Source organism: Lactococcus sp. NH2-7C, assembly GCF_029953655.1.
Classification (GTDB): domain Bacteria; phylum Bacillota; class Bacilli; order Lactobacillales; family Streptococcaceae; genus Lactococcus; species Lactococcus lactis.
On record NZ_CP124538.1, the window covers coordinates 173,015 to 288,357 of the forward strand.

Genomic DNA, 115,343 nt, shown 5'->3' on the forward strand with positions numbered 1-115,343 from the left:
AATGAATAATTTAAAAACGTTTAATTTGATTGAACTTTTACAAGAACGAGCTGCTGCTGGAATACCAATATTGGGAATTTGTTTAGGGATGCAAGTACTTTTTGAAAAAGGATACGAGATGGAAGAAAGACAAGGTCTTGGACTTTTAAAAGGAGAAGTAATTCCAATCAAAACTAATGAAAAAATTCCGCATATGGGATGGAATCAATTAAACCTGGCTAAAACCAGTCCAATAACTCATTATTTGTCTGATAATGATGAGGTTTATTTTGTTCATTCTTATCAGGCGACTTGTCCTAATGATGAACTCATTGCCTACACCATTTATGGCGAAGTAAAAATTCCGGCAATTGTTGGAAAAAATAATGTGATAGGTTGTCAATTTCACCCTGAAAAGAGTGGAGAAATTGGCAGAAAGATACTAAAATCGTTCTTGGAGGAAATTAAATGAAGATTATTCCTGCAATTGATTTGCAAAATGGAGAAGCCGTGCGTCTCTACAAAGGAGATTATGATAAAAAAACGGTCTATTCAAAAAATCCACTTGAAATTGCTCAAAAATTTGAAAGAATGGGAGCGACTGACCTGCATTTGGTTGATTTAGATGGTGCTAAGGTAGGACAAACTCGTAATTTAGAGCTTGTGCGAAAAATAAAAGATGAAACAAGATTGAAAATCGAAATTGGTGGTGGAATTAGAGATTTAGATACAGTTAGACTTTATCTTGAACAAATTGGTGTGGAACGAGTGATTTTAGGAACCGCAGCGGTAGAAAAGCCTGATTTTCTTAAGGAGCTATTAATTAAATACGGTCCAAGCAGAATCGTTGTTGGGGTTGATATTAGAGAGGGTTTTGTATCAACAAGCGGTTGGTTAGAAAAAACGAGTCTTCCTTATCTGTCATTTTTAAAAAAATTAGAGAAAATAGGGGTTAAAACTACTATTATTACTGATATCTCCAAGGACGGAACACTGGCAGGTCCAAATTTTAAACTTTATGATGAAATTTCAAAGGAATGTTCTCTAAACGTGATTATTTCTGGAGGTGTAAAGGATAGTTCTGATATTCAACGCGCATCTCGTTCTGACTTCTATGGGATTATTATTGGGAAAGCTTACTATGAGGGAAAAATTAATCTTGAGAAGGAGTTCAGGAATGCTAACTAAAAGAATCATCCCTTGTCTTGATATTAAAAATGGTAAGGTAGTTAAAGGAATCAATTTTGTGGGTTTAAGAGAAATAGGTGATCCAGTGGAATTGGCCAAAATATATGAAGAACAGTGTGCAGATGAAATTGTTTTTCTTGATATTACAGCATCTTTTGAAGAACGTGAAATTATTGGTGAATTAATTGGTCGGGCGGCGCGTGAACTTTCAATTCCATTAACCGTTGGTGGAGGAATTCGTTCAATTGACGATTTTAGAAGAATTCTTGCTAGAGGAGCTGATAAAGTATCCGTCAATTCAGCTGCAATTGAAAATCCTGAACTTATTCGTCAAGCGGCTAACGAATTTGGCGTTCAATGTGTTGTTGTTGCTATTGATGCTAAAAAACGAGCAGACTATAAGGGATATGAAGTCTATATCAAGGGCGGACGTGAAAATACTGGTCTTGACTTAGTTGATTGGGCTAAAGAGTGTGAGAGATTAGGAGCGGGTGAAATTTTACTAACCTCAATGGATAAGGATGGAACAAAGACAGGTTACGATTTGGAAATGCTGAATGCCGTTTGTACTGCAGTTAATATTCCTGTTGTAGCAAGTGGTGGTTGTGGGAATATTTCGGACATTGTTGAAGTTTTTCAAAAGACAAAAAGCGATGCTGCCCTTGTTGCTTCATTATTTCATTATGGCGAAGCAACAGTTGATGAAGTTAAAGATGAACTTATAAAAAATAATATTCCAGCAAGAATTATTAAGAAGGAGACTGTATGAGACCAGATTTTCATAAGCAGGAACTTATTCCTGTTATTATTCAAGATTATCAAACAAATCAAGTATTAATGCTTGCCTATACAAATGAAGTGGCTTTTGAGAAAATGCTTGAAACTGGTGAAACTTGGTTTTGGTCACGTTCACGACAAAAACTTTGGCACAAAGGAGAAGAATCAGGGCATTTTCAAAAAATAAAAGGAATGCGTTTGGATTGCGACCAAGATACTTTATTGGTTTTTGTTGAACAAATTGGTAATGCTTGCCATACTGGGGCTTACTCTTGTTTTTATGATGAACTTATTCCTTTTGATGACTCTGATATTTTTAGAGAGTTGGAGAAGCAAATCATTGACCGAAAGTTACATCCAGTCGAAAAATCTTATACAAATTATTTGCTTGAAGAAGGTATCGATAAAGTATTAAAAAAAGTTGGTGAAGAAGCAAGTGAAGTGATTATTGCTAGTAAAAATTCAGATAAAGTAGAACTTTTAGGAGAAATTGATGATTTACTTTATCATTTATTTGTATTAATGAATCAGCAAGGTATTTCTCTTGCAGAAGTGAGACAAAAAGCAAAAGAGCGGCATCAGATAGAGGGAAATAAGAAGGAATTTCATACAAGGACGGCAGATTAAATGAAAAAATTAGATTATCATTTTCACTCTCATTTTTCAGCTGATAGCGAGGAGCTTCCTAGAAACCATGTGATAGAAGCTATAGCACATGGTTTAGAAGAAATTTGTTTTACAGAGCATCGAGATTTTTATTTTCCAGGAATGGATTTTTCATTAAATCTACCTGAGTATTTTCAAGAAATTAATCAATTGCAAGCGGAATTTAAAGATAAAATTAAAATAAAAATTGGCTTGGAAATGGGAATTGATTTACGTTTTAAATCAGAAATTAATCAGTTTATTGATTCAGCTCCTTTTGATTTTGTGATTGCCTCTGTTCATGAAATTGGAGATATTGAAGTTTATGACGGAACAGAATTTTATCTACAGAAAACAAAAGAAGAAGCACAAAGAGAATATCTTTTAGCTTGTTTAGATGTTGTTCAAAATTTTGAGAATTATAATTCATTTGGTCATTTAGATTATGTTGCTAGATATGGACCTTACACGGATAAATCTATAAAGTTTGCAGAGAATCGGGAGATTTTATTTGAAATCTTGCGGGCTTTAGCTTCAAAAGAAAAAGCATTAGAAATAAATACTAGATTGTTTGATGATCCGAAAACTGAACAATTTTATAGTGATTTATTGATTAATTTTAAAAAATTAGGTGGAAAATTTATAACTTTAGGAACGGACAGTCATATAGCAAAGCGTGATTGGCTTTCAATTCGTAAAGCAAGAACTCTAATTAAAAAAGCTGGTTTTCACGAACTAGCAACTTTTAATGGGATGAAAATTGATAAAAATAAAAAGTCTATTAAAGAATAATAGACTTTTTATATTATGATGCTAAATCTTTCTCAAGTAGCGCAAGACGTTCTTGAACTTCTTGATTTGATAGTTGGTGGGCTTTGATGTAACGGTTATTGGGATGAACTCGACATTCATGTGAACAAGCACCAAGATATTTTGCTTCGTTTTCCTCTGAAGCTAACATTTGTCTGTTACATTCTGGATTTCCGCAATTGATGTAACGTTCACATGGGCTTCCATCAAACCAATCACGTCCGACAATGACATGTTCTTTTTGGTTGATTGGAACTGCGATTCGGCTATCAAAAACATACATTTGTCCGTCCCAGAGATCTCCTTGAACTTCTGGATCTTTTCCGTATGTGGCAATTCCTCCGTGAAGTTGACCAACGTCTTTGAAGCCTTCCCGAACGAGCCATCCTGAAAATTTTTCACAACGTATTCCACCGGTACAGTAGGTTAAAACACGTTTTTCCATGAATTGTTCTTTGTTATCTCGAATCCACTGTGGAAGTTCTCTAAAACTTCTTATTTCTGGCCGAATGGCGCCACGAAAATGTCCTAAGTCAAATTCATAATCATTTCGTGCATCAATTACTACTGTATTTTCATCAAGCATGGCCTCACGAAACTCTTTTGGATCAAGATAAGCCCCAGTGAGTTCCAAAGGATTGACGTCATCTTCTAAACTTAAATTGACTAATTCAGGGCGATAACGGACATGCATTTTCTTAAAAGCATTTTGCTCGGCTTCATCAATTTTGAAAATTGTTGAGCTAAAGCGAGGGTCATTTTTCATCAATTCCATGTAGGCATCCGTTTGTTCGACGGTACCAGAAACAGTTCCGTTAATTCCTTCGTCAGCAACTAAAATGCGTCCTTTTAAACCTAATTCTTTACAGTCTGTGAGGTGTTTTTGGGCAAAAGTTTCTCCATCTTCAATTGGGACATATTGGTAATATAATAAAACTCGATAATCTTGAGTCATAATTTCTCCTTAATCTTATTGGTACATTAGAATCCATTATAATTTAATCATTTTATGTCTACCAAAAGCAACAAAATTGCTTGTATATTTTCTAACAAGCTTAATTATTGTGGCTTTTATTGAATGTTAGAAGTAGAAATTGTAATCTATTTGTCGTTAAATTCTTGTTAATACAAAAAAATGCATTAAATATTATTATTTTATTGACAATTTAAAATATTAAGAGTATTATAATGTAAATTAACAAAAAAGAGGAACTTGAAATGACATACACACAATTTTCATTGTTGTTGATCAAGGTGGACCTACATTAGCTTTTGTGGCTAAAATATGTGGGTCCTGTTTGGCGATAGTCATTTCGAGGACCGAGAGACGTCCTCACGGGCGTCTTTTTTGTTTCTTAATAAAAAATAGAGGTGATATTATGCGAAAAATTGAATTCTTTGACACAAGTTTGAGAGATGGCGAACAGACGCCGGGCGTTAGTTTTTCCATTTCAGAAAAAGTAACGATTGCTAAACAACTGGAAAAATGGGGGATTTCTGTCATAGAGGCTGGTTTTCCTGCGGCAAGTCCAGATAGTTTTGAAGCAGTAAAGCAAATTGCTGATTCTTTGAATGATACGGCTGTCACTGCATTAGCTCGTTGTGTTATCTCAGATATCGATAAAGCGGTTGAAGCGGTAAAGGGGGCTAAATATCCGCAAATTCATGTTTTCATTGCCACTTCACCTATTCACATGAAATATAAACTTAAAATAAGTCCCGAAGAAGTTTTGAAAAATATTGATAAATGTGTGAGATACGCACGTGAACGGGTCGAGGTTGTTGAGTTTTCTCCAGAGGATGCAACAAGAACGGAGTTGAATTTTCTTTTGAAGGCTGTTCAAACGGCTGTCGATGCTGGAGCAACTTATATTAATATTCCTGACACTGTCGGTTATACGACGCCAGAAGAATATGGAAAAATTTTTAAATTTTTGATTGATAATACTAAGTCTGAGAGAGAAATTATTTTTAGTCCACATTGTCATGATGATTTAGGAATGGCTGTAGCTAATTCATTAGCTGCAATTAAAGCTGGGGCTGGGAGAGTTGAAGGAACTGTCAACGGCATTGGAGAGCGAGCTGGGAATGCTGCTCTTGAAGAAATTGCTGTGGCACTACATATTCGTAAAGATTTTTATCAGGCACAAAGTCCTTTAAAACTTTCAGAAACTGCTGCAACGGCAGAACTAATTTCACAATTTTCAGGAATTGCTATTCCAAAAAATAAAGCAATTGTTGGTGCTAATGCTTTTGCCCACGAATCAGGAATTCATCAAGATGGTGTCCTTAAAAATGCTGAAACTTATGAAATTATTACACCAGAACTTGTCGGAATAAAGCATAATTCGTTGCCTTTAGGTAAACTTTCTGGTCGTCATGCTTTTAGTGAAAAATTGACGGAACTTAATATTGCTTATGACGATGAAAGTCTTGCAATTTTATTTGAAAAATTTAAAAAATTAGCTGACAAGAAAAAAGAAATTACTGACGCAGATATTCATGCCTTGTTTACAGGAGAAATCGTAAAAAATCTGGCTGGATTTATACTTGATAATGTTCAAATTGATGGCCACAAGGCACTGGTGCAACTAAAAAATCAAGAAGAGGAAATTTATGTTAGTCAAGGAGAGGGGTCAGGTTCAGTGGATGCAATTTTTAAAGCTATTGATAAAGTCTTTAATCATCAACTAAAATTAATTTCCTATTCAGTTGATGCTGTAACTGATGGAATTGATGCACAAGCAACGACTTTGGTTTCTGTTGAAAATCTATCTACAGGCACTATATTTAATGCTAAAGGTGTTGATTATGATGTATTGAAAGGAAGCGCCATTGCTTACATGAATGCTAATGTTTTAGTTCAAAAAGAAAATTTACAAGGAAAGGTTGAACAAATTTCAGCTCATGATGGAATTTAAGGTGAAAAATATTGTCTAAAAAAATTGTGACACTTGCGGGAGATGGAATTGGGCCAGAAATTATGTCAGCTGGTTTAAGTGTTTTAAAAGCTGTCAGTAAAAAAATTGCTTTTGAGTATGAATTAGAAGCCAAAGATTTTGGAGGAATTGCAATTGATAAGCATGGTCATCCTTTACCAGAAGAAACTTTGCAAGCAGTTAAAAATGCTGACGCAATCTTGCTCGCTGCAATTGGACATCCTAAATACAACAATGCAAAAGTTAGACCAGAACAAGGGCTACTTGCTTTACGAAAAGAATTAGGACTCTATGCTAATGTTCGTCCATTAAAAATTTATCCGGCTCTAAAAAAACTTTCTCCTATCCGAAATGTTGAAAATGTTGATTTCCTAGTGATTCGCGAACTGACAGGGGGAATCTATTTCGGTCAGCATGAATTGGCAGATGACAAAGCACGGGATGTCAATGATTATTGTGCTGATGAAATAAGAAGAATTCTTCATTTTGCTTTCAAAAGTGCTCAAAGTCGGCCCAGAAAATTACTGACTTCGGTTGATAAACAAAATGTCCTTGCAACTTCTAAATTATGGCGAAAAATTGCTGATGAAGTTGCTGACGAATATCCTGATGTACGATTAGAGCACCAATTGGTCGATTCTTGTGCAATGTTACTGATTACTAATCCGCAACAATTTGATGTGATAGTCACTGAAAATCTATTTGGCGACATTCTCTCTGATGAAGCAAGTAGTTTGGCCGGTAGCTTGGGAGTGATGCCATCGAGTTCACATGGTTTTAACGGTCTAGCACTCTATGAGCCAATTCATGGTTCGGCACCAGATATTGCAGGAAAAGGAATTGCGAACCCTGTTTCGATGATTCTATCGATTGCCATGATGCTAAGAGAGTCTTTTGGTCAAGAGGATGGCGCTATTCTAATTGAAAAAGCCGTAACTCAAACTTTTACTGACGGAATTTTGACTAAAGATTTAGGTGGGACCGCGACAACTAAAGAAATGACAGAAGCAATCCTGAAAAATTGTCAGTAAAATGCGATTGAATAATGAGCATTTTAGTTGTAAATAAAAGAACCGTCAGCGCAGCTGACAGTTCTGTCAGTAAATATTACTGACAAAAAGCACAAAATTACTGACAGAATTTGTCAGAATAAATTTTTAAAAAAGGAAATAAAAAAATGTCAGGTAAAACAATATTTGATAAACTTTGGGATCAGCATGTGATTGCTGGAAATGAGGGAGAACCTCAACTGCTTTATATTGACCTTCATGTTATTCATGAGGTTACGAGCCCGCAAGCATTTCAGGGCTTACGTGAAGCAGGTCGTAAAGTTCGTAGAACAGATTTGACATACGGAACTCTTGACCACAATGTTCCAACACAAGATATTTTTAATATTCAAGATTTGATTTCTAAAAAACAAATTGATACTTTTACTAAAAATGTCAAAGAATTTGGTGTTCCAGCGGAGACTCATGGTGGAAAAGGACAAGGCATTGTTCACATGGTAGCACCTGAATCTGGCAGAACTCAACCGGGAAAAACAATTGTTTGTGGCGATAGTCATACCGCAACAAATGGAGCATTTGGCGCTATTGCTTTTGGAATTGGTACAAGTGAAGTTGAACATGTTCTTGCAACTCAAACCATTTGGCAAGTTAAACCCAAACGTATGAAAATTGAATTTCAAGGTCATCCACAAAAAGGTGTTTATAGCAAAGACTTTATCCTCGCGTTAATTGCAAAATATGGTGTGGATGCAGGTGTAGGTTATGCGGTTGAGTATACAGGAGATGCCATTAGTGATTTAAGCATGGAAGAACGGATGACAATCTGTAACATGTCAATTGAATTTGGGGCAAAAATTGGCCTGATGAATCCTGATGAAAAAACTTATGACTATGTCAAAGGGCGTGAACATGCACCTAAAAACTTTGAGAAAGCTGTCAGTAAATGGAAAAAACTTGTCAGTGATTCTGATGCACAATACGATATGATTTTAAGTCTTGATGTCAGTCAGTTGAAACCAATGGTAACATGGGGAACAAATCCCGGAATGGGCCTAGAATTTGGCGAAAAATTTCCAGAAATTAACAACGATTTGAATTATGAACGTGCTTATCAGTACATGGATTTAAAGCCAGGCCAAACCGCTTCTGATATTGATTTAGGCTATATTTTCATTGGTTCTTGTACGAATGCTAGGCTTAGTGATTTAGAAGAAGCTGCAAAAATTATTGGAGACAGACATATTGCTGATGGACTGACAGGAATTGTCGTACCGGGTAGCAGACCTGTGAAAGAAGCGGCTGAAGCACAAGGGCTTGATAAAATTTTTAAGGAAGCTGGTTTTGAATGGCGAGAACCGGGTTGCTCAGCCTGTCTTGGAATGAATCCTGACCAAATCCCAGAATACGTTCATTGTGCTTCAACCTCTAATCGAAATTTTGAAGGACGTCAAGGACATAATGCAAGAACGCACCTGTGCTCTCCAGCTATGGCTGCTGCCGCCGCAATCGCCGGTAAATTTGTAGATGTAAGAACGCTCGTAACAGATTAGTCTGTAGAAAGAAGAAAAGATGGAAAAATTCACGATTTACAAAGGGACAAGCGTTCCAGTCATGAACGATAATATTGACACAGACCAAATTATTCCTAAACAATTTTTGAAAGCAATCGATAAAAAGGGCTTTGGAAAGAATTTATTTTATGAATGGCGTTATATCAAAGATTACGATGAGAATCCTGATTTTATTTTGAATGCTCCAAAATACAAAAAAGCTTCTCTGTTAATTTCAGGAGATAATTTTGGTTCTGGTTCTTCAAGAGAACATGCGGCATGGGCCTTATCAGATTACGGCTTTCGGGCAATTATTGCTGGCTCTTACTCAGATATTTTTTATAATAATGCTTTAAAAAATGGCTTGTTACCAATTAAACAACCAAGAGAAGTTCTAAATCAACTGACAAAACTGTCAAGTCAAGAAGAAATTACAATTGATTTACCCCATCAGCTAATTATCACAAGCCTTGGTGACTTTCATTTTGAGATTGACCCCATTTGGAAAGACAAATTAATTAATGGCTTAGATGATATTGGAATAACTTTGCAATATGAAGAAGCAATCTCAGCTTACGAACAAAAAAATCAATAAGAGCGAGCCTAAAATGACAATTATTAATTTAAAGAATGTAAATCTTACTCGAAATAAAAAAGAAATTCTTAAAGATATTACTTGGAAAGTAAATCCCGGCGAAAATTGGGTTATTCTGGGCCTCAACGGCTCTGGAAAATCAAGTCTTTTGAAATTGATTTTAGCAGAAGAATGGAAAACTTCTGGCGAAATCACTGTTTTAAATACTCAATTTGGAAATGGAGAAATTCCTAAGTTGAGAAAAAGAATCAGCGTAGTTGGCTCATTTATTGCTGAAAGATTTCAACCAAATATTAAGGCTGAAAACCTTGTTTATACTGGGAAATTTAATTCGAGCATGCTCTATAAACCTTACACAGATCAGGAACTTGATGAGGCACGTCAGCTTTTAAGACAAATGGGCGCAAAATCACTTATTGGCCGAAATTATGCCAGCCTTTCTCAAGGAGAAAAGCAAGTTCTTCTTATTGCTAGGAGCTTAATTTTAAAGCCTGAGCTTTTAATTTTGGACGAAGCAACGAACGGTTTAGATTTATTTGCTAAAGAAAAATTATTAAAGCAACTGCAGCAGATTAATCAATTAAAAACCGCACCAACACTCATTTATATTTCTCATCATCCCGATGAAATCACTGGTATTTTTACTCACCTTTTACTTTTAAGAGAAGGAAAAGTGATTCAATCAGGGAAAAAAGAAAACTTATTAAATGAAAAGATACTTACAGATTTTTATCAAGAAAAAGTAGAAGTCCACCGTTTTGAGCAGAAATATTTTGTAATTCCTGCTAACTGAGAAAGGAAAGCAAAAGTATTTTATAGACTATATAGAATATTCTGACAAATTATTGTATTTTCATTTTTTTAGTGATAAAATAGCTCTATGTAAATTTACGGGGAGGTCAAAAAGATAACATATGGAATTCAAATATAACGGAAAAGTTGAATCAGTAGAACTCAATAAATATTCTAAAACATTGACTCAAGATCCAACACAGCCAGCGACCCAAGCCATGTACTACGGCATTGGTTTTAAAGATGAAGATTTCAAAAAAGCTCAGGTCGGAATCGTCAGCATGGATTGGGATGGAAATCCATGCAATATGCACTTGGGAACACTTGGTAGTAAAATCAAAAGTTCTGTCAACCAAACTGACGGATTGATTGGACTTCAATTTCATACAATTGGAGTTTCTGATGGAATTGCCAACGGAAAGCTTGGCATGAGATATTCTTTGGTCAGTCGTGAAGTTATTGCTGACAGCATCGAAACCAACGCTGGTGCTGAATATTATGATGCCATCGTTGCCATTCCCGGTTGTGATAAAAATATGCCAGGATCAATTATCGGAATGGCTCGCTTAAATCGTCCGTCAATTATGGTCTATGGCGGAACGATTGAACACGGCGAATATAAAGGTGAAAAATTAAATATTGTTTCGGCCTTTGAAGCTCTGGGACAAAAAATCACTGGAAATATTTCTGATGAAGATTATCATGGCGTTATTTGCAATGCCATTCCAGGACAAGGTGCTTGTGGAGGAATGTACACTGCTAATACCCTGGCTGCTGCTATTGAAACTTTAGGAATGAGTTTACCTTATTCCTCTTCCAATCCAGCAATCAGTCAGGAAAAACAAGAAGAATGTGATGAAATTGGTTCAGCCATCAAAAATTTATTAGAAAAAAATATTAAACCAAGTGATATCATGACCAAAGAAGCTTTTGAAAATGCCATAACAATTGTCATGGTTCTTGGAGGCTCAACCAATGCTGTGCTTCATATCATTGCAATGGCAAATGCCATAGGTGTAGAAATTACGCAAGATGACTTCCAACGAATTTCAGATATTACCCCTGTTCTTGGCGATTTCAAACCGAGCGGAAAATATATGATGGAAGATCTGCACAAAATTGGTGGCCTTCCTGCTGTTTTGAAATACCTACTTAAAGAAGGAAAACTTCACGGTGATTGTTTGACCGTCACAGGTAAAACTTTGGCTGAAAATGTTGAAACAGCATTAGATTTGGACTTTGACAGTCAAGATATTATGCGACCACTAAAAAATCCAATTAAAGCAACTGGACATTTACAAATTTTGTACGGTAATCTTGCTCAAGGGGGTTCTGTTGCAAAAATTTCTGGTAAAGAAGGCGAATTTTTCAAAGGAACTGCTCGTGTTTTTGATGGAGAACAACACTTTATCGATGGCATTGAGTCTGGTCGATTGCATGCCGGTGATGTTGCAGTCATTCGAAATATTGGCCCAGTCGGAGGTCCGGGAATGCCAGAGATGTTAAAACCAACCTCAGCATTAATTGGAGCAGGACTTGGAAAATCTTGTGCACTCATCACTGACGGAAGATTCTCTGGTGGCACTCACGGCTTTGTTGTGGGACATATTGTCCCTGAAGCAGTTGAAGGTGGGCTGATTGGTTTAGTTGAAGATGATGATATTATCGAAATTGATGCGGTGAATAATAGTATTAGTTTAAAAGTTTCTGATGAAGAAATTGCTAAACGACGTGCCAACTATCAAAAACCAGCCCCTAAAGCAACTCGTGGTGTTCTTGCAAAATTTGCCAAACTTACACGCCCTGCTAGCGAAGGTTGCGTTACAGATTTATAGAAAGGTTTGAATGAAAAAATTAAAGTTAGAAAAACCTACTTCCGGTTCCCAACTTGTTCTCCAAACCTTAAAAGAACTTGGAGTAGAAATTATTTTTGGTTATCCTGGTGGGGCTATGCTCCCCTTGTATGATGCGATTCATAATTTTGAAGGAATTCACCATATTTTAGCCCGTCATGAGCAAGGAGCAACGCATGAAGCCGAAGGTTACGCTAAATCGTCTGGTAAAGTTGGTGTCGTCGTTGTTACTTCTGGACCGGGAGCGACTAATGCAGTAACCGGAATTGCTGACGCTTATCTTGATTCAGTCCCATTGTTAGTTTTCACAGGTCAAGTTGGCCGTCAGTCAATTGGTAAAGATGCTTTTCAAGAAGCAGATACTGTTGGAATTACCGCCCCAATCACAAAATATAATTATCAAATTAGAGAAACCGCAGATATTCCAAGAATTGTTACAGAAGCCTATTATTTGGCAAGTACAGGACGTCCTGGACCAGTAGAAATTGATTTACCAAAAGATGTTTCCACCCTTGAAGTCACTGAAATTAATGACCCAAGCTTGAATCTTCCTCATTATCATGAAAGTGAAAGAGCGACTGATGAACAATTGCAAGAATTACTGACAGAACTTTCTGTCAGTAAAAAACCAGTCATCATTGCTGGCGGAGGAATTAATTATTCTGGCTCAGTTGATATTTTCAGAGCATTTGTCGAAAAATATCAAATTCCAGTTGTTTCTACATTGCTTGGCTTAGGAACGTTACCAATCAGCCACGAATTGCAACTAGGAATGGCAGGAATGCACGGTTCATATGCTGCAAATATGGCTTTAGTTGAGGCTGACTATATTATTAATTTGGGATCACGTTTTGACGATAGAGTTGTATCCAATCCCGCAAAATTTGCCAAAAATGCTGTCGTTGCTCATGTTGATATTGATGCAGCCGAACTTGGCAAAATTGTAAAAACCGATATTCCAATTCTTTCTGATTTGAAAGTGGCTTTAAGCAGACTTTTGCAATTAAATGATGTCAAGACTGACTTTAATGATTGGACTAAAACTGTCATTAAAAATAAAGAAAAAGTACCCTTGACTTATGACTCAGAAGGTCATGATATTCGCCCACAGGAAACGATTAAATTGATTGGAGAATATACTCAAGGAGATGCAATCATTGTGACCGATGTTGGACAGCATCAAATGTGGGCAGCCCAATTTTATCCTTATAAAAATCCAAGGCAACTTATCACTTCTGGGGGAATGGGAACAATGGGCTTTGGTATTCCTGCAGCAATCGGTGCAAAGCTGGCACAGCCAAATAAAAATGTCATTGTTTTTGTTGGCGATGGTGGCTTTCAAATGACTAATCAAGAATTAGCTTTACTCAATGGCTACGGTATTGCAATCAAAGTTGTTCTGATTAATAATCATTCATTAGGCATGGTACGTCAATGGCAAGAATCATTCTATGAAGAGCGACGTTCACAATCGGTTTTTGATGTTGAACCCAATTTTCAATTGTTAGCCGAAGCTTATGGCATCAGACATGTTAAGTTAGATAATCCAAAAACTTTGGCTGATGATTTAAAGATTATTACTGAAGATGAGCCAATGCTTATTGAAGTTCTAATTTCAAAATCTGAACATGTTTTACCAATGATACCAGCTGGATTACACAATGACGAAATGATTGGACTTCATTTTACTGATGAGAATGAGGAGGTAGATAATGCGTAGAATGATTATCGCAAAACTTCATAATGTAACAGGAATTATGAATCGATTTACCGCCGTTCTCAATCGAAGGCAAGTGAACATTCTCTCAATTACCGCTGGAGTTACAGAAAGTCAAGACTTAACTCATACCACTTTTGTTATTGAAGTTGATCATCTTGATGAAGTAGAACAAATCCTTAAACAATTAAATCGCTTAATAGATGTGATTGAAGTAGCTGATATTACTGATTTGCCTCATGTAGAACGTGAAGTCGTCTTGATTAAAGTATCAGCTCCACCGACCATTAGGGCAGAAATTTTTACAATGATTGAACCTTTTAGAGTAAATGTAGTTGATGTCAATCTGGAAAATGTCACCATTCAATTAACGGGTGATTCAGCAAAAATCGAAGCACTTATTGATGTTGTTAGTCCTTATGGCATTCTAAATATGGCTCGGACAGGTAGTGCAGGCTTCGAGCGTGGCTAAATTTAAATAAGTTAACAAATAAATAGAAAAATAGAGGAAACAAAAATGGCAGTTACAATGTATTATGAAGATGATGTAGAAGTAGCAGCACTTGCTGGAAAGCAAATTGCAGTAATCGGTTATGGGTCACAAGGACATGCTCACGCACAGAATTTGCGTGATTCTGGTCACAACGTTATCATTGGTGTGCGCCACGGAAAATCTTTTGATAAAGCAAAAGAAGATGGCTTTGAAACATTTGAAGTAGGAGAAGCAGTAGCTAAAGCTGATGTCATTATGGTTCTGGCACCAGATGAACTTCAACAATCCATTTATGAAAAGGACATCAAACCAAACTTGAAAGCAGGTTCAGCACTTGGTTTTGCTCACGGATTTAATATCCATTTTGGCTATATCAAAGTACCAGAGGATGTTGACGTTTTTATGGTTGCACCTAAGGCTCCTGGTCACCTTGTCCGTCGGACTTATACTGAAGGTTTTGGTACGCCAGCCTTGTTTGTTTCACATCAAAATGCAAGTGGTCATGCACGCGAAATCGCAATGGATTGGGCCAAAGGAATTGGTTGTGCTCGAGTGGGAATTATCGAAACAACCTTTAAAGAAGAAACAGAAGAAGATTTGTTTGGAGAACAAGCTGTTCTATGTGGAGGTTTGACAGCACTTGTTGAAGCTGGCTTTGAAACACTGACAGAAGCTGGATATGCTGGTGAATTGGCTTATTTTGAAGTTTTGCACGAAATGAAATTGATTGTTGACCTCATGTATGAAGGTGGCTTTACTAAAATGCGTCAATCCATCTCAAATACTGCTGAGTTTGGTGATTATGTGACTGGTCCACGGATTATTACTGATGAAGTTAAAAAGAATATGAAACTTGTTTTAGCTGATATTCAATCTGGAAAATTTGCCCAAGATTTCGTTGATGACTTCAAAGCGGGCCGTCCAAAATTAACAGCCTATCGCGAAGCTGCTAAAAATCTTGAAATTGAAAAAATTGGGGCAGAACTACGTAAAGCAATGCCATTCACACAATCTGGTGATGACGATGCCTTTAAAATCTATCAGTAATTTCTCTTATTGATTGAATAAAAACATAAAAGCATTTTATGGAGGAATGACATAAATGATAAGTGCCAAAGAGGTTGAAGATGCCTATGATTTGTTAAAAGCAGTTGTCACTAAAACACCTTTACAATTAGACCCTTACCTTTCCAATAAATATCAAGCAAATATTTACTTAAAAGAAGAAAACTTACAGAAAGTTCGTTCTTTTAAATTACGAGGAGCTTATTATTCTATTAGTAAATTATCTGATGAGCAACGCTCTAAGGGAGTGGTTTGTGCATCCGCCGGTAATCATGCACAAGGAGTTGCTTTTGCTGCAAATCAATTAAATATTTCTGCGACAATTTTTATGCCCGTTACCACACCTAATCAAAAAATTTCACAAGTAAAATTTTTTGGCGAAAGTCATGTAACAATTCGTTTAATTGGTGATACTTTTGATGAATCAGCCAGAGCAGCAAAAGCTTTTTCTCAAGATAATGACAAACCATTTATAGACCCTTTTGATGATGAAAATGTAATTGCTGGTCAAGGAACTGTGGCTTTAGAAATTTTTGCGCAAGCTAAAAAACAAGGAATAAGTTTAGATAAGATTTTTGTACAAATTGGTGGTGGTGGTTTGATTGCTGGAATTACGGCCTACAGTAAAGAACGCTATCCAAAGACTGAAATTATTGGAGTTGAAGCAAAAGGGGCAACAAGTATGAAAGCCGCTTACTCTGCTGGTCAGCCCGTCACCTTGGAACACATTGATAAATTTGCTGACGGAATTGCGGTTGCGACTGTCGGTCAGAAAACTTACCAAATTATTAATGACAAAGTGAAACAATTGCTTGCGGTTGATGAAGGTTTAATTTCTCAAACCATACTGGAATTGTATTCAAAATTAGGAATTGTCGCCGAGCCAGCTGGTGCAACATCTGTTGCCGCACTTGAACTTATTAAAGATGAAATCAAGGGTAAAAATATTGTCTGTATCATCAGCGGCGGAAATAATGATATTAGTCGAATGCAAGAAATTGAAGAAAGAGCTTTGGTTTATGAAGGTCTAAAACATTATTTTGTCATTAACTTTCCTCAAAGACCGGGAGCCTTACGAACTTTTGTCAGTGATATTTTAGGACCAAATGATGATATCACGCGATTTGAGTACATTAAAAGGGCGGATAAAGGTAAAGGTCCTTGTCTTGTTGGGATTTTACTTTCAGATGCTAGTGATTATGATTCATTGATAGATCGGATTGAAAGATTTGATAATCGTTATGTTAACTTACATGGAAATGATAGTTTATACGAACTCTTGGTTTAACTAATCAATTGGTTTGAGCTATTTTCTAGTTTCAATTCTCTTTAAATCACTAGAAATTTGATATAATTTAATTAATAAATTATTTAAATTTAATGAGATAGAAAAGAGAAATATCATGACAGAAATCACACAACTTTTTCAATATAATACCCTTGGAGCTTTAATGGCAGGCCTTTACGAGGGGACAATGACAATTGGTGAACTTCTGAAACATGGTGATTTAGGAATTGGAACTTTAGATTCTGTTGATGGAGAATTGATTGTTTTGGACGGTAAAGCCTACCAAGCTAAAGGTGATAAAACCATCGTAGAATTAACTGATGACATCAAAGTTCCTTATGCTGCAGTTGTTCCCCATCAGGCAGAGGTAGTTTTTAAACAAAAATTTACGGCCAGTGATAAGGAATTAGAAGACCGAATTGAAAGCTATTTTGACGGGCAAAACTTATTTCGCTCAATCAAAATAATTGGTGAATTTCCAAAAATGCACGTTCGTATGATTCCACGAGCTAAATCAGGGACAAGATTTGTAGAAGTTTCACAAAATCAACCCGAATACACCGAAGAAAATGTTAAAGGAACAATTGTTGGGATTTGGACTCCAGAAATGTTTCATGGTGTGAGTGTTGCTGGTTATCATCTCCATTTTATTAGTGAAGATTTTACATTTGGTGGACATGTCCTTGATTTTATTATTGATAATGGTACTGTTGAAATTGGCGCAATTGACCAATTGAACCAGTCATTTCCCGTTCAAGATCGCAAATTCTTGTTTGCTGACCTTGATATTGAAGCACTAAAAAAAGATATCGATGTAGCTGAATGATAATCACTAGATTTCTTTAGCTATATTAAAGGAGAAATCTATGAAAATTATTGCAACATCAGATGCACCAGCTGCTATCGGTCCTTATGTTCAAGGCAAAATTGTCAATGGTTTACTCTATGCATCAGGCCAAATTCCGTTGAATCCATTGAATGGAGAGATTGTTGGAGATAGCATTGAGACTCAAACCGAACAGGTGATGAAAAATATTTCTGCTATTTTGAAGGAAGCACATTCTGATTTCGACTCAGTTGTCAAAACAACATGTTTTTTGAAAAATATTGAAGATTTTTCACGATTTAATGCAATTTATTCAAAGTTTTTTGATAAGGAATTCCCAGCGCGTTCCGCTGTTGGAGTCGCAGGATTACCTAAAAATGTCCTTATTGAAATAGAAGTCATTGCAGAAGTTAAATCCTAAAATTAAAACATATTAGCTATAAAAATTACTGACAAGATTTCTGTCAGTAATTTTTTTGGTTACAAGTCAGTCTTTTTTTCGTATAGAAAATTATAAGCCAATTTTAAAATTGCTGACAAATCTGTCAGTAAAAAATGGAGGAATTATGATAACAAATTTTGATTTATATCGTTGGAAAAAAGCTGGTATGACCAATTTAGGAGTAAATAAACTTTTAAAATTTTTTCATAGATATGATAAAAAAATAAGTTTAAGACAAATGGGACAAGTAGCACAACTTAAATCAATCCCCAACTTCATTGAGCAATATAAAAATCAAGACGTAAGTAAACTGAGAGAAGAGTATAAAATATACCCATCATTTTCTCTTCTTGATGAAATTTATCCCGAAAGGCTCAAGGAAATTTACAATCCACCCGTTCTGTTATTTTATCAAGGTGATATAAAACTCTTAAAAACCCCTAAACTAGCCTTTGTTGGTAGTCGACAAGCTAGTTCACAAGGAATTAAAGCCGTTCAAAAAATTGTGACAGAGTTGAACCAAAAGTTTACGATCGTCAGCGGACTCGCTAAAGGAATTGACACAGCAAGTCATCTTTCTGCTATTAAAAATAAAATTCCTACAATCGCAGTTATTGGTACGGGCTTAGATATCTTTTATCCTTTAGAAAATCGAAAAATTCAAGAATATCTTGCTAAAAACCAACTAATTCTATCAGAATATTCAGTCGGAGAAAAACCACTTCGCTATCACTTTCCTGAACGCAATCGTATCATTGCGGGACTTTCACATGGCGTAGTAGTGATAGAAGCAAAGTTACGGAGCGGTAGTTTAATTACTTGTGAACGCGCTCTGGAAGAAGGAAGGGATATCTTCGCTGTACCAGGGAACATAGCAGATGGTTTTTCAGATGGCTGTAATCATCTAATTCAACAAGGAGCAAAATTAATCTACAAAGCCCAAGATATCTTAGAAGAATATTTGTATGATTAAAAAATCCCCTATCACCTTTTACCACATAACTTTAGCCCGTTTTTATAGTAAAAAAAATAACAAGTTCTACTATAAGAAAACTAAATAACTTGACATATTGAAGAAAAGCATTTATTATGAGAGAGTGAATTTAATGTAATAAGAGTATTAACGCCTCTTAAACTATTATTTTACTTCCACATTCGATACCTCTATGAATTAAGATACAATAACTAAAAGATAGTGGATACCAAAAAGAATAAATAGGAAAAATTATGCCAACTTCAACTAAAAGTAAAACAAAAACAACTACAAAGAAAAAAACAACACGAAAAAGAGTCACTCCAGGTAAAAATCTGGTTATTGTCGAATCGCCAGCAAAAGCTAAAACAATTGAAAAATATTTAGGACGAAACTACAAAGTTGTGGCTTCAGTAGGTCATATTCGTGATTTGAAAAAATCAACCATGTCTGTTGATATAGAAAATGACTATGAACCTCAATATATTAATATTCGTGGAAAAGCCCCATTAATCAACTCTCTCAAAAAAGAAGCAAAGGCTGCCAAAGCCGTCTATCTCGCAAGTGACCCGGACCGTGAAGGTGAAGCAATTTCATGGCACTTAGCACATATCTTAAATCTTCCGCTTGAAGAAAAAAATCGAGTGGTCTTTAATGAAATCACTAAAGATGCTGTTAAAAATGCCTTTAAGGAGCCACGTCAAATTGATGTGGACTTAGTTGATGCCCAACAAGCTCGTCGAGTTCTTGACCGTTTGGTGGGTTATTCAATTAGTCCTATTCTATGGAAAAAAGTCAAAAAAGGACTCTCAGCAGGTCGAGTTCAATCTATCGCCTTAAAACTAATTGTTGATCGTGAGAATGAAATTAATGCTTTTATTCCAGAAGAGTATTGGTCAATTGATGGTGAATTTAAAAAAGGAACTAAAAAATTCAAAGCATCCTTCTGGGGAATTGACGGAAAAAAACATCCTTTAAAAACCAATGAGGATGTCATCAAAGTCATGGAACGCTTAGAAGGTCCTGATTTTAACGTAGATAAAGTTGAAAAGAAAGAACGTCGGAGAAATGCTCCGCTTCCTTATACAACTAGCTCAATGCAACAAGACGCGGCTAACAAACTTAACTTTCGTACCCGTAAAACAATGATGGTTGCTCAACAACTTTATGAAGGTCTTACTTTAGGAAGTCAGGGTCATCAAGGTTTAATTACCTATATGCGTACAGACTCGACACGTATTTCTCCCGTTGCACAAAGTGCAGCTCACAATTATATTGCTAATCAATTTGGAGAAAAATATAGTAAACACGGTTCAAAAGTTAAAAATGCCTCTGGAGCCCAAGATGCCCACGAAGCAATTCGTCCTTCAAATGTTTTTAACACTCCAGACACCATTGCTAAATATCTAGACAAAGATCAATTAAAACTTTACACACTCATCTGGAACCGTTTCGTAGCCAGTCAAATGGTCGCAGCTATTTTTGATACTGTTAAAGTAAATCTGTCTCAAAATGGTGTTATCTTTATTGCTAATGGTTCACAAGTAAAATTTGACGGTTATCTGCGAATCTACAATGATTCTGATAAATCAAATATGCTCCCAGAGATGGAAGAAAATGAAACTGTCAAAAAAGCGAATGTTAAACCAGAACAACATTTCACTCAACCACCAGCTAGATATTCCGAAGCAACACTCATCAAGACATTGGAAGAAAATGGAGTGGGACGTCCCTCAACCTATGCGCCTACACTAGAAACAATTCAAAAACGTTACTATGTGAGATTGTCAGCAAAACGTTTTGAACCTACAGAGCTTGGAGAAATTGTCAATAAGCTTATTGTTGAGTTCTTCCCTAACATTGTAAACACTGAATTTACAGCTGAAATGGAAAAAGATCTTGATGAAGTTGAAGAAGGAAAACGTCAATGGATTGAGGTTGTTGACCAATTTTACAAACCCTTTGCAAAAGAACTTGAAAATGCCGAAGAAGGTATGGAAAAAATCCAAATCAAGGATGAACCTGCTGGTTTTGACTGTGATGTTTGTGGAAGTCCGATGGTAATAAAGTTGGGTCGTTTCGGAAAATTTTATGCTTGTAGCAACTTCCCAGATTGTCGAAACACCAAAGCAATTGTCAAGGAAATCGGTGTAAAATGTCCACTTTGCCATGAAGGAAATATTATCGAACGCAAAACAAAGAAAAATAGAATTTTCTATGGTTGTGATCGTTACCCAGACTGTGAATTCACAAGTTGGGACAAACCTATCGGCCGTGATTGTCCTAAATCTGGACATTTTCTTGTTGAAAAGAAAGTTCGCGGTGGCGGTAAACAAGTGGTATGTTCAAATGATGAATGTGATTATCAAGAAGAAAAACAAAAATAAAAGGCGCTTCCGCGCTTTTTTATTATATTAATCAATGGAAAAATTTACTAAATTTAGATATAATTGGGACTATGAAAAAAACACATATTAACGTTATTGGAGCGGGACTTGCTGGTTCTGAAGCTGCTTATCAAATTGCTAAGCGTGGCATTCCCGTTAAACTATACGAAATGCGAGGCGTTAAACAAACCCCTCAACACAAAACAGATAAATTTGCTGAACTAGTCTGTTCAAATTCTCTTCGTGGAGCTGCAATCACTAACGCGGTTGGTCTCTTAAAAGAAGAAATGAGAAGACTTGATTCTGTCATTATCAAGGCAGCGGAAGTGACTCAAGTACCTGCTGGTGGAGCTTTAGCTGTTGATAGGGAAGGTTTCTCTGATTTTGTCACAAGAGAAGTCTCTAACCATCCATTGGTTGAAGTAATTCGAGAAGAAATTACTGATATTCCAGAAGATGAAATTACAATTATCGCTACTGGACCTCTAACTTCAGATAAACTAGCAGAAAAAATTCATGAATTTAACGGTGCTGATGGCTTTTATTTTTATGATGCTGCAGCACCAATTATTGACGCCAACTCAATTAATTTTGAAAAAGTCTATAAAAAATCTCGATACGATAAAGGTGAAGCCGACTATATCAACTGTCCAATGACCAAGGAAGAATTCCAAGCCTTTCAAGAAGCTTTAATTTCTGCTGAAGAAGCTCCTCTAAACTCTTTTGAAGATTTAAAAGTATTTGAAGGTTGTATGCCAATTGAAGAGATGGCCAAACGTGGTTATAAAACAATGCTATTTGGCCCGATGAAACCTGTTGGATTGGAATATCCTGAAGATTATAAAGGGCCAAGAGACGGTGATTTTAAGACTCCCTATGCAGTTGTTCAACTTCGCCAAGATAATGCTTCCGCATCTTTGTACAATATCGTAGGATTTCAAACTCATTTAAAATGGGGAGAACAAAAACGAGTTTTCCAAATGATTCCGGGTCTTGAAAATGCTGAATTCGTTCGTTATGGGGTCATGCATCGTAATTCTTACATGGATTCTCCAAATCTTCTTAAGCAAACCTTTCAATCTCGCAAACAAAAGAATCTGTTCTTTGCAGGACAAATGACAGGAGTAGAGGGCTATGTAGAATCAGCTGCTTCTGGTTTAGTTGCTGGAATTAATGCTGTCAAACTTTTTAATGACGAAGAAGTAGTTATATTCCCAAAAACAACGGCGATTGGAAGTTTACCTTACTACATCACCCATACTGACAGCAAACATTTTCAACCAATGAATGTAACCTTCGGAATTGTTGAAGAATTAGAAGGCCCACGAATTCGTGATAAAAAAGAACGTTATACTAAGGTAGCGGAGCGTGCTTTAAATACGTTAACAGATGTTATTTCAAAAGAAACTCTATAAATAAGCATAGAAAAAAACACTTAGAATTTGTGCTAAGTGTTTTTTTCTATGCTAGAGGCTATCTAAAGCGTTTTTTTGCTCTTCGTTGATAATATGGGTATAAAGGTCTGTAACTTGAGTTGAAGCATGTCCTAACTGATTACTCACCAATACCTGAGAATTTGTTTGGGCATAAAGTCGAGTTGCAAGTGTATGTCTAAGTTTGTGAGGAGTCACTCGAACTTTAAAAGCTTGAGAATATTTAGCGACTAATTTTTCAACACTAGAAGGATCTATCCGGCTAGGAACATCTCTATAAAGTGTCACAAAAAAAGCGGTATCTTTTGCTGTAGTCTTATAACGTTGACTTCGTACTTCCAAATATCTTTCAAAATAAGTTTTTGCAAAAGGAGCATAAGGAACAGCATCTCTTTTCCCCCCTTTACGAGTCACCTCAACAACCATAGTAATAAGGTTTAAATCTCTCAAATCTACATTAACCGCCTCAGAAAGGCGAATACCGGAGGCTAAAATAAGTGCAATAATTGCTAAATCACGTTCTTTATTTTTGAAAAAACTAGAACGAGCTCTATTTGATAATGTTTTTTCATACTCATTATCAATATAATCAAGAAATCCTTGGGTTTCATCTCCCAAAAAGAGCTTTCCTTTAATATTTTCAGCACGGGAAGCTAGAGTTTCTGATTTTTTCTTAGTCTGTACCTTCTTCATAACATTGCGATAGAAGTAAGGTTCACCGTCTTCATTTTCAACCTCTTCAGTAAGGTATTTATAAAGACTAGAAAGAGCTGATAGAGTGCGATTAATCGTTGTTTGACTTACTCCATAGCGAGTAGACCGTGTATTTAAACGTGGTCTCTCTCTAAGATAGAGAATGAAAGACTCCAAATCTCGTTTGGTTAAGTTTTCTAAAACAGAGAGCGAAACATCAGTTATCTTATCAACATCAGCAACTCCAGAATCGACCAACCAACTAAAGAAACGTTCATATTCTTTAAGATATTCATAAAGTGTATTTAAACTATACGGAATAGTAAGTTTAGATTGATAATATTCTAAAACATAAGAAGGCATAATATGTTTTAGTTTTTCAATATTTTGTATTAATTGTTCACGTTTCATAGATTTAAGTATACCAGAAGTGATATCCGTTTGTCAAGAAAATTACAGTTTTTCGGAAAGATGTTACTTAAAACATATAGGAGTCCTGTGTCACACCTTTTCAAAAGGTTTCGTAAACCTTGCTATTATAAGGTTTTTGTGACACGTTACTCTCCTGCTTTTTGTTTTAATTATCTTTCAAAAAATTTTTTCAGAAGTTTTTTTCTTTTTCTTACTAAAATAAAATAATAGATATTATTATAAATCAAATCACTCACAAAAAAGAGAGATTCCGATTTAACTTCAAATTTGTGCCAGGTATCTCCATTTTTCCAATACAAAAATCCATCCTTTGAGGTCACTACGGCAACAATCTTCACCCTCTGTGGGCCAGTTTTGGTTTCAACAGCCGCCTCGTCGCCTTTACGTAGTCTAATAGGTTGAAGGTGGTCTGGTACCTTCCAATAGCGTTTGTGTTTGTCAGTTCCGTTAATATGGACGGCTTGAATGATTTTCATGATTACTCCCCTATTATTTAATTACGTTATCTTGATTATGTCAAAAATTGTACAGTAAATAAATTTCAGATAGTTTGTGAATGTTATAACTTTTTTAACGCATCTTTAGCTTCAGCGCTGACAATGTGGGTATATAACTCAGTAGGCTTAGTTGAGGAATGTCCTAATTGGTTGCTGACAAGGACTTGAGAGTGACTGACATTATAGAGTCTTGTTGCGAAAGTATGCCTCAGAGTATGAGGTGTTACACGGACTTTATAGGCTTCTGAATACTCTGCGACTAGCTTATTGATCGATACATTAGAAATTTTTCTGATTGTTTGTTTATAGTCCGTGATAAATAAGGCTTCTACATCAGTATTTAAGCCACTTCTTGCATCAAAATAATCTGCTATATACTTATGCGAAAAATGAGCAATAGGCACTACATCTTTCTTGCCTTCTTTTCGCATCACACTTACTTTCCCAGTTTCAAGGTTTAAATCGTTAAGATTGATCCCTACAAGCTCCGCACAACGTATTCCAGATGATAAAAAAAGACTTAATATAGCTAAATCTCTGACTTTATTTTTCTTGAAACTTGTTCTTGCACGGTTACTGACAGACTTTTCATGGTCATGTTCAACAAATTCTAAAAAGGCTTTGGTTTCATCTCCTAGGAATAGTTTCCCTTCTAGTTGAGCAGCACGGTAATGCAAGGTTTCGCTCTTTTTTCGGATATGAATTAAACGACTGACATTTCGAGTCGTGTATGTATTTCCGTGTTCATCCTCAGTTTGTTCACAAAGATAATTATATAGGCTCTTTATTGCAACAATGGTACGGTTTAATGCTGATGTATGTGTGTTAGAACCACATTTTGATTCTAAACGGAATCGTTCGTGAAGTACAAAAGCTTCTAGCTCACGTTTCGTTACGTTTTCCATTTCTTTCAAAGTGATTTCTTTGATGTTGGCATGAGTTTATTTACATTATAACGATAACCATGATTTTCTGACATCTCTTATTATTGTTCCTCAACATTTTCTATTCAAATTAGAATATATTGTAGTTAAATATTAAAATATTATCAATTTTTATTTTAAATCAAAATTTTATGTTAAGGAGTCTGTTTAGGCTGATTTTTTAGATTGCCTCACTTTTATTATTTATATTCCTCCTCAATTCAAATGTTTTTTTGTAAAAGATATTTATTTTGTTATTATATTTAGTTTGTTAAGAGTGGGTAATTTGTAGTGGCTGATTTAATGGAATCTTGTAAATCCGTAATCCGATAAATCCAGTTTCTGGAATATCCGTAATACGGAAAAGGCGTTCTACGGTAACCGAAATACGGATTTTCAGTAATACGGTTATTTCATCCGAATAACGGGTTTTCAGTATTTCGGTGTTTAAACCTCAGAAAGAGGCTTCAGCATTGTATAAATGGTTTGAAATTACTTAGTAGGTATGAACTCTTTGAAATGATATATATTTTTCCGAAAAAGTTTGCTTTTTCTCATACTAATTTGATTAATTTTTATAGATACAATACTGACCCTAATACTAAAAAAAAGCCACTTTAATTGTGACTTTTTTTTAGTTAAGTTCAATCTAAAACAGTTGAGAGGCCTTCCTCAATAGTCGTGATTTTAAAATCTGGAAATTGCTTCTTAAATTTATCAGAAACAAATAGATTATCTTGACGATAGCGTGGAAGTAATTCGCTTAGTTCTTGGATACTTTTATTAAATGGCTTAATGAGGTTAAATTGCCACTCTCGGATCACTCTGACTTTTACTTTCTTATTTAATATTTTTTCTGCAATTTGTCTCAGTTCTTTGTAACTGTGTGGTTTATCACAGGGCAAATGCCAAGTTTGTTTGTAGGCTGAAGGTGTATTCGCAATCAAAACCATAGCACGACTCGCATCAGGTGTCCATATCAAGCTTCTCTGGCAACTTGAATTAATAGGGATATTAGCTGTCTTATCCTCTTTAATTTTGTTTAAAAACATTGTATTAGTGATACTTTGTGTTTTATCCGGTCCATAAAATTCTGGTGCTCGGCATATCACTGCATCTAACTCATGATTGTGTATTTCAGATAAGACCATTTCAGCCATTTTTGCACGTACAATGGACTTTCTTCCTATTGGAATAAATGGTGTAGTCTCGGTTTGTGGTTCACTGTCTTTAGGATACATATAGGTATTATCAAAAAATACTAATTTGCTGCCATATAGTTTGCATGCGGTAATAACATTTTCCATAATTTTTAAAAAATTAGCTTCCCAAAGTGAACTATCCATGGGTAATCCTACAGTGAAATATACAATCTCACTCCCAGCGATGGCAGTTTTAGTCTGTTCAAAATCCATTAAATCAGCCGAAACTAGCTCATCTGTCGGATGTATCTTTTTAGGTTGGCGTCCCACTAAACGAATTTTTTTAGTATATTTTCGATATATTTCCTTTGCAACTTCCTGACCTATTTGTCCGTTACTACCTAATACTGTTTGCACCTATTTTATCTCCTCAAGAAATTGTTTTGCGACTGCTCTTACAGAAAAAGGATTTTGCCCTGTAATGATTCGTCCATCTTTAATGGCAAATTCCTTATAAAATCTTTTCTTCTTAAAAATCGCACCCCTTTTTCTTGCCTCAGTTTCATTAAAGAAAGGTACTATTTTAGTTTTTCCAGCAAGCATTTCCTCTTTTTTAGTAAAACCAGTAATATTCTTGTCTTTAATATAATAATTTCCTGCTTCATCTTTTATGTTGAAGAGCCCAGCAATACCATGACAAACTGATAAAAGATAACCTTCATTTTCATAGATTTCACTAGCTAAACGTTCTATCTCCTCGGAATGATAAAAATCCCACATTACTCCATGGCCACCTGTATAATAAATAGCAAAATAATCTGCAGGATTTACCTGTTTAGGCGATAAAGTATTTGCCAGTCCACGAACAATAAAATCTTGATTAGAATATATTTTCATAATTGATTCATCGACATATTTCATACTCCTTGGATCAACAGGAACATATCCTCCTTTAGGGCTCACAAAATCATACTGAACTCCTGCCTTATTTAACTCGTCAACAAATTCTGCAGATTCCCCCAGCCATAAGCCAGTAGCTTCGTTAATGTCGCCATACTTTTCAACATTTGTTTCAACTATTAAGACCTTTTTCATAATTTTTCCTCCATTATTTCTAGCGTATTATCTAACAAGTCCTTTAATCTTTTTATATTATCAGTATTGTGTGTCAGATAGTAATGATTTTTTGTGCCTTCTCTTTTAAAATCAACCATCTTAACACTTTTTAATACTTTTAAGTGATGTGATGTTGCTGGTCTTGACAAATTTATTTTGTGGGCTATTTCCTCGACTCGAAGTCCTTCACAAGAAAGATTATCAAGCAGTGCCATAATAATATCCTGCCGATTCGTATTACCCAAAGCCTGTAAAAACTCGGTCAGTTCAGAGAATTGTTTTTTTAAGTCCATTTTATCTCCTATTTTCTATGAACATTTCTTTAATGGTTTAAACAATTAAACCATTAAACCATTAAGAAGTCAAGAGATTTATTTTAGGTTTATTTCTTGGATATGAAAGATGTTTAAGGGTTTCAAAGACAAATTAATGACTTGCTAAGTACTCCTTAACACTAAATATTCCACGACTTAACTTCTGACCGTTAAACGAGTACCATTCGTTCATCTTTTAACTACTCCCATTTGAATTGCTAATACTGACCTTAATACCGACCTCAATACTAATCTTAAAGAAATAAAAGAGCCGTAAGATCATACTAGCGGCTAATTTGGAGCTTCATTTTTTAAGTCAAAAACAAATAAAACAATAAATGATATAAGCATGATGAAGCTAATTCCAACATAAGTCTTAAAACTTAATGTATCAATAAGATTGGAAAACAGAAGACTCCCTAGAGGTTGTGCACCATCAAATGCTAGGAAAGCTAATCCGAAAACTCTCCCCAAGTATTTGCTATCCGTTTCTTTTTGAATAAATGTCGGTATACTCCCAAATAATTGAGCTTGGATAAACCCAAATACAGCAATCATTCCTAACCAAGTATATTGATTAAAATAAGAAACTACTCCCAACAATATTAGTGAAAATAGTACTAACTCAAGATATACTTTTGAACTGTTAATACTTTTAGTTTGTCTTGCAAGATGTATACCTCCCACCAATCCTCCTAATGACATTAAAAGTAAAGCTATACTATATATATTAACATTGCTTTGAAAATAGTTTTTAGCTAAATAGGGAATCAATAATAGAAATCCTGAGTAACATAAATTAAAAATTCCCATTGCAGAGATTAATAATATAAGTTTTCTAGTTCTCCTAATATACTGAAACCCCTCAATGAGATTCTCTATAAACTTTCCGCTTATATTTATTGAATAGGACTTAGGAGAGTCAATTCTATTATTTATTAATGCTGCAAACAAAAAAAGAAGTCCATTTACCAATAAGAATTGATTAAAAGAGAGTTTCCCTAAGGAAAGGAGAATACTACAAATGAGTGGTGCAAGAATACTAGCAAATCCATATATTGTATTAGAAATTGCGTTAAATATTTGAATTTTATTCGATTTAATGACGCTAGGAACTAAAGCTTTTACAGAGGGGTAGTTAATTGCCAACATAATATTTAGAGAAAAGGTAGTTACTATTAAGAGTAAGGTCTGTGGGTGATTAGAATTTACAAGTATTGCTCCTCCAAAATTTACTAGTGCTGACAATAAATTTGTCAGGAGGATAAGTATTTTAGGGTTATATTTATCAACTAATACTCCGACAAACACATCAGTAATGATAAAAGCAACACCGCTTACTGCCTGTATAATTCCTAACTGTTTTGTTGTCCCTGTGGCCTCTACAATTAACCAATTCAGTCCAATTAAATAAACCGAAAGCCCTAATTGTGATACAAAAGGGCTCATCATTAAAGGAATATGTTTATTTTTGAGGTTTTGTAAATGCTTCAATTTGCCCCTCTATGCCTAATATATTTTGAATACGGTATTTTAATTCGAGTATAGCTTGCTCACTTATTATTTGTTGCTCTTCATTAATTGCTTCAATTACCATAATTGCATCGGTTGTATTTTCAGTTAACATTGTTCTTTGTGCTTCACGCCAGTTAAAGCTCCGACAAATTGCTCCCTCATTATCATAATAAATAACTTCACCTGGTAATGCTGGATCATCTTTATCTGAACCCAAAGGTCTAAAAGCCTCACCTCCATTAGCAGTTCCTAAATGCATGATATCAGAAATCTTGTTTAAGTCTTCACCACCACACGGAACACCGTATTCTAAAGAAATACTGTTGTAGATATCTACTAAAGGGTTTATTGAATTGAATTTTTGACCTTGACTCACTCGTTTTAATAGGGCTTCAATTGATGAACGTGCTCCTTTTTTCTTTTTAAACTTCGTAAAAGCTTGTCTCCAGTCTTGAATGATTGCATTTGAAGAAAAAGTGTCCTCTTTTAAATGCTTTTCAGATTTTATGGTGGAACTATTCAATAATTCCTGCGTTCTGGCAATAACTGCTGACTGAACTTTATTATTAATGCCTTTTATCGTTAAAACACTTATACTTGCCTCAGGAAATATATCCCAAAAGCTATTATCTACTTTAAATTTAGAATCCATATTGTTCTCTCCTTTATTTCACTTATTTATGATTAACTTCATTAGAATATCTCTTTGCTTTTCTCCACCAAGTTCAAATACATGTTCACTAAAGCAAACAAAATTCATTTTTTTATAGAAATTTAGTGCATTTATATTTTCCTCCCACACACCAAGCCAAGCACTCGTTTTGTTTAGCTCTTTTGCTTTTTCGATGGCATAGTTCAAGAGGTATTTTCCAAGTCCTAAACGTTTGAAATTAGGTTTTATATAAATCCTCTCTATTTCTAAAGCATTTATGTCATGTTTTTCCGTTTGAGCATTAGAGACGTTTAGCTTTAAATATCCTGCTAGTTCTTTTTTGTAGTAAACAAAATAAAAATTTGAATCAGGAGATGAAAGCTCCGATTTCAATTGCTCAAGATTATAAGCACTCTTTAAATATTCTTTTAGATCCGCTTCATCGTTGGCATCTTTAAATGTGTCGGAAAAAGTTTCAATACTTATTTTTTGTAATTGTTTAACGTCTTGTAAGGTTACTACTTTTAATATTATTTCTACTTCTTGTTCCATTTAATAATTTCTTTTGATTCCTTTCTTGACATCCAACCAATTTTGCGAGAGATTATCAGCCATTTTATTTATTACTTCAACAAATACTTCCATTTTTTCAGCTGAAATATTTTCTGTTGCGACTTTTGTCGAGTAATCATTTTCACGAATAATGACTGGATAAATTTCCTCTCCCTTTTCGGTAATAAAGAGATGCTTTTCTTTTTTATTCACTAAGTCATCCTTTTTAGTGATTAACCCTTTTTCTTCTAATTTATTTATGGCTCTATTTGCAGTAGATTTATCTACACATAATAACTCTGATAAACGATGTTGAATGATGCCTGGATTTTCTTTAATCCGACTTAAATAAAGATATTGACCCTTTGCCAGATCAAATTGTGCAAATTCAACATTACTGATCGAATCTAAAGAACGAGAAATTGTTCCTATTTGTCTTAATATTTCACTTTCCATTTTTAAACTCCTTCGTTAAAAAATATTATACTTCTTTTTTAGTGCATTTGCAACTATAATTTTTAAAAATAAAAAAGCTGTCTTTTGACAACTTAAGAACTAATAAAAACGTCTATTTCTTCTGAGAATCCATCGCCAAAGACATTCAACATCATTGAATATCAAGCAAGTTTCAGCATCGATGAAATAAGCTACATATCCACCACTTTTTTGAGTTTCATCTACAGCTTAAAGTGCTATGGATCATTTATTTTTCATAAAAAGAGTTAGACCTCTGTCTAACTCTACTTTCGTCTATTATTTCAATTTATTTACTTGCAAATTGAATAACCATGTTAAAGATAATGGCACCTAAACTACCGCCAATGATTGGCCCTACGACAGGAATCCATGCGTAAGACCAGTCTGAATCCCCTTTGCCTTTGATAGGCAAGATGGCGTGCATGATACGAGGCCCTAAGTCACGTGCGGGATTTAAAGAGTAGCCTGTTGTCGCACCAAGTGATAAACCAATGGCTGTGATGATGGCACCCACTAAAAGAGGTGAAACACCTGAAGTCTGCGTAATTGCGTATTGACCAAAGGCCAGAATACCTGTCGTTAAAACTGCTGTTCCAACAATCTCACTGATTAAGTTTGAACTCGTCTGACGAATGGCAGGACCCGTAGAAAATGTACCCAAGATATCTGCTGAATTTTTAGTTTCCGCATAGTGAGGGTAAAACATCAGATAGAGGATAATACTGGCAACCATTGCCCCAAGCATTTGCGCGATAATATAAGGGAAAACCAGACTCCAGCTAAAGCTACCAATCATTGCCATTGCAATTGTTACTGCTGGATTCAAGTGGGCAGGCGACATAAATCCGGAAACATAAACCCCCATCATTACTGCAAAGCCCCAACCGAGTGTGATGGCAACCCAACCCGCTCCTGTAGCTTTCGTCTTGTTCAGGACAACGCCTGAAACTACACCGTTACCAAGAAGGATTAAGATAAATGTGCCTAAAAATTCACCAAGTAACTGTACCATTTCTGAGTGCATATTGACTCCTTTTTCTATTTTTTATTTGTTTCAATCATTTTTGCATTTTTTTTACTTCTTCAAGTCCGACAAGTCAGATTCACGAAGTGCTTCTTCCAAAGCTTTTTCTTGTTCTGCTTTTTCTTCTGCAGACCAGCCGAGGTAGGCCGCCATGGCATTGACAACATATACCTTGATAGCATCTACTCCTTCACGCATAAATAAAATATGGTTGGTACGACGAAGCAAGTAGTCCACTGGAGTCAAGATCATTTCATCCTCAAGGGCATAACGAAGACGTGCGGATTCGGCTAGAGATAAGCCTTCATAAGCTTCCATTTCAGAAGCATAGGCAAACACTTGGAGTGCATTCATACCATAAAAATCAGCAATGTATTTTGCTTCTTCTTCTGTAAGACCTGCAGCTACACCAGCTTTCATGTTTTCAGCAACAACTTCTTCAACTTTAGTTGGGTCAAATTCGCCACCAGAAATTTGGTATTTTTTAGAGTCAATAGGTTCATATTTCAAACCAAAATCCTCCTCAAGCAGTTGGCAAATGAGCTCCATCGCACCTGCTGCCATTTTACGGTAGTCCGTGATTTTACCACCTGCTAAAGTAATCAAACCATCGCTCTCGCGTTCAAGTGAGCTGCCACGGGAAACGGAAGATGGTGCATCTCCTTTTTCGGAAAGGCTTGATTCCATATTGTTCAACAAATGCTCCACTTCAGCTTTTGTTGCTGTTTTATTTTTATAGCGGAGCACTGCCTCAACGACGGCGTTAAAGCTGGTTTCAGAGACCGCACCATTATCACCTCCGTTATAGTCTGATCCAGAATTTCCGCCTAACAATGGACGCAATCCAGCCCATGAAGCTTCGATGTCACTAATTGTAATATTTGCTTCCGGATAACGGAAATTAATAACATCCAAGAGGTAATCTACATCTTCTTGAGTCACTTTTGGATCGGTAAAGTCGCCATGATAATCCGTATCTGTCGTACCAAAATAAGTTTTATTTTCACGTGGAATGGCAAAGACCATCCGTTTATCGTGTTTGCCTGTATCAAAATAAGTTGGTTGTGGTACAGGTAATTTGGCCGCATCTACTACAAGATAGACACCTTTTGTTGGACGCATTTTGGGCACGATGGGACGTGTGAAGTTCAGGTAACGGATCTTATCTACCCAAGGTCCACTTGTGTTAATCACAAGTTTAGCTTTGACTTCAATGACTTGATCTGTCAACAAATCACGCGCACGAACACCAGAAATTTGTCCGTCCGTATAGATAAAATCGATCACTTTCATCTTGCTGATGGCTTGGGCACCGTCTTCCACAGCTTTTTTGATGTTATCAATCACCAAGCGGGCATCGTTGTTACGGTAGTCAAGATAGACTCCAGCCCCTTGCAAACCTTTTTTCTTGATGAGTGGCTCGCGGCGCAGGACTTCTTCTGGTGAGATAGTGTAGTTGGCATATGGTGAATCTTCATCCACACCGGCCAAACGGTCATACAAATCCATCGCAATTTTCACAGAAAACATATCAAACGTTGTCTTGCCTTCATCATCGTAGATAGGAAGTAACATCGGATCTGGCTTAGGAATATGTGGCGCAATGCCTTGAACAACAGCACGTTCTGAAACTGTATCGGAAACGACTTCGACATCGAAGTTTTTGAGGTAACGGATGCCACCATGCACGAGTTTTGTTGAGCGTGAGGATGTCCCTTCTGAGAAATCCTGCATTTCAAGTACAGCAACTTTCACGCCAGCCGCCGCCGCTTGTAATGTCAAACCAGCACCAGTGATCCCTCCTCCGATAACGAGTAAATCCATCTCTTCATTTTGAATTTTTGTGATTGCTTCTTGTCTTGTTTTTTTAGAAAAAGCCATTTCTATTCTCCTTTTAGATTACTGTCTGATTGATTATTATTTGAAAGCGCGTGTCGCATTCACGGCTTTTTTCCAACCGGCATAGAGTTCTTCTCTACGTTCTTCTTGCATCTGAGTTTGGAAAATTTTGCCCGGTTCATAGGATTCTTTAAGCTCTTCTAAGTCTTTCCAGAAACCAACGGCAAGTCCTGCAAGGAAGGCTGCACCAAGTGCTGTCGTTTCCAAATCTCCCGCACGTTGGATTGGGATATTCAAGATATCAGCTTGGAACTGCATCAAATATTCATTGTTTGCAGCGCCACCGTCTACTTTGAGCACAGACATATCAATTCCTGTATCTTCTTTCATGGTGCTGACTACATCACGAACTTGATAAGCTATCCCTTGTAAGGTTGCTTTCACAATATCTTCTTTTGTTGTTCCACGTGTCAAGCCAAACATCGCACCACGCGCCTCTTGGTCCCAATACGGAGCACCAAGGCCGACAAAAGCTGGCACCACATAAACTTCATCTTGACTCCTAGACTGGAGTGCCACTTCTTCGGAATCACTGGCACGTTCCAACATTTTCAAACCATCACGTAACCATTGGATAGAGGACCCTGCAACAAAGATGCTTCCCTCTAAGGCGTAATAAACTTTCCCATTAATGCCATAACCAATCGTTGTAAGCATATTATTTTTCGAAATATGTGGTTTCTCACCTGTGTTCATGACGATAAACGAACCTGTACCATAGGTGTTTTTTATCATTCCAGGTTCAAAGGCCATTTGCCCAAATAATGCAGCTTGCTGGTCTCCTGCCATACCTGAGATTGGCACTTCAGAGCCAAAGAAATGGAAACCTTTAGTCACGCCGTAAACTTCAGAGTTGGACTTGACTTCTGGAAGCATTGAAGCTGGGATATTAAGAATTTTCAGGATTTCTTCGTCCCATTTCAACTCATGAATGTTGTAGAGCATGGTACGACTGGCATTAGAATAGTCAGTATAGTGTGCATCACCATCTGTCAACTTCCACAAGAGCCATGTATCGATGGTTCCAAAGAGGAGCTCTCCGCGTTCTGCACGCTCTTGTGCTCCTTCGACATGGTCAAGGATCCAACGAATTTTTGTGGCTGAAAAGTATGAATCCACAATAAGTCCTGTCTTTTTATGGAAGAGTTCCTCATGTCCTGCTTCTTTAAGACCATTAGCAATATCGGCAGATTGACGAGATTGCCAAACAATAGCATGATAGATTGGTTTTCCTGTTTTCTTGTCCCATATAATGGTAGTTTCACGTTGGTTAGTAATACCGATACCCGCAACCTGTACAGGCTTAATCCCCGACTCGATAAAAGCCCCTGCGATAACAGACTGAACAGAGTTCCAAATCTCGTTGGCATCATGTTCAACCCAACCTTCTTTAGGGAAGTATTGTGTAAATTCCTTTTGGGAACTACCAATGTGTTTGCCCTGTTTATCAAATATAATAGCTCTTGAGCTTGTCGTACCTTGGTCAATTGCCATAATGTAAGAAGTTTCTGTCATGTTCTCTCTCCTTTGTAAACGCTTTCTATACTTTATATTATAGCATTTTAGAACGAATAGAAACTTTCATTTTTTATCAAATTTTAAAAAAAATTGGCAGTCAGGTTAAAAAATAGATTTAAATAGAAAAAATCACTCGATTTGAGGAGTTCGAACTAATTAGTGAATTAAGATAAGGTAAAAAAGCTACCACCAATTTATTTTAAAACCTATTTGAGCTGTCAAGCGGTTCAACCTAAAACAACTGCTAAAAGGAAAATTAAAGTTGTTTATCAGCGAGCGAATACTCTAGTGCAATCCTAGTGTTATATGCGCAGTGTTTTGTCCGTAGGCAACAGTTTAATTCTTCAGCTCTCTCATAATAAATTCAGCGACAAGCGACTAATAGAATGTCATTGTAGTAATTATCTCCAAAAATGGAAAATAATATCTACATGAAAACACAAAAAAGAGGAGTTTTCTCCTCTTTTTGTGTTTTCTTCTTAATTCAAAATTGCTTTTTTTTGAAATTTTTCTTTTTTTAAGCTTTCAATACGTGACAATAATTCTTCAAAATCATAATCACTGGAAAACTCGGAAACTATGTAGACAAGCTTTCGATTGTCATTTCTTTTACTTGAGATAAGCAGATCATAGTTCTGACTTTCTTGGTAATGCTCTAGTTTTATCTTTTCAACAGCTCTGAGGTGATTTTTAAGATAGTGTTCCATCGGGATTTGGTAGGCAGGTGTATCAGACAAATCATAAGCCACCGTCAATTGTTGAGCAGATAAGAGCTCCAGCAGCATCAAGGCATTGCGATAACCAAAGATGAGTTCTGGCAAGTCCTGCTCTTTGGGAATATAACTTAAGGCAATGCCTTTGAGGTTATCCAGTAAATCTTGGAAACTCTTATCGACCCAGTTTTGTTTATGCATCATTAAATCTTCTTGGATTTTGGTAAAGAGGCTTCCTTGGAAAAAGGCGAATTTATTGTTTACTTGAGCCAGCTGATAACTGATGGATTTTTCCTCTTCAAAACCTAAACGATGGGGACGATAATAGTTCAACATACGCTCTCTTAAAGAAATATTCAAGAGAACAGTTGGAATTTTTTTACTGCGGTATATATCAAAACGGTAATAACTTTCCTTATCTAGAATGAAAAAAGATAGGAGAAAACTGTAGAAAAAGATTGTCTCACAGTTGTCATTGCTCTGATTATCATAAATATGTTGTTAAAAAAGAGAATCCAATAGTTGATAGAGATGATCGTCTTGGTATATTTTCTTCATTTCCAAAGATTTAGTAATTTGGATATCTGTAAGTTTTCGCCTTTTTTCTGTAATTGCTAACCAGCGATAAAGTTTATCTTTGCTACTTGCGGAAAACTTTACTTTTAATGTTTCTTCAAGTTGTTGTACAAAATCAACCTGAAACTTATTGACTTTGAGTAAGTCTGGGCGAAATTTAGGATGAAGCGAATCAAACAGCAGATAGTAAAAATAGCGAATCTGACTTTCTTCTCCGACCAATTTATTATTTTTGATTTGAATATCAAACTCCACTAAAAGTTTATTGAGTTCTTTGATTTTGCGGAACAAGGAAGACTCACTGAGCAGCAGGACTTCTGCTAATTCAAAAATCATATAATTTTTTTGTTCTAAAAATAAGAGAATCAAGCGATATTTGATGCTATCTTTGATTAAAAAACTGATGACTTCATCTAAAGTTTGTGATTCCCCCATGTTTAGAACGAGTTTATTGTTCTGACGAATAACTTCCATGGGTTTCCCAATCATCTGTCCTATATAAGATATGTCCTCCAGATAACTCTGAACCGAAGGACGAGAGAGGTTTACCCACTCACATAATTCTTGCGCTGTTAGCTTATCACGTTTGAGGATCAACTGACGTAAAATCTTAACCTGTATTTGTTCTTTCTTTTCAAGTAAAACTTCAATATTCACGGCTTTTCCTTTTTCTATACTAATTTTTTTCGTATACGTTTTCATATTCTCATTCTATTTTATCACTTCACTTTATTTTGTTATTAAAAATTGCTCAGTATGAACATGGTAAATTGTACAATAAAAAGAATATGACCAAAATCCTTATTCTTCTTTTAATCTTCTGAATTTTGAGGCTATAGTATAGAAGTAATCAGGTAAACTTAGGTTATAACATGTTTAGTAGACACTAACCATGTTTTATTTTCATTCACGATAATCTATAAACTAATATATCCAAATCCCTTTTAGTAAATATACTAATGAATTAATAAAAAAATAAATACCAATACCTAATATAAATAGTAATATTATTATTCTAGTGGCATTACTTAGTTTTTTTCTTCGGTTATTTTTGTCTAGATATCTATTTACTATTTTAATCCATTTTTCATAGACATTAAATATTAATGATACTACTAAAGTATATAAAGGAATCTGTCCTAACAACATCCAAATTGTTAAACACAATATCGTTAATAATATATTCCCTTCTTTTGCACTTAGTGCAACCACTGCCCAAAAAGTAGGATCTGACATAGCCCAAAACCCAAAAATAAAACCTGCAAGTGGCATACTTCTCTTAGCAAATTTCATAAATTTCGATTCTTTCTTGTCATCTCCTCTTTCTTTATTTCCTTTCAGAAAGGTTGATCTTATAAACCAAGCTACACATACAAAGGATATCAAAAAACCGGTGAGTACATAAGCCATATCTGGAATATGATTCATTATATTTGTAAAATAATTCAATCCTAAACTAGTACCGTATGAAAGTGTTAATCCGAAAATGACTGTGGAAAGTAAAGCCATTAAAGAAAACAAATATACTTGGTTTTTCTTTGTTCTATTTGCTAGTGCAGCCATTATAAGCACTGCCCCCATTGGATCAAATCCACCGAACCCTAAAAAAATTGATGATAGTATTAGTTTCATCTATCATTCCCTCCATATGTCATTTTCTATAAAACAATCCTTTAAACTTTTCAATTCAGATTTATGTTTCATCTTGCATCACCTCCTTAAAAAGTACAGATTAGTTTAAGTAAATTAGTCAGACAACCAAGCCAGTCTGATATCACAAACTCTTGTTTAACACAAGCATATTCTAGCAAATAGAATTGATAATTACCAGTAATCAACTGGATTATATAAAGAAGACACTGCTCCTAAGACTTAGTACCAGTTCTTTACAAAATAGTAGTTTAGATAACAAAAAAGCCCATAATGGGCTTTCATTGTTTCTGTAATTGTAAAACTTGAGCATTATTAATTTCTTTAAAAAGTTTATTACTGGTTTCTTTGGAAATTATTTCCATCTTTACCTGGTTTAATACAAACTGATATTCAAGCTGAAAGGCCTCTATGAGTAACTCATTTGGAATAATTGTGTCTTCTTGAATTTCGTTGCGAATACGATAATGCCTATTCTCAAAAATATGTTTAACTTCTTCAATATCACTAAAATCAGTTATCCGATTTTCAATTCGCTCTTTTTCAAGAAAACTTAGTTTTTCAATTGTTTGCTGATATAGAGCACTTTCTAAGCGACTTATATCATTTCTAATTGTTGCAAATTCTTGCATTTCTACTGAGTCAACCCTTCTTCCACTCCGTCTTCTTGAAAATAATCGTCTTATTTTCTTACTAGTTGTATGTTTACTGCTATTTTCTAAATAAACTCTAAAATAGTCAATAACTTTGGACGAAAATTGTGTTTTTATAGTTGCTGTATCAAGTAAAGTTTCCTGCCAAGTTATAATCTCATCCATTAATTTACTGCTCTTACTATGGTCAGGAATCTGAAGTCCTTTTTGTGATTGCAGTTGCTTTGTAAGACTACTGCGGACTTTACTATCTTCAATTTCTTCTACCATATGTAGAATCGCATAATCAACCATATCATTACGAACTTGATTAATATTATCAGAGCTCTCGCTCTCAAGCACAGGCAGTAATTTTGGAAGAATAAGCGTTGGGACAATGAGACTTAAGAGGATTACAATAGCAGCCATTGTAATAATAATCTCTCTATTTTCATTGCTCAAAATATTAGTATTCAAAGGCAATGAGAAAGCCATTGCTAATGTCATCGTTCCATGGGCTCCAGATAGCGCAAAAATTGTTGAATCTCTACTACGCTCTTCTTTATTATTAGAGAAAAAATGTTCAATTGATCTATTCCCTTTTCTATTGGTCCAATATTTTCTTATAAATAACATCAGTAAGTAAACTAAAACGCTTATCAAAAATAATACAATTGATTCTTTCCAACCAAGTGACTTAAAGATATCCCAAATTCCAAATAGACTTACACCCAAGATAATAAAAACAAAGTTATTCAAAATATCACTTAAAATCTCCCAGATTGTATTATTTGTTAATTGAACATTAGTTGAAGTTAGTTTAAGCATATTTCCTTCAAAATTATGAATCAACCCGGCAGCAACTACAGCTAGGACACCAGAAGTCCCAAAGTGTTCTGCTAACAAATAAATAAAGAAAGGGGTCAGGATTGAAATAGGAATTATTGTGGCTTCCGGGCGAGTGGCTCGCAGATTGATCGCTGTTCTAATTCTTACTAGTAAGGCACCGACAACCAAACCAATGAAGGTTCCGCCTATTGAGACAAAAATAAATCGACCAATTCCTTCCCAAATACTAAAATGTCCACTTTCTAAAACAGATAACCCTAGGCTCAGTAAGACTAACCCCGTTGCATCATTGAATAAAGATTCGAATTCAACTGCCTCATTAACTCCTTGAGGCATTTTTTTTCCTGAAATTATTGATTTTACAGCGACTGCATCTGTTGGGGTTACAATCGCTGCAAAACAGATAGCTAAAGGAAATATCCAACTCCCCATTATATTATTCGTCATCACTGCTACTAAAAGTACCGTAACTACCGCTAAAGTGATTGATAAAAAAAATATTCCTCTAAAATTTTTCCTTACCTTTTTTAATGAAGTCTTACTACCCTCATAAAACATTAGTGGAGCAATAATTAACATCATGAAAAACTCTGGTTCTAATTCGAAATTCTTAAATTCTGGCAAGAAACCTAAAATAAGGCCCACTCCAATCAAGATAAAAGTTTCTGAAATTTGTGGAAAAAACTCTTTGATTACATTTGCACCGATAACACCAATCATCATCACAGCAATAAAACTAATAGCTGACATAAAACACCATTTCCTAAATTTTTATTCTATTATAGTATAGCATGTTCAAGATTTGGTTACCAAAACTAATAATAGAAATTATGAAATATATCAAGAAATTAGTTATATTTTTAAAAAAGGAAAATACGTATTCACTGTATAACTTAATTAAATATTTAAAAATAACCTAGGAATTTATAGAGGTAATTACATGAGAAGAATAAAAAACATCGAAAGAGGCGTCTTTTTATTCTATTTTTCTGCTTATAACTCCTTATTAATTTCTTATTATATAGATTTTAATAATCTAATAAACTATCACGGTATTCAATATTCAGTAATTCCTTTTCGGGAAATAAGAATCTTTCAAACCAGTTTTGACTTTCAAAAAAATTGACTTTTTCATGTTCTAGCGGATAATAGTCTCTTTCCAAAAATTTAGATAAGTTCTCTATTGAGTCCTCCCCCAAAATAAAGATATTATCTGGATGGTAAAATAGGTAATGCTTGATAGCTTTATTTGTTGTAACTAATTTTTTATTAAAGAAAAGGGACTCCATTGTTCTCAAAGTCAATCCTGTCTGATTTTCTTGCATGATTTCAAGAATACCATTGCTGTTAATTAAGAACTCTAAAAATTTTGGATAGGGTAAATATCCTTTATTTTTAAAGCCTTTTTCCCCATTAATGATATAAAGTAATATTGAAACATCTAAACTGGCACATTTGTCTAAAATAACATGAGCAAGTTTAGTTCTTCCTTTATCATTCCCTCCGAAAAACAAATCATAGTCAGGTATTTGAAACGGTAAATCCACACAAGGAGTATAAAAGGTAGAGTTATGATATAGTCCATATTTCTTTGCTTCAATAGGATCAAAACTATAGTAGGAGTCAATTACTCCTATTTCCCTAGAGGTGTGTAGTAAATCAATATATTTTTGAGTCAAATGGTTCCAAAAAAATAGAATCATCTTTGCCTCAGTAAAATCTTTTATAATATTAGGGTAATTAACTTTAAAACCTGAATCTAAAAATATAATAAGCTGATAATGGTCAAGCTTGCGCTTTCCTAAATAATTTTTTGTAAGGTATACTAATCGACGCCCTGAAATTATATCAATATTATTATTATTATTTAAGGTATCAAAAAAATAAAGATGTGAGTTTTTAGCTACTAAGAGTATATTGCTGTATGGAATTTCTTTCATGTTGTAACTCCTTTCGATTCAGTATAAGCTTATTGTATGATTAAATTTCAGAATATTCAAAAATATCGTCTTACAAAAAATACAGTCATTAATGTTGCTGGTATCATATTTTTGAATATTATAGTTAATTCCAAAACATTCTGCTGTCCATCAGATTCCTTTTTGTGTATACTAATTATTAATGGAGCTAATTTTTAGAAAAGAATTGTGTCAATTTGAAAAAGGAGAAATGATTTTATGAAAACAATCCTTCAAGCTTTTGAATGGTATTTACCCTCAGATTCTCAGCACTGGAATAATATAAAAAAAAATATTCCTGACTTAGGGAAGTTAGGTTTTTCTGGATTGTGGTTACCTCCAGCTTCCAAGGCTGCTTCTGGAGTTGAAGATGTTGGTTATGGGATCTATGATTTATTTGACTTAGGAGAATTTGATCAAAAAGGAACAATTCCTACAAAGTATGGGACTAAAGATGAATATCTTGATTTAATTAATCAACTACACCACAACAATATGGAAGTGTATGCGGATATCGTTTTTAATCATATGATGGGCGCTGATGAGACAGAAATTATTGAAGCTGATATTAAGGCAGAAGATAATCATCTTCATAACATTGAAGATAATAAAACTGTTGAAGTTTGGACCAAATTTACATTTCCAGGAAGAAAAGGAAAATACGACAATTATACATGGACCTGGCACAACTTTACGGGAATTGATTACGACGAAAGAAGAAATCAAGAAGAAATTCTTGAATTTGAAGGACATAAGTGGGACGAAAATGTAGATTCGGAGAACAATAATTTTGATTATTTAATGGGCGCTGATCTTGACTTTAGTGTTTCTGAAACGGTAGAACAACTTGAAAAATGGGGACATTGGTTTTCAGAAATGACAAAAATTGATGGTTTTCGCTTAGATGCAGTAAAACATATTGATTTCAAATATTTTGATAAATGGCTTGAGCAAAGAGAAAAGCAATTGAATAAGAAACTTTTTATTGTTGGAGAGTACTGGTCTGATGATATTGGAAAATTAGAGTATTATCTTGAACAATCTGGTGATAAAATACAATTATTTGATGTACCACTACACTTTAATCTGAAAGAGGCCTCTTCAACCAATGGGGAATTTGACATGCGTACACTTTTTGATCACACACTCACTGCTAGCCATCCAGAACTCGCGGTCACTTTTGTTGATAACCATGATACTCAAGAAGGACAGGCTCTTCAATCTTGGATTCCGGCCTGGTTTAAAGAGCACGCTTATAGCTTAATTTTACTCCGCAAAAAAGGAACTCCCACTGTCTTTTGGGGAGATTTATATGGAATACCGTCACGGAATGTTAATCCTGTAGGTGATAACTTAAGAACTATGATAGCAATGCGTAAGAACTCTGAGTTTTTAAAGGAAAATGATTATTTTGATCATCCTGATATTATTGGATGGACAATTATTTTAAAAATAGATAATAAGGAATATGGATTATCATGTATTTTAACCAATAAAAATGGTGGCTCAAAATATATGATGATTGATAAGGCTCACGCAGGTAAAGTATATGTAGATTTATTTGGAAGACATGAAATACCTATTACACTGGATCAAAATGGAGGGGCTGAATTTTACGTCAATGATGGAAGTATCTCGGTTTGGGTAGATAAGGAGATTGTTTCAAAAATTGATCAGATCAACTTTCAAAACTAACTATTTTATCAAGTAGAATAAAAAAAGCACCTCTCTAAGGTGCTTTTTTTATTTGAACTATTAGTCAATCAAAGGGGTATGTTTGACTTCATCAATATTTTTTGTTCCAGCAAGTTGCATAGTAATACTTAATTCTTTGTTTAAGTGTTCAAAAACAGATTGAACGCCTTTTGCCCCACCTAAATTCAAACCATAAAGAACTGGGCGACCTACCGCAACGATATCTGCTCCTTGTGCCAAAGCTTTGAAGACATGTTCTCCACGTCTAACTCCACTATCAAAAACGATAGGAACCCGATGATTAACACTTTTGGCGATGAGGGGTAAGACATCAATTGAAGCAGGCCCTCCATCTAATTGTCGTCCCCCATGATTTGAAACCCAGATACCATCTGCGCCAGCGTTAATGGCATCATCTGCATCAATAGGAGATTGAACACCCTTAACAATTACAGGAAGATTAGTTATTTTTTTAATTTTTTGAATATCTTCTAAAACAAGGCCTTGTTTTGCTGCTGCATAAATTTCGCTGATTCCTTTGCCAGTTCCATCACTTTCTGAAAAAGCAGCTAAATTTGGCATTGGTAAAGGAAATTGGAAATGATTGACAATATCTTCTTCTCGATAGTCACCTAGTGTTGAATCAGCGGTTAAAATAATCGCCTTAACTCCAGCTGATACAGCTTTTTTCAAAAGAAATTCATTAAATTTGTCATCTTTACTCATGTATAATTGGAAAAATTGCGGTGCATCTGGTGCTGCTTTTGCGGCGTCTTCCACTGATGTACTTCCGTAAGTACTAATTGAAAAGATTGAGCCAACTTCAGCCATTGCTTTAGCAGTTGCAACTTCTCCTTCTTCATGAGCAAGGCCTTGGGCGGCAACTGGCGCTTGGATAATTGGTGTTTTTAATTTTATACCAAAGAGTGAGGTACTTAAATCTGCAGAATCAATTCCTCTTAATACTCGAGGCATAATTTGTTTTTTGTTAAATGCTGATGTATTTTCATTCAGTGTCCACTCATCTTCAGAGCCACCACGGATATACCCAAAGGCACCTTTATTTCACGCAGCCTCCATACTTTGTTTCACTTTACCTTCAAGTGATTTAACATTTACAATTTCTAACGCTTTGTTTTCAGTACTAGTTTTATAAGTCATCTTAGTTCTCCTATTTTTTTGTAAAGTTTACATCTGTAGATGATAAATACATTATACATCTTATTTTTAAAAAATACACAAATGAGAGATTTATTTTTTAATAAACTAAAACTTATAGAAAAAGATAAATAAAAAAAGTAGCAAAACTACTCTTTTATATTATTATTCTAAAAGGTGATACAATAAGGTTTGGCTCTTTACTTTTGGTAGAAACATTTATTTTCTATTTGAACAGAATATGAAAATATTCTATTAAGTTTCTCACTCGTTCCTTTTCATTCTACAATCATGAATTATAAATTTCATTAATAAGTTCTTCTGTTTTATCCCAACCCAAACATGGGTCAGTGATTGATTTTCCAAATACTTCTGGTTTGTCTTGACGACCATCTTCAAGATATGATTCAATCATAAACCCTCTGACATATTTATGAATTTGTTCATCCCAATTACGATTGACTAATGTTTGGCGTACAATTCTTATTTGTTCCATATACTTCTTCCCAGAGTTATCATGATTGGTATCAATAACAATAAATGGATTTTTTAAGCCCATTTTTTCGTATATTTCAATACTTTCAAGAAGATTATCTGTATAGTAATTTGGATGGTTTTTACCATTTTCATCTTGTCCACCACGAAGGATGGCATGAGCTAATGGATTTCCTGATGTTTCTACTTCAGCATTCCCAAATAGAAAATCTTGGGATTGTTGGGCCGCATACATTCCATTAAACATAACTTTTAAATTACCTGATGTCGGATTTTTCATTCCTGTTGGGGCATCTATTCCTGAGGCAACAAAGCGATGTTGTTGATTTTCAACTGAGCGAGCGCCCACCGCGTAGTAACTTACTAAGTCATCAACTAACGGTAGATTTTCTGGGTATAGCATCTCATCAGCCGTAGTCAGACCAGTTTCAGTAATTACTTTATAGTGGAGGTCACGAACCATTTTTATCCCATTGATGAGGTCTGTGTGTCCATCTGCATCAGGTTCATGAATGAGACCTTTATATCCATCTCCGTTTGTCCTTGGTTTTGCAGTGTAAACACGCATCACAATAAAAATTTTATCTTCTACTTCTTTTTGAAGTTTTGACAATCTGTGAGCATATTCTAAAACTGCAGCTTCATTATCTGATGAGCAGGGGCCAATGACTAAGAGAATTCTATCATCTTCGCCTTTAATTATTGCTTCAAGTTCCTTATCACGTATTTCTTTCTTTTCTCGCTGCTCATCATTTAAATGATTTAGCTCTTTTACATCTTGAATGTTAATTTTGTTACTGAGTTCTTTAAAAGTCATCTTTTACCTTTTTTCTATATTTTTTTAGTAAAAATACTTAATAATATTTTACCTGCAATAAATTTTTCTATTTACTTTTTATGTGCCTCCTTTATAATAAAAAAAGACGTCCCAGGGGACGTCTTCTTTATCCCCTAGATGATTAACGAACATCAAAGAGGACCCACATTTTATTAGCCAAAAACTAATGTGGATCATTCATAAAGAAAAAATAAAATTTTTTAAAGTTGTTAATCATTTTGGAACCTCGATATTTAATATTATTAGTTAGTATAATTAAAATTTTTTGATTTGTCAATTATTTATCTATTTTTTCTTAATTTTATTTCAAAATTTCTTTTTACATAACTTTTATTATGTATCAAACGGTGAATAAAGAAGAAATTGAAGTATGGATGGAGTGTGCTGTATTTGCATTATTCATCGTATATAAGTGAATACCAGCAACATCCTCTGTTACTAAATCAACAATTTGGTCGATGGCATAAGCAATTCCAGCATCTCTTAAAGCGATAGGGTTATGTTCATATTTCTCGAGTATTCTAATAAATTTTGCTGGTAATGGCGTATTACAATTTTTTAATAGACGAAGAATTTGATTTCGATTGATTACTGGCATTATTCCAGCAAATATTGGAGTATTAATCTCAGCAATTGCGCATCGTTCTTGAAAATCATAGAAACTATCATTATCAAAAAATAGCTGCGTGATTAATCTGTCACAACCAGCATCTACTTTTTCTTTCAGATAATGAAAATCGCTCACTCGATTTACTGATTCGGGGTGAATATCAGGGTAGCAGGCACCTAAAATTTCAAAACTATCATCATAATCTTTGATAAACTTAACCAAATCACTTGCAAATCTAAAATCTTCTTTCATCGGTTCATCGCTGATATCACCTCTTAAAGCAAGAATTTTTTTGATTTGTTTATCTTTTAACCGTTCCAAAATTTCGATCACTTGATTTTTATCTAAATAAGCGGCAGGTAAATGAGCAACTGCTGGAATACCTAGTGTATTGTTTACATAATCAGCAAACTTTATAGTTGTATCACCAATGTTATCATAATTATTGTTACTACAAGTTACACTGATAAAATCTGGCGAAAGAGTTCTCAGGCTATTCAAAGTCTTTACCAAGTTGGTACTTCCAATTTGAGTTGTAGGTGGAAAAACTTCAAAAGAAAGAATTTTGGAATTATTTGTCATATTCAATTTTTTCCTTTCTTAGCTCCCTAGTTGCTTCAACTAAGTTTCTTAAACTAGGAATGGTTTCAGCCTTACCACGTGTCTTAAGACCACAATCTGGATTTACCCAAACTTGTTCAATTGGTAGTTTGGCCAATATTTTTTCTAATTGATTTTGTATTTCTTTTACACTAGGTATTCTTGGAGAATGAATATCATAGACTCCAGGTCCAACTAAAGTTTGAAAATGGTGAGCTTTTAATGCGTCGATAATTGATAGTTCACTTCTGCTTGCTTCAAAAGAAATTACATCAGCATCCATTGCGTCAATGGATGGAATAATGTCTTCAAATTCAGAATAACACATATGCGTGTGAATTTGTGTTTCTGGTTTTACTTTAGAATGAACTAAACGAAAAGCAGGAATTGCCCAATCTAGATACTCTTTGTACCAATCACTTTTGCGCAACGGTAACTTTTCTCTCAAAGCTGCCTCATCAATTTGAATAATCTTAATACCAGCTTTTTCTAAGTCAAGGACTTCTTCTTGAACAGCTAGTGCCAATTGTAAAGTACTTGCTTTTAACGAAATATCTTCTCGTGGAAAAGACCAATTTAGAATAGTTACAGGACCTGTCAGCATTCCTTTTACTGGTTTTAATGTTTGAGATTGAGCATAGGCTGACCAACGTACGGTCATAGCTTCTGGTCTAGTGATATCAGCCCACACGATTGGAGGTTTGACACAACGTGTCCCGTAAGATTGAACCCATGCTTTTTGAGTAAAAACATAACCTTCTAACTTTTCTCCAAAGTACTCAACCATGTCGTTTCGCTCAAACTCACCATGGACTAAAACGTCTAATCCAATATCTTCTTGGAGTTTAAGACATTCTTTAATTTTCTCTTTTAAAAATGTTTCATAGTCTGCTTGGCTTAGTTCCCCTCGTTTATTTTGTAGACGGGCTTTTCTCACCTCTGTTGTTTGGGGAAACGAACCGATTGTTGTAGTTGGTAAAAGCGGTAGATTAAGTGATTGGGATTGACTTGCTCGCCTTTCGACTAGTGACGGTTGCCTAGTGAAGTCTTTCTCTGTTAAATGATCAAGTTTTTGCTTAAGTTGTTCATTTTCTTGAACTCTTTTATTTTTAAAAAGCTCAATATTCTTATTCAATAAGGGAGTATTTTTATTAAAATAAATTTCTGCAATTTCATCAATTTCATTTAATTTTTCTGTGGCAAATGAAAAATGTTTAAGAATTTCTTTTGATAATTTTGTCTCATTTTTTACTGTTACTGGAACGTGTTGTAAAGAGCAGCTTGTATTAATTACGATATTTTCTACTTCATCTAATGCAGCTAGTAGTTCAAGTGTCTTTTGATAATTATTACGCCAAATATTCTTTCCATTTACTAGTCCTGCAAAAAGTATTTTCTCTTTGGGAAAACCGTATTTTTGAATAAGAGCTAAAGAATCTCTTCCTTCTATAAAATCAAGACCAATACCCTCAAAATTAAGATTTATTATTTCTTTATAGCTATCACGAATATCTCCAAAATATGTTTGAAGAAGTATCTTAAGGTTGTTTTTACTCTTAAGTAGTTCTTCATAAATACTCACAAATAAATTTTTTTCTTCTTCAGTTTGGTCTAAAACAAGTGCTGGTTCTTCAATCTGTAACCATTCTACTCCTAGTTGATTAAGTTCTTTTAGTAGTGTTTGAAAAGCTACAACAACCCCAGATAATACTGTATCTTTCGTGGCTCCTGACTTGTAATCTGCTAAAACTAAAAATGTATATGGGCCAATAATTGTTGGTCTAGTTTCAAATCCAGCAGCTTTTGCTTCCTTATATTCATTTAATAATTTTGAAAAATTTGCTTTAATAATCGTATCTTTATTAATTTCCGGAACTAAATAATGATAATTTGTATTGAACCATTTTTTCATTGGTCTTGCTTTTACGTCATTTTGTTTATCTTGGAAACCACGCGCTAATGCAAATAAAGTATCTAGTTCATTTAATTCTAAATTTTTATAAGACTCTGGAATTGCACCTAGAGCGATTGATAAATCTAAGGTTTGGTCATAGAAAGAAAAATCATTAGAAATAGGTAAGTCAATTCCAGCTTCTTTTTGACTTTTCCAATTTTCTAAACGAATTTCTTTAGCCACTTTTTGTAATTCTTCTTCTGTAATTTCTTTACGAAAATACTTTTCAAGAGCAAATTTTAATTCACGGTTTGAACCGATGCGTGGGAAAGCAATAATTGATTTTTTCATAGTCATAGTCTCCAATTTTTAATAGGTCTATATTATCAAATTTAATAAAACTTTAATAATACATTTTTAATATGATGACCTATAGTTTTAAACTATAGGTTAATCAGAGAACAATAAAAAGCCCAAGTAAATTTCTTGGACTTTTTGTATTTCCTTATCTTCTTCGCATTAAGTGAATTTTATCCTGTAAAAAAGGTGGAATAACAATTGAACTTTCTCTATCTTCTTTAATAATTATTGATTTATCTTCTAATATATCGATTACTTTAATAAGATGTGGAAGAGAAATTTCTAATTTTTTGAAAAAATTTTTTCCTTCCTCCTCTATCACAGTAACATGGTAGGTCTGCTCAATTTGTGCCTCATCAAGCGTTAGTTCCACTTCGTTTTTCACCCAAAATGATTCTGTAGGAATTTCTGAGCCGTGAGGGTCAGTTGCTGGATATCCCATTAAGACATATAGAGATTCAATCAACCTAGGCGATGAAGCATGTTCTAAATTTTCGGCTTCATCGTGTACTTCCTCCATTGTATAACCAACCTTTTCAAAAAGAAAAGTTTCCCAGACCCGATGACTCTTTAAAATAAATCTCGCTTCATGCTTCCCTAAGTCTGTAAGTGATACCCCATAATAAGGTTTATGGATAACAAGTTCTTTTTTGGCTAATCGTTTAATCATTTCAGTGGCGCTTGGTGATGATACTGATAATTTTTGAGCAATGGCATTAATACTAACAGATCCATTATTTTCATTTTTTAGGCTATATATTGCCTTTAGATAGTCTTGTTCATTTTTTGATGTTTTCATTTTTTCACCTTACTTTTCTTGATTTAATTATAGCATAGACTATACCAAAGTAAAATAAAAGTGGGATAAATTATCACCACTTTTATTTTTTATTTAAAGTAATTCACCGTATTTTGAAACAAATATTTTTTTAAATATGGTGACAAGCATCATATACATCACTACTGTTAAAATTAGCCATGGGAAAAAGTTAATTGGTAAAGCCATTAAACCAATTGAATGTCCAAAGCTTGTGAATGGAATGATTGTGAGTCCAATGATTCCCATGAAAGTTAAGATTGTTAATGGAGCCGAAGCACGACTTTGTAAAAATGGAATTTTAGGAGTACGAATCATATGGATAACCAAGGTTTGAGTCCACATTGATTCAGCAAACCAGCCAGTATGGAAGAGCGCGATAAATCCAATATATGCTGTACTTCCAGGAACAAGAGAGCTAAATGGTCCAAATGTCGCTGGACAAATCACAAAGAACATTAGGAGATAAGTTGTAATATCGAATACGGAACTGGTTGGTCCAATCCATAACATGAATTTACTTACAGAACTTGCATCCCATTTTCTTGGAACAACCAAATATTCTTCATCGACATTATCCCAAGGAATAGCGGTACAAGAGAAATCATAGATTAAATTAAGTAAGAGAATATGAATAGATAACATTGGGATAAATGGTAAAAATGCACTAGCGATTAGAACTGAGAACATATTACCAAAGTTAGAACTTGCTGTCATTTTTATATACTTAATCATGTTAGCATAGGTTTTTCTTCCTTCAATAATTCCTTTTTCAAGAACCATTAAATCTTTTTCTAACAAAATTACATCAGCTGACTCTTTGGCAATATCTACAGCACTATCTACTGAAATTCCAACGTCAGATGATTTCATTGCTGCTGCGTCATTAATACCATCTCCCATATAGCCGACACTATTGCCTGAATTTCTAAGTGTTGTTACTATTCTGGCTTTTTGTTGAGGTGATAACTTAGCAAAAACAGAAGCTTCCTTGGCAACCTTTGCCAATTCATTATCATCTAATTGGTCGATATCAGAGCCTAAAATAGTTTTATCAACTGGAAGTCCTACTTGTTTGCAAACTGAACGAGTAACTTTATCGTTATCACCAGTCAAGATTTTAACTGATACCCCATATTTATTGAGTGCTTTGATTGCTTTTGCTGTAGATTCTTTGGGTGGATCTAGAAAGGCAAGATAACCCATTAACACCATTTCAGATTCATCTTGAACCGAGAATGTATCTACTGGTGAAGGATTTGTTTTTTGAGCGACTAAAATCACGCGCATTCCTTCTTCGTTAAGTTCATCAACTTTTTTTAGAATATATGCTCTGAGTTCAGGAGTTAAAGGAACAACATTTTCCTTATCTTCAACCAAAGTACAGATGTCTAACATTTCTTCAGCTGCACCTTTAGTAATCATTTGAGTTTTTGAAGTCGCTCCATTAGTATTATTGCTTTTTACTACAACACTCATCCGACGTCTTTCAAAATCAAAAGGAATTTCATCAACTTTTGTATATTTACTACTTAGACCACCCAGTTCAGGATTTTTATCTTGCTTGGCTTCGGCTCCTTCGATAATTGCCAAATCCATTAAATTTTTTAAACCAGTTTGGTAGTAACTATTCAAAAATCCATGTCTTAATACTCGAATATTTTCTTGCCCATGAATATCTAAATGACGCATTAATACTACTTTATTTTGTGTTAATGTTCCAGTTTTATCAGTGCAGAGAATATTCATTGAACCTAGATTTTGAATAGAATTTAGGTTCTTGATGATTGTTTTTTCTTTTGACATTGTGACTGCACCTTTTGCTAGGCAAGTTGTCACAATCATTGGTAACATTTCTGGTGTTAAACCAACAGCAACTGCTAAAGCAAATAGTGCGGCTTCCATCCAATCACCTTTAGTGAAACCATTGATCAATAAGACAAATGGAACCATAACTAACATAAAGCGAATAAGGACCCATGAAACTGAGTTAACGCCTTTTTCAAAAGTTGTTTTAGTTGAGTCTTCGGTTACACTTTTTGCCATTTCACCAAAAATGGTCGCATCTCCAGTTGCAATTACAATTCCATAAGCACTACCAGAAATGACATTTGAACCCATGAAGGCTAGGTTTACTGATTCTGTGATTGAATCATCTTTTTCATCAGTAGCTAAATCTAGTTTTTCTACTGGTTCGCTTTCACCAGTTAAAGAGGCTTGGCTGATAAATAAGTCTTTTGCTTGAATAATCCTAAGGTCTGCTGGAACCATGTCTCCAGCTGATAGATGGATAATATCGCCTACGAGAACTTCTTCAATAGGAATCTCTTGACTTCCTGATTCTAATCTATGAACGTTTGTCGTCGTCGTAATCATTTTTAAGAGATTCTCAGCAGCATTTCCACTTCTAGTCTCTTGAACGAAACGCAGAATTCCTGAGATTAAAACCATTGTAGTAATGATAATGAGTCCTTGGGGATTTTTCTCACCAGGAGCTGCTAAGATAATATCCGTAAAAGCTGAAACTAATGCTAAGACAAACAATATAATGGTAAAAGGATTGATGAACGCTTGATAAAGCCGTTTAATAAGTGAAGTTTTTTTACCACGCGTAATCGTATTATCTCCATATTGTTCACGAGAGATTTCTACTTGTTCTTCACTTAATCCTTTATTTGATGTTTTAAATTTTTGAAATAGCTCCTCTTTTGTAGAAGTTTTTGCAAATTCTAATCTTGCATTTATTTCATTGTTATCTACAAATGTTGTAGCTCTTTTTGTGTTTTCGAGTGTTTTTCTAATTTTTTTCATTGGTCTGTACCTCATATTCTATAATATTTTTGTCTGTACAGTCCCAAACGTTAGGCACTTTAAAGAAGGTGATAAAAACGGAAAGCTGCTCTTATCACGTTAATTATCTGCGGCCTATCAGGCTCGGGACTATTAATACTCTGGGATTCCATTTCCGTTTTCACCTCCTTTTTAAATATAAAAAACCTTGCCTACAAAACTTAAACGTAGGCAAGGGAATAATTCCAAAAAAGATACCACTACTATAGAGCGAATCAGTTACAAGCTATCGTTCAAGCTTTAGCTCCGCAGGGCAATGTTGTTGCACTATTTCACGCCTTGTTTGTCGACGTGAACTGTTAGAACTGTTAGCCCTCTCATCGTGTCTCCACGACTCTGCGGCAGCAACCCGTATCCCTGCGGTAGCCTCACCTACCGACGATTATGTCATAGACATAACCTTTATTATTATAACTGACATATTCTTTTTTGTCAATCTTTTTTATTTTTAATTTACTATAAACTCTGTTGCACCATTCATTGCCCAATCTTTTGATAAAAATAACGAATTATCAATATGATAGTTGACCTTGCTTGGTGTCTTCATGAATTTTTCAATCGCTTTGTCTGTGGCTAACCAACCTTTAGTACCAAAGTGGACGGTATCTCCAGAGGCATAAGGCGTGTCATACATATCTGTTAAGTCAGCAATTTGATAAAAGCCTTGGCTGCGCAATTGTGTTTTAATTTTAGAGCTGAAATTTTCGAGTGTTGCTTTTGATACTCCTGTGTAAGATGACCATGAGCCATTTACTGGTTGGATAACAAATAAAACGTCATTATTATTTTTTGCAAATACGTTCAAAAGTTGTTGGAAATCCTGATACTCTGGACTTTCTAAATAGGAAACATGCTTTTTAAAATTTTCAAGATGTTTGTATTTAGATTTTATTTTCTTATCCCAAACTTGGTTATTGATTTGAAAAGGATTGTTATTTGAACTATGTTTTCCTTGGTCAACTGCTAATTTTTCTAAGTTTTCAGAGGTTGGATCTTGGGGTAATTCTTTAGCAAACTTATTAATTTTTGGCGTAAGTCCGAGAGGTTGTGCCGTGAATTGTGAAACACTTGAGAAGAGTAAATCTTCTTTTCGCCAAAATTGAAGATTGGTCGCCACAGTCATTTTTTGTAGAGTGGTCAGTGGTTTTTTATCTGCTAGACGTTCTAGAGAATTATAAATCGTCTCTTCAGATTTAAGCGATCTAAATCTTAATAAATGTTTTGCAAGTTGGGTGGTGGTATTTGCTTTAGGGTCTGCTTCTTTTAACCAACCGTAAATCTCACCTTTGGATACAAAGTTTTTCAATTCACTTTCAACAATTCCTTGTTTTGAAAACCATTGTGGACTAATGACAAAAACAATTTTACGATTTTTTAACTCATTTGCCACAGAGTTCATGTAGAAAAAGTGGGTTAAAGTAGTTGTTCCTGGTTGTCCTACTAAAAATGGTGTAAAACCAGAATTGTATTTTTTGAAATAGGCACTTGGGTGAAAAGAATCCACATGTTCCATTTCTGATGAACCAAGAACTGGTAAAAACTCGGGGTCTGAATAGGCTTGTTTTTTAATTGAATAGCCTGTAAAGCTTGGAGTATTTAGTGGTGATTGAGCAAATTTAACAAGTTGGTCTTTTGAGTATTTCATACCAACATTTATTGGGAGAAATATCAGTAAGCCAACAAGGGCTAAAGCTGCAATTAATGGGCCAATGGCTCTAAAGATTTTAATTTTCATCCTTTTTTTCCTGAACACGTGCTGCTATTTTATTTGCTGTATTCCAATCTTCACGGTCCATTTCTGATGGTGGAAGACTGATATCAAAAGCACCTTCTAATTCAACAATGAGCATGATGGCTCTCATTGAATCAAGAATTCCTTCTTCAAACAAATCCATGTCTAAGTCTTCACGGAATTCGTCTGTGCCTGATACGGTTTCGATAATATCAAAAATTTGTTCTTTCATTTTTCTTTCTCCTAATGTTTTTTTATAGTATGCCTAACGACTTTTAGAAGTTAGGAAGTGGGAAATGTGGATCTATGCAGTGCATAATAATGTAATTTGGTATTCCTGAGAAGATCAGGAAACTGATAAATACTAGATTAAATGTAATGAAGATGCTTATAGCACTTGTCCATTTATTATCTGGAATTTTCCAGTTTTTACGCTTCTTCAGACGTTTCCATGCGTCATAACCAATCATTAACATGGCGTGGTAAAAACCATAAAGGATGTAATACCAAGTTAAACCATGCCAAAATCCCATGAGTAACATATTTGCAAGGTAACCAATATTCGAGATAGTTACCATATTTTTAGACCATTTTTTGACCATGAATGTTTTCACTAATCTCATGAATACAAAGTCACGGAACCAAAAACTCAAGGTCATGTGCCATCTTTGCCAAAAATCGTGAATATTTTTAGCTAAGAATGGTTTGTTAAAGTTATGGGGGAGGTCATATCCCATTAAATTGCTGACACCAATAGCAAAGAGCGAGTAGCCAGCAAAGTCAAAGAATAGGTAGAGGCCATAAGCATACATTGATGAGGAAACATTCAAGAAGCTTGGATGTATCGTTGCAGAGATTGCAATACCATGTAGCCAATATTGGTCAATCAAGTATCCAATGATGAATTTATAAAGGAAACCTTGGAAAATTCTAAAGACTCCTTTATTTAATAAATCAAGGTATTTCTCAGTGACAACTGGCGCTTTGAGTTCTTTAACAAAACGGCGGAAGCGGTCAATTGGTCCTGATGAAATCGTTGGATAGAAATAGAGAAAGTAAAGAAATTCTTTAAGAGGAACAGCTTTAATCAGTCCGTCTCTTATTTCCATAATCATGGCCACTGTCTTAAAACTAATGTAAGAGATTCCTAAGAATCCAAGAATCGAACCTGGTCCTGGTCCTGGATTAAGCAGCGGATGCACTTTGACAATCACTAATGGCAAAATAGAGAGCAGAATGATGAGATAGAAAACAAAACTCTGATTCTTGTTTTGTTTTACTCTGTACCACTCGTAAAATTTAACAATAATAGTTTGGAAGACTCCGAAGCCGATTAAAGCCCAAATTGTCACTGTTCCTGAAAATGTCAGCCAAAGAAAAGCGATAGTCAGTAAGACTTGATACCACATGAGTTTTTTGCCCAGAAGCTGGGCGATAACGATAGGAATTAAAGCAAATCCTAAAATCAAGAAGTAAAAGGGTGTTGAATAGGGTTGCACTAGTTGCCACCTCGCTCTTTTTGGGCGAGTGCCTTGCGGTCAACTTTGCCATTTTGATTCAATGGGAACTTTTTAAGGTAAACAAACTTAGTTGGCATCATGTAATCCATAATTGTTTTTGAAAGTTCAGCTTTGAGTACTTTAGTGAAGGCGCGTTCGGCTGCACGGTCTTCAAATGTTTTTTCCGTTTCTAAATAAGCAATTAACGCGGTGACTTTATGCTGGTCATTCGTTTTCGGTAAGACTACTGCTTTTTCAATCTCTTTTAAGTTTTGAATATTGGCTTCAATATCTTGAAGTTCAATACGGAATCCGTTAAATTTAACTTGAAAATCAATTCGTCCTTGGTAACGAAGCATTCCGTCAGCGGAAATTGAACCGGCATCTCCTGTATGATAGGCGGGTTTGCCGTCCACTGTGAAAAAGGCTTGCTCAGTTTTTTCTGGATTTTCAAAGTAACCTTTGGCTACCGAATCACCAACAATGATGATTTCCTTATCCATAATTTTTAAGTCAACACCTGGTTTGGCAAAACCAATTGGAACACGATCATTTTCTGTCAGTAATTCTTTCGTAATTTTTACTGATGAAATGGCTCCTGTTGCTTCTGTCGGACCATAAGTATTATAAATATTTGCTGACGGAAAAGCTGTCAGTAATTTTTCTGCTGTTTTCTTTGTTAATTCTTCGCCACAGAAAATAAATTGAACTAATTGAGGGTGTTCTTTTTCAGTGAACGAGGGGTCCAATAAGCAAATATCAACAAATGATGGTGTTGAAATCCAAGTATTGATGACCGTTTTATTCAAACGTTCAAAAAGTAATTTGAAGTTTGTTGTTTCGTCACGTGAAAGAGAAATTAATGTTCCGCCAGTTGTAAGACTTGGGTACAAGCTGAAAATTGATAAATCAAAGCTGTAAAGGGCTTGTGACAAGATTTGATTATTTTCAATTTTCATAAAATCATTGTTCATCCAATTGGTGAAAGTCACAAGATTATCATGACTGACTTCAACACCTTTTGGTACCCCTGTTGTTCCAGAAGTATAAATAATATAATTGCTGTCATTTCCAGAAACTGCTTTAGAAAAATCAAGTGCTGGAAGTTTGTCAGTCAAAATCTGGTCAGTAAGTTCAACTGAAATTCTGTCAGTAAAAAGTGCTTCAAAATCTGCTGACAGTTCAACTGTTGTAAGTACTACCGCTGGTTTTGCCGCTGTTTTAATCATTTCTGTCCGCTCAAATGGAGTGTGAGCATCAACAGGAATATAGGCGTGACCAGTTAAATTTGTCGCAAGCATAGCTGCTAAAGTGATAAAATCGTTTTTACCGAAAATCAAGATTGGACGCTGATTTAAATTGCGTTCATTGATTTGTTCTGAGATATGTGAAACCGCGGCAAATAATTGACGATAAGTAAATTTCTGCTCACGCTCAGCAAGTACGATAAGGTCTGGTTCATTTTTTGCAATTTCAAAAATTTGTTCTAATAATTTCATAATTAACCCTCTAATGATTGATTCTCTCTAAAATTCATTATAAATAAAGTGCGCACCGCCAGTATGACTGTAGGAATAAAGATAGAGTAGAATTAATATAGTTATAAAGTAAAATATTGTTTTAGCCAAAAATAGACGAATTTCTTTTTTCTTGTCCATTGGAACTCCTTTTATCTATAAAGTAATAAGAGGTTTTTAGAATAGTCCGTTAATCTCATATCATTTATTACTCTGATTATAACATTTATTAAGGAAAAAAAACTTACATTTGTGTAAGTTTAATTTATATAATCAAAAGAAAACGTAATCATTTTATTTATTGTATTTTTAAGGGGTACAACTTCTTTTTTAATTAATTTTTTGCTTAATTTTTTGAACAATTTTTTTGGCATTTTCGGCTGCTGTCAGCAAAGAAATTACCGCAATTCCGTTCAGACCAATTTTTGAGAGCTCTGTCAGTGAATTTTCAGTAATTCCGCCAATCCCAACGATTGGCAACTGATTAGACAAGAGCATTTTTCTTAAATGATTAATCCCAATTGGTTCTGCTGCGTCGGATTTACTATTTGTTGGATAAATCGGACCAATTCCCAAATAATCAGCCCCACTTATCTGAGCAGCTTTAAGTTCTTCATCATTGCTGACGGAAAGCCCTACCCACATTTCTTGGCCAATCAGCTCGCGAATTTTACTGACAGATTCATCTTCTTGTCCAACATGAATCCCATCTGCTGACAATTCACGCGCTAATTTAACATCATCATTTACAATAAAAGAAACAGCCGATTCTTGGGCTACCTTTTGTAACCTTTTTGCTACTTCAAATCGTTGATTTTTATTTTTATAAATTGTTCCCTTATCACGAAATTGGTAAACCGTAATTCCACTTTTAATGATTACAGAAATTTGCTCAATAGCATCATCTATTGAAAGGTTTGGAAAATCTTGTGGCCCAGCAATAAAATACAGCCTCAAGTCTAAAATTTTATTTTTCATTAATTGTCACCCAATGATTTAATGGTCCATGTCCATGACCAACATTTATTGTTTGTGAAATAGCTTCAGTAATAAATAATTTAGCTTTTGGCATCACCTCTTTTAAATCTTCTCCTAAAGCTAAATGAGCTGTAATATAAGAAGAAAGTGTATCTCCGGTTCCGTGTGTTCTTTCTGTCAGTAATCTTTTAGAGTCATAAGTACTGACAGAACCATCTGTCATCAATAAATAATCCCTGACTAGTTCTCCATTACCATGTCCACCTTTAATCAGCACATTTTTAGCACCTAACTTTTGAATATCATGAAGGGATTTTAAAATTTCCTTTTCGTCAGTAATTTTATAGCCACACATAACCTGTGCCTCTTCCAGGTTGGGAGTGACCAACTCTGCTAAAGGTAACAATTCATTTTTTATCAAATCAATAGCTTCTTTTGTCAAAAGAATTGCCCCGCCTTTAGCCACCATTACCGGATCAACCAGCAAATGCTTCGGTTTATATTTTTTCAAGCCTTGAATTACCGCTTCAACTTGAGCAACATCAAAAAGTGCACCCGTTTTAGCTGCTGAAATTTTCAAATCAGAAAATACTGAGTCAAATTGAGCCAAAATAAAATCTTTATTTGTCGGTAAGATTTCTTGTACACCATATGTATTTTGTGCTGTCAACCCTGTCACAATCGTTGCCGAATATACTTTTTGATTATGAAAAGTTTTTAGGTCAGCATTAATACCAGCCCCACCAGAAGAATCAATTCCAGCGATTGTCACAACTTGAGAAACATCAATCATTTCTTTTTCTCCCTTACTTAACCTCTTGCATCGCTTGATAGATTTTATCAAGAAGACTATTCACAAAATTTCCTGGTAGATTTTCTACTTGCTCAGTAGCTTTCACACCAGATTCACCGAAGAATTCTGTGGCTTCATGAGCCGCCTTAAATAAATTATCAGATACGGTCGCAAAAGTTCCAACAATCGCTGACAACATGTCCCCACAGCCAACATTAATTTTAAAAAGTGGACTATCAGTTTCAACAAATAGTTCCTCAAACCCATTAGAAATAACATCAACTTTTCCAGTTTGAATAATGACTGCTCCTGTTTTTTTAGCAGCAAGTCTCACTTGCTCAACTTCTAAATTTGACTCAAGTGCATCAATTCCTTTGTTAAAGCTTTCTTTATCAGCAAACCAAGCAATTTCTGCTGAATTTCCACGAATGATATCAAATTTAACCTCTTGCATTAATCTTTTGACAAAACTTGCTCTAAAAGGGACATTGACAGCAACTGGGTCCAAAATTAAAGGTTTGTGCTTTTGATTTGCTAACTGACAAATAGTCAAAAAAAGCGGATAATCCTTTTCTGAAATGGTTCCAATATTAACCACTACAGCATCTGCAATTTCAACTAAAGTTTCACTTTCTGAAATTTCCGCAGTCATTAATGGTGAACCACCAGCAAAACTAATCGCATCCGCAACTCTTTGTGGAGTTACAAAATTCGCTAAATTTAAGATAAGTGGTTGTTTTTCTTGAATCTTTTCTAAAATTGACATCAAAAAACTCCTTTATAGACACAAGGAGGGCTCTAGTATGATAAGAAAATAAGCTAAAAGATTTTCATAAAGAAAATACAATTAAAACTCGGACACATTCTTACGCAGGTCTTAACCTGTTCAAGTCTGATGGTCTTTCTCAACCGGTAATTTTAGTTTTTACCAGTACCCATTGTGTTATTGATTTATTTTTAAAACTACAACTACTTTAACATATTTAAACTAAAAAAACTAATTTCGCAAATATACAAAAGAAAAAACCTAGCCCAAAAGGCAGGTTTTTCTTATTTTTTATACTCATCAATATGAGGGTCAACACTTTCTTCTTGACGATTAGTTTTTACCCAATCATTTTTAGAGTTGAAATATCGAATGGCTGACTGTGGATAAATTTGAGTTAAAATAAGTAGAAATTTCGTCAGATTAACCGTATCTTTCACTACATCCCACACCCTTGTTTTTTCTTGCGACTTCTCTTTATTATAAAGAATAGCCCATACAAAATTCACAAAGATAATATAAATTGACATCACGATAAAAAGCACAACAACAATTTTAAGTGATTGAGTAATCCCTGATAGGATAGCAGAATTAACAATCATAATCAGTGTATAAATTACAATGATATATTCAATCCCCATTAACCAGGGTTTCAGTAGGGTCATCAATAATTCAAACTTCTGTTTATTCTGCAATTTTTTTGACCGAATAGTCGGCAAAATATATTTTGAAGATTGAATATTTCCCTGTGCCCACCGCACTCGTTGTTTAACCAAAGCCTCATTATCATTGATAATCCCTGTTTGTTCAATGTAAATATCATCGAATTGAGCATTTTTAACTTCAATATCAGATAGAAAAAGACGAGTTGATAAATCAAAATCTTCAACAAGTGAATCTGTCCAAGGGTCTTCATTCAATGCCTGAAGAGTACTTAATTTACAGAATTGACCATTTCCACCAAAGGCAACAGTATTGGTCAAACTTCTAAAAGACTGTGTAGCATTGATAATTTCAGAAAATTCGAGATCCTGAGAAGCATCTTTAAGTAAATTTGCAACACGGACTTTTGATTGTAAGCCAGTAAGTTTATCATCATGATTAAAGGCACAATTGACTTTTTCAAAGTAATTATGATCAAGTTTTGTATCAGCATCGATTATCGCAATTAGGACATCCTCAGGAGCAATTCCTGCTTCTTGAATTTGTTCACTAATTTGATAGTAAGCCCAATTGAGAGCTACTCCTTTTCCCTGCTGTGCATTAGGTTTCAATCGTTTTAATACATTTAATCTAGGATCCTTAAGTTCAGAAATTTTTTCCAATGTGTGATCATCACTTGCATCATCAATAACTGTCACCACTAGATTTTCGTAATTATTTTTTAAAATACTTTTTAAAGTTGTTTGAATCACTAATTCTTCATTCAGACATGGGATTAAAACATGGATATGGAACTGCTTTTTTAGTCCTTCATTTTTTAAAGTAAGAGCGTTAATTCTTTGTCTTTTACTATAAGAATACCAAAGAATGAAGACTTCCACAGTATAATAAAGAAAAACAAAAACTGAAAAAAGAAAGAAAATATAATTGATACGGTCAAAAATATCAGCAAAAATATAACTCTTTTCCCAATAATGATATCTTACGATATATAAATAGAGGAAAGGGAGACTTGATCCAATATACAATAGTATTTTTGATCTTGGTCTTATAAACTTTTTTAATCCAGTATAAATGCTCAAAAGCATAATGACTACTACTTCAAATATTTGCAAAGCAAAATAACTATTAAATACTTTTTCATTAAACCTAACAAAGTTAGTCGGAGGTTCAATCAAAAAGATATAGCCATATACCCCCAATGCAATTAATATTAAAATTAAAAACGGTTTTATAGTGGATATTTTTTTCTTAGATTTTTCACCCTTATATCCAATTACTAAAGCAAAAGCAATTATTGGGAGAACAAATTGAGAAACCACTGTCAAGCTTTCAAGCCAATGAGCTAATAATACACCATGATTAAGTTCTATCCCATTAAAGAAAGCTTCTTGGGCAAAACTAAACGTAATATTCATTTGAGTCCCAGAATAGACAATCAGGGCTACTAGATAGATTACTAGGAGAGCATATACAGTATTCTTTATGCTTTTACTTATTTGCTTCAGATCAACACCAGTAAACTTACAAAAACTTAAATACATAATGGGCATAAAAGGAACAATTAAATACCTAATATCCATATTACTTACAATCGAAAAATCAAACCTTTGGTGTTCAATCAAAATTTTAAAAAGAAATCTAAAAACGATAATAGGTAATGTAATAAACCATAAAGAGGCAATTATCGTTGCTAAATTATAGATTAAGCGTTTTTTTGTCGAAACATAGTAAGCTAAACCACAACAGAATAAGGTAAATATGGCAATCAAAAATCGAAAAGAAAAGAGCTGTGGAACAGCATGCTCACCTCCTACGAGATAAGTTAACGATACGATTAAGCGATTTGAACCATAAATTAAGAAGCCGAAAACACCGATAATACTAAGATTTTTAACTGAATTAGGGACCTTTTCACTATCAGTAATGATAAAAAATGAACTCAGCATCAAAGGAGCCACAAAAAAGAAAAGTGTAAAGAATTTTTCCCTGGTAGTAAAATTTGATAAGCGGAAAATAAACTCAAAATTAAAGAGGAAGATAAAAATGAGACAGACAGACTGGAAAGACTTTAAATTAATTTTTTTATTTTTCATTTAGAATATTAACAATCTGCAAGGAAGTTGTTCCGTCACCATAAGGATTCTTACTTCCTGACATCCTTTCATATTTAGTCTTGTCTGTCAGTAAAGTCCGAGTCTCATTAACAATATTTTCTTTTGAAGTCCCCACAAGTTTTAAAGTACCAGCCAGTACACCCTCGGGTCTTTCAGTTGTATCACGTAAAACAAGCACTGGAATCCCTAAGAAAGCCGCTTCTTCTTGAATTCCACCAGAGTCAGTTAAAATCAACTCGGCATGACGCATCACATTATGAAAGTTAATTGTATCCAGCGGGTCAATGATTTTAATATTACTATGTTCCAGTAATTTTTGCGCTTTTTCACGAATGATTGGATTCATATGAATTGGATAAATGATTTTATATGTTTCTTTAAATTCATCAGCGATCTCTGCAATTCCATCAAAAATTTCTTCTAAATCACTCAAATTTTCACGACGGTGAGCCGTCACTAAAATCATTTTCTTATCAGCTTGCCATGATAAAGCTTCATTTGTATAATCATCCTTTAAAGTATACTGAAACATATCTATAGCACTGTTTCCAACTACAAAAACCTGTTTTTTGGGCTTACCTTCTTTTAAAAGATTTTCTTTCGTCATTTCCGTTGGTGTAAAATGATAATCAGCCATCAAACCAACAATTTGACGATTCATTTCTTCAGGAAATGGTGAAAATTTATTGTAAGTTCGCAAGCCTGCTTCAATATGTGCCAACTTTATCTGATTAAAATAAGCAACCAAACTTCCAGCCAAAGTAGCTGCAGTATCACCATGAACTAAGATGACATCTGGTTGTTCCTTTTTAATAATTGGGTCAAGACCGCTAATTGATCCTGCCACAATTTCTGATAAACCAGAATATTTTTCCATGATTTTCAAATCGTAATCAACTTCCACAGAAAATTCATCTAAAAGTTCATTGAGCATTTCTTTGTGCTGCCCTGTGTTAACCAGAACAATTGGATTGCCTTGCCTTTTCGCCTCTTGGATTACTGGATAAACTTTAATAAATTCTGGCCTAGTCCCAAATATAAAGAGTAACTTTTTCATCTCTACCTCACCATCTATAATTAATATTTTATTACGGCTAACTACTTTAAATGTACCTTAAAAACTATATACTTATATTCTATTAAATAATAGTATCAAGAGCAACTGAACTGCTTTTGTCCCGTATTAAATTAATATTATGCATTATAAAAGTATGGTACAAATGTACCACACTGTCATTTTGGTGTAATTATTTAAAGACGCTGTACGATATATTCTAGCATATAAAACTTACATCAGTCAACATTTTATAGTTTTATCTTAAAAGTTTTATAAACTTTCAATAGATTAAAAAAAACTGCCAACATAATGTGACAGTTTTTATTCAAATAAGAATAAAATTCTTATTTAAGTGTGATTGAAGCACCAGCTGCTTCAAGTTTTTCTTTAACTTCGTTAGCTTCTGATTCAGAAAGACCTTCTTTGATCATTGTTGGTGCACCATCAACGAGTTCTTTAGCTTCTTTAAGTCCAAGACCAGTGATTCCACGTACTTCTTTGATTACTGCAACTTTTTTGTCGCCAGCTGATGTCAATTCAACGTCGAATGAATCTTTAGCTGCTGCTGCATCACCAGCACCTGCTGCTGCTGCAACTGGAGCTGCTGCTGTTACGTCAAATTTTTCTTCGATTGCTTTTACAAGTTCAGAAAGTTCAAGGATTGTTGCGTTTTCAAGTTCAGCAACGATGTTTTCAATGTTCAATGCCATTTTAATATTCTCCTATTAATTTTTTATTTTGTTGCGTAAATCCGCCGATATAAGTAATGTTGCTTATAATTAAGCAGCTGATTCTTCTTTTTCTGCAACAGCTTTGACTGCAAGAGCCACGTTGCGGACAGGTGCTTGGAGCACTGAAAGAAGCATAGAAAGGAGTCCATCGCGGCTTGGAAGAGACGCAATAGCTTGGATTTCTTCTTTAGAAGAAACTTTACCTTCGATAACACCAGCTTTGATTTCAAGATTTTCAGCATCTTTTGCAAAGTCAGCCAAAACTTTTGCTGGTGCTACAACATCTTCGTTAGAAAATGCTACTGCTGATGGGCCAGTGAATGCTTCTGATAAACCTTCAAGACCAGCTTTTTCAGCTGCACGACGCAAGACTGAGTTTTTAACGACTTTGAATTCAACGCCTGCTTCACGAAGTTGTTTACGAAGTTGAGTGTCTTGATCAACTGACAAACCACGTGAATCTGCAACAACGATAGATGCTGCTTCAGTCATTTTTTGTGCGTAAACATCAACCAATTCTGCTTTCTTAGCAATTGTTGCTTCATTTACTTTGTAATCGCTCATTTTTTTACCTCCATTTTATTTTGGTTGTAGAAATAAAAAATCTCTACACACAAAAGACATAGAGAGTTCAATTATCATTTTGATATTTGTCCTCGGTAGGAAGTTTATGACTTTCGTCCCCTACTGTCTTCGGTCAGTTCTTTTAGAACCGTTAATAAGTATATCAAAGTTTTTCTGAAATTGCAAGGATTAACTTACTTTCAAATCCATTTGCCTTTTTTATATAGATATCTGCTAAAAAATTTATTTTATTTATCACTTTTATTTTGAAATTGTACTATAAACCAGCTCATCAGTTCTCTATTTTCCTAGGATTAACAAGAAAAAAGGCGAATAATTTCGACCTTCATTTATTATACTTTTCATCTCAGCTCATGCAATATTTTTTTGATTTTTTGAACCATGAAAAAATTTTACGTTAATAATCTTTTTTTCCTTTTTTTCTTTCACTTTATCATCATTTTCTATCATTTTTTGTGAAAGAAATAGGACAAGTTCATAAACAGCCGAAAAAATTAATCCAATCCCCAGTATTGGCAAAATTTCTCTTATCCAATTCATTTTAAGTCCTCATTTAATCTATAATTTGTGATTCTTCAATTTCTTCAAAATTATCAACCACTGGCCCAATAATTCGGAAATTATCTTCCTGTCCTAGATAAAAGTCCTTATATTGTGGGTCAGGATTGAGTGAGTGAATTCTAAACTGTCCATCTTCTTCTTCAAATACTTGCTTGATATACAAACGTTCTTCTCCCAAATCACCTTCAGCAATTGCGTAAATATCTCCACTCCGACCAAAACCAGTATGTAAGAATGTTGCAATAGAAAAATTTGGAAAATCCGGCTCCATGGATTCACCCTTAATTCTAGCTGCACCATCATATCGCCTCAATGTTTCTGTTGTATATGCTCTATAATAACCACCTGTGTTATTTGCTATTTGACCAAAACCTGCCGAAAGCGCTTCATCTTCAACAATAGCATACTCTAATGAAGAACGTCGATAAGTTTTCAAATCAATGAGATCTGCTTTATTTTGTTCCATAAGAAAGTCAGTGAAGTTAATAACTGATTCTTGTTGTTCTCCTGTCAGTGAACGATAATTATCAATTAATTGCTTTTCTGCATTATTATCATCTTCTTTGATTAATTCTTGAATTGGCAAACCATAAATATCTGCAAGTTTTTCTAGTAATTCTAAAGTTGGGTTAGTTGATTTTTGTTCCCAGAGTACATAGGCATTTTGCTTCATTCCTAGCTTTTCTGCTAATTGACTCTGTGTCAATTTTGCATTTTTTCTTAATTTTTTTAAGTTCTGACCAAAATTCATAAACTCTCCCTTCCTGATTCTTTATCAATCTTTCTTATATTATATCTCTTATTTTATTTTTTGTCAATGGATTTTATCAGAAAAACTGATAAAATTTAAAAGCCACTGATATCAGTGACTTTTAGAGTTCTTTTTGTAATGTTTGTATTCGATACATGTCTGCATAATAACCATTAAGTGCTAAAAGTTGGTCATGATTTCCTCGCTCAATAATTTCTCCCTTGTTCAAGACTAAAATCTGGTCAGCATCTTTAATCGTTGATAAACGGTGAGCAATGGCCATTGTCGTTCGATTTTGTCGCATATTTGTCAGACCTTCTTGAATAAGCGCTTCAGTTTCAGTATCAATATTGGCTGTTGCTTCATCTAATAAGAGAATTTTCGGATTACGCACAATCGTTCGAGCAAAGTTAATTAATTGACGTTCACCGGCCGAGAAGGCTGCCCCGCCTTCAATTACTTTGGTTTCGTAACCATTTTCTAAAGCTTTGATGAATGTGTCAGCTTGGACAAATCGAGCCGCTTCTTTAGCTGCTTGGTCAGTAATCTGTGGATTCATCATTTTGATATTGTCAGTAACTGACGCAACAAACATAAAGGAATCTTGCAAGACTAAACCAATTTTTTTCCTAAGTTCTTCTTTTGAATAACTTCTAATGTCCTGATCATCAATCAAAACTTGGCCTTCTGTGAATTCATAGAAGCGCATAAAGACATTGATAATACTCGATTTTCCCGAACCTGTATGACCTACAAAAGCAAGCGTTTCTCCAGGATTCACAATAAATGAGATGTTTTTCAAAACTTGATGTTCTCCGTCATATGAAAAACTGACATTGCGAAATTCAATTTTTCCTTCTTGAATGATTGGAGAATTGCTGACAGATTTTCTGTCAGTAAATTTTTCATCAACATTTTTACTGACAGAAGTTGAAATTCCTTGTTGTGGCGCAAATTCTTTTTCTTCCATGATTGTCTTGATGCGACTAGAGGCCACCAATCCATTTGAAAAGTTTGATAAAGAATCCATCAATCCTGAAATAGGATTAAAGTAAATTTGTACATTACTGATGAAAGCATAAATTAAACCAGCCTCAACCACTGCATGTAGACTTCGATTAGAATACATCAACAAGACAACAACAATTGAGAGGGCCATCAAAAAATTAACTAAAGGGCTCAACAAAATCCCATTAATCTGAATCACTCGTTTTCGATAACCATAATATTCATCATTTGTTTTTTCAAATTCATTTCCTAGTCTGCTCTCTTGGCGAAATTGTTGAATAATTCTCATCCCAGAAATGTATTCATTTAATTTCGTATTCAATTCTGAACGCTTAGCAAGCATGGCTTGATAAACTTTTGTACTCACTTTTTGATAAATCAATACTGCCAAAATCAATAGGGGAAGAATCAGCAACATCACAAGCGCAATTTGGTGGTCAATAATAAACAAAGCAATGAAGGCAATGATAATAGAAAGCAAACTTGTTAAGGCATTAAACAAAGTCTGCCAGAAATCAAATAAATCGGTGTCATTTGTGATTCTGGTGATTAACCAACCCGTCGGTTTTTGGTCAAAATAGCGCATGCCTAGCTGATGAATTTTTCGATAAACTTTCTTACGAATGTATTGATTAACAAAAATCGAACCATTTTGCAGATAATTCCATTTGAAAAAGAAAGCAATTGAATTGATTATTGCTAAAATCAAATAAAGACCTGCAAAATAGAAGATAATCTGGTCAGTCGCTTTCATAGGTGTCAAATAGGAATCCATAAAAACAGACAAAACAAAAGGCATAATTGAAGCAAGAGCAGTTGTCATCACACTAAAAACAAAAGCCCAAACGAAATACTTTTTGAAAGGTAATAAGAATTTGAAAATAAATTTAAAAACTTGCCAACTTTCTCTGACAGACATTTTGTCAGTAGATTTCTCCATTTTCTTCTCCTTCCCGATTTACTGACGAACCTGTCAGTAAATTTTCATCTTCATCATTCGCTGTCAAATGACTTTCAATCTGTTGCATTTGCCACATTTGAGCATACCAACCTCCAGATTTAATCAAATCTTCATGCAAACCACGCTCAATCACTTTTCCTTCATCTAGCACGAGAATTTCATTAGCTTCCATTACTGATGATAATCTGTGACTGACAACCAGCGTTGAACTTTCATGACGTAAATCCTTCAGATTTGACAAAATTAACTGTTCAGTCTTGGCATCCACAGCTGACAGCGCATCATCTAAAATCAATAATTTAGGCTGAATAAGTAGCGCCCTCGCAATAGATAACCTTTGTTTTTGTCCACCAGAAAGTGAAACTCCACGCTCGCCAACCAAAGTATCATAGCCTTCAGGAAAAGCAATAATATCATCATGAATTCCAGCTGTTTTAGCTGCAATTTCAACTTCTTCTTGACTCGCTGACATCTTGGCAAAGCGAATATTATCTCTGACAGACATCGAAAATAGAAAATGTTCTTGTGGAACATAACCAATCGCGGGCAAATATTCATCTAATTGATAATCCATAATATCATGGTCAGCAAAAGTAATTTTTCCTTTGTAATGGTCAAACTCTCGCATTAAAAGTTTAATAATCGTTGACTTTCCAGCACCTGTTCGTCCGACCAAACCTAAAACATGACCTTCTTTTAAATTAAATTGAACTTTCTCCAGATTGCGCCCTTCATTCTCATTTGGGTAAGTAAAACTTTCAATATCAAAAAACAGTTGTCCTTCTTTTGGCATTTTCAAAGTTCCCTCGGAAATTTTTGATTCCGCTTTTTGAGCTAATAATTTTTCTACTCGACTGTATGAAGCTCTTCCACGTTCAATAACATTAAAGAGAACACCAATAGCAAACATCGGCCAGACCAAATTTCCAATATAAGTCATAAAAGCAACCAACTGACCTATCGTTAAAACGTGATGAACAACATAGTAGCCCCCTAAAAGAATGGTTAAAGCATAAGATAAACCAACAATTAGAGTAATTAAAGGATCATACATTGAGTCAATCCAATTGACCCTGATAAAGGCTTTATCAATATTATCTAGCTTAACTTGGAAATCAGCCATATCTTGTTCTTCTTCGCCAAAAGATTTGATTGCTTTCATTCCTGTAATCGATTCTTGGACTTTATCATTCATCTCAGAGAAAGTTTCTTGGGCATGTTCAAAACTCACATGAATTTTATCCCCTAAAACTTTAGATACTAGCGCGAGTAAAGGCAAAGGAAGGATAGCAATAATCGTCAAGCGCCAGTCGATAAATAAGAGCATAGCAATGATTGTCATCCCACCTGTCATTAAAGAATCTGCCCAAGTCAAAACACCAAGGCCAGCAACACTCTGTATCGCTTGCAAGTCATTAGTTGCATGAGCCATCAAATCGCCAGTCCGATTTCTCTGATAAAAAAGGGTATCCATTCGCAAAAAATGCCTGAAAAGCCGACTACGGATTATTTTTTCCAGTTTAAAGGCTTCGCCCCAGATATTTGTGGACCAAAGAAAACGAAAGCCATATTCAACAAGTGCAGTGAACAATAAAATACCAGAAAAACTCAAAATTAAGGGTAAAGTCAAGTTACGCTTAACAATATGGTCAATAACTTTTCCGATAATTAAAGGCGGAATCAAGTGAGTTAAAGAAACGATAAAAAGGGCTAATAGACCAACGCCATAACCTTTTTTCTCTGCCTTAAAAAACCACCATAAATCTTTAAAAATTTTCATACAGTCTATTCCATTTTATTTTATAATATTCTAAATATTAGTATACCATAAAGAAAGCGTTTAAAACAGACTATATGAAGTGAGATTCCCACTTATTCACTATTTAAATAAAAAAAGAAACTTCAAATCAATGAAATCTCTTTTTTTATTAAGCATTATAAAATTTTACGACTTTGTTTTTCTTGAACACTGCAACAATCAATCCAAATACCAGAGCAAAGATAATATATTGCAAAGCATTAAAAGGTAAAACTACTGTTAAAAGATAAGTTGGATTCAAAGTAACTGATAGGGAACCCATATTAAAAAGATGAGTTGCTCCAACAAAAATCTTATCAACATCGAAGCCAGCAGCTAAACGATAGAGAGGGAGTGCGTAGAAAACATTCAATACCATCATCACAAGGACTGATGCGATGGCTGCTAAAACCACACCAACTGTATAGTTTTTGATTGAGAATTTTTTCTTTGTAAAGAACCAAACAATTGCCATGAAGATTCCCAAAGCAATGAAGTTCATTGGCACACCAATCCAAGTTGATGGCCCTTGATTAAATAGGAGATACCATAAGATAGAGCGAATAAAGAGGATAATAAATCCATCACCCAATCCCAAAGTAAAGACTCCAATAAGAACTGGAATGATTGAGAGTTCAACTTTCATAAAATCAATTCCAGGCAATAGCGGAAACTGCAAAATCGGCAATAACAAGATTGTTGATAGTGCAGCAAGCATGGCAATTAATACCATCCGACGTGTTTTAGACATAAAAAAACCTCCAAATATGAGAAAATAATTCTTCAAATTTCGAGGAAGTTGATAGACATTTTTGGTTTGGCTAAAAACAGTAATCAAACCGAAGTTGATTACACTACAAAAATTGTTCATCTTCTTCCATCCAGACTTTACTGTCGCTAGCAGGTTCTCACTGCTTCAATCGCCGTAGCGAATCGCGGAGTCATAAGGTCAAAGCCCTATTTACCGCCGGTCCCGAATTACACGGTGCCCTGAAGATAGTTTTATTATAGCACAAAAATAGTTTGCTTATCAAGAATAAGATTTGCTTAAGAAATAAAAAAACAACTCTTTATCAGGATTGTCTTTTATGATAATCAGCTTAATTTCCTTGGGCTGCATTAATCAATTGAGAAACTTCTTTTTTACTCAAACGACGAAATTGTCCTGTTGGAAGTCCATCCAATGTAAGAGTTCCATATTGAATACGACTCAATTTTTGTACTGGAAGTCCTACAGCCGCAAACATTTTTTTAACTTGATGATTTTGTCCTTCATGGATAGTTAAACTAACAATCGAATGATTTTTTGTTTTCTCTTGTTTGATAATCTCATAACGGGCGGGACTAACTTTTTTACCTTCAATAGTCATACCTAAAGTTAAAGGACGCAAGTTTTCTTTGTTCGCTTGGCCTTCTACCTTAGCAACATAGACCTTATCAACGCCATGACGTGGGTGAGTCATCATATTCGTAAACTCACCGTCGTTTGTAAGCAAAAGCAATCCGCTTGTGTCCCAGTCCAAACGTCCCACAGGATAAATACGTTCTTTAACTTGAGGCATTAAATCCATTACCGTTTGACGTCCTTTGTCATCGCTAACTGAAGAAATATAGCCTCTTGGTTTATTTAGAAGATAATAAACGGGTTCTTCATTATAAACTGCTACTCCATTAACTTCAACGATATCTCCAGTTGAAACTTGATAACCCAAGTTTGTCATTGGAACATTATTAACCGTTACTTTTCCCGCTAAAATTAGTTCTTCTGCTTTACGTCTGCTTGCCACACCTGCATGGGCCAAATATTTATTGATTCTCATTTTCTTCACTTTCGTTAAATAAGGTTTGTTCTTCTGCGATAAATCTTGACTCATCAATTTCAGGTAATTCATCTAAATGATTAATCCCAATATAGTCTAAGAAAAATTCAGTTGTTGCATAAAGACTTGGACGTCCTGGTGCTTCAACTTGCCCGACCTTTTCAACCAAATCAAAAGCACGAAGTGTTGAGAGAACACCTGAAGAATTCACTCCGCGGAGCTGATCGATTTCGAGTCGAGTTAAAGGTTGCTTATAAGCAATAATTGCTAAAACTTCAAGAGCGGATTTTGATAATGATTGATTAAGAGGAGTTTTCGCATAGTTTTTAAGAATTTCTGCAAACTCTTCTTTTGTGGTCATGCGATATTTACCTGCAGTTTCAATAATCGTCAAAGCAGATTCTTCATCAGAATGATATTTTTCTTTTAAGTAATCAATTTGTTGCTGACAAGCTTGTTTAGACATTTCTGTCAATGCTGACAATTCTGCCAAAGTTAAACCAGCTTCGCCAGATACAAAAAGTAAGAGTTCACAACTTGCTGTCCTATTCACTAGTTTCTTTTCTTTCTAAAATAATTTCTCCAAAAAGCTCTTCTTGAGAAAAAGAAATCTGTTGATTTTTGATTAATTCTAAAAGAGCCATAAAAGTGGTGACGAGTTCATCTTTATTAGTAGATCTAGAAAACAAATCTGAAAATTTACATATTTTTTGTTCTGTAAACCTAGTACTTAATTCTAAAATCTTATCAGCGATTGTAAATTTCTCAGCTGCTATTTTTGTATTTTCGTCTTGAAAATGTTGTCTTTGCAACTCAAGAATTTTGGTAAAAGCTAGAAATAAATCCAAAGCAGATTTATCCTGCAAAAGTACAGTTTCATCAGTGATAATTTCTGTCTTAGCTTTTGAATAAAAGTGACTACGTTCCTGATGAAGCTCATCTAAATCTTGTGACAACATTTTATATTTCCGATATTCATCAATTTGAGCCAATAAATCATACTCAAGTTGTTCTGTATCTTCAATAAAAGTTTCAGTAACTGTTGGTAAAAGTCTTCTTGATTTAATTAACATCAATTGACTTGCCATTAACATGTACTCTCCAGCTACTTCCAATTCAAGTTCTTTCATGGTTTGGATATAGATAAGATATTGCTCAATAACTGGTACCAATGGAACTTCAAAAATATCCATTTCATACTGACTTACCAAATGCAATAAAAGGTCGAGAGGTCCCTCGAAGTTTTTAATTTTTATATTGATTTCTTTAATCATAGTTTACATAATAAAAACAGTGTAAATTCCTATCTATAATATTTTTCTAGGGTTGTAATAGTTGTTAATCCAAGTAGAGTTGCCAGTTCATAAATTGACTTCCCTGTTTTAACTTGATGCAAGATATACTGTTCTCTAATTTCTTTGGAAGAATAATTCGTAAATTTTTTCAATTCAGTATAAAGAAATTGACGAGATTTTGCGAATAATTCATCAGCATTGTTAATGGCTTTAACTCTTATGGCAAATTTTTCTCTAATTGGCAAAACACGTTTTATTCCGGCTTTCTCAATTGTAAGATATTTAAAGTTCCAATTAAAATTTTCCCATTTCAATTTTTGTATCTCAGCAAAATTTAGCCCAAATTCTAAAATTAATAAAGCTAAAAATTGTCCTGGGCAAGTCACAGGACCATAGAACTCAGGAAATTCCTTAATCATTGGATGATAACTTTGAGCAGTCTGTGATTTTTTTTGAACTACTTGTTTAAGTTTAAAGTACTGGTCAACTTTTTGTCTTTGATATAGGAAAAGCAAGTATTGATTTGCGCTTGAAATCTTCCTTCGCTGTGCTGCTGGCGAAAGATTACTAATTTGAATTTTGTAAAGTTCTAAGTTTTCTGCTGTGAGTGACTTATCTTTAAAGAAAGCCTGCAAAGAAACTAAATCATAATGGTAATTTGAACGAGTATTCTCTGAAAAATTTCTGCTTGCTAAATACTCGTCAATCTCGTTTGGTAATTTCATAATATTTTGTAAAGTCGTGAGCAAAGGCACTAAAGGCCTTTAATATTTCTTGCCTAACAACAATCCCCATAAATTCCTGTCTTTTGACAACTGGGAGAAATGGCTCCTTAATTAATTTGTGCATCATTTCTTCCAAAGTTACTGATGGTCCAACTGTTTGAACATCTTTATTAACTATTTCCGAAATTGATGTATTATGTAATTTCTCAAAAAAGAAATTCTGTTCCATTTCAAACTCAACTATTTCTGTTAAACCCAAAACACCAACATATTCTTTTTTTTCATTTAAAACTGGAACTCGTGAATACTTATACTGACTAAGCATCAGTTTTGCATGAGCAATATTATGCTCAGCATAAAGTACAGCAACATTTGAGGCAGGAATCATAAAGGTTTCACTTTGATTCAAGATAAAGTCCTCAATCTTTTTATCAATCATGCAAATTACTCCTTAAAGAGCTTTGTAGACTTAGAGTCTGAACTGTAGTTCCGGGATAGGTTCATGTTGCAGATTTCGATAAGAAACTTTGAACTCTTCCCCTTCAACCTCAATTATAGCATACATTTTGATATCATACTTTCCTCTAGGTTGTGTAACTGAACCTGGATTTACATAAAGTATATTATTTATTTTTTGTGCTACTGGTTGATGGATATGTCCAAAAAGCGCGATATCTGCTTTCTTTTCCTCAGCAAAATAAGAATAACGGTCTAATCCTAAACCAACATAAAAAAGATGACCATGTGTAATTAATACCTTTTTTCCTTCAACTTCTTGTGTAAGAAAATCGTGATACCCACTATCATAATCACAGTTCCCAGCAACAACAGTTATTCCTTGCCAAATTTCATCAGAACTCGGAAGTTCAGAATCTCCACAATGAAAGATAGCAGTTGCTTCATTTAAATATTTTGATTTTATGGATTCAACCACATCGCGGTCATAATGCGAATCAGACATTACTACAAACATAAGCATTCCTCTTTTACATAATTATATTTATGTTAATTCATTTAAACTTATTTGTCAAGCCATTCTGGAAGTTCAGCCATCAATTTTCTCAAGGCTTGTCCGCGATGAGAGACTTGATTTTTTTCTTTTTCTGATAATTCTGCAGCTGTTCTAAAGGCATCAACCATGAAAATAGGATCATAGCCAAAACCATTTTCTCCTTTAGGTGCGAGAGCAATATAGCCATCCCAATCTGCTTCCACAACTAAACTCTCACGGTCTGGTTTTGCCGCCACAAGTGTAGTATGAAAATGTGCGCTTCTACGTTCCGGAGTAATTGCCGTTGGAGCCAGTTCGTGTAAAAGTTTTGCGATATTTTTCTCGTCAGTAGGATCTGGAGCTGAGAAACGATGCGACCAAATGCCAGGCAAACCACCAAGAACATCAACACAAAGTCCTGAATCATCGCCAATAACTACTTGCCCAGTAAGTTCTGCGATTTGTTCTGCTTTTAAACGAGCATTTTCTTCAAAAGTAGTTCCAGTTTCTTCAATTTCAGGAAGTTCTGGATAATCTGTTAAATCTTTGATTTCATAACCGAAATCAGCAAATAATTTTTTAAATTCTTTTGTTTTTCCTGAATTTCTTGTTGCGATTATAAGTTTTTTTTCCATTTATTTTTCCTTATTGAAATTCTCTATTTCAGTATGTTCAATCTGAAGTTGTCCAATGTTTAACCATTTTTCTGCAATTTCTCGAAATGAATTAACGCCTGCAGTAGTATAGAAACGATGCTCTAATGTTTGACGTTCTTGTCCATTTATTGAAAAATAGTTGAGCAAAACAGAAATATCTCGTACAGCTTCTGCTCCAGAATCAATCAAACGCACCTCTTTCCCCATTGTTTCTTGAATTAAGGAACGTAAGAGAGGATAGTGAGTACATCCGAGAATTAAGGTATCTACTTTTCCGATTAGTGGAACAAGACTTTCTGATACAACTTTTCTAGCAATTTCAGATTCCATTTCATTTGATTCAACGATTGAAACAAATTTTGGGCATGCTAGGCTATATACTTCTACTGCTGATGATTTACGAGCAATTGTTTTATGATATTCATCTGAACGAATTGAAGCTTGAGTGGCAATTACACCAATTTTGTTTGTTTTTGTTTTTTGAATTGCTGAGCTTGCTCCGGGTAGGATGACACCAATTACTGGAATATCTAGTTTTTCTTTTACGATTTCTAAGGCCATCGCTGTTGCTGTATTACAGGCCATTACAATCATTTTCACATCTTTTGATAGTAAAAAATTAACCATGTCCCAAGTGAACGCAATGATTTGTTCACGACTACGCGGACCATAAGGAGCTCTTCTTGTATCTCCTATGTAGACAATTTCTTCATTTGGGAGTTGTCTAAGGAGTTCGCGAGCAACAGTCAGTCCACCAACACCAGAATCTAAGAGGCCGATTGGTCGATTGTCCATTTTTCTTCTCCTTTTAAAATATCTAATTCAAATTCTTTCTTATCCAAAATCTGTATTTTTTAATATAATGGATACTTTATTTATGATGATAAAAGCAAACGCTGAGAGAGTTTAGAACTTATGTTCTACTGCTTCGCTCAGCGTATATAATAGCTTATTTTTTGTTTGTGTCTGATTGCTTTGCAGCAGCACGAATTTGGCGAAGAACTTGTTGGACTTGAACTTCACTTGGTTTGCGTCCCATAGATCCCATCATAAGACGAACAGCGTCTTCATTAAGGGGGGGGTTATCCATAAGTAATTTTTTTGTTTGGCGTTGTGAGAACCATGTTCCCAAGAAAAAACCTGCCAAAAGGCATACAACCATAAGCAAAATAGCTAAGATTAAATTCATTTTGAATCTCCTAATTTTGGCGAAACGCTTTCGCCATTGATGACATCTTATTATATCAAAATTTAGTCCTTTTGTCAGCACTTTATATTACTGACAGAAAGGATAAATGAGACAAAAGTTACTGACGGAGCTGTCAGTAACTTTTTATTTCTCAAATTGTAAAATCAAAACCATCTAATGTTGAAAAATAATCAGCTGGCTTCTCTGCTCGACGAATTAAACGGGTCTTTCCATCTTCTTGAAGCAAAATTTCGGCACTTCTTAATTTAGCATTATACTGATAACCCATTGAGAATCCGTGAGCACCAGTATCATGAATCACTAATAAATCCCCTATTTCTATTTGAGGAAATGCTCTTTCTTTTGCAAATTTATCATTATTCTCACACAAAGAACCTGTAATATCATAAATTTCAGCAGCTTCATCATTTTCTTTTCCAGCAACTGTGATGTGGTGATAAGCATCATAAAAGGCTGGACGCATCAAGTTAACTGCTGATGCATCAACGCCAACATATTTTCGATAAGTTTCTTTAAGATGCAAAACTTTTGTAATCAAATGACCGTGTGGAGCAAGCATAAAACGTCCCAATTCGGTATAAATTTTTAGATTTTCTATTCCGTTAGCGCTCAAAACTTCATCATAAGCTTCATGAACACCTTGACCGATTTTGGCAATATCATTTGCCTCCTCATCAGGATGATAGTTTACACCAATTCCACCTGATAAGTTAATGAAATCAAGGGTCATTCCCGTTTCTTCTCGAATTTCTAAAGCAAGCTTAAAGAGCTTGCGAGCAAGTTCTGGGTAATAATCATTTGTCACTGTATTTGAAGCCAAAAAACTATGCATTCCAAATTTTTTCACGCCTAATTTTTGCAAATCTTTAATTCCTTGGATGAGTTGGGCTTTTGTCATTCCGAATTTAGATTCTTCTGGATTATCCATAATTTTTGTTCCCATAGCAAAAACTCCACCGGGATTGTATCTCAAACTTATTGTTTCCGGAAAAATAAAATCTGTCAGATTTTTCAAAAATTCAATATCTTCATAGGCATCAAGATTGATTGTCGCACCCAATTGATTAGCAAATTGAAATTCTTCAGCTGGAGTATCGTTTGATGAAAACATCATCTCAGAGCCGTCAAACCCACATTTTTCGGAAAGTAACAATTCAACATAAGAGGCGCAATCAACTCCACACCCTTCTTCATGAAGAATTTTTAAAATAGCTGGTGTGGGTGTCGCTTTCACAGCAAAAAATTCTTTAAATCCTTTATTCCAAGCAAAGGCTTTGTGAAGGTCACGCGCTTTTTGACGAATTCCTTTTTCATCATAAAGATGAAATGGTGTTGGAAATTCCTTTGTGATTTGTTCTAATTGTTCTTTTGTTACAAATGGTGTCTTCATCTCTCACCTCATTTTTAGATTATTTATAAGTATAGCATATCATCAAAAGCTTGGACACAAAAAAGTTCCTGCCATTTTTACTGACAGAAACTTTTTTTACTGACAGAATGATAAATTATGCTGTAGCCACTTTTATTAATTGTTCATCAACAATTTCGGCTGTTTTTCTTCCTTCACGGATTGCCCAAATAACCAAAGACGGACCTCGTCTGGCATCTCCTGCAACTAGAACTTTGTCATTATTTGTTCGATAGTCATCATAAATTTCTTGAACACCAAATTTATCCAGTAAGCCTGTGTCAGTGCCAACAAATCCCATAGCAAGTAAAACTAAGTCAGCTTCAATTACTTGTTCAGTCCCTTCTACTGCCTTGAAATCAGGCCCAACTTTGGCTACTTTTAAACCTGTAAGTTGACCTTCAGCATTAGTTTGGAAAGCTGTTGCAGTCATTTGATAGGTTGTCAAATCAGTATTTCCCACAAATTCTGCTTCTTTTTGCCCGTAACCTGCTCTCAAGGTCATCGGCCACTCAGGCCAAGGATTATTTTCTAAACGATTAGTAGGTAAACTTGGCGTGATTTCTAATTGAGAAACCGAAGCTGCTCCTAAACGGACTGCCGTTCCGATACAATCGTTCCCTGTATCTCCACCACCAATGACTACTACTTTTTTTCCTTTTAATGATTGACTAATATTATCTTCGCCCTCTTCAAGGACAGCTTTAGTCGTTTCTGTCAGAAAATCAATGGCAAATCGAATTCCAACTGCTTCACGGCCTGAAATATTTAAATCACGTGGAATTCCTGCGCCAATCGCCAAAATAATTCTATCAAAATTTACTGACAGGTCTTCATAACTGATTGTCTTTCCAATCTCAGTATTCGTGACAAAAGTCACACCAAGTTCTGTCATTAAATCCATCCGTTTTTGAACGACTTTTTTATCCAATTTCATATTTGGAATGCCGTACATCAATAAGCCGCCCAAACGATCTGATTTTTCAAAAACAGTAACGCTATGTCCCAATTGATTAAGACGCCAAGCAGCTGACAGACCGGCAGGTCCAGACCCAATAATCGCTATTTTATAACCTGTCGGCTCCGCAGCTTTGCCAATTTCAGCCACCCAACCTTCATCATTTCCTAAATCACCTAAGAAACGTTCATTATCTTTAATGGTTACTCCTGCACCGTTTAAGGCCTCGGCACAAGATTTTTCACAAGGAGCAGGACAGACTCTGCCAGTAAATTCTGGAAAAGGATTGGTTAAAATCAAACGTTCATAGGCTTTTCTTTGTAGTCCTCGATAAATCAAATCATTCCACTCTGGAATATGATTATCATTTGGACAACCTGAGACAGCCCGTTTGCCCCCATAAAATATCCCTTGATGGCAAAAAGGAACATCACAATGCATACAACGTGCCGCTTGTTTTTGCCGTTCTTCAGTAGATAATGGAACTTGCAATTCAGCAAAATCCTTTATCCGCTCCGCTAATTCACGGTAAGGATTATCATTTCTTGGATAATTTAAAAATCCATTTGGATCAGCCATTAGCTCACCTCCGTTACTTTTTTAAAGGTTGTCATTGTAAGTGCTTCGCCTGACAAGCCTGTTTTAGCCAAATCTTCTTCAACATTTTTAATATGATGATATTCTCTTGGATAAACTTTGACAAATTTTTCACGTTCTGTTTGCCAATGTTCTAAAATAAATTTTGCTTTTGCTGAATCAGTATAATTCAAATGTTTCTTCAATAATTCTTCTAAAACTTCATCACCTGAAGTTTCATCTAAAGCATAAAGATCAACCATTTCCCGATTCACTTTATTTTCAAAATTTCCAGCGACATCATAAACATAGGCAACACCACCAGACATTCCAGCTGCAAAATTTCGACCTGTTGTGCCAAGGACAACAGCGATACCCCCAGTCATATATTCACAACCATGGTCACCCGTTCCTTCCACAACAAAATGTGCTCCTGAATTTCGGACACCACAGCGCTCACCTGCACGACCTCGGAAATAAGCTTCACCACCGATAGCCCCAAAGAGCGAAACATTCCCCACAATAGAAGTATTTTCAATATCATAAGCAGCATCAAGAGGTGGTTTTACAATCAAACGCCCACCTGACAATGATTTTCCAATATAATCATTGGCTTCGCCAATCAGAGTAACCTCCATACCAGCGGTTGCGTAAGAGCCAAAGGACTGGCCAGCAACCCCTTCGTATTGATAGCAAACAGAAGCATCTTTTAGACCAAAATTACCATAACGTTCAGCAATCCAACCTGCCATCCGCGCGGTCGTTGTTCGATTAATATTTTTAATCGTGCCATGAACCGTTGCCTGAGAACCAGTATTAAGTGTAGCCTCCGTAAATTGGTCTAACTCTTTCCAAGCACGAGGATTAGCAAAAGGATCACTATGTCTTGTTGCAATCGGTAAGGCATGACCAAGCATACGGCTAAAGTCCAAACCTCGCATTTTAGCTGGTAAATCTTCTTTAGCTTGCAAGAGCTCGGCATGACCTACCAATTCATTGATTGTTCTAAAACCAAGTTCGGCTAAAAGTTCTCGAACTTCCTCAGCCATAAATTCCATTAAACGTACAATGTGCTCTGGTTTTCCAGCAAAATTTGCTCTTAATCTAGGATTTTGTGTGGCAATACCTACGGGACAAGTATTTAAATGACAATTTCTTGTCATGATACATCCAATCGCAACCAAAGCTAAACTACCAAATGAATATTCTTCAGCACCTAGCATTGCAGCAATCGCAATATCTCGACCTGTGACTACTTTACCATCAGTTTCCAAAATCATTCGGTCACGTAAGTTATTCAAACTAAGTGTTTGATGTGCTTCTGCCAATCCCATTTCCCAAGGTAGTCCTGCATCTCTTGTTGAGTTTCTAGGACTAGCTCCAGTTCCTCCATCATATCCAGAAATAACAACTTTATCAGCTCCTGCCTTAACGCATCCTGTAGCAATCGTTCCAACACCAGTCGATGAAACCAACTTGACATTGATTTTTGCATAAGGATTAATTTTTTTCAAGTCAAAAATAAGTTGCGACAAATCTTCAATGGAATAAATATCATGATGAGGCGGTGGTGAAATCAAACTGACTCCAGGAGTTGAGTTTCGGACTTCTGCTACCCAAGGAAAAGCTTTTTTACCTGGCAATTGGCCACCCTCACCTGGCTTAGCACCTTGTGAAATTTTAATTTGAATCTCTTCGGCAGACATTAAATAAGCAGCTGACACACCAAATCGGCCAGAAGCGACTTGTTTAATTTTAGAATTATTGATTGTGCCATAACGTTTGGCATTTTCACCACCTTCACCCGAATTAGATTTTGCCCCAATAGAATTCATGGCTTGAGCAATACATTCGTGAGCTTCTTGTGATAATGATCCAAATGACATGGCCCCAATTTTGAAACGTTTAACAATTTCACGAGCGGGTTCTACTTCGCTCATCTGAATAGACTTACGATCAGATTTGATTTTCCAAGTGTGACGTAAGCTTGTCGGCGTTTTTAGAGCAATATCATTTAGATACTGACTATATTTTTTATATTTTTCAAAATCATTTTGACGGACAGCATTTTGAATTTGGTAAATCATTTGTGGGTCATAGATATGATGTTCTCCCTCATCCGCCCGGTATTGGAAAGAACCGCCTGTTTCCAATAAATCCTGTGCCCGATGTCCATAAGCTTTCTCATATCGCAAACGATATTCTTCCTCGATTTGGGCAAGAGAAAGTCCGCCAATTCTTGTACTCGTACCTGTGAAGTACTTGTCAACAACTTCTTTAGATAAACCAATTGCTTCAAAAAGTTGAGCCCCTTTATAACCGACAATTGTTGAAATCCCCATCCGACTCATGACCTTAACAATACCTTTTTCTGCCGCATGACGGAAATTTTCAAGTTGTTCAGGTGCTCCCATACCCCAATCTGAAAGGGTTGCGTATGCACCATAAGGATGAATTCCTGAAACCCCATAGCCTACAAGCGCTGCAAATTGGTGAACTTCGCAGACCTCAGCTGTATCTACAATAATTGCAAATTTAGACGCATTATGACGTCCTAACATATAATGATAAAGTCCTGACAAAGCAAGTAAAATAGGCATTGGAACTTTACTTTCAGCAAAGTCACGGTCAGAAAGCACAATAATAGTTGTTCCTTGATTAATCAAACTCTCTGCCTTATAAAAGAGTTTGTTCAATGCATTTTCTAAAAGGTCATCCTTATCATAAAGGGTGGAAATAACTTCTGTATGATAATGTTCTTCCTTCAATGCTAAGATTTTTTCAAAGTCAGCTGTTGAAAGGACTGGACTGTCTAATTTTAACTTACGAACATTTTCACCTGTGATTTTTGCTGGATTCCCATCTTCTCCCAAATAGGTTTCTGTTCCAATAACAATTTGTTCCCTAATCGCATCAATTGGTGGATTGGTCACCTGAGCAAATTGTTGTTTGAAGAAATTATAAAGTGATTGAGCTTGGTCAGATAAAACTGCCAAAGGAGCATCAAAGCCCATTGAAATTGTAGGTTCATTAGCTGATTCTGCCATTGGTAAAAGTACTGTCCGAATGACTTCGTCAGTATAACCAAATAATTTCCATAAGGTATTCATTTTTGCTGACGGAATTGGATTTGTTTTTTTACTTTCTGTCAATGCTGACAGTTTTTTCAAACCTGCTGACAGAAATTCTTGGTATGGATATTTATTAGCATAATAACTCTTAACTTCTTCATTACGAATGATTTTGCCTTCGTCAGTATTTACTAACAACATGTTACCAGGTCCAAGAACTGATTTTTCAATGATTTCATCAGCTGGGATATCAACCACACCAGATTCGCTTGACAGAATGATAAAATTATCCTTTGTCACAAGATAACGACTTGGACGTAAACCATTTCGATCAAGTCTTGCGCCAACTGTTTTTCCGTCAGTAAATACTAAAGCTGCTGGGCCATCCCAAGGCGCAATATGAGCAGTTGAATATTCGTAAAAAGCTTTTAATTCTGGACTTAAACCAGTTTGTTCTCCCCAAGCCTCAGGAATCATGGTCAGTAAACTTTCTGGAAGTTCTCGACCATTTCGATAGAAATACTCCATGCAATTTTCTAATTTGGCTGAATCAGAATTTTCTTCATTATACATTTCAATATCGTTGACTTTCATCCAGTTTTCAGCTCCACGAAGCGTGTTAATTTCGCCATTATGTGCTAGAAAACGAAAAGGTTGAGCCCGATTCCAAGAAGGAAAAGTATTGGTAGAAAAACGGCTATGTGTCAGAGCAATATGACTTTTGAAATCTTCATCAGACAAATCAGGATAAAAGATTTTTACTTGATAAGCGTGAAGCATTCCCTTATAAACGATCGTCTGACTAGATAATGAACAAATATATAATTCCTCTTCGTCAAAACGTTTTTCTAAATTTCGTCTGATAATAAATAAATCATTTTCAAAATTAGAAATTTCGCTGACAGCTTTTTCAGATGATTTTTTCTCAATAAAAACTTGAACAAAAGATGGCATAATTCCTTGAGCCGTTGCTCCACATGCTTCAAAATTAAAAGGAACTGTGCGCGTGAATAAGACTTCATAACCTTGGGCTTTAACAGCTGCCTTAATCGCTTCTAATTCTTGATGTTTTTTATTTTCCTTACGCGATAAGAAAAATTGCCCTACGGCATAATCACCAAGTTTTGGTAGTTCTACATCATGTTCTTTTGCAATTTTACGAAAGAATTCGTCAGGCAAAGCAAGTAAAATACCTGCCCCATCTCCGGTTTCTGGTTCAGCACCCGTTCCACCACGATGATTCATCCTTGTTAACATGGTCAGCGCTCTCTCAACTAAAAGGTGACTAGCTTTACCGTCAATTTGGGCAATGAAGCCCATTCCACAAGCATCCGATTCAAAATCAGGCTGCCAAAGTGTCGTTTTCATGGCTTGTTTAGCTTTTTTATTCATAACACAACCTCTTTTATTTTACAATTTGGTTCTTTTATTCTACTAAAATTTCGATGAAATATCAATATATTCTGACAATTATATATAAATGTAATTTTTAGTAGCTTTATCAAAAATATAAAAACCCTTACAATTGACTAAAAGAGACTAAAATTGTAAGATAAAAGAATGAATAAGAAACAATTAAAGACACTAATTAATTCAGGAAAAACATACGATGACGCCGATTTAGACTTGTCTGAATATCGTAACCATGCCCTTTTTGAAAGCCGCCGTTATAATCAAAAAATTAATAACAATGAGGGTTATCATCCAGAAATCTTAGAGAATCTTTTTGAACATTTAGGTAAAAATCCTTATATTGAATCTAATTTTCGCTGTGAATTTGGCTTCAATATAAGAATTGGCGATAATGTCCTCATTAATCATGATATGATTATTTTAGACTGTAATCAGGTCACGATTGGCAATAATGTTTACTTTGGCCCCCGCTGTGGTTTATTTGCTGCCAATCATTCGGAAGATCCAAGTTTAAGAACTGCTGGTGGGGTCTATTCAAAGCCAATTACGGTTGGGAACCAAGTCTGGTTGGGGGCAAATGTCAGCCTTCTTCCTGGTGTAAGCATTGGTGACAATAGTATTATTGGTGCAGGAAGTGTCGTTACCAAAGATATTCCAGAAAATGTGATTGCTGCTGGTAATCCTTGCCAAGTGATTCGTCCAATTCGAACAGAGGACCAAGAATGGATTAAAAAAGATAAATTATTTATTTCAAAATAAAAAAGCTAAAGAGTATTCTTTAGCTTTTTAAATTAATCAACTTTAACTATCCAGCCTTCTGGTGCTTCAACATCACCAAACTGAATACCAACCAACTCATCATATAAACGTTTAACCGTTGGTCCTACTTCTGTTTCTGAATGGAAAATATAAGAATCTTCTCCATCGTCAATACGACCAATTGGAGAGATAATTGCTGCTGTCCCACAAGCTCCTGCTTCAACAAATTTACCTAAATCTTTAGCATAAACTTCACCCTCAATCGCTTTGAGCCCCAAACGATGTTCAGCTAAATAAAGAAGAGAATATTTAGTAATTGAAGGTAAGATAGATGGACTCAATGGTGTGATAAATTCATTGTCAGCTGTAATTCCAAAGAAATTTGCTGCACCAACTTCTTCAATTTTAGTATGTGTGCTTGGGTCAAGATATATCGCATCTGCATAGCCTGAAGCTTTGGCACCAACTTCTGCTTGTAAAGAAGCTGCGTAATTTCCTCCAACTTTGGCACCTCCTGTACCAAGTGGTGCTGCCCTATCATAATCTCTTGAAATTACAAATTTTGAAGGAGCCAATCCGCCTTTAAAATAAGAACCAACCGGCATAGCAAAAACGGTGAAAATATATTCATCAGCAGGTTTCACACCAATAACATCACCAACCCCAATCAAAAGTGGACGAAGATAGAGCGTTGCACCCGTCCCGTAAGGAGGCACAAAATCTTCGTTGGCTTTTACGACTTGTTTAACTGCATCAATAAACATTTCAGTTGGAACTTCTGCCATACAAAGTCGACGCGCCGTATTTTGCAAACGAGCAGCATTTTGATCAGGACGGAAAAGCTGGATTGACCCATCCTTTGTCCGATAAGCTTTTAATCCTTCAAAACCTTGTTGACCATAGTGCAAAGCAGGTGATGATTCACTAATATGAAGTTGATTATCTCCTGTTAGTTCTCCAGCACTCCATTTTCCGTCTTTAAAACGAGCGATATAACGAAAAGGTAAGTTCCGATAGCTGAATCCTAAATTTTCCCAGTCTAAATTAATTGCCATAACATCCTCCAAATTTTTTTGTTATAATAGATTATATTATTTTCTGTAACATAAAACAAGAAAATATTCATGAAATTCAGTAAAAGTTCAAACAATTTTTTCAAATATAGTCAATTTCTCTATAAATGAATTTATAAAATTATTGAACAAAGGAGCAAAAATGAACTTATTAAAAACAAACTGGGAAGACTTTGGTTTATTTTTATTAGATAAAGCAATTACAATTTTATTAATTAGTATTCTTTTTTTTATTCTCTATCAAGCCGGCTCTCGTATCGTTAAACGCTTATTTAAAAATTATAGTGAGCAAAAATGGACGGATACTTCGAGAATTTTAACCCTCTCTCGACTGACAACCAGTGCCATCCATTATCTTACAGTTTTTCTTTATATCTATACTGTTCTAGGAGTCATCGGAATTCCTGTTGCAAATATCCTTGCTGGTGCTGGTATTCTCGGAGTTGCTCTAGGTTTTGCTGGGCGAGATTTAGTCGCTGATATTATCAATGGCTTCTTTATTATCGTTGAACATCAAATCAACGTTGGAGATACTGTGGCTTTTGCTGGCCTTGACATCGAAGGGGTAGTAAAAACTGTAGGAATTCGTTCAATTACAGTAATTGGCGCTGATGGCGCAACGACTTTTATTCCTAATCGAAATATTGCAGCTCTTAAAAACTACTCATATAAAGAAAGAACTGTTAATCTTGATGTGCCAGTAACAAGTGAAAATCTGATTGAAAGAAAAAATCAAATTATGGAAGTTAATGCAAATTATCCTCAACTTAAATATTTAGGAATTATCAACATTGAAGACAAACTCTTCTTAAGAACAAGTTTAACAGCCCCATTATCTAAGCTTACTCCTTTAAAAATGGAGATTTTAGATAAATATTATGAAAAATAATCACTGACAAACTTATGACTAAATAGAAAAAACATAATTTATCATCAAAATAAAAGCGATATAGTTAATCTATATCGCTTTTGTTTTGATTAAGATGACTATTAACTTTTTTAATGAGTAAAGCCATATGTTTTATTCTCAGGTTCCTCATGGTATAGAATATGAGCCTTATTTAAAGCATCAATCGCTTCTTGCATATCTTGAACATAGTTAAATGCCATATTCATCCCAAAATCTGCTCGAATCACTAAACGTTGAATGATTTCATTTTCCAAATTCTTAGGAAGTGGATAAGCAGGCACTTGCCAACCTTTCATCAGTAATCGATCTGCCAAATCATAAAGATTCCAACCCTGATTTGAATTTTCTTTTAATTTATAGCAGACAATTGGCAATTGTGACCCATCGTTCATAATTTCAAACATTCCTGTTTTTTCAATTTCTTTTGCTAAATACATGGCTACTTTATGCGTTCTTTCATGAATAGCTTTATACCCATCAAATCCATAACGGACAAAATTATAATATTGACCAATTAATTGAGAGGCACTGTGAGAAAAATTAATCGCCATCGTTGGTAATTCTCCTCCAAGATAACTTACTTTAAAAATTAATTCTTCTGGTAAATATTTTTTGTCGCGCCACAAAACCCAACCTACACCAGGATAAACTAAACCATATTTATGGCCTGATGTATTGATTGAAATGACATTTTTCAAACGGAAATCCCATTCAAGTTCTGGCTCAACAAAAGGAGCATAAAGTCCTCCTGAAGCAGCATCTACGTGAATATAAACTTTGTAATCTGTCTTTTTATTGTATTCTTCAATCAAATTATCCAAAGCTTTGATATCATCATAACGACCAGTATAAGTGATTCCCATAATACCAACAACTCCGATTGTATATTCATCAACATAATCCATCACTTTTTCCAAATTTATGGACATATGTTTTTCATCCATTGGGACTTCACGCATTTCAATATCCCAATAGACACAGAATTTTTCCCAGCAAACTTGATAACCAGATGAAATAACTAAGTTTGGCTTTTTCGCATTAATGTCTAATCCTAATTTTTCTGCTCGCTTGCGCCAAGAAAACTTCATGGCCATTCCACCAAGCATACAAGCTTCTGAAGAACCAATTGTTGAAGTCCCCATAAATTTTTCTTTTTCACTCGCATTCCAAAGGTCAGCGATCATGTTGACGCAACGGTTCTCAATTTCAGTTGTTCTTGGATATTCCGATTTATCAATCGCATTTTTTTCCAAGGTCTGACTCATTAGTTTGACTGCTTCAGGTTCCATATAAGTTTGACAGAATGTGGCTAAATTTAAACGAGCGTTCCCTTCATCTAACATTTCATCTTGAACTAACTGATAGGCCACTCGTGGCTCAATTGATTGTTGAGCTAATTTATATTTAGGCAAATCCACTTGCTCACTTTCTGAGCCGAAGATAGGTTCTAAGAATTCTGCTTCATCGCGATTTTCTTTTCCGTATAACATAGGTACATCCTCCAATTTTTTAATGTTTTAAAATATGTTCTTCTTTTTTTATAATATGATGCTCTCCGCGAGCTGCTGGATAAATCGCAGGGTTCACATCCCTTGCTTTAAAGTGTGTTGGTACTTCAATAGTATCATGTCCCGTTTTATCATGCAATTCATATATAATAAATGGCAAAATCACTGTCACAGCAAAGCTTATGAATAATATAATTTGATAAGTATGAGTTTCATTTTTCGCAATTGATTCTGGTGGAACAAAGGAAATAACCAAAGCGAACACAGATAATAAGAACCCAATTCCTGCAATAATCGTTTTTCCTAGTAGTTTTCCCGGAACATTGTAAGTACGCTTTAAATTTTGCTTTTTATAAATTAAAACGAAGTAACCTATAAAGAATAGTAAATAACCTATCAAATAAATGACTACGGTCAGGGAAATAGCCACTAAGAATGATAAGTTATTTCCTCCTCCACCAAATGTTAGTACCGCTCCCCAAAGAGTCACAATCACACCCTGTATCATGACTAGAGGCACTGGTACCTCGTGCGCATTTGTTTTGCGTAATAGCTTAGGAAGTAATCCTCGTTGAGCCGCTGCGAACATTCCTCTAGAAGGACCAACAACCCAAGAGCTTACTTCTCCCATTACTCCAAAAGCAATCATAAGTGCAATTACTTTAACTAGCCATCCAAAGTGACTGTTAAAATGTAAAATTAGCATTTGGAAAGTTTGAATAACTCCCGCACTCAAGGATAGTTCTTTTTGAGGAATCACTGCAGCTACTGAAAAACCACCTATTGCATCTAAAGAGATTGCTAAAATAACCAACAGAATCATTGCTAAAGGATAGTTTTTCTTTGGATTTTCAAGCTCATTAATGTGCGAAGCTGAGGCTTCGACCCCCATATAAGCTAAAATAAAAGAAACAAAGACTACTAATGTGGATAGCTGTGAAAAATCTGGTACAAAAGCATGTTTGTTAATCGGAATTTCTATAGGGTTACCTCCTATAAAATATATCGCTGCTAAAACGAACAAGATAATTGACGGAATTACTATTCCAATGACAAAACCAGCTTTTACCAATTTAGCAGTCCGCTGAGTTCCCCCTAATTGTGAAAAAGTCAATCCCCAAAAAATGACAAGTAAACCAATAAACTTAATCAATGGGTCTGTATTAAGTGGCTGAAAATTTAGCACATAAGAGAGGGCCCCTAAAATGAAATAGATCATAGTAACAAAACCTACTGTAATTTGGAACCATTGAAAAAATATTGCCGCAAAACCAAAGCGCTCCCCTAAAGTTTGGCTCACCCAACTAAAGATTCCACCATTTTTCCAACCTTCAACCGTCGCCATTTCTGCTGCACAGAGCGCTACGGGCAAAAACCATAGTAGCCCTCCGAGAAGTAAAAAGAACACCAAATGTAATTTTGACGTGGCAAAAGTTGGATACTCATAGACAGTCAAAACCATTGAAGCGGTTAATGCGAAAAAACCGAATAATGATAATTTTTTTTGATTCATCATACCTCCTTATATTTATGATTGAATTTTTTAAAAGACATGTTATATAGCCTCATACAACTCATCTTCATTTTCTAGTATATGCTCCAGAATAAAAAAAATCTCTTTTAAACTGTTGCTTTAAAGCAACAGCTCAAAAGAGACTAGATTGACCTTTTCAAATACTTTTCCATTTTTTTCTGATAGAATTCTTTTATCTTCATTCCTCCAAATTCTTCCAAAGTTTCAAGCGCATAATTTATTTTTTCTTCTCCCACTTCTGCATTTTCAAAATTAAAAATAATGATACCTCTAGCAAGATGTCTTAATACTTCTGAATATAAATCGACACCCACAGTTCGATATTTTTTAGTCATTTCTAAAATATTTTCGGCTTTTGTTCTTTCTCCATTAGCCGCGTATATCGCAACGCTTTTATAGGCTATTTGCAACAGTCTCCTTCTATATTTTAAGACTCTACAGTAATTTTCACATCTTTTGTCAAAATTAAAAAGCAACAATTCCAATTGTTTGACATTGAGAAAATCAGATACAAAATAGAATAAAGTTAGTTCAAAATATCCCCATTCTTCAATATTACAAAGATAAGTTTCAATTTCCTTAACTTCTGTCTGACTAATAGTCCCAAGCTTCGTTTTTACGGTAATCGTCAGTAAATGATTCCCCGTTTCTTTAACTTCAGAATATAACTCTTTTATTTTATCTCGGTTTTGACTAAATTCAGCTTTTTCCAATTCTAATATAAAAAATTCTTGGAAATTCGGCATATAATTATTTACTATCAATTCGTACTCAGCTAAAGGCACTTGCATTTCTTCTAACATCAAATCTATGCGCTCAAAACTCATCATACACTTTCCATGTTCAAATCTAGATATATTTGACCGGTCTATTCCAAGTTTACTAAAGTATGATAATCCTAAATTCTTCTGGTTTCGTAACTTTTTAAAACAATCTCCATATTTTTTATACACTTTTAACATCCTCCAAACTATTATTTTATTGTTTTTCAAGATTTATAACAGTTTATTAACTATACCCTTTAATCAGTATGTCAATGTAGTTGTTATTTCTGTATTTAAGAAATTACGCAATTGAGATTATAACTTATTTAAGACTTAATCGTCAAATTTATACCAGTTCATACAAAAAGCATCTCTCACATAATTTATAATAAAAAAACATTTATATTACTTTATATTTCTCTTAGGCTATTAAAGAAAATAGTGTAAAAGCTTATACTGGGGTCATCACGTGCTCTACCAGAATTTTGATATAAACATTTTGTTAAAATAAATATTATTAAAAAATATTGTAAATTATAACAGATGTAACTATACCAATTTTAACTATTTTATAAGTAACTAATTCTATAAAAAACTCTCTTTATTTATTATGTCATTTAGGTTAATATAAAATTTGTTTTTATTAAAAGAAATGGTAGCCTAAATAATTACTAAATTATATTTTTTAAATCACTGAAAAATAATTACTGACAGGCCTATCAGAAAAAAAACGTGAACAGATATCGTTCACGTTTTACATATTTTTACTGACAGAATCTACTATTTAAAATTGACCATTGTTTTAATCGGCTCATAGGACTTGCGATGAATTCTTGTAATACCATATTTTGTTAGAGCCTCAAGATGTTTTGCTGTTCCATAACCAGCATTATGTTCAAAATCATACTCAGGAAATTCACGAGCAAACTCTTTCATCATTTCATCACGAGTTACTTTAGCAACAATTGAAGCCGCCGCAATCGAGGCTGAGCGAGCATCTCCGTGAATAATTTTTGTCTGTGCAATAGGTAAATCCAAAGCCATAGCATCAATTAAGAGGTGTTCAGGTTTAACAGATAATTTTGATACTGCTTGAATCATTGCAATTTTTGTTGCTTCATAAATATTTACTTCATCAATTTTTTCCGCATCAACAATCCCAATTCCTATTGCTAAAGCTTTTTCTTGAATTTCAGATAGAATAGCATGATGTTTTGATTTTGGCACTTTTTTACTATCATTTAAACCCCGAATTTTACAATTTTTAGGTAAAATGACTGCTGCAGTCACTACGGGACCAGCAAGTGGTCCACGACCAACTTCATCAATACCTGCAATTAATTCAATTTCTTGATTATAAAGTTCCTTCTCAAATTCTAACATTTGTTCCAAGCGAGCCTCTTCTGCTAACTCTGCTAAAATTTGTTTTTTTCTACTTTTAACAGCCGCTTGAACCCCAGCCCGTTCATCGGCTTCATATTCTAAGAATTCTTTTGCTGACAAGTCTGTCAGTTTGGCTAAGGTCGCTTTAATTTCTTTAATGGTTTGTCCCATTTTACTCACCAACTCTCAAAAATTACTGACAGCTTTTCTGTCAATAATTTTACATAACAATATTTATGTAACTAGCGTTCAAAATCTGTCAGTATTCATACACTTATAAAATCAAAGTCCATCAACCCCAACTTCGTCCAAACAGAACAAGCCCAGTTTTCCATCGCGGACATCTTTGACAAACATATTATAGAAACGATCATAATCATCACGGAAACCAAATCTTGCAGTTAGCTCCATAATTAAGTCTGGAATTTCAAGCTCCAAATCTTCTTCTGTCATTCGATATCGTTTCATTGTGACTGTTCGATAATTCTTTAAAAAATAATTTAATCCAAAAATTGTTACCTCATCCATTGGTAATAAATCATCCTTAATTGCCCCAGTCAAAGCTAATTTTAAACCAACCAGTTGATCTTCAAATTTTGGCCAAAGAATACCCGGTGTGTCCAATAATTCTAATTCTTTATTAGTTCGAATCCATTGTTGACCCTTAGTTACCCCCGGACGATTCCCAGTCACTGCAACTTTTTTACCTGCTAAACGATTCATCAAAGTTGACTTCCCTGCATTCGGAATTCCGATAATCATTGTTCGCAAAGTAGTATGAGCAATGCCGCGCTCTTTATCATGAGCGACCTTATCAGCCATCAATTTTTTAGCAGCAACAGTTAATCTTTTTGCTGTATATTCTTCCTTAGAATTAATGGCTAAAGTTACAAATCCTTGTTCATCAAAATATTCAATCCATTGTGCTACCGCATTAGAATCAGCTAAATCAGCTTTATTTAAAGCAATAATTCTTGGTTTATCCCCAATAATTTGCCCTAACATCGGATTACATGAAGAAATAGGGAGACGAGCATCAACCAATTCAATCACAAAATCAACATATTTTAAATTTTCTTGCACCTGACGACGTGCTTTGGACATATGCCCAGGAAACCATTGTATCACCATATTAATACTCCTCAAATCAACTGTAATCTCTACAGCATTTATATATTTCTAATTTCACATTCAGATAAGAATCAAGGCTTAGCTGAGTTTTTATTCTACTAAAAGAATACAAATTTGAATTCTAATTTTTGCCCTCTTTTAAACCCAAAAGAATATAAAAAATGGACAAAGATTACCTTATCCATTTTAGCATTTTTCAACTTTTTTTGTAATCCTCAATTTTCAGGATTCAGATTTTCCGATTTTTAATAAATCAAGACCCAAAGTTAATTCTCTTAAGACCTTTTTAAAAACCTCTACAGAGAAAGAGGGGGATGTTGTCAAAGTTAAGAAAGTTTCTCCCCGATCAGTAATTGTGTAGTCTGTATCATAAAAACCATTCTTTTTATAGAATTTTAGACGTTTTACTCTCTGTTCATAATTATCTGCACTCGGATCAAGTCTCTCAATGTTCAAAGTAATATTTTTACCTGAAAATTTTTCTTTTAAAGTTTCTAAAATCGCTGAACCATAACCTTTAGACTGAACCTGATTATTAACTGCTAAATATAAAACAAAAGTCATCTCTTCATGACTCACAAGGTAAGAAACACCACAAAATTCATCATTTTGATAGTAAGCCCAGAAATGTACATTTTTCTTCAAGGCCCAAAGTTTTAGCAACCAAATTGGATATTGTTCTTCTTTAGGAAAAGAATTTTTAACTAAATCTATGACTTGACGATATTCCGGTAAAGTTTTAGATACATTTTTTATTTCTAAATTCATTATTTCTCCTCTACTTTAAGGGTAATATATCGATTATATCAAAAAAGATTTAGAGGTCATAATGAAGTCCTTTTACTATTAGTATAAAATATCTAATCTAGTCTTATAAGCCAATTCTTTAATGTTTGAAAGATTGCTTCTTGCTGTTGAAGATTAGAAATTGACGCCTTTTTATCTCCTTTTTGAAAACCATAGCTCCCAAATCCACTATGGTTTCCACCTTCTATAGTAATATACTTCGTTTGTTGTGGAAGATATTGTTTCGCCTTTTGATATGATGACCAGTTTAGGACCCCATCTTGAGAACCAACTATAGATAATATTCCTCCATTAAAATTAGTTAGACTTCCTTTTTTATCAGGATAACTAGCCAAAAAGAAAACTCCTTTTAATGATGAATCAGATATTCTTTTTTCTGCAAACCGACTTGCAATTACCCCACCTAATGAATGGCCACCGACCACATAATTATTGATTTTATTCGTTTTAATAATTGAGGAAGCTTTATCTGGATTAAACACTGCTAAATTTAAAGGTTCTTTTATTAGATAAACCGTATATCCTGCTTTAGCAAGTTTATTTGCCCAAATACTATAACTCTTATTATCTACTAGAGCCCCCTGATAAAAGATAATGCTTGTTTTTTTAGGATTTCCTTTAAATACAAGGGTATCATTCTGAACTTCAGCTTTTTGTGAAATTTTTAAAGCTTCAGAAGTGGGATGATAGCTATTCGTCTTAAGGTAAAAAAATATAAACGTAGCAATTATCAGTATTACCACTCCCGAAAAACCTAAAATTTTCTTTAACTTACTTTTTTTCATTCTTACTTCATTCTCCATATTGATATTATAATTATTATAACATGACAACAAAAACTAAAACGATTATATATTTATAATAATAAGATAAATAAACATTTTGCATTAACTTGCATTTTTAGCATATTTTCGATTAAATAATTGCAACTTATTGCTTAATTTCGTGTACTGTGTTATGATAGTTAAAAAGGAGAGAGAATGTTATTAGAAGAAAGACTATCCAAAATTAGCCAAATCATTGATAAAGAAGGCAGTGCCACAATTGATTTTCTAGCTCAAAAACTTGAAGTTTCAAAAGATACAATTAGGAGAGATTTAATAAAGTTAGAATCCAGAAAAAAATTGCATCGGGTTCATGGTGGAGCAATTCCAATCGGCAAAGAGGCTGAAATTTTGAATTATGAAGAACGCTCAAATATTTCCAACATTCTAAAGAAAAAAATAGCAAGTAAAATAAAAACTCTCATAAAAGATCATAGCACTCTTATTTTTGATTCATCAACAACCGTCGAAGCTGCTATAAAACAGCTTGATAACCTCTCTATCTCAACCATCACAAACTCCCTCACCAATGCAATATTACTTTCGAAGTATGAGAACGCAACTGTACAACTTCTTCCCGGAAAATTAAACAAGAATCAACTATTCTTGTACGGCGCGGAAACCGTTGAAAAACTCTCTGAATATCAAGTTGATTTTACAATCTTAGGCGTTTTCGCTCTTTCTAATAATGGTTTATTTATCCATACTGAAGAGGAAGGCATCGTCAAAAGAAAAATGATTCAACAAGGAAAGCAAGTCATAGCGCTAGCAGATCATACCAAACTTAATAAAGGAGGATTCTTTAAAATTTGTGATTTAAAAGAAATAGACTACCTCATCACTGATGAAAAAATTGAAGGTGAATTGATGAATAATTTAAATGATAATAATGTGAAAGTGGTGACTATAAATGAATAAAGAAATTGTTTACGAAAAAATAAACGAACCAAAGCTCTTTAATAATGTTCCACCGGTTACACTAACGGACAGAACGTTAGAAGATCGAAAAGAAAAGCTTTTATCAATAATGGCTAAGGAACAATACGATACATTAATTATCTATGCAGATAAAGAACATGGAAGCAATTTTGAATACTTTACTGGATTTATTCCACGTTTTGAAGAAGGATTGCTCATTATTGATAAAAATTATAAAGCCACGCTTGTTTTGGGTAATGAGAATTTAAAAATGTCTAAACACTCAAGAATTAAAGCTAATCTTATTCATTACCCTCAATTTTCTTTGCCAAATCAGCCCATGGATAACGAAAAAAATCTAACTCAAATCTTTAAGGAGTTAGAACTTTATAAAAACAAAAAAATCGGCTTGATTGGCTGGAAGATGTTTACCACACAAAACGAAGAGCCTTCAGAATTATTTGATCTTCCCTACTTTATCGTAGACGCAGTAAAGAATTCACTCTCAACAGATACAATTTTAACTAACGCTGCTCACCTCCTCATTGGTCCAAAAGGAATTCGGACGATAAACAATGCAAACGAACTCGCGCATTATGAATATGGAGCTAATCTTGCCTCTCGTTGCATTCTAAATGCCATGAATCAGCTTAAAATAGGAATGAAGGAAAGCGAAATTGGAGCAATACTCTCTGATGAAGGACAAGCCCACTCTGTAATTACAATTGCAGCTTCTGGTGAAAGATTTAAAAAGGCCAACTTCTATCCCACTTATAAAGAAATAAACTTTGGAGAACCAATTTCAATGACAACAGGTTTCAAGGGAGGCTTGTCTAGTCGAACTGGTTTTTTAGTCAATGAAGAAAAAGAATTGCCAGATAACCAAAAGCATTATCTCACTGATCTTGTCATTCCTTATTATAAGGGAGTCGTTTCATGGTTAGAAAATATTTCCATCGGGATGTCGGGAAATGATTTCTATAAAATGATTGATGAAAATTTGCCAAAAGCAAAGTACAATTGGCATTTAAATCCAGGACACTATGTCGCTGATGAAGAATGGATGGCCTCTCCTTTCTATAAAAATTCAAAAGTGAAAATTGCCAGTGGAATGATTTTTCAAATTGATATTATTCCGTCTGTAGAAGGTTTAGCAGGTGTAAGTGCTGAAGAATGCGTAGCTGTTGCTGATCAGTCCCTTCAAAATGAGCTTAAAACTGAGTATCCCGAACTATGGCAAAGAATTATAACTCGAAGAAACTACATCATAAATGATTTAAACATCAATTTAAGTTCCGATGTTCTTCCTTTATCAAATACAGTGGGCTACCTAAGACCTTTCCTCTTAGAAAAGTCGAAAGCCTTGAAAGTCAAATAAAGTTAATACTTATAAAAAAGAAGAATTCTATTCAGCAGAATTCTTCTTTTATTTTCACATAAAACTATCTTTCACTTTTTGAGCAAAAAAAGAATTGACTAATCCTATTTTTAGAATTAGTACAACATATTTGGGAAGGCATTAAAGTAATCAAAAACATTGATGAAATTATAATGATAAGAAAATCAATAATTATATTTTGTTTCAGATGAATTATAAAACCTAGAATCACAACTAGCACCAATAAACAGAATATCAAAATTATACCACTTGCTCTTAACCCGACGTCACGCCATCTTCTAACAGTCATCGTAATAACTGGGACAAGTAAAAACAAATAGATGATTCCAATAATAAAAATTGGTATATTAAGAAATGTACTCTCCATTATTTCTTGAACATTTTCTCCACCTGAAATATTCATTAAAGAACCAAAAATTAAGTAAGATAAAATGGCTGTTGGAATGATCGAAAATATTAATAAACTTAATATGACATACCAAAAATCAAGCCGACTCGTTTTACCTTTAAAATTAAAATATTCTCTAAAAAATTTTTTATAGGCATTGACTAAAACAACTTCTCCAACCATTGCCCCTCCTTTTTTATTAATATTAATTAAAAAAGACCTAAGAAAACAAAGCTCTTATGAAATAATTGTTATAATTAATCTACTTTTCTAAATCGAATAAATAGCACAAGTGAACCAAGTATGAGCAAGAAAGAACCAAACAAAGTAAGTTTTTTCATTCCTTGTTCTTTATCACCTGTTTCAGGTAGGTTATTTTCTTTAGAATTTGCAACTGATTCTTTATCTTTAACATTCTTAGACCCTTTAGTTATTTCATTGTCTCTAGAGCCTGGATTTACATTATTTTTATCACTAGAATCTGGAAGAACTTCTTCTGGTTTATTAGGATTAGCATTTTTTTCATAAACATAAGTCACTGTTTGAGGGCTATTAGTATATTGACCAGAAGCATTACCAATTATATTTTTGAAAGTATAACTAGTTAGTTCTTTCTTTTCTGTATGATAAGTTTCACCAATATTACCTGTCTGAATAACATCACCGAAAAGTACCTTACCATCTGTATCTATATACTTGACCGTCACTTGACCAAGTATCTTAGCATTTTTCTGATAAATATAAGTTACTGTTTGAGGACTATCCGTAAATTTACCAGTCGCATCTCCATCCACTTTAATTAAAGAGTATCCTTGGAAACTTAATTCTTTTGAATTATAAGTTGCTCCTACATAGCCGTTTAAAACCTCTGACGGTGCTAGTTCTTGACCATTTTCATCTTGATACTTAACCGTGACTGGTGCGCCATCATCAACGACATCAAATTGATGTAAATAGGTACCTGAGGATATTGCATAGAACGTGTAACCATCGGGAACTGCATACGTTCCTGCCGGGTTATTTAAACGAGCATTATACTCAAAAGATTTTATTCCTTGATATTCTTCAGGACTAACTGAATTGATAGTGATTCCTTTGTCATCTATTTGCAAATGACTGGCTTGAAGTTGAGTTCCATTAAAATCAAAATATGTATTACTAGCAGAGTTTGAAGTTGAAAAAGGAGGAATATAACCATCAAAATTCGTCATTCGATTAGGCATCATTGAAAATGGAATATAAACACTTTGCTCATCTTCATTATATTTCAAGGTCGATCTTGTCACTGTAGTTGGAGGATCATTTCTTCCAGTATTTTGACCAAATGCTGCCAAGTCAGACATTATTGGAAAATCTTTGATGACAGTAAAATCTGTAATTCCACAAAATTGAACACTAAGACTCTTTAGATTCGGAAGAACTTTTAATGGCTCAATGGTTGTAATATTCATATTACTATCCATATAAAGTCTTACTAAAGCTTTTAAATTAACAATTTTTGCTAATACAGAATTATCCACGCTAGTGCCACCAATTGACAAATTTGTCAAACCCTGACTTGCTGTAAGATTTGGAAAGTTATCGCTGGTTAATGAACTAGTTTGTAGGGTAACAAATGTCAGTTTGGTTAATGATTCTAATGGTTTAAAATCTGTGATTTTGTTATTGACATTAATATAAATTGATGAAAGATTAGTTGCATGTTCAAGTCCAACTAGGCTATAAATATCTACTGAATTTAAAGTTAAATTCGTTAATTTATCCATATCTGTCTGAGTCAGTTCAGCAGTCGTTGCAAGCCCTAAAGTTGATAAAATTGTTTGTTTTAAATTTGGGTCTGGTACAGAGATTGTAGAACTTGCTGCTGCTTTTGGTTCAGCAACCGTTGTTGATGCAACTACTTCCTCTTTTTGCGCCATTTTTTTTGAATCAGAAGTCAGACTTTCAGAAGGTGCTAAGCTAATAGTAGAAGAACTTTCTGGCAAGGAAACCGTGGAATTGCTTTGGTTTTGATCATCAGTAGAGGATTCCACCGTTTGACTTTCAGGTGTAGTTTCAGAAGCATCTTTTTGACTTGTTGGTACTGTTTGTTCAGATTCTGTTTCAGTTGCCGAGACACTTAATGGTGTTAAGGCCAATGGTATAGACAAACAAAACAGCATAAGATAAAGGGTACTCTTATGTTTCCATTTATTTAAATGTATCTTTTTCATAATAACTCCTTGTGTAATGTTTAAGTTACAGCTTATCACACAAGCGTTTACATGTCAATCCATTTCAAAAATATTAAAACATATATATTTCAACACTATTTTAGACTATTTATTACATTTAGTACTTCTATCGTTATTAACTTTACCTATTGTTCACTTTACTTCTTTTATTCTTAATGGTAAACAAATTAATTAATTTATTTCAATTTCTAATTTGTAGTAAAAAAAAGTTTCTCAGTTTGCTCTGAAAAACTTTTTTTACTATTTAACAACATTTAATTACCCTTATATTACACGCTACTAATGTGCAATCATTTCTTGAGCAATCTCAAAGCCCGTCAACTTTTTCGGATAATAAGTTGGCCAATTTTCTAATTCAGATAAAACTTTTTCTTGGCTCTCTCCACCATGGAAAATATGAAAATGACTTGTCTTTACGGGGCTAATATTATGGTCACTAAATTGAACATATTTAAATTCACCGGCCTTGGGATCATTTGATTCAAATAAATAACGGACCCCACGGTTTCCTTTACTATAGTTTAGAATTTTGAAACCTTTATATTGATATGTATAGCTCTCTTTTACTCCATTTTTAACGAAACTCATCGTTTTATCATCTATTAAAATTTGGTCGACATCCGTTTTATAACCCTTTCCGTAATAATCCTTATATTCAGCAGCTGACATGTCCTTATTAATTTTAGATTTAAGCTCAAACACTTGGTCTAATGTTCCTTTTTCCAAGAGAGGATAGACTGATTGCCAATTTCCACTATAATCACTTAAGGAACGGTTTTTCACATCAGCATCAGAAAAATAACCATTGGCAACCGTTTTTACTTCTTTACTTTTCTCTTCTGCTTGAATGTCTTTTCCTTCAGTTTCTGTTGTTTTCTTAAGTGCTATTAAATTTTGTTCCATAACTTTGATATAATTCCCACCCTCTGAAAGTTCTTTCTTCGTCAAACTTTCTAATGGATTAAGCACCTCAACGTTTACTTTTGCTTCTTTAGCGAGCGTTTTGGCAAATTTATCATTAGCATTTTTTTCAAAATAAATATACTGAATGCCATTAGCTTCAACATATTTTTTTAATTCCCCCAATCTTTTAGCTGAAGGCTCTTTGTCTGGATTTAAACCTGCAATAGATACTTGATTAAGGCCATAGTCCAATGCTAAATATCGAAAAGCCGCATGTTGAGTCACAAAATTTTTCTGCTTAGCATCTTTTAGTTCTTCATTGTATTTTTGATCAAGTTTACTTAATTTTTTAATATATTTTTCAGCATTTTCACTGAAAAGATTAGCTTGTTTAGGATAGAGTTTTTTTAATTGAGCTTCAATTGTCTTTACTTCTTTAATCGCCATCTTTGGTGAAAGCCATGTATGTGGGTCATACTCATGATGATGATCACTTTCGTTTTCTGAGTGTTCATGTTCATCGTCAGATCCCGGAAGTAAAACAATTTCTTTTGTTCCTTCGATAACCTTGGGCGATTTTTCTCCCAAAGTATTTTTCAACTTTCCTACCCAAGTTTCCATATTATCATTATGATAAACAAAAAGATCTGATTTATTAATTTTCAACATATCTTTTGCTGAAGGCTCATAATCATGAGGCTCTGTACCTGCTGGTACTAATAGTGATACTTCTCCAGCCTCACCCACAACATTCTTTGTAAATTCATAAACGGGATAAAAGGTGGTAACAACTGATAGTTTTGAACTGGCATTTTTTTCATTTTCTTTTGAATTTGTATTCTGACAAGCAGCTAAAAATATTAAAGCCACTAAGCCTAAACATACACTAACAATCTGTTTTTTCTTACACTTGATTAAGTTCACTCTTAAAATCCTCCTAAAAATAATCATCTTTACTCATTTAATCTAGAGATAAATACCAAACCAGTTAGTAGTTGATTAACCGGTTAACTTTATAGTCAAAAAAATATTTAATTTCCTATTAAATTTCACTTTTCAATAAAACACCCCCTTATATAGTTAACCAGTTAAGTATATCTAAAATTTTATAATTTGTCAACCGGTTAAGTAATTTTAGTTTACAAAAAAGACTTAATTAAAAAGTCTTTTTAGATTATTTATTTAATTTTCTCATTGACCTGAAAGCACCTTTTTCAAATTTTCATTGATAACAGAGGTATCTTCAGGATGTTGATTGATTAGTTCATTAGATTTAAAGATTGCGGCAGATTCAGGTGATTGGACTGCCTGTTTGATATGGGGATCACTTATCGAATTAATGTAATCTAATTCATCTTGCCAAGCCTTTTTTAATTGAACATAGTATATATTTTCTGAGCTTTGTTGCTTACTCCTGCTACTCAGTTCTGTTGAACTAGCTTGTTTTGTTTGAGTTTCTTTGGAAGACTCTCTTATCAATCTTGTCGAACTTTGACTGCTCTCTTTTGATGAGCTACTGGTCTTACTGCAAGCCGTAATTGTAAAAAGTATGAGTAGTGAAAGTATCCCAATAAAAAATTTTTTCATTCATCCTTCTCCTATAAATATTTTATTAATTTTTATCTTCCTGAAGTCCTAAAAGTTTCTCCATATTCGTATCAGGTAACAATTTTGCAAGCTCAAATCCTGTATTAATTTTTGAATAAATAGAACAAACTACAAAGATGTTTTTATTAGAAAATTTGACCATTTTTGATTGACCTGATGAGGCGGGAATGTGATGGTGGCCTTGAATTGCTCCAATAATATTAAAATCTTCGAATAAGCTTAATATCCCCCTATGAGCACATTTATAAGATTTGTTATAGGAGCTGCTCTTTGGTGAAAGCATACTTAATTCATTAAATAATGGGGCATGAGAAACAACTACTGTTGGAATTTGTTTATCTTGAGCAAGAAGTCTTTTCAGTTCAATAGCAATAAAATTTTGCAGTTCTTTCTTTCGCTTTACAAGAGCCACTGGTATGGTTAAGCCAATATAACGTACTCCCTCATAAATCACCGATTCATTATTTAATATCTTCATTTTGGGATAATTTTGCGCTAACTCCTCTTTTATGAGTTCATAAAAGGAATTATCCCCTATTGGTAATTTTGGCCATGCCTGATCTGGGTCTAAAACTAAATCGTTAAACCATTCTTTTTCTCTAAAATCATCCCATTTACTTTTAGAAAAAATCTTTTGGTCTGAAAGAATATCTGATAGCTCATGATTTCCAATAACATAAATACCTTGCATTTTTGAATCTGAAACAACAGAATCAGAAATATTTCCTACTAAAATATTGAAGTTAGGATTAGAGAAAGGAAGTTTTCCATCCTGACTATCGATATCTGAAATAACATTAATTTTATTATTATTTTCAGTAGAATGAACATTTTCAAAGTACTGCTCAAGGTCTTTAGGATTTTGACTATGTGCAACATAATTTTTCCGTAAATTCCTCAATTGATTACCCACATTTGATTTCAGTAGTGGTTTGGTCACCACTTCTTTAATAGGTTCAGCAATTTGAATGTTTTCAATCTCTACTTTAAGTGGGGCAGGAAGATTTTCTAAACCAACTTTCAAATCTGACTGACTTGAAAGTGCTAAATTCTTACTTTGATCAAGATAAACATTATCTTTCGTTTGTTCATGGGCAGAATCAAGCAAATGAACATTTTTACCATCCGTTGAAATCGGTAAATTCTGCGTCACTTCAACAACAAATTTCAAGTATTCGGCTAAATAAGGTGAGATTCCAGTTTTTCTATTTTCACTATGTAAGAATTTACCTGCCAAATTAGCAGAAAGAGGGCCCGTTTCGTCATGTTGCATCATCCTTCCCAAGACTTGCATTTCAAACAAAGGGTCCGCAAAAATTTGTTGATAAGCGTTCTCAACTTCATTGGAATCAAGTGCAACTCTTTGTCCTGTTAATTGAAAAATAGATAAAGCCAAATATTTTTTTAGATTATTTTCATGACTTTCAATATATTTTCTTGTTTCATTCGGATGCAAGATTGCTTGAATAGAGGATTTCTGTATATAATTTCTTCCTGTATCATAAGGAATTGCAGAGTAGATTAAATCCCCCTTACTCTCAATTGCTAAAGATTTGTGATTTAAATTATAAACTAATTGAAAATACTGGCTCTGATAAATAACTTTATTGACTGAACGACGTCGATTTTCTTGATAAAGTTCAAATCGACCTTCTAATAAATTTTGACTGATTTCAAGATTCTTTTTTTTAATTTCTATCGCAGTTTCTACGGTTTCTTTTCGCTCTTTAGAAATTTCATTTTTAGCCTTCAAGTCATCTAAACCCTTCTATTTTTTAACTAACCTTAATAAATTTAACTCTTTAACATCAGTAAAATTTTATTAGATTTAATTAAAGATTATGTCCTGTTTTTATCTAAATCCATTATATCAGATAAACTATTTAAAAATGCTTGTAAAATCAATCGTATAAACTAAAAAATAGCTAGTATATCATACTAGCTATTTTTCTAAAATTACCGATAAATCTCCCGACCTTTTTCATCTGAGATACCAGACATTCGATAAAAATATGTATTAACTTGGTCTCGCCAATTTCTGGTATTTTCCAATTGTAGATTTAAACGTTCAAGCACATTATTATATGTCAGCTCATCAATTTCTCCAATTAATGTCTGCCAACTTTTGAGATATGACTCTACTCGCTCAAAACCTTCAAAATGCTGGTCATAAATGGTCTGAATCAATGTTTTTCCACTTTTTAAAAGTTGCCCATATTCGACATAATGGAAAAAGAGTAAAATTTCATCTGGAGTTTTACTTTTATCCTCAAAAATTTTGGACACTTCCGGGGCATAAAGATTAGCATAGCCAGTTCCTGTCGCACTTGTTCGGTCAATGCCAAGACCATTGCGGTCAGCAAAATGATAGGCTCCCCAACGATCATACTCATACCCATTGATGGAAGGCCCGTAGTGATAATGAGGAACCATCATTGAACCCACACCAAGTGGTGCATTGTAGAGTTCATATGTTCGATTAGAATCAATCATGAGCTCAAAAATTTCTTTTCGTACCTCTTCTTTCACCTCTGGAAAAGTCAACGCAATCCATTCTTGCAAAATCTTAGCTGCTGTTAAATCATTGTTCCAACACATTCGACCAAAACCATAAAAATTTGCTTGGGCTAGTTTGTTGCCACACCAATTTTCATCCATTCCCACGTTACCAATGGCAACAAAACCTGAGTTTGTCGCTATAGGAGAATTTACTCTGATTGTATCCTTTGGCTGACCGTAGTTATCAAAATGAATCATTTCTAACCATTGAGGAAGAACATAGTTCAAGTCAATTTGATGTCCTAAATACTCGGCTGTGATTTGAAATTTCATTAATTGATTAGTCTTTTTAAGTGCCCCAAACAAGGGCATCAAAGGTTCCCTCACTCCAAAATCAATGGGACCAAATTTAATTTGTAAAATTACATTGTCCGCAAAATCACCATCAAGAGGCATAAAGTTTTCATAAGCTGCCTTAGCTCGGTCATTCTTACGATTCCGCCAGTCCGTTTGCGAATTATATACAAAAGTTCGCCAAATGACAAGTCCTCCATATTTTTCAAAAGGCTTAGCAAGCATATTGGCTCCGTCCGCATGATTTCGACCATATTGATAAGGACCAGGTTCACCCTCAGAGTCTGCTTTAACAACAAAACCACCAAAATCAGGAATGACATTATAGATATGGTCAATGGTTTGTTGCCACCATGAAGACACTTTTTCATCCAAGGGATCTGACGTTTCTAGTCCACCAATTAATTTTGGTGCTGCCCAATTAATAGCTAAGAAGGTCTTGAGACCAAAAGTCGCAAAAAGACTAGCAATCTCACCTACTTTTTCAATGTAAGGCGAGATAATCAGGTTTGTTCCCAAAGCTCTAACATTCACATTATTTAGTGAAATTGCGTTAAGTCCAATGGAAGCAAGAAAACGAGCGTACATTTCTAAGAGCGTGAAATCATTACGAAAAATATCTGTTCCAATATCTTTGACAGCAAAGGATCCAGTGTCTGTGTTATCATTTGAACCGAAGCGACCAAAGAAGATAGATTCACCAGCATAACCACGCTCAATAGTACCATCCACTTGATCCCAGTGATTAATCATCCGCAAAGCTTGATTAGGTGATGATTTTTCAGATAATTTGGCCCCTGTTAGTTTTAAACGCAAATAAGCATAAAATCCATAAAGCAAACCAACTGACGAAGCACCAATAATCTCATTTTCTCTGATTTCATAAGCTTCTAAATTATCATTTAGATCACTTTTTACTGACAAGACCACTGTTGCTTTTGACTTTTCTCCTGTCAGTTGACAGCCTAACCATTCACTGATTTCTGAGCGCAAACGAAGCGTGATTTTATCTTCAAATGCCACATCAACATAAAAAATCTCCTCGGCCAGTCCTTCTTTCAAGACTGAAGACTTCAGCCACATTTCATCAATCGTCATTTTCTCCCTTTCTTATCTAAACTTACGGTCAAATACCTTTAAAACCAACTTTTTTTCGTTTATCCCTTGAGTAATAGATATAAGCTTCATCATTAAGTTGAGTCCCCAAAAGCTCAGGAATCGATTTAAAAGTAAACTCCTCTTCTTGTAGGTAATCTAAAATAGCGGACAAAGCAAAAACATCAGCTTCTTGAAAATCATGCATCAAGACAATATCGCCATCTTTAGCATTATGGATAGCTTCAAAACATTTAGCCGGATCACCATGATCCCAACTCATTGTATCCAAAGACCAACAGATTATCGGACGGTTAATGAGAGATAATGTATGAGCATCACAATCCCCAAATGGCGGACGAACAAAATCAAAAGTCATACCTGTCAGTCGGTAAAAGAGGTCATCTGTCCTTTTTATCTCAGACAAAACTTCTTCTTCCGATAAGTCAGTCAAATGAGGATGACTATATGTGTGATTTCCAAAAGTAAAAAGATCATTTTCTACCGCTGCTTTCATAATTTCAGGATAATCTGCCATATGCTCACCCCAGATCATGAAAGTTGCTGGAATCTGTCGCTTTATGAGTTCGTCATGCACCCAGAGCGTCCTTGCTCCCCAAGGTCCATCATCAAAAGTTAAAGCAATTTCTTTTGTCACTCTCTTCTCCTTTCATGACCACTCTTTTTGATAATTTCCAGATAAAGCAAGAAGAGCAAAAAGGTAAAGCAGATTATCATAATAACGATACTTCCCTCTTCTAAGCTTCAAATTCCAGAAGTATTTGAGGTATTTCAAAGCTAAAGTGGAATCAAACTCATTGGTGACAAGTGAGGCTTGAGCTAAAGTTGACCAAAGACCAAGCGGATGATGAACTTTTAGCGGTGGAAATCCTTCCGCGGTCTGTTCTTCTTTACTTAAAGGCTGACCATCAATTTTAAAAACAGGAATTTCTTCATCATTTTCAAGATAAGGCTCAAAGAATTTTTGGATATTTAAGGCAATCTGACTTTGTCCAATCTCTTCGTGCTCCCAAAGCCAATCTAAGCCAATATTGGCAACCGTCCGATAAGCATCACTAAAGAAGGTCCAATGCCCATCAATATCATAAGGTTGCCCTTCATAATCCGCATATTCTGGTGTCAATCCAGTCTTAGCATTTGCTGATTTAAGCCAAAACTTACGAGCTTTCTCTTCAGCTTTGAGAAAGAAATCCGAGTCTTCTGGATTGCCATATTTGACATAAAGTTGATAGAAATGAGGTAAATGATAGGAAGGGTCAGTCATATGAAGATGAGCCACAAACTTAATATAAGTATTTTCTGGTTCAAACATAGGATAGCCATCTTGATTTTCCCCTTTATGAACCATCGCATGGAGTAAAGCTCTCGCTTCATCCCCATATTCTTTGATTTTCCATCTCTTTTCAGCCAGTAATAATGCTGCCGCAAAATATTCTTCCCCATCTGGTGCTGGACCGTCACTATTAGCCTGACCATTAGGCGCACAAGACCAGATAAAATATCCCTCATTTTCATGACCTTTAGGTACTGTCATATAGGTTTTCACCCATTTCCATAACTGAGAAAATATTTTTGGTTTGTCCAACTGCAAAGTAATCATCATCCCATAAGACATCCCTTCCGTTCTAACATCATCATTGCCCGTATCAACAATATATGCCATATCATCTTCTTCAAAATAAATACGTTCAGGAGAAGCTTGTCCAAAGAGCGTTTCAAAGACATGCTCTAGTTTCTTGTCGATTTCTTCTTTTGGTGCAACTTTTAGTAATAAGTTTTCCATACTACCCCTTAACACCTCCTGCATTTCCACCACCTATAATAAAGCGTGAAAGGAGCAAGTAAGCGAGAATAGTAGGCGCAATTGCAATCGAAACGCCGACATATACCGCTCCCCATTCTACAACGTGACCGCCACCACCATTTGCGGTTAATACCTGTATTTGCATCGGTAAGGTATATAGTTTTTGATTAGTAATCAAAATTAATGGCATCATAAAGTTATTCCAAGAGAAAATAAAGCCAAAAATACCCATTGTTGCTAAACCTGGTTTCATCATCGGAAGCATAATTCTATGGAAGATTTTCAACTCGCTGGCACCATCTAATCTGGCTGAATCAGCATAATCTTTGTTATAAACTGTACTCATATATTCACAAAGGAAAAAGATGGATGCTGGCGCACATATTGCAGGTAAAATTAATGGAATATAATTATCAAGTAAATTTAACTGAATCATGAATTTATAAAACCCAATCATTGACACTTGCCCCGGTATCATAATCAAAGCAATTATAAATCCATAGATTATTTTCTTTCCTTTAAAATCATAAGCAGTTAATGCATAAGCTGATAAAGCTGAAAAATAAACAGAAATAGCTGTGGAAGTAATGGAAATAAAAGCTGAATTTCCCATTCCTTGCCACATATTCATCCCATAACCTTTTAATATTTGTAAATTATGAGCCAAAGAACTTCCAGGTAAAAGCGATACACCTGAGGTAATTTGAACTAGAGAGCGCGTGGAATTCACTAACATATAAATAAATGGAATTAAACTTAATAAAGTCAGGATTCCAAAAAAGATGTAAATCAATGTTCGACGTGCTCTTAATTGCTTACTCATACTTTTAGGTTCCATTATTCTTCACCTCCAATATTTACTCTTTCTCTAAATCCACGGAACATAAGAATAGAAACAACAGCGGAAATAATCAATAAAAGTACAGAGGCTGCTGAAGCCAAACCATAGTTACGATAAGCAAAGGCCTGATTATAAATAAAGATGGACAGAGTATAAACTCCATTTTGTGGGCCACCTTGGGTCATAATAAAAGGAATATCAAAGACCTGCAAACCACCAATAAAGCTGGTAACAAAGGTATAAAGTACAATTGGTCTCAGCAAAGGCAAAGTAATTCGTCTAAATATTTGACCATCACTAGCTCCATCAATACGAGCTGCCTCAAAGAGACCTTCATCTATTGATGTAATCCCTGCAATGTAAACAATCGAGGTTTGTCCGTACCACATCCAAAATTGAATGAAGATTACAATCCCTCTTGTCCCCCAAACGGATTGAAAGAAATTAAAAGGATGATTAATGAGGTGCATATTTTGTAAGAGTAAATTTGCAAGACCTGTTGGATAGCCAAATATCCCGCCAAATAAGGCTGCGATAGAAGCTGCCATTATCATGTTTGGTAAATAAAATACTGTTTTAAAAAAGCCACTTCCTTTTAAATTTAGTTTTCTATTCGTCCACCAAGCTGCTAAAATTAAAGCTAAAAGCACTTGCGGAATAAAAGTAAAAATCCAAAGCATTACTGAATTACCCAGTGCTTTCATAAAAAGTGGAGTGCTTGTCAGTAATGTTCTAAAGTTCTGTAAGCCAACATTAGTTGCATCTGAAAAAGATTGCCAACCATTCATACTGGTAAAACTAATCGCAATTGAATAAATCATTGGATAAAGTGTAAAAAGTAAAAATCCCACAAAAAATGGAATTAAGAAATAATAACCAAAACGATTATATTTCTCGAAATTTGATTTTTTCTTTCGAACACTTTTTTTAGTGTTTTCCATTTTATCTCCTTACTATAAAAAGAGAAGCAAACATAGTCCTTGCTTCTCTTATGTTTTCTAAATGTCCTTATTTCACTTCAATATTAGGATAGGCAGACTTAACATCTGACTTGAATGTATCGAGTGCTTTAGATTTAGTGACTTTTCCTGTAGCATAAGGATTAACAACATCATTAATCCAAATTGATTGAATACTTTGGTCATATTGTGTTTGATTTTTACCATTAATGGTATCTGCAACTTTTGACCAAACAGGATAAGGATTTTGTCCACCAATCAAACTGACCTTGGCATCTTTACCTTGTTCTTTATTGATTGCTTTCACTGAACCAAAGTCATTTTGTGTTTTGACATCCCATGTTTGGAATTCTTTGTTTGTTCCCATATAAACAGCGAGTGCTGAAGCTGCATCAGCATTTTTAGAACCTTGAACTCCTGCAAGCCAAGTTCCACCCCATGAATAAGACACCGGCCCTTCTGTCACGCGCCATGCTCCAGCTGTATCTTTAGCATAGTTTTTCAACCAATAAAAGAGTCCCCAAGATGGCATTGCATAAGCCCCAATCTTGTTAGATGAAATTCCACCATACCAGTCAGGAGTTTGAGGGGTTGTATTTTGACACAACCTTCTGAAACAGCTTCTTTCATCAAATCTAATGAATCAGTCATTGAACTATCAATTTTAAGTTTATTATCAATCACCCAACCATCTTTTCTTGCACCAATAACTGGATTATAAATTTCTTCAAGTGAGCTAAAAAGATAAGCTTGTCCACCAGATTTTTCTTTGATTGTTTCGCCAGTCTTCTTAATTGCATCCCAACTAGACAAAGCTTTCTGAGCAGAAGCTACGTCATTTGGAGCAATACCTAAATATTTTTGGAAAACATTAGTATTATAGTAGTAAGCCCCCGGAGCTGCTTGGTAAGAAACTGCTACTTGTTTTCCTTTGCTATCTTTCCCCATATCAAGCGTATATTGGTAATTTCCCTTGGCGGCTGAAGCAACTCCGTAATCTCCAAGATTTGTTAATTTACCTGATTGAACATATTTTTCAACAAAACCTGCATCTAACGCCACCATATCTGGCGCTTTATCTGTTCCCAAAACAGAGTCTAGTTTTGTTTGAAAGTTAGCATAGGGAACAACAACTTGTTTGATGGTAAGATTTGGTTTTTCCTTTTTTAATTCATCAATCTGTGGTTGCATCGTAGTAAATGACCATAATGTAATAGTCTGTTTTTTGTTCAAATCAGCATTGCCAGCAGATTTTTTCGAACTACTTGTACTTGTACCACAAGCAACTAGGGTTACAGTTGCAAGTAAAGCAACAGAGCCAAGGCAAAGCTTTTTCCAATTTTTTGCGAGATTCATTTTGTTTTTCTCCTATTATGAGTTTTTTATTGAATATTTAATTCGAAGGGAGAAGCTGGATATCCCTCTTCATTCCAAATAAATGCTTGCGGAGCATTGCTCCAGTTGTACCTGATTTTCGCATCAGGTTGAAGTGATAAGGTGGCAGGAAGCTCTAAAATAATTTTTTTCTCAACTTGATGGTAGTCACTTACTTCATAACTATGCCCTTCTTGAAAAAGTTCAAAATCCTTATCTTTCTCAATGTTAATTTTTTTCTCGAAAGTTTCAAATGAAAGGATAATAACATTCTTTTTCGCTTGTATTGCCTCTTTAGCAAGAGGACCTATACAATAACAATTTGGGAATAATTTAACATTGTGATAAGCGTTTAATAGTTTATGAGCGACATCTTTTTTATTTAAAGGATGGAGGTCATCATCTTCTCCATCTCCGATTGTCACGACCATGGCTGTTCGTGATATTTTTAGCCCCTCTTTTTGTTCTTCACGAAGTCTTGCCCAATCTGCATCTTTTTCAGTATCACAATTTGGTAATTGGACATAAAGAAAAGGTAAATTTGGTTGCTTAAAAAGTTTTCGCCAACTTTCGATTAATTCGCGAAAACGTGGGCCATAATTTTGCGGACTACCTGCATCACTTTCACCTTGATACCAGAGAATAGCTGCAAACTTTAACTTTTGTAAAGGTACAATCATGCCATTATATAAACCAGTTGGTTCATAATTAATAAAGTATGCTTTATGACGTTCAGGCAATGTACTGCTTCGCCTAATTTTCCATCCATGATTTAAATCTAAACGATTCTCTCCAACTAAGAGAATATGAGGCTTACTATGTGTGATTCCACCAGGAGCGTTATAGATTTTAAGACGAATTGCAATCGTAAATGTTTTTGTTAACTTAGATATTTTGTAATTTCTAGGTGGATACTTGTAGTCAGTATTGCCTATTTTCTTTCCGTTGACATAGATAACATCAGCATCGGTCATTGTTCCAAAGCGCAACTCCCCCTCCTTTCCAATAAATTCATCTGAAATTTCAAGTTCTTTTCTTAACCAAAGTGTACCTGGAAAAGTATATTTTTCATTCCAAGTCTCACTTAATGAAATCTCAGGCCAATTCCTATCATCAAAGTTAGGGTCTTGCCAAGATTGATGTAAACCTTCATCTGTTTCTTCGCAAAGTTTCTGATAGTTGTCTTGATAGAACTTATCAAGATTTTGAATTTCTTTTAGATATTCTTTATTTTTTAAAGCATTATAGGATGGTGGAAGAGAATTAAATTTGGTTAAAGACTCTTCACTCAACCAAGCATTAAGCGGTGTCCCACCTGCTGCTGTAGCAATCAAGCCTATTGGTACACCATCTTCTAAAAATTTTTCTTTAGCAAAAAAATAACCTATCCCTGACAAATTCTTTAAATCTTCGCCAACTGCTCTTTTCCATTTTCCTGAGGTTAATTCTGTTTTAACGTTATTAAAAGTTGGTTCTTCTGGTACCTCAAAATAACGAAGCAAAGGATTTTTGGCTTGTTCTATCTCATCAGGATAGCGGGTTTTGAGACGTTCCATCCAAAGTTGCATATTGGATTGACCACCAAGCAGGAACACATCACCAAAACAAATATCTTTGAGAATAATTTCTACATCAACGGTTGAAATTTTAAAGTCAATGCTCTCACTTACTTCGTGTGCTGGAAGAATAATATCGAAATAACCTTTTTCGTCAGATTTAGTTTTTAATAGTATTTCCTCATAAGATAATGTGACTTCTTGTTCTGAACCCGTGTATCCCCAAAAATGATTCTCTTGATTTCTTTGTAAGATTGCACCATCTCTTAGAAGATATGGAATAAAGATAGATGATTTCATGGTTTATCTCTTTCGTTTGTTACAAAACTTATATACAAGTTTTTATCTAAAAATAAATATAGCGCTTTCATGATTTGGTTTTCTGATTTTTCTTGCGATGTGAACTGGGAAATGTTGTGTTTAGGTTTGTTAGTAAATTAAATATCAAAAATAAAAAAGGACAGAAGAATTATTTCTCCTGTCCTTTTTTCGTATTTATTCTTTTTATGATAATCGACTTTTTATTTCATGCATCCAGTTAGGGAGGGCTTTTCCTAACTCAATAATGTGTTTTAGCCGACCTTTATTCTCTTTATTTAGAGCGATTTCATGGTTAACGCTATTATTTATTTCTTCAATGTAAGGAATGATTTCAGGCTGACTATCGGAATACAAATTTACAGACCTATTAAGAGTATCGATATCTTGAATTCCCCAATAATCCGCGAATTTTTCTATCTCTACTTGGAGCTTCTCTTTTTTCCAGTTATCGAACGCCTCATCAAAGTTGATTCTAGAAGATAGATGTCCTTTAAAAAGCTCATCTTCTACAAACTCACGGAGTAAATCAGCAGTTACTGCCTCCCCCATGTTACTAAGTTCTTGAATCTGCTCATAAATAATCCGTTTTGTTTCCTCATCAACTGTCTGAATTCCATCTGTAGAACCTACTCTTGCACCGATTAAACTTAAGATGTGAGCCGCATCAATCACTTGAGTATTGGTCAGCTTTGTCTTACCTTGAAGTTGTTTTATGGTCTGAGGTACGGGTCCTGTTCCTTCTGGTCTAGGAAAAAGGTTTTTATAGGCACCAATATACTGAAGCCAAGTATGTTCAGTCATGCCGAAAGTTTCATCATTCCACTGATATTCATAATATTGTTGCACTAAATTCATCTGGTCGCTTGCTGCAAAGAAGGCGATCTTAAATTCTTCTTTCTTATCGTCATCATCTTTTATTTCAGCCCACTCCGATGGTTTTGACAAGGTCAATACCAACTCACCGAGCAAGTTCTTCAACTTACTCACTGCAATCTCATAATGGTCAACGATTACCCGACTGCTTTTTCCGCCACTACCATAAAGTTTTAGGGCATCATTTACAATCTCTTCGGTAATCCTTGGATACTGGAAGTTAATAATTGTTCCGAATTCCTTAGTTGCTCCAAATACTCGGTTCGTTCTCGAGTAAGCTTGAATCAGTCCTTGCAGCATCAAAGGACGATCTACATATAATGTATTCAAGCGTTTAGAGTCATAGCCCGTTAAAAGCTGGTCTGCTACAATTACGAGGTCAATATTCTTAGGATTTCGTCCGCTCCCGCCACGTGTTGCACGCTCAACCACATCTTCAAAGTAGGCATCTTCTCCATGTTTCTTGTCACCAGCTATATATTCAATACCCGTATATTGGCTATAATCCTTAAACATCATCGCCGCTTCTTTTGGTGCTGGATTTTCTGGATCATTTTCGTTGCCAAAGCTGAAAGTCATGGCAATATTAAGACTTTCATCACGCTCAATCAATTGCTTTTTAAATTCTTTATAATAGGCAATGACACGCTTT

At 34.6% G+C, this 115,343-nt stretch carries 98 protein-coding genes, 2 pseudogenes, 3 riboswitches and 1 other annotated feature (2 of these 104 running past the window's edge); of the genes and pseudogenes, 25 read left to right on the forward strand and 75 right to left on the reverse strand.

Annotated features, from left to right (window positions below; translation table 11 throughout):
- The 5 genes in view from hisH to QJV49_RS00865 are tightly spaced (each overlapping or abutting the next) and all read left to right on the forward strand, a layout consistent with a single transcriptional unit that may run on beyond the window.
- Positions 1–451 carry the 3' portion of an imidazole glycerol phosphate synthase subunit HisH gene (gene hisH, locus QJV49_RS00845; protein WP_225511376.1) on the forward strand. It extends 155 nt beyond the left edge of the window, so the window shows 451 of its 606 coding nt (coding positions 156–606); the start codon falls outside the window, past its left edge; it ends in the stop codon at positions 449–451.
- Positions 448–1,167, forward strand: coding sequence for a 1-(5-phosphoribosyl)-5-[(5-phosphoribosylamino)methylideneamino]imidazole-4-carboxamide isomerase (gene hisA, locus QJV49_RS00850; RefSeq protein WP_225511377.1), 720 nt, complete (start codon positions 448–450; stop codon positions 1,165–1,167). The genes hisH and hisA overlap by 4 nt, the downstream gene beginning before the upstream one ends.
- Complete coding sequence (hisF, locus tag QJV49_RS00855) at positions 1,157–1,936, forward strand: imidazole glycerol phosphate synthase subunit HisF (protein ID WP_225511378.1); 780 nt, start codon at positions 1,157–1,159, stop codon at positions 1,934–1,936. The genes hisA and hisF overlap by 11 nt, the downstream gene beginning before the upstream one ends.
- Complete coding sequence (gene hisIE / locus QJV49_RS00860) at positions 1,933–2,571, forward strand: bifunctional phosphoribosyl-AMP cyclohydrolase/phosphoribosyl-ATP diphosphatase HisIE (RefSeq protein WP_225511379.1); 639 nt, start codon at positions 1,933–1,935, stop codon at positions 2,569–2,571. Before hisF ends, hisIE begins: the two co-directional genes overlap by 4 nt.
- Positions 2,572–3,381, forward strand: a complete 810-nt coding sequence (locus QJV49_RS00865) for a histidinol-phosphatase (protein ID WP_225511380.1) — start codon at positions 2,572–2,574, stop codon at positions 3,379–3,381.
- Positions 3,382–3,394: 13 nt separating this feature from the next.
- Here the strand turns inward: QJV49_RS00865 and QJV49_RS00870 are convergent, their stop codons facing one another.
- Positions 3,395–4,354 carry a rhodanese-related sulfurtransferase gene (locus QJV49_RS00870; RefSeq protein WP_225511381.1) on the reverse strand — a complete coding sequence of 320 codons (960 nt, stop codon included), beginning with the start codon at positions 4,352–4,354 and terminating at the stop codon, positions 3,395–3,397.
- 424 nt (positions 4,355–4,778) lie between these two features.
- Between QJV49_RS00870 and QJV49_RS00875 the strand changes: the two genes are divergently transcribed.
- The 15 genes from QJV49_RS00875 (at position 4,779) to trmFO (ending at position 22,744) form a co-directional block, all read left to right on the forward strand.
- Positions 4,779–6,320, forward strand: coding sequence for a 2-isopropylmalate synthase (locus QJV49_RS00875; RefSeq protein ID WP_225511382.1), 1,542 nt, complete (start codon positions 4,779–4,781; stop codon positions 6,318–6,320).
- Positions 6,321–6,331: 11 nt separating this feature from the next.
- Positions 6,332–7,369, forward strand: a complete 1,038-nt coding sequence (leuB, locus tag QJV49_RS00880; protein WP_225511383.1) for a 3-isopropylmalate dehydrogenase — start codon at positions 6,332–6,334, stop codon at positions 7,367–7,369.
- Positions 7,370–7,515: 146 nt separating this feature from the next.
- Positions 7,516–8,898: a 3-isopropylmalate dehydratase large subunit gene (leuC, locus tag QJV49_RS00885; RefSeq protein ID WP_225511384.1), complete on the forward strand. Its 1,383-nt coding sequence runs from the start codon at positions 7,516–7,518 to the stop codon at positions 8,896–8,898.
- 19 nt (positions 8,899–8,917) lie between these two features.
- Positions 8,918–9,493, forward strand: a complete 576-nt coding sequence (gene leuD, locus QJV49_RS00890) for a 3-isopropylmalate dehydratase small subunit (protein WP_225511385.1) — start codon at positions 8,918–8,920, stop codon at positions 9,491–9,493.
- Between the two features lie 13 nt (positions 9,494–9,506).
- Entirely contained in the window at positions 9,507–10,286 is a 780-nt protein-coding gene (locus tag QJV49_RS00895; RefSeq protein WP_225511386.1) for an ABC transporter ATP-binding protein, read from the forward strand.
- Positions 10,287–10,407: 121 nt separating this feature from the next.
- Positions 10,408–12,120, forward strand: a complete 1,713-nt coding sequence (ilvD, locus tag QJV49_RS00900) for a dihydroxy-acid dehydratase (RefSeq protein ID WP_225511387.1) — start codon at positions 10,408–10,410, stop codon at positions 12,118–12,120.
- Positions 12,121–12,130: 10 nt separating this feature from the next.
- The gene (locus QJV49_RS00905) at positions 12,131–13,858 is read left to right on the forward strand and encodes an acetolactate synthase large subunit (RefSeq protein WP_225511388.1); all 1,728 of its coding nucleotides are present in this window, start codon (positions 12,131–12,133) and stop codon (positions 13,856–13,858) included.
- The gene (gene ilvN / locus QJV49_RS00910) at positions 13,851–14,327 is read left to right on the forward strand and encodes an acetolactate synthase small subunit (protein WP_225511389.1); all 477 of its coding nucleotides are present in this window, start codon (positions 13,851–13,853) and stop codon (positions 14,325–14,327) included. Before QJV49_RS00905 ends, ilvN begins: the two co-directional genes overlap by 8 nt.
- Positions 14,328–14,372: 45 nt before the next feature.
- A complete protein-coding gene (gene ilvC, locus QJV49_RS00915) occupies positions 14,373–15,395 on the forward strand; it encodes a ketol-acid reductoisomerase (protein ID WP_225511390.1) in 1,023 nt (340 codons plus the stop codon).
- A 55-nt stretch (positions 15,396–15,450) separates the two neighbouring features.
- Entirely contained in the window at positions 15,451–16,701 is a 1,251-nt protein-coding gene (gene ilvA, locus QJV49_RS00920) for a threonine ammonia-lyase IlvA (protein WP_225511391.1), read from the forward strand.
- Between the two features lie 115 nt (positions 16,702–16,816).
- Complete coding sequence (gene budA, locus QJV49_RS00925; protein ID WP_057720838.1) at positions 16,817–17,527, forward strand: acetolactate decarboxylase; 711 nt, start codon at positions 16,817–16,819, stop codon at positions 17,525–17,527.
- Between the two features lie 40 nt (positions 17,528–17,567).
- Positions 17,568–17,948, forward strand: coding sequence for a RidA family protein (locus QJV49_RS00930; RefSeq protein ID WP_225511392.1), 381 nt, complete (start codon positions 17,568–17,570; stop codon positions 17,946–17,948).
- A gap of 145 nt (positions 17,949–18,093) precedes the next feature.
- Positions 18,094–18,942, forward strand: a complete 849-nt coding sequence (gene dprA / locus QJV49_RS00935; RefSeq protein ID WP_225511393.1) for a DNA-processing protein DprA — start codon at positions 18,094–18,096, stop codon at positions 18,940–18,942.
- Between the two features lie 254 nt (positions 18,943–19,196).
- Positions 19,197–21,329, forward strand: a complete 2,133-nt coding sequence (gene topA / locus QJV49_RS00940; RefSeq protein ID WP_225511394.1) for a type I DNA topoisomerase — start codon at positions 19,197–19,199, stop codon at positions 21,327–21,329.
- A 71-nt stretch (positions 21,330–21,400) separates the two neighbouring features.
- Positions 21,401–22,744: a methylenetetrahydrofolate--tRNA-(uracil(54)-C(5))-methyltransferase (FADH(2)-oxidizing) TrmFO gene (gene trmFO, locus QJV49_RS00945; RefSeq protein ID WP_225511395.1), complete on the forward strand. Its 1,344-nt coding sequence runs from the start codon at positions 21,401–21,403 to the stop codon at positions 22,742–22,744.
- Between the two features lie 51 nt (positions 22,745–22,795).
- On the opposite strand, the gene xerS (QJV49_RS00950) is transcribed toward trmFO, so the two are convergent.
- The 17 genes and pseudogenes from xerS (QJV49_RS00950) to QJV49_RS01030 all read right to left on the reverse strand — a co-directional run bounded on the left by xerS (QJV49_RS00950) (position 22,796) and on the right by QJV49_RS01030 (position 41,876).
- A complete protein-coding gene (gene xerS, locus QJV49_RS00950) occupies positions 22,796–23,866 on the reverse strand; it encodes a tyrosine recombinase XerS (RefSeq protein ID WP_225511396.1) in 1,071 nt (356 codons plus the stop codon).
- A 170-nt stretch (positions 23,867–24,036) separates the two neighbouring features.
- Positions 24,037–24,363: a hypothetical protein gene (locus QJV49_RS00955; RefSeq protein WP_225511397.1), complete on the reverse strand. Its 327-nt coding sequence runs from the start codon at positions 24,361–24,363 to the stop codon at positions 24,037–24,039.
- Positions 24,364–24,446: 83 nt separating this feature from the next.
- Positions 24,447–25,289 carry a tyrosine recombinase XerS gene (gene xerS, locus QJV49_RS00960; RefSeq protein ID WP_241892584.1) on the reverse strand — a complete coding sequence of 281 codons (843 nt, stop codon included), beginning with the start codon at positions 25,287–25,289 and terminating at the stop codon, positions 24,447–24,449.
- Between the two features lie 662 nt (positions 25,290–25,951).
- On the reverse strand, positions 25,952–26,866 hold the full coding sequence (locus QJV49_RS00965) for an NAD-dependent epimerase/dehydratase family protein (protein ID WP_225511398.1): 915 nt from the start codon (positions 26,864–26,866) through the stop codon (positions 25,952–25,954).
- Positions 26,867–27,544 carry a type 1 glutamine amidotransferase domain-containing protein gene (locus tag QJV49_RS00970; RefSeq protein WP_225511399.1) on the reverse strand — a complete coding sequence of 226 codons (678 nt, stop codon included), beginning with the start codon at positions 27,542–27,544 and terminating at the stop codon, positions 26,867–26,869.
- Positions 27,541–27,858, reverse strand: coding sequence for a helix-turn-helix transcriptional regulator (locus tag QJV49_RS00975; RefSeq protein ID WP_225511400.1), 318 nt, complete (start codon positions 27,856–27,858; stop codon positions 27,541–27,543). The genes QJV49_RS00970 and QJV49_RS00975 overlap by 4 nt, the downstream gene beginning before the upstream one ends.
- Positions 27,859–28,170: 312 nt before the next feature.
- Positions 28,171–29,373, reverse strand: a complete 1,203-nt coding sequence (locus QJV49_RS00980; protein WP_225511401.1) for an MFS transporter — start codon at positions 29,371–29,373, stop codon at positions 28,171–28,173.
- Complete coding sequence (locus QJV49_RS00985; protein ID WP_225511402.1) at positions 29,345–30,046, reverse strand: B3/4 domain-containing protein; 702 nt, start codon at positions 30,044–30,046, stop codon at positions 29,345–29,347. The genes QJV49_RS00980 and QJV49_RS00985 overlap by 29 nt, the downstream gene beginning before the upstream one ends.
- An 18-nt stretch (positions 30,047–30,064) precedes the next feature.
- Positions 30,065–30,598 carry a GNAT family N-acetyltransferase gene (locus tag QJV49_RS00990; RefSeq protein ID WP_225511403.1) on the reverse strand — a complete coding sequence of 178 codons (534 nt, stop codon included), beginning with the start codon at positions 30,596–30,598 and terminating at the stop codon, positions 30,065–30,067.
- Entirely contained in the window at positions 30,599–31,054 is a 456-nt protein-coding gene (locus QJV49_RS00995; protein WP_225511404.1) for a MarR family winged helix-turn-helix transcriptional regulator, read from the reverse strand. It lies immediately after the preceding gene.
- Between the two features lie 307 nt (positions 31,055–31,361).
- Positions 31,362–32,099 (reverse strand): MIP/aquaporin family protein, encoded by a 738-nt coding sequence (locus QJV49_RS01000; protein ID WP_225511405.1) that lies wholly within the window; start codon positions 32,097–32,099, stop codon positions 31,362–31,364.
- A gap of 51 nt (positions 32,100–32,150) precedes the next feature.
- A complete protein-coding gene (gene glpO / locus QJV49_RS01005) occupies positions 32,151–33,980 on the reverse strand; it encodes a type 1 glycerol-3-phosphate oxidase (protein ID WP_225511406.1) in 1,830 nt (609 codons plus the stop codon).
- A 36-nt stretch (positions 33,981–34,016) separates the two neighbouring features.
- Positions 34,017–35,513, reverse strand: a complete 1,497-nt coding sequence (gene glpK / locus QJV49_RS01010) for a glycerol kinase GlpK (protein WP_004257913.1) — start codon at positions 35,511–35,513, stop codon at positions 34,017–34,019.
- Between the two features lie 482 nt (positions 35,514–35,995).
- Positions 35,996–37,462: pseudogene (locus tag QJV49_RS01015) on the reverse strand (helix-turn-helix domain-containing protein).
- 267 nt (positions 37,463–37,729) lie between these two features.
- Positions 37,730–38,437, reverse strand: a complete 708-nt coding sequence (locus QJV49_RS01020) for a hypothetical protein (RefSeq protein ID WP_225511407.1) — start codon at positions 38,435–38,437, stop codon at positions 37,730–37,732.
- Positions 38,438–38,736: 299 nt separating this feature from the next.
- Entirely contained in the window at positions 38,737–40,686 is a 1,950-nt protein-coding gene (locus tag QJV49_RS01025; RefSeq protein ID WP_225511408.1) for a sodium:proton antiporter, read from the reverse strand.
- A 278-nt stretch (positions 40,687–40,964) separates the two neighbouring features.
- Entirely contained in the window at positions 40,965–41,876 is a 912-nt protein-coding gene (locus QJV49_RS01030; RefSeq protein ID WP_225511409.1) for a hexosyltransferase, read from the reverse strand.
- 237 nt (positions 41,877–42,113) lie between these two features.
- On the opposite strand from QJV49_RS01030, the gene QJV49_RS01035 reads away from it, so the two are divergent.
- On the forward strand, positions 42,114–43,589 hold the full coding sequence (locus QJV49_RS01035; protein WP_225511410.1) for an alpha-amylase: 1,476 nt from the start codon (positions 42,114–42,116) through the stop codon (positions 43,587–43,589).
- Between the two features lie 60 nt (positions 43,590–43,649).
- Here the strand turns inward: QJV49_RS01035 and QJV49_RS01040 are convergent.
- The 35 genes and pseudogenes from QJV49_RS01040 to gltB all read right to left on the reverse strand — a co-directional run bounded on the left by QJV49_RS01040 (position 43,650) and on the right by gltB (position 84,830).
- A pseudogene (locus tag QJV49_RS01040) lies at positions 43,650–44,750 on the reverse strand (lactate oxidase).
- Between the two features lie 286 nt (positions 44,751–45,036).
- Positions 45,037–46,059 carry a 3-deoxy-7-phosphoheptulonate synthase gene (locus tag QJV49_RS01045; RefSeq protein ID WP_225511411.1) on the reverse strand — a complete coding sequence of 341 codons (1,023 nt, stop codon included), beginning with the start codon at positions 46,057–46,059 and terminating at the stop codon, positions 45,037–45,039.
- 361 nt (positions 46,060–46,420) lie between these two features.
- Complete coding sequence (gene metF / locus QJV49_RS01050) at positions 46,421–47,272, reverse strand: methylenetetrahydrofolate reductase [NAD(P)H] (RefSeq protein WP_225511412.1); 852 nt, start codon at positions 47,270–47,272, stop codon at positions 46,421–46,423.
- Positions 47,262–49,535 (reverse strand): 5-methyltetrahydropteroyltriglutamate--homocysteine S-methyltransferase, encoded by a 2,274-nt coding sequence (metE, locus tag QJV49_RS01055; protein WP_225511413.1) that lies wholly within the window; start codon positions 49,533–49,535, stop codon positions 47,262–47,264. The genes metF and metE overlap by 11 nt, the downstream gene beginning before the upstream one ends.
- A 154-nt stretch (positions 49,536–49,689) precedes the next feature.
- Positions 49,690–50,343, reverse strand: a complete 654-nt coding sequence (locus tag QJV49_RS01060) for a metal-dependent transcriptional regulator (protein WP_225511414.1) — start codon at positions 50,341–50,343, stop codon at positions 49,690–49,692.
- A gap of 93 nt (positions 50,344–50,436) precedes the next feature.
- Positions 50,437–53,172, reverse strand: a complete 2,736-nt coding sequence (gene mgtA, locus QJV49_RS01065) for a magnesium-translocating P-type ATPase (RefSeq protein ID WP_225511415.1) — start codon at positions 53,170–53,172, stop codon at positions 50,437–50,439.
- Between the two features lie 256 nt (positions 53,173–53,428).
- A riboswitch (M-box (ykoK) riboswitch) is annotated at positions 53,429–53,598 on the reverse strand.
- Between the two features lie 61 nt (positions 53,599–53,659).
- On the reverse strand, positions 53,660–54,946 hold the full coding sequence (gene dltD / locus QJV49_RS01070) for a D-alanyl-lipoteichoic acid biosynthesis protein DltD (RefSeq protein ID WP_225511416.1): 1,287 nt from the start codon (positions 54,944–54,946) through the stop codon (positions 53,660–53,662).
- Entirely contained in the window at positions 54,936–55,175 is a 240-nt protein-coding gene (dltC, locus tag QJV49_RS01075; protein ID WP_003130226.1) for a D-alanine--poly(phosphoribitol) ligase subunit DltC, read from the reverse strand. Before dltC ends, dltD begins: the two co-directional genes overlap by 11 nt.
- Positions 55,176–55,218: 43 nt before the next feature.
- Positions 55,219–56,442 carry a D-alanyl-lipoteichoic acid biosynthesis protein DltB gene (gene dltB / locus QJV49_RS01080; RefSeq protein ID WP_225511417.1) on the reverse strand — a complete coding sequence of 408 codons (1,224 nt, stop codon included), beginning with the start codon at positions 56,440–56,442 and terminating at the stop codon, positions 55,219–55,221.
- A complete protein-coding gene (dltA, locus tag QJV49_RS01085; protein WP_225511418.1) occupies positions 56,442–57,941 on the reverse strand; it encodes a D-alanine--poly(phosphoribitol) ligase subunit DltA in 1,500 nt (499 codons plus the stop codon). The genes dltB and dltA overlap by 1 nt, the downstream gene beginning before the upstream one ends.
- A gap of 27 nt (positions 57,942–57,968) precedes the next feature.
- Positions 57,969–58,100, reverse strand: coding sequence for a teichoic acid D-Ala incorporation-associated protein DltX (locus QJV49_RS01090; RefSeq protein ID WP_225511419.1), 132 nt, complete (start codon positions 58,098–58,100; stop codon positions 57,969–57,971).
- Positions 58,101–58,289: 189 nt separating this feature from the next.
- The gene (gene thiE, locus QJV49_RS01095; RefSeq protein ID WP_225511420.1) at positions 58,290–58,937 is read right to left on the reverse strand and encodes a thiamine phosphate synthase; all 648 of its coding nucleotides are present in this window, start codon (positions 58,935–58,937) and stop codon (positions 58,290–58,292) included.
- Positions 58,927–59,730 (reverse strand): bifunctional hydroxymethylpyrimidine kinase/phosphomethylpyrimidine kinase, encoded by an 804-nt coding sequence (gene thiD, locus QJV49_RS01100; protein ID WP_225511421.1) that lies wholly within the window; start codon positions 59,728–59,730, stop codon positions 58,927–58,929. The genes thiE and thiD overlap by 11 nt, the downstream gene beginning before the upstream one ends.
- Before the next feature lie 13 nt (positions 59,731–59,743).
- Positions 59,744–60,496, reverse strand: coding sequence for a hydroxyethylthiazole kinase (gene thiM / locus QJV49_RS01105; RefSeq protein WP_225511422.1), 753 nt, complete (start codon positions 60,494–60,496; stop codon positions 59,744–59,746).
- Between the two features lie 80 nt (positions 60,497–60,576).
- A riboswitch (TPP riboswitch) is annotated at positions 60,577–60,679 on the reverse strand.
- A gap of 101 nt (positions 60,680–60,780) precedes the next feature.
- Positions 60,781–63,255, reverse strand: a complete 2,475-nt coding sequence (locus QJV49_RS01110) for a glycosyltransferase (RefSeq protein WP_241892290.1) — start codon at positions 63,253–63,255, stop codon at positions 60,781–60,783.
- Positions 63,245–64,333 (reverse strand): non-hydrolyzing UDP-N-acetylglucosamine 2-epimerase, encoded by a 1,089-nt coding sequence (gene wecB, locus QJV49_RS01115; RefSeq protein WP_225511424.1) that lies wholly within the window; start codon positions 64,331–64,333, stop codon positions 63,245–63,247. Before wecB ends, QJV49_RS01110 begins: the two co-directional genes overlap by 11 nt.
- 344 nt (positions 64,334–64,677) lie before the next feature.
- Entirely contained in the window at positions 64,678–65,043 is a 366-nt protein-coding gene (rplL, locus tag QJV49_RS01120; protein ID WP_003130214.1) for a 50S ribosomal protein L7/L12, read from the reverse strand.
- A gap of 69 nt (positions 65,044–65,112) precedes the next feature.
- A complete protein-coding gene (rplJ, locus tag QJV49_RS01125; RefSeq protein ID WP_015426500.1) occupies positions 65,113–65,628 on the reverse strand; it encodes a 50S ribosomal protein L10 in 516 nt (171 codons plus the stop codon).
- Between the two features lie 25 nt (positions 65,629–65,653).
- Positions 65,654–65,779: a sequence feature (ribosomal protein L10 leader region), on the reverse strand.
- 221 nt (positions 65,780–66,000) lie between these two features.
- Positions 66,001–66,189 carry a hypothetical protein gene (locus tag QJV49_RS01130; RefSeq protein WP_225511425.1) on the reverse strand — a complete coding sequence of 63 codons (189 nt, stop codon included), beginning with the start codon at positions 66,187–66,189 and terminating at the stop codon, positions 66,001–66,003.
- A 13-nt stretch (positions 66,190–66,202) separates the two neighbouring features.
- Positions 66,203–66,961 (reverse strand): XRE family transcriptional regulator, encoded by a 759-nt coding sequence (locus tag QJV49_RS01135; protein ID WP_225511426.1) that lies wholly within the window; start codon positions 66,959–66,961, stop codon positions 66,203–66,205.
- Positions 66,962–67,082: 121 nt separating this feature from the next.
- The gene (locus tag QJV49_RS01140) at positions 67,083–68,909 is read right to left on the reverse strand and encodes an ABC transporter ATP-binding protein (protein WP_225511427.1); all 1,827 of its coding nucleotides are present in this window, start codon (positions 68,907–68,909) and stop codon (positions 67,083–67,085) included.
- Entirely contained in the window at positions 68,893–70,710 is a 1,818-nt protein-coding gene (locus tag QJV49_RS01145; RefSeq protein WP_225511428.1) for an ABC transporter ATP-binding protein, read from the reverse strand. The genes QJV49_RS01140 and QJV49_RS01145 overlap by 17 nt, the downstream gene beginning before the upstream one ends.
- Before the next feature lie 148 nt (positions 70,711–70,858).
- Positions 70,859–71,479: an ECF transporter S component gene (locus tag QJV49_RS01150; RefSeq protein ID WP_003130203.1), complete on the reverse strand. Its 621-nt coding sequence runs from the start codon at positions 71,477–71,479 to the stop codon at positions 70,859–70,861.
- A gap of 114 nt (positions 71,480–71,593) precedes the next feature.
- A riboswitch (FMN riboswitch) is annotated at positions 71,594–71,730 on the reverse strand.
- Between the two features lie 98 nt (positions 71,731–71,828).
- Complete coding sequence (locus tag QJV49_RS01155; RefSeq protein WP_225511429.1) at positions 71,829–72,548, reverse strand: pseudouridine synthase; 720 nt, start codon at positions 72,546–72,548, stop codon at positions 71,829–71,831.
- Positions 72,535–73,101, reverse strand: coding sequence for an SMC-Scp complex subunit ScpB (gene scpB, locus QJV49_RS01160; RefSeq protein WP_225511430.1), 567 nt, complete (start codon positions 73,099–73,101; stop codon positions 72,535–72,537). Before scpB ends, QJV49_RS01155 begins: the two co-directional genes overlap by 14 nt.
- Entirely contained in the window at positions 73,094–73,822 is a 729-nt protein-coding gene (locus QJV49_RS01165; protein ID WP_225511431.1) for a segregation/condensation protein A, read from the reverse strand. The genes scpB and QJV49_RS01165 overlap by 8 nt, the downstream gene beginning before the upstream one ends.
- A gap of 29 nt (positions 73,823–73,851) precedes the next feature.
- Complete coding sequence (gene xerD, locus QJV49_RS01170) at positions 73,852–74,568, reverse strand: site-specific tyrosine recombinase XerD (protein WP_225511432.1); 717 nt, start codon at positions 74,566–74,568, stop codon at positions 73,852–73,854.
- Positions 74,546–75,007, reverse strand: a complete 462-nt coding sequence (cbpB, locus tag QJV49_RS01175; RefSeq protein ID WP_010905865.1) for a cyclic-di-AMP-binding protein CbpB — start codon at positions 75,005–75,007, stop codon at positions 74,546–74,548. Before cbpB ends, xerD begins: the two co-directional genes overlap by 23 nt.
- Before the next feature lie 30 nt (positions 75,008–75,037).
- Positions 75,038–75,541, reverse strand: coding sequence for a metallophosphoesterase (locus QJV49_RS01180; RefSeq protein ID WP_225511433.1), 504 nt, complete (start codon positions 75,539–75,541; stop codon positions 75,038–75,040).
- Between the two features lie 47 nt (positions 75,542–75,588).
- The gene (locus QJV49_RS01185; RefSeq protein WP_225511434.1) at positions 75,589–76,194 is read right to left on the reverse strand and encodes a nucleoside-triphosphate diphosphatase; all 606 of its coding nucleotides are present in this window, start codon (positions 76,192–76,194) and stop codon (positions 75,589–75,591) included.
- Positions 76,195–77,010, reverse strand: coding sequence for a glutamate racemase (gene racE / locus QJV49_RS01190; RefSeq protein WP_225511435.1), 816 nt, complete (start codon positions 77,008–77,010; stop codon positions 76,195–76,197). It abuts the gene before it with no gap.
- 154 nt (positions 77,011–77,164) lie between these two features.
- The gene (locus QJV49_RS01195) at positions 77,165–77,404 is read right to left on the reverse strand and encodes a YneF family protein (RefSeq protein ID WP_003130191.1); all 240 of its coding nucleotides are present in this window, start codon (positions 77,402–77,404) and stop codon (positions 77,165–77,167) included.
- A gap of 151 nt (positions 77,405–77,555) precedes the next feature.
- Positions 77,556–78,815, reverse strand: a complete 1,260-nt coding sequence (locus tag QJV49_RS01200) for a diaminopimelate decarboxylase (RefSeq protein WP_225511436.1) — start codon at positions 78,813–78,815, stop codon at positions 77,556–77,558.
- A gap of 115 nt (positions 78,816–78,930) precedes the next feature.
- Complete coding sequence (locus QJV49_RS01205) at positions 78,931–80,370, reverse strand: glutamate synthase subunit beta (RefSeq protein WP_225511437.1); 1,440 nt, start codon at positions 80,368–80,370, stop codon at positions 78,931–78,933.
- Positions 80,370–84,830: a glutamate synthase large subunit gene (gene gltB / locus QJV49_RS01210; RefSeq protein WP_225511438.1), complete on the reverse strand. Its 4,461-nt coding sequence runs from the start codon at positions 84,828–84,830 to the stop codon at positions 80,370–80,372. The genes QJV49_RS01205 and gltB overlap by 1 nt, the downstream gene beginning before the upstream one ends.
- Positions 84,831–84,998: 168 nt before the next feature.
- Between gltB and QJV49_RS01215 the strand changes: the two genes are divergently transcribed.
- Positions 84,999–85,610 (forward strand): sugar O-acetyltransferase, encoded by a 612-nt coding sequence (locus QJV49_RS01215; RefSeq protein ID WP_003130183.1) that lies wholly within the window; start codon positions 84,999–85,001, stop codon positions 85,608–85,610.
- Between the two features lie 32 nt (positions 85,611–85,642).
- Here the strand turns inward: QJV49_RS01215 and QJV49_RS01220 are convergent, their stop codons facing one another.
- Positions 85,643–86,665, reverse strand: coding sequence for a branched-chain amino acid aminotransferase (locus QJV49_RS01220; protein ID WP_003130182.1), 1,023 nt, complete (start codon positions 86,663–86,665; stop codon positions 85,643–85,645).
- Positions 86,666–86,825: 160 nt separating this feature from the next.
- On the opposite strand from QJV49_RS01220, the gene QJV49_RS01225 reads away from it, so the two are divergent.
- On the forward strand, positions 86,826–87,572 hold the full coding sequence (locus QJV49_RS01225) for a mechanosensitive ion channel family protein (RefSeq protein ID WP_225511439.1): 747 nt from the start codon (positions 86,826–86,828) through the stop codon (positions 87,570–87,572).
- Positions 87,573–87,682: 110 nt separating this feature from the next.
- Here QJV49_RS01225 and QJV49_RS01230 read toward each other — a convergent pair whose 3' ends face one another.
- The 7 genes from QJV49_RS01230 to QJV49_RS01260 all read right to left on the reverse strand — a co-directional run bounded on the left by QJV49_RS01230 (position 87,683) and on the right by QJV49_RS01260 (position 95,505).
- Complete coding sequence (locus tag QJV49_RS01230) at positions 87,683–89,083, reverse strand: glutamate decarboxylase (protein ID WP_225511440.1); 1,401 nt, start codon at positions 89,081–89,083, stop codon at positions 87,683–87,685.
- A gap of 19 nt (positions 89,084–89,102) precedes the next feature.
- Complete coding sequence (gadC, locus tag QJV49_RS01235) at positions 89,103–90,614, reverse strand: glutamate:gamma-aminobutyrate antiporter (protein ID WP_225511441.1); 1,512 nt, start codon at positions 90,612–90,614, stop codon at positions 89,103–89,105.
- Positions 90,615–90,757: 143 nt separating this feature from the next.
- Positions 90,758–91,588, reverse strand: coding sequence for an XRE/MutR family transcriptional regulator (locus QJV49_RS01240; protein ID WP_225511442.1), 831 nt, complete (start codon positions 91,586–91,588; stop codon positions 90,758–90,760).
- Positions 91,589–92,179: 591 nt separating this feature from the next.
- Positions 92,180–92,953: a ribonuclease HII gene (locus QJV49_RS01245; RefSeq protein ID WP_225511533.1), complete on the reverse strand. Its 774-nt coding sequence runs from the start codon at positions 92,951–92,953 to the stop codon at positions 92,180–92,182.
- A gap of 111 nt (positions 92,954–93,064) precedes the next feature.
- The gene (ylqF, locus tag QJV49_RS01250; RefSeq protein ID WP_225511443.1) at positions 93,065–93,913 is read right to left on the reverse strand and encodes a ribosome biogenesis GTPase YlqF; all 849 of its coding nucleotides are present in this window, start codon (positions 93,911–93,913) and stop codon (positions 93,065–93,067) included.
- Positions 93,914–94,135: 222 nt separating this feature from the next.
- Complete coding sequence (locus QJV49_RS01255) at positions 94,136–94,681, reverse strand: GNAT family N-acetyltransferase (protein ID WP_015426521.1); 546 nt, start codon at positions 94,679–94,681, stop codon at positions 94,136–94,138.
- A gap of 92 nt (positions 94,682–94,773) precedes the next feature.
- Positions 94,774–95,505, reverse strand: a complete 732-nt coding sequence (locus QJV49_RS01260) for an alpha/beta hydrolase (protein ID WP_058206445.1) — start codon at positions 95,503–95,505, stop codon at positions 94,774–94,776.
- A 195-nt stretch (positions 95,506–95,700) separates the two neighbouring features.
- Here QJV49_RS01260 and QJV49_RS01265 point away from each other — a divergent pair, with 195 nt between their 5' ends.
- Positions 95,701–96,462, forward strand: coding sequence for a DeoR/GlpR family DNA-binding transcription regulator (locus QJV49_RS01265; RefSeq protein ID WP_225511444.1), 762 nt, complete (start codon positions 95,701–95,703; stop codon positions 96,460–96,462).
- Complete coding sequence (locus tag QJV49_RS01270; RefSeq protein WP_225511445.1) at positions 96,455–97,840, forward strand: Xaa-Pro peptidase family protein; 1,386 nt, start codon at positions 96,455–96,457, stop codon at positions 97,838–97,840. The genes QJV49_RS01265 and QJV49_RS01270 overlap by 8 nt, the downstream gene beginning before the upstream one ends.
- A gap of 64 nt (positions 97,841–97,904) precedes the next feature.
- On the opposite strand, the gene QJV49_RS01275 is transcribed toward QJV49_RS01270, so the two are convergent.
- The 14 genes from QJV49_RS01275 to QJV49_RS01340 form a co-directional block, all read right to left on the reverse strand.
- The gene (locus QJV49_RS01275; protein WP_225511446.1) at positions 97,905–98,432 is read right to left on the reverse strand and encodes a DUF805 domain-containing protein; all 528 of its coding nucleotides are present in this window, start codon (positions 98,430–98,432) and stop codon (positions 97,905–97,907) included.
- Between the two features lie 74 nt (positions 98,433–98,506).
- A complete protein-coding gene (locus QJV49_RS01280) occupies positions 98,507–100,462 on the reverse strand; it encodes a MucBP domain-containing protein (RefSeq protein ID WP_225511447.1) in 1,956 nt (651 codons plus the stop codon).
- Positions 100,463–100,762: 300 nt separating this feature from the next.
- Positions 100,763–102,337, reverse strand: coding sequence for a zinc ABC transporter substrate-binding protein AdcA (locus tag QJV49_RS01285; protein ID WP_241892256.1), 1,575 nt, complete (start codon positions 102,335–102,337; stop codon positions 100,763–100,765).
- A gap of 240 nt (positions 102,338–102,577) precedes the next feature.
- A complete protein-coding gene (locus tag QJV49_RS01290; protein WP_225511449.1) occupies positions 102,578–102,973 on the reverse strand; it encodes a hypothetical protein in 396 nt (131 codons plus the stop codon).
- Between the two features lie 25 nt (positions 102,974–102,998).
- On the reverse strand, positions 102,999–104,747 hold the full coding sequence (locus tag QJV49_RS01295; RefSeq protein ID WP_225511450.1) for a metallophosphoesterase: 1,749 nt from the start codon (positions 104,745–104,747) through the stop codon (positions 102,999–103,001).
- Between the two features lie 203 nt (positions 104,748–104,950).
- Positions 104,951–106,945 (reverse strand): alpha-glucuronidase, encoded by a 1,995-nt coding sequence (locus tag QJV49_RS01300; protein WP_225511451.1) that lies wholly within the window; start codon positions 106,943–106,945, stop codon positions 104,951–104,953.
- Between the two features lie 28 nt (positions 106,946–106,973).
- On the reverse strand, positions 106,974–107,600 hold the full coding sequence (locus QJV49_RS01305) for a polysaccharide deacetylase family protein (RefSeq protein ID WP_058204657.1): 627 nt from the start codon (positions 107,598–107,600) through the stop codon (positions 106,974–106,976).
- A gap of 12 nt (positions 107,601–107,612) precedes the next feature.
- On the reverse strand, positions 107,613–108,746 hold the full coding sequence (locus tag QJV49_RS01310; RefSeq protein ID WP_225511452.1) for a glycosyl hydrolase family 8: 1,134 nt from the start codon (positions 108,744–108,746) through the stop codon (positions 107,613–107,615).
- Between the two features lies 1 nt (position 108,747).
- Entirely contained in the window at positions 108,748–109,590 is an 843-nt protein-coding gene (locus tag QJV49_RS01315) for a carbohydrate ABC transporter permease (RefSeq protein ID WP_031560090.1), read from the reverse strand.
- Between the two features lie 14 nt (positions 109,591–109,604).
- Positions 109,605–110,549 (reverse strand): carbohydrate ABC transporter permease, encoded by a 945-nt coding sequence (locus QJV49_RS01320; RefSeq protein ID WP_023164212.1) that lies wholly within the window; start codon positions 110,547–110,549, stop codon positions 109,605–109,607.
- A gap of 67 nt (positions 110,550–110,616) precedes the next feature.
- A complete protein-coding gene (locus QJV49_RS01325) occupies positions 110,617–111,099 on the reverse strand; it encodes a hypothetical protein (protein ID WP_225511453.1) in 483 nt (160 codons plus the stop codon).
- Positions 111,069–111,923 (reverse strand): ABC transporter substrate-binding protein, encoded by an 855-nt coding sequence (locus QJV49_RS01330; protein ID WP_225511454.1) that lies wholly within the window; start codon positions 111,921–111,923, stop codon positions 111,069–111,071. Before QJV49_RS01330 ends, QJV49_RS01325 begins: the two co-directional genes overlap by 31 nt.
- Before the next feature lie 26 nt (positions 111,924–111,949).
- Positions 111,950–113,797, reverse strand: coding sequence for a sialate O-acetylesterase (locus QJV49_RS01335; protein WP_225511455.1), 1,848 nt, complete (start codon positions 113,795–113,797; stop codon positions 111,950–111,952).
- A 204-nt stretch (positions 113,798–114,001) separates the two neighbouring features.
- Positions 114,002–115,343, reverse strand: the 3' end of a protein-coding gene (locus QJV49_RS01340; RefSeq protein ID WP_225511456.1) for an HsdR family type I site-specific deoxyribonuclease. It continues 1,748 nt past the right edge of the window; only the last 1,342 of its 3,090 coding nucleotides appear in the window; its start codon lies off the right edge, out of view; it ends in the stop codon at positions 114,002–114,004.

Excerpts from the sequence above, each read along its gene's own strand:
- hisA (WP_225511377.1), top strand. The coding sequence starts at position 448 with ATGAAGATTATTCCTGCAATTGATTTGCAAAATGGAGAAGCCGTGCGT.
- hisF (WP_225511378.1), top strand. The coding sequence starts at position 1,157 with ATGCTAACTAAAAGAATCATCCCTTGTCTTGATATTAAAAATGGTAAG.
- hisIE (WP_225511379.1), top strand. The coding sequence starts at position 1,933 with ATGAGACCAGATTTTCATAAGCAGGAACTTATTCCTGTTATTATTCAA.
- QJV49_RS00865 (WP_225511380.1), top strand. The coding sequence starts at position 2,572 with ATGAAAAAATTAGATTATCATTTTCACTCTCATTTTTCAGCTGATAGC.
- QJV49_RS00870 (WP_225511381.1), bottom strand. The coding sequence starts at position 4,354 with ATGACTCAAGATTATCGAGTTTTATTATATTACCAATATGTCCCAATT.
- QJV49_RS00875 (WP_225511382.1), top strand. The coding sequence starts at position 4,779 with ATGCGAAAAATTGAATTCTTTGACACAAGTTTGAGAGATGGCGAACAG.
- leuC (WP_225511384.1), top strand. The coding sequence starts at position 7,516 with ATGTCAGGTAAAACAATATTTGATAAACTTTGGGATCAGCATGTGATT.
- leuD (WP_225511385.1), top strand. The coding sequence starts at position 8,918 with ATGGAAAAATTCACGATTTACAAAGGGACAAGCGTTCCAGTCATGAAC.
- QJV49_RS00895 (WP_225511386.1), top strand. The coding sequence starts at position 9,507 with ATGACAATTATTAATTTAAAGAATGTAAATCTTACTCGAAATAAAAAA.
- ilvD (WP_225511387.1), top strand. The coding sequence starts at position 10,408 with ATGGAATTCAAATATAACGGAAAAGTTGAATCAGTAGAACTCAATAAA.
- QJV49_RS00905 (WP_225511388.1), top strand. The coding sequence starts at position 12,131 with ATGAAAAAATTAAAGTTAGAAAAACCTACTTCCGGTTCCCAACTTGTT.
- ilvN (WP_225511389.1), top strand. The coding sequence starts at position 13,851 with ATGCGTAGAATGATTATCGCAAAACTTCATAATGTAACAGGAATTATG.
- ilvC (WP_225511390.1), top strand. The coding sequence starts at position 14,373 with ATGGCAGTTACAATGTATTATGAAGATGATGTAGAAGTAGCAGCACTT.
- ilvA (WP_225511391.1), top strand. The coding sequence starts at position 15,451 with ATGATAAGTGCCAAAGAGGTTGAAGATGCCTATGATTTGTTAAAAGCA.
- budA (WP_057720838.1), top strand. The coding sequence starts at position 16,817 with ATGACAGAAATCACACAACTTTTTCAATATAATACCCTTGGAGCTTTA.
- QJV49_RS00930 (WP_225511392.1), top strand. The coding sequence starts at position 17,568 with ATGAAAATTATTGCAACATCAGATGCACCAGCTGCTATCGGTCCTTAT.
- dprA (WP_225511393.1), top strand. The coding sequence starts at position 18,094 with ATGATAACAAATTTTGATTTATATCGTTGGAAAAAAGCTGGTATGACC.
- topA (WP_225511394.1), top strand. The coding sequence starts at position 19,197 with ATGCCAACTTCAACTAAAAGTAAAACAAAAACAACTACAAAGAAAAAA.
- trmFO (WP_225511395.1), top strand. The coding sequence starts at position 21,401 with ATGAAAAAAACACATATTAACGTTATTGGAGCGGGACTTGCTGGTTCT.
- xerS (WP_225511396.1), bottom strand. The coding sequence starts at position 23,866 with ATGAAACGTGAACAATTAATACAAAATATTGAAAAACTAAAACATATT.
- QJV49_RS00955 (WP_225511397.1), bottom strand. The coding sequence starts at position 24,363 with ATGAAAATCATTCAAGCCGTCCATATTAACGGAACTGACAAACACAAA.
- xerS (WP_241892584.1), bottom strand. The coding sequence starts at position 25,289 with ATGGAAAACGTAACGAAACGTGAGCTAGAAGCTTTTGTACTTCACGAA.
- QJV49_RS00970 (WP_225511399.1), bottom strand. The coding sequence starts at position 27,544 with ATGAAAAAGGTCTTAATAGTTGAAACAAATGTTGAAAAGTATGGCGAC.
- QJV49_RS00975 (WP_225511400.1), bottom strand. The coding sequence starts at position 27,858 with ATGGACTTAAAAAAACAATTCTCTGAACTGACCGAGTTTTTACAGGCT.
- QJV49_RS00985 (WP_225511402.1), bottom strand. The coding sequence starts at position 30,046 with ATGGATTCTAAATTTAAAGTAGATAATAGCTTTTGGGATATATTTCCT.
- QJV49_RS00990 (WP_225511403.1), bottom strand. The coding sequence starts at position 30,598 with ATGGAACAAGAAGTAGAAATAATATTAAAAGTAGTAACCTTACAAGAC.
- QJV49_RS00995 (WP_225511404.1), bottom strand. The coding sequence starts at position 31,054 with ATGGAAAGTGAAATATTAAGACAAATAGGAACAATTTCTCGTTCTTTA.
- QJV49_RS01000 (WP_225511405.1), bottom strand. The coding sequence starts at position 32,099 with ATGCACTCAGAAATGGTACAGTTACTTGGTGAATTTTTAGGCACATTT.
- glpO (WP_225511406.1), bottom strand. The coding sequence starts at position 33,980 with ATGGCTTTTTCTAAAAAAACAAGACAAGAAGCAATCACAAAAATTCAA.
- glpK (WP_004257913.1), bottom strand. The coding sequence starts at position 35,513 with ATGACAGAAACTTCTTACATTATGGCAATTGACCAAGGTACGACAAGC.
- QJV49_RS01020 (WP_225511407.1), bottom strand. The coding sequence starts at position 38,437 with ATGAAACTAATACTATCATCAATTTTTTTAGGGTTCGGTGGATTTGAT.
- QJV49_RS01025 (WP_225511408.1), bottom strand. The coding sequence starts at position 40,686 with ATGTCAGCTATTAGTTTTATTGCTGTGATGATGATTGGTGTTATCGGT.
- QJV49_RS01030 (WP_225511409.1), bottom strand. The coding sequence starts at position 41,876 with ATGAAAGAAATTCCATACAGCAATATACTCTTAGTAGCTAAAAACTCA.
- QJV49_RS01035 (WP_225511410.1), top strand. The coding sequence starts at position 42,114 with ATGAAAACAATCCTTCAAGCTTTTGAATGGTATTTACCCTCAGATTCT.
- QJV49_RS01045 (WP_225511411.1), bottom strand. The coding sequence starts at position 46,059 with ATGACTTTTAAAGAACTCAGTAACAAAATTAACATTCAAGATGTAAAA.
- metF (WP_225511412.1), bottom strand. The coding sequence starts at position 47,272 with ATGACAAATAATTCCAAAATTCTTTCTTTTGAAGTTTTTCCACCTACA.
- metE (WP_225511413.1), bottom strand. The coding sequence starts at position 49,535 with ATGAAAAAATCAATTATTGCTTTCCCACGCATCGGTTCAAACCGTGAA.
- QJV49_RS01060 (WP_225511414.1), bottom strand. The coding sequence starts at position 50,343 with ATGAAAACATCAAAAAATGAACAAGACTATCTAAAGGCAATATATAGC.
- mgtA (WP_225511415.1), bottom strand. The coding sequence starts at position 53,172 with ATGAAAAAAATTAGAAAAACACTCGAAAACACAAAAAGAGCTACAACA.
- dltD (WP_225511416.1), bottom strand. The coding sequence starts at position 54,946 with ATGAAAATTAAAATCTTTAGAGCCATTGGCCCATTAATTGCAGCTTTA.
- dltC (WP_003130226.1), bottom strand. The coding sequence starts at position 55,175 with ATGAAAGAACAAATTTTTGATATTATCGAAACCGTATCAGGCACAGAC.
- dltA (WP_225511418.1), bottom strand. The coding sequence starts at position 57,941 with ATGAAATTATTAGAACAAATTTTTGAAATTGCAAAAAATGAACCAGAC.
- QJV49_RS01090 (WP_225511419.1), bottom strand. The coding sequence starts at position 58,100 with ATGGACAAGAAAAAAGAAATTCGTCTATTTTTGGCTAAAACAATATTT.
- thiE (WP_225511420.1), bottom strand. The coding sequence starts at position 58,937 with ATGAAAAATAAAATTTTAGACTTGAGGCTGTATTTTATTGCTGGGCCA.
- thiD (WP_225511421.1), bottom strand. The coding sequence starts at position 59,730 with ATGATTGATGTTTCTCAAGTTGTGACAATCGCTGGAATTGATTCTTCT.
- thiM (WP_225511422.1), bottom strand. The coding sequence starts at position 60,496 with ATGTCAATTTTAGAAAAGATTCAAGAAAAACAACCACTTATCTTAAAT.
- QJV49_RS01110 (WP_241892290.1), bottom strand. The coding sequence starts at position 63,255 with ATGAAAAATAAAAAAATTAATTTAAAGTCTTTCCAGTCTGTCTGTCTC.
- wecB (WP_225511424.1), bottom strand. The coding sequence starts at position 64,333 with ATGAAAAAGTTACTCTTTATATTTGGGACTAGGCCAGAATTTATTAAA.
- rplL (WP_003130214.1), bottom strand. The coding sequence starts at position 65,043 with ATGGCATTGAACATTGAAAACATCGTTGCTGAACTTGAAAACGCAACA.
- rplJ (WP_015426500.1), bottom strand. The coding sequence starts at position 65,628 with ATGAGCGATTACAAAGTAAATGAAGCAACAATTGCTAAGAAAGCAGAA.
- QJV49_RS01130 (WP_225511425.1), bottom strand. The coding sequence starts at position 66,189 with ATGAATTGGATAAGAGAAATTTTGCCAATACTGGGGATTGGATTAATT.
- QJV49_RS01135 (WP_225511426.1), bottom strand. The coding sequence starts at position 66,961 with ATGAATTTTGGTCAGAACTTAAAAAAATTAAGAAAAAATGCAAAATTG.
- QJV49_RS01140 (WP_225511427.1), bottom strand. The coding sequence starts at position 68,909 with ATGGAGAAATCTACTGACAAAATGTCTGTCAGAGAAAGTTGGCAAGTT.
- QJV49_RS01145 (WP_225511428.1), bottom strand. The coding sequence starts at position 70,710 with ATGAAAATTTTTAAAGATTTATGGTGGTTTTTTAAGGCAGAGAAAAAA.
- QJV49_RS01150 (WP_003130203.1), bottom strand. The coding sequence starts at position 71,479 with ATGTCTAAAACACGTCGGATGGTATTAATTGCCATGCTTGCTGCACTA.
- QJV49_RS01155 (WP_225511429.1), bottom strand. The coding sequence starts at position 72,548 with ATGAGAATCAATAAATATTTGGCCCATGCAGGTGTGGCAAGCAGACGT.
- QJV49_RS01165 (WP_225511431.1), bottom strand. The coding sequence starts at position 73,822 with ATGATTAAAGAAATCAATATAAAAATTAAAAACTTCGAGGGACCTCTC.
- xerD (WP_225511432.1), bottom strand. The coding sequence starts at position 74,568 with ATGAAATTACCAAACGAGATTGACGAGTATTTAGCAAGCAGAAATTTT.
- cbpB (WP_010905865.1), bottom strand. The coding sequence starts at position 75,007 with ATGATTGATAAAAAGATTGAGGACTTTATCTTGAATCAAAGTGAAACC.
- QJV49_RS01180 (WP_225511433.1), bottom strand. The coding sequence starts at position 75,541 with ATGTTTGTAGTAATGTCTGATTCGCATTATGACCGCGATGTGGTTGAA.
- QJV49_RS01185 (WP_225511434.1), bottom strand. The coding sequence starts at position 76,194 with ATGGAAAAAAAACTTATAATCGCAACAAGAAATTCAGGAAAAACAAAA.
- racE (WP_225511435.1), bottom strand. The coding sequence starts at position 77,010 with ATGGACAATCGACCAATCGGCCTCTTAGATTCTGGTGTTGGTGGACTG.
- QJV49_RS01195 (WP_003130191.1), bottom strand. The coding sequence starts at position 77,404 with ATGAATTTAATCTTAGCTATTTTGCTTATGGTTGTATGCCTTTTGGCA.
- QJV49_RS01200 (WP_225511436.1), bottom strand. The coding sequence starts at position 78,815 with ATGAAGACACCATTTGTAACAAAAGAACAATTAGAACAAATCACAAAG.
- QJV49_RS01205 (WP_225511437.1), bottom strand. The coding sequence starts at position 80,370 with ATGGCTGATCCAAATGGATTTTTAAATTATCCAAGAAATGATAATCCT.
- gltB (WP_225511438.1), bottom strand. The coding sequence starts at position 84,830 with ATGAATAAAAAAGCTAAACAAGCCATGAAAACGACACTTTGGCAGCCT.
- QJV49_RS01215 (WP_003130183.1), top strand. The coding sequence starts at position 84,999 with ATGAATAAGAAACAATTAAAGACACTAATTAATTCAGGAAAAACATAC.
- QJV49_RS01220 (WP_003130182.1), bottom strand. The coding sequence starts at position 86,665 with ATGGCAATTAATTTAGACTGGGAAAATTTAGGATTCAGCTATCGGAAC.
- QJV49_RS01225 (WP_225511439.1), top strand. The coding sequence starts at position 86,826 with ATGAACTTATTAAAAACAAACTGGGAAGACTTTGGTTTATTTTTATTA.
- QJV49_RS01230 (WP_225511440.1), bottom strand. The coding sequence starts at position 89,083 with ATGTTATACGGAAAAGAAAATCGCGATGAAGCAGAATTCTTAGAACCT.
- gadC (WP_225511441.1), bottom strand. The coding sequence starts at position 90,614 with ATGAATCAAAAAAAATTATCATTATTCGGTTTTTTCGCATTAACCGCT.
- QJV49_RS01245 (WP_225511533.1), bottom strand. The coding sequence starts at position 92,953 with ATGGGACAAACCATTAAAGAAATTAAAGCGACCTTAGCCAAACTGACA.
- ylqF (WP_225511443.1), bottom strand. The coding sequence starts at position 93,913 with ATGGTGATACAATGGTTTCCTGGGCATATGTCCAAAGCACGTCGTCAG.
- QJV49_RS01255 (WP_015426521.1), bottom strand. The coding sequence starts at position 94,681 with ATGAATTTAGAAATAAAAAATGTATCTAAAACTTTACCGGAATATCGT.
- QJV49_RS01260 (WP_058206445.1), bottom strand. The coding sequence starts at position 95,505 with ATGAAAAAAAGTAAGTTAAAGAAAATTTTAGGTTTTTCGGGAGTGGTA.
- QJV49_RS01265 (WP_225511444.1), top strand. The coding sequence starts at position 95,701 with ATGTTATTAGAAGAAAGACTATCCAAAATTAGCCAAATCATTGATAAA.
- QJV49_RS01270 (WP_225511445.1), top strand. The coding sequence starts at position 96,455 with ATGAATAAAGAAATTGTTTACGAAAAAATAAACGAACCAAAGCTCTTT.
- QJV49_RS01275 (WP_225511446.1), bottom strand. The coding sequence starts at position 98,432 with ATGGTTGGAGAAGTTGTTTTAGTCAATGCCTATAAAAAATTTTTTAGA.
- QJV49_RS01280 (WP_225511447.1), bottom strand. The coding sequence starts at position 100,462 with ATGAAAAAGATACATTTAAATAAATGGAAACATAAGAGTACCCTTTAT.
- QJV49_RS01285 (WP_241892256.1), bottom strand. The coding sequence starts at position 102,337 with ATGATTATTTTTAGGAGGATTTTAAGAGTGAACTTAATCAAGTGTAAG.
- QJV49_RS01290 (WP_225511449.1), bottom strand. The coding sequence starts at position 102,973 with ATGAAAAAATTTTTTATTGGGATACTTTCACTACTCATACTTTTTACA.
- QJV49_RS01300 (WP_225511451.1), bottom strand. The coding sequence starts at position 106,945 with ATGACGATTGATGAAATGTGGCTGAAGTCTTCAGTCTTGAAAGAAGGA.
- QJV49_RS01310 (WP_225511452.1), bottom strand. The coding sequence starts at position 108,746 with ATGGAAAACTTATTACTAAAAGTTGCACCAAAAGAAGAAATCGACAAG.
- QJV49_RS01315 (WP_031560090.1), bottom strand. The coding sequence starts at position 109,590 with ATGAGTAAGCAATTAAGAGCACGTCGAACATTGATTTACATCTTTTTT.
- QJV49_RS01320 (WP_023164212.1), bottom strand. The coding sequence starts at position 110,549 with ATGGAAAACACTAAAAAAAGTGTTCGAAAGAAAAAATCAAATTTCGAG.
- QJV49_RS01325 (WP_225511453.1), bottom strand. The coding sequence starts at position 111,099 with ATGCCATCTTGGGGACTCTTTTATTGGTTGAAAAACTATGCTAAAGAT.
- QJV49_RS01330 (WP_225511454.1), bottom strand. The coding sequence starts at position 111,923 with ATGAATCTCGCAAAAAATTGGAAAAAGCTTTGCCTTGGCTCTGTTGCT.
- QJV49_RS01335 (WP_225511455.1), bottom strand. The coding sequence starts at position 113,797 with ATGAAATCATCTATCTTTATTCCATATCTTCTAAGAGATGGTGCAATC.